Raw genomic sequence first — 115343 nt, 5'->3', positions numbered from 1 at the left:
CAAAGACAGCGCTCTACCAACTGAGCTAAAGCCCCGAGAAGTGGACGTGACCGGCCCCTTCGAAGGGGTGGCCACTTCCGCAGACCAGAGTACCGGGTACACCCCCTCATCGAGCAAAATGATAGGGACTCCCGCCGTGCGACCACTCTCCGTAAGATGCTCGCGAGGTTCGCACCAGCGAAGGGGAGTACCAAGAGTGGACGCAGTTCAGCAAGAGGCCACGGCCAGAGCCAGAGAACTTCAGCGCAGCTGGTACGGGGAGCCGCTCGGGGCCCTCTTCCGCCGGCTCATAGATGATCTCGGACTGAACCAGGCCCGCCTCGCTGCCGTCCTCGGCCTGTCGGCGCCCATGCTGTCCCAGCTGATGAGCGGCCAGCGCGCCAAGATCGGCAACCCGGCCGTGGTCCAGCGCGTCCAGGCCCTCCAGGAGCTCGCCGGCCAGGTCGCCGACGGCAGCGTCAGCGCCGCGGAGGCCACCGACCGGATGGACGAGATCAAGAAGACCCAGGGGGGTTCCGTCCTCAGCAACAACGGCCAGCCGGCCACGAGTTCGGGGGCGCCCACGGTCAAGCGCGTGGTCCGTGAGATCCAGTCCCTGCTGCGGTCGGTCGCCGCGGCCGGCGACATCATCGACGCGGCGGACACCCTCGCTCCCACCCACCCGGAACTCGCCGAGTTCCTCCGGGTCTACGGGGCGGGCCGCACCGCCGAAGCGGTGGCCCACTACGAGGCCCACCAGAACTGACCGCGGACCGGGGGGAAACGGGGGAACGGCCTCCCGCACGCTGCTGCATCTCGTACGGGAACAGGCCCTTCGGATCGACCACCCGCACGTGCCGGCCCCGGCCGGCCGGGCGGCGGACGACGACAAGGTCCTGTTCACCATGGACGGGTCGCCGGGCCTCGCCGGGCGGCTCACCGAGACCGACCACGGGGTGGGCACGCCCCGTTGAACCGCCCTCGGAGCAACTGGCGCACAAGCTCCCGGACTTCTGCGCCGCCCCTTCGCCGTCGGCCTGCTGGGGCACTACCGCACCCCGGCCGCGCCCGGGCCCCTCGAAAGCGCCCCGCGCCCCTGTGGGACGTCGCGGCGAACCTGCCGCTCCCGAACCCCGCCGCTTCGCTTCCGCACCGCCACCGGGGCGCACAAGGCCCTCGCCGAGGCCGTCCGAACGCCGCCCCGGCCCCTTCCCTCCTCGGCCGCACCGCGTCGGCCGGGTCCGGCCCCCGATCCGCCCTGCCGACGGCGTCCGCGCAGCACGAAGCCCCGGCCGCTACGGCAGCCGGGGCTTCGTCACACTCGGAGCTTTCGGTCTCACACACCGGAACCCGAGGGCACGGAGTCGGTGGCCTCCGTCCACAGGTCCTGCTCGGCGCGGTCCGCCTGGATCTGGCGGTACACGAGGAGCCCGCCGATGGCGGCCAGTGCGACCAGGAGAAGCTTCTTCACCGCGCGACCTCGTCTTTCGTTGACGTAGGGGACTTCTGGGGCCCAACAATACACACCGATCGATACCGTTCGGTTATCTGGGATCGACCTGTAAGGACCAACGGAAACGGCCCGGCGGAAGTTCCTCCGCCGGGCCGTGACCTGTGCTGTGGGGCTAACAGGATTTGAACCTGTGGCCTCATCCTTATCAGGGATGCGCTCTAACCAACTGAGCTATAGCCCCGCCGCGCTGCGCGCTGACTCCTGAAGGTTAGCGCACAGACCCGGGAGTTCCCAAATCGCAGGTCACGGGGCTACTCGTCCTCGGCGAGGGTGAGCTCCACACCGCCGACGAAGCCCGCCGACAGGTTGTAGATGAACGCCCCCAGCGTGGCCAGGGCCGTCGCCAGGACCACGTCGATGACCGCGATCACCGACGTGAAGATCAGCACGCGCGGCAGCGAAAGGAACGACTGCAGGTCGAAGCCGTTGGACTCGTTGGAGCCGGTCGCCTCGCTGATGGTGCCGCCGACGGTCTCGAAGACCCCCATGGCGTCCATGACCATCCACAGCACCGCCGCCGCCACGATGGTGCAGATGCCCAGCGCGATCGACAGCAGGAAGCTGACCTTCATCACCGACCACGGGTCGGCCTTGGCCACCCGCAGTCGGGCCTTGCGCGTCCGGGGCGCCGTACGGGCCGCCGGACGCGGCTGGCGCTGCGCCCCCGGCCCGGCCGGCGCCGCGTACGCCTGCGGCGGGTGGTAGGGCTGCGCGGCGTGCCGGTCCTGGCCGTCGTCCGTGCCCGGCTGCTGCACCCCTCGGGTGTCCGTCACCGTTGTCGTCGCCCCCTGGGAGTCCGCGGCGGGGCCACGGGCACCCTTCGCTCCAGTCTTGGCCGATCCGGCGCCCGTGGCTCCACTCACGCTGTGCTCCTACTGCTCCCCGGCCGAGGACTCCGTGCCCTCGGCGGCCTCGTTGGCCTGTCCCTCGACCTGTCCCTCGACCGCCTCGGGCTCGTCGCCCTCCTCGGCCTCCTGACCGGCCTCGGCGTTGCGGGCGATGCCGACGACGGCGTCCCGCTTGCCCAGGTTGATCAGCTGGACGCCCATGGTGTCACGGCCGGTCTCCCTGACTTCGTTGACTCGCGTACGGATCACACCACCGCCGAGGGTGATGGCGAGGATCTCGTCGCTCTCGTCCACGACCAGCGCACCGACCAGCGAGCCCCGGTCCTCCACGATCTTGGCGGCCTTGATGCCCAGACCGCCGCGGCCCTGGACCCGGTACTCGTCGACCGGCGTGCGCTTGGCGTAGCCGCCGTCGGTCGCGGTGAACACGAACGTACCCGGACGGACAACGCTCATGGACAGCAGTTCGTCACCCTCGCGGAAGCTCATGCCCTTCACACCGGAGGTGGCCCGGCCCATCGGGCGCAGCGCGTCGTCGGTCGCGGTGAAGCGGATCGACTGCGCCTTCTTGCTGATGAGCAGCAGGTCGTCCTCGGCGGACACCAGCTCGGCGCCGATCAGCTCGTCGTCGCTGCCGTCCTCCCGCTCGCGCAGGTTGATGGCGATGACGCCGCCCGACCGGGGCGAGTCGTAGTCCTTCAGCGCGGTCTTCTTCACCAGACCCGCCTTGGTGGCCAGGATCAGGTACGGGGCCGCCTCGTAGTCGCGGATCGCCAGGATCTCGGCGATCTGCTCGTCCGGCTGGAAGGCCAGCAGGTTGGCCACGTGCTGACCGCGGGCGTCGCGGCCGGCGTCGGGCAGCTCGTAGGCCTTGGCCCGGTAGACCCGGCCCTTGTTGGTGAAGAACAGCAGCCAGTGGTGGGTGGTGGAGACGAAGAAGTGGTCGACGATGTCGTCTTCCTTCAGCTTCGTGCCGCGCACGCCCTTGCCGCCGCGCCGCTGGGAGCGGTAGTCGTCGGTCTTGGTGCGCTTGACGTAGCCGCCGCGGGTGATCGTGACGACGATGTCCTCTTCGGCGATCAGGTCCTCGATGGACATGTCACCGTCGAACGGCACCAGCTTCGAGCGCCGGTCGTCGCCGAACTTCTCGACGATCGCCGCCAGCTCCTCGCTGACGATGGCGCGCTGCTTCTCCGGCGAGGCCAGGATCGCGTTGTACTCGTTGATCTTCGCCTGGAGCTCGTCGTGCTCGGCGACGATCTTCTGCCGCTCCAGGGCCGCCAGGCGGCGGAGCTGCATCTCCAGGATCGCGTTGGCCTGGATCTCGTCGATCTGCAGCAGGCCCATCAGGCCCTCGCGGGCGACCTCGACGGTCTCGCTGCGCCGGATGAGCGCGATGACCTCGTCGATCGCGTCCAGCGCCTTGAGCAGACCGCGCAGGATGTGGGCCCGCTCCTCGGCCTTGCGCAGGCGGAACCTGGTGCGCCGGACGATGACCTCGATCTGGTGGTGCACCCAGTGGCGGATGAACGCGTCCAGCGAGAGCGTGCGCGGTACGCCGTCCACCAGCGCGAGCATGTTCGCGCCGAAGTTCGTCTGGAGGTCGGTGTGCTTGTACAGGTTGTTCAGCACGACCTTGGCGACGGCGTCCCGCTTGAGGACGATCACCAGGCGCTGGCCCGTACGGGAGGAGGTCTCGTCGCGGACGTCGGCGATGCCGCCGATCTTGCCGTCCTTGACCAGGTCGGCGATCTTCTGCGCGAGGTTGTCCGGGTTGACCTGGTAAGGAAGCTCCGTGACCACCAGGCACTGGCGGTTCTGGATCTCCTCGACCTCGACCACCGCGCGCATCGTGATGGAGCCGCGGCCGGTGCGGTAGGCCTCCTCGATGCCCTTCTTGCCCACCACCAGCGCGCCGGTGGGGAAGTCCGGGCCCTTGATCCGCTCGATCAGCGCGTCCAGCAGGTCCTCGTGCGAGGCGTCCGGGTTGGCCAGGTACCACTGGGCGCCCTCGGCGACCTCGCGGAGGTTGTGCGGCGGGATGTTGGTGGCCATGCCGACCGCGATGCCGGCGGAGCCGTTGACGAGCAGGTTCGGGAAGCGCGCCGGCAGGACCGTCGGCTCCTGGTTGCGGCCGTCGTAGTTGTCCGTGAAGTCGACGGTCTCCTCGTCGATGTCGCGGACCATCTCCATCGACAGCGGCGCCATCTTGCACTCGGTGTAGCGCATGGCGGCGGCCGGGTCGTTGCCCGGGGAGCCGAAGTTGCCGTTGGAGTCGACCAGCGGCATCCGCATCGACCACGGCTGGGCGAGGCGCACCAGGGCGTCGTAGATGGAGGAGTCGCCGTGCGGGTGGTACGTACCCATGACGTCGCCGACGACGCGGGCGCACTTGTAGAAGCCCTTCTCGGGCCGGTACCCGCCGTCGTACATCGCGTACAGCACACGGCGGTGGACCGGCTTGAGGCCGTCGCGGACGTCGGGCAGCGCGCGGGAGACGATGACGGACATCGCGTAGTCGAGGTAGGAGCGCTGCATCTCCGTCTCGAGCCCGACGGGCTCGATCCGCAGCTGCTGCTCCTCCTCGGCGGGCTCGGCGGCTTCGGTCGTGGTGGGGGTGTTCTCGTCGGCCATTGCTGGTCTTCAAGTCCTTTCAGGCGGTCAGCGACGGACCGACTCAGATGTCGAGGAAGCGGACGTCCTTGGCGTTGCGCTGGATGAAGGAGCGCCGGGCCTCGACGTCCTCACCCATCAGCACCGAGAACAGGTCGTCGGCCTGGGCCGCGTCGTCCAGCGTGACCTGGCCGAGCACGCGGTGGTCCACGTCCATCGTGGTGACGCGCAGCTCCTCGGCGTTCATCTCGCCCAGACCCTTGAAGCGCTGGATCGAGTCTTCCTTGATCCGCTTGCCGTTCTGCTTGCCGAGCTCGACGAGCGCGTCGCGCTCGCGGTCCGAGTACGCGTACTCGAAGTCGTCGCGACCCCACTTGATCTTGTACAGCGGCGGCCGGGACAGGTAGACGTGTCCCGCCTCGACCAGCGGGCGCATGAAGCGGAAGAGGAACGTCAGCAGCAGCGTGTTGATGTGCTGGCCGTCGACGTCGGCGTCCGCCATCAGGATGATCTTGTGGTAGCGGAGCTTCTCGATGTCGAAGTCCTCGTGCACACCGGTGCCGAAGGCGCTGATCAGCGCCTGGATCTCGGTGTTCTGGAGGATCTTGTCGATGCGCGCCTTCTCGACGTTCAGGATCTTGCCGCGGATCGGCAGGATGGCCTGGTACATCGGGTTGCGGCCGGACTTGGCCGAGCCGCCGGCGGAGTCACCCTCGACGATGAAGATCTCGCACTTGGCCGGGTCGTTCGACTGGCAGTCGGACAGCTTGCCCGGCAGGGACGCGCTCTCCAGCAGGCCCTTGCGGCGGGTCAGGTCGCGCGCCTTGCGGGCCGCGACGCGGGCCGTGGCCGCCTGGATGGCCTTGCGGACGATGTCCGCGGCCTCGTTGGGGTTGCGGTCGAACCAGTCGGACAGGTGCTCGTGGGCCACCTTCTGCACGAAGGTCTTGGCCTCCGTGTTGCCCAGCTTGTCCTTGGTCTGGCCCTCGAACTGCGGCTCGGCCAGCTTGACCGAGATGATCGCGGTCAGGCCCTCGCGGATGTCGTCACCGGTGAGGTTGTCGTCCTTCTCGCGCAGCAGCTTCTTCTCGCGCGCGTACTTGTTCACCAGACCCGTCAGCGCGGCGCGGAAGCCCTCCTCGTGGGTACCGCCGCCGTGCGTGTGGATGGTGTTGGCGAAGGAGTAGACACCCTCGGTGTACTGGGAGTTCCACTGCATCGCCAGCTCGACCGAGAGCATCCGCTCCTTGTCCTCGGCCTCGATGCCGATGACGGTGGGGTGGATGAGCTCGCCCTTGCGCGAGTTCAGGTACTTCACGAAGTCGACGATGCCGCCCTCGTAGTGGTACGTGACGGTGCGCGCCTGCTGCTCCTCGGCCTCCGCGTCGGGGTCGTCCGCACCGACCGTGGCCTTGGCCGACTCGCGCTCGTCGGTCAGGACGATGGTCAGGCCCTTGTTGAGGAAGGCCATCTCCTGGAAGCGGCGCGAGAGCGTCTCGAACGAGTACTCGGTCGTCTCGAAGATGTCGCCGTCGGCCCAGAACGTCACGGACGTGCCGGTCTCGTCGGTCGGCTCGTTGCGGGCGAGGGCCGCGGTGGGCTCGCCCATCTTGTAGTCCTGGGTCCAGCGGTAGCCGTCGGTCTTGATCTCGACGGAGACCTTGCTGGACAGGGCGTTCACGACGGAGACGCCCACGCCGTGCAGACCGCCGGAGACGGCGTAGCCGCCGCCGCCGAACTTGCCGCCCGCGTGCAGGACCGTCAGCACGACCTCGACGGCGGGCTTGCCCTGCGCGGGGACGATGCCGACGGGGATGCCTCGGCCGTTGTCCACCACGCGCACGCCGCCGTCGGCGAGGATCGTGACGTCGATCTTGTCCGCGTGGCCGGCCAGCGCCTCGTCCACCGCGTTGTCGACGACCTCGTACACCAGGTGGTGCAGGCCGCGCTCACCGGTGGATCCGATGTACATGCCGGGCCGCTTGCGGACCGCCTCCAGGCCTTCCAGGACCTGGATCGCACTTGCGTCGTAGTTGTTCTGGTTGGAGTCGCCGGAATCGGCCACGAAGCGCCCTTTCTGGCACAGCGCAGACCGTCAATCCCAGGCGGCGCGAGTGGCCCGGCGGGAACGGCTGCGTCGATCTGCGTTGTCGGTGTTGCTCGGCGATCCCGCAAGCGGGCGGGACTTACCACCAGTCTACCGGTAGCGCTGACATGAATGGGGGTTTGCCGGTACCTGAGTCCGCATGTGCCGCCCTGAACCTCCCTCTCCCGACTCCCCATATTCAGGACGGGGCTCCAAGAGGCTCACGCGGGCATTGAGCGCTTCGGCCTGTCAACCTCCGGCTACCGTGAGGGACACCACTGGCCGGAAGGCGACGGGAGGGCTCCGAAGCCCGCCCCGGCGGGGGCCGCGACCGGCGCCGGGCGGGGCCGCGGGCCGGGCCCACCGGGACAGCGAACGAGCCCACGGTGGGGGCCGGGCCCACCGGGGAAGGGGCGGGGGCCCACCGGCGGCGGTGCCCCGGGTCCAGTGCCGTCGGCCGCGGGTGCGTCAGCCCCAGGTGTCACCCGGGCCCGAGCTGCCCGGGGCGCGCAGCGGCCCGTACCGGCGCGGCCGGCCGCCCGGCCCCTGCACCTTGATCAGCCGTACGGTGCCCTGGCCCAGCTCCTTGTTCAGCCGGGCCACCAGCTGCGGGGCGAGCAGCTTCAGCTGCGCCGCCCACGCCGACGAATCGCACCGCACCACGAGCTCACGGTCCTCGTAGCGCTCCGGTTCGCAGTGCGCGGCGATCTCCGGCCCCACGATCTGCGGCCAGCGCTCCATCACGCCCGCGTCCGCGAGCGGCATCTCCCAGCCCCGCTCGGTGCGCAGCCGCTCCAGCGCCGCCATGAGCGGCATCGGGTCGCGGGCGTCGGCCCGGGCCCCCGAGCGCAGCCCCGGATGCTGCGCGCGCTTCTTCCCGCCCGCGCCGGCCGCCAGGCCCCGGGCGCGGGCCTGCTCCCGGGCCGCCGCCAGCGCCTGGCGCGCCAGGTCCACGCCCGAGGGCTCGGGCGCCTTGCGCGGCTCGCCCTCGTCGCCCTTCACCATCGGGTCACCTCACCACCGGACACCCCGAACCGGGCGCCCGCCAGCACCCCCGGCACGTCGTCGTCCACCGCGGCCGTCACCAGCACCTGCTCGCCCCCGGCCACCAGCTCCGCCAGCCGCTCCCGGCGCCGCGCGTCCAGCTCGGCGAAGACGTCGTCCAGGATCAGCACCGGCTCGGCGCCCTCCGTGCGCAGCAGCTCGTACGAGGCCAGCCGCAGCGCCAGCGCGTACGACCAGGACTCGCCGTGGCTCGCGTACCCCTTGGCCGGCAGCTCCCCGAGCCCCAGCAGCACGTCGTCGCGGTGCGGCCCGACCAGCGTCACGCCCCGCTCGATCTCCTGCTTGCGCGCCTCGCCCAGCGCCCCGAGCAGCGCCTCGTAGAGCTCCTCGCGGCTGACCGCCCCGGCCGCGGACGCGCTCCCCCTGTACGTCAGCCCGATCGGTCCGCCGCCCGGCGCCAGCTGCTCGTACGCCTTGTCGGCGAGCGGCTCCAGGGTCCTGAGCAGGTCCAGCCGCTGCGCCAGCAGCTCCGCGCCGGCCCGGGCCAGGTGCTGGTCCCACACGTCCAGTGTGGACAGGTCCATGGACCTGCCGCCGTGCCGGCGGGCCATCGCCGCCGACTTCAGCAGGGTGTTGCGCTGCTTGAGCACCCGCTCGTAGTCCGAGCGCACGCCCGCCATCCGCGGCGTGCGCGCCGTGATCAGCTCGTCCAGGAACCGCCGGCGTTCCCCGGGGTCGCCCTTGACCAGCGCCAGGTCCTCCGGCGCGAACAGCACCGTGCGGACGATGCCCAGTACGTCACGCGGCCTGACCTGCGAGGACCGGTTGATCCGGGCCCGGTTGGCCCGGCCCGGGTTCAGCTCCAACTCCACGAGCTGCTGGCGTTCGCCCTGGGTGACGGCCGCCCGGACGACGGCGCGGTCGGCGCCCATGCGCACCAGCGGGGCGTCCGAGGACACCCGGTGGCTGCCCAGCGTGGCCAGATAGCCGACCGCCTCGACGAGGTTGGTCTTGCCCTGGCCGTTGGGCCCGACGAAGGCCGTGACGCCCGGGTCGAGCGGTACCTCGGCCCGGGCGTACGAGCGGAAGTCGGCCAACGACAGATGCGTGACGTGCATGACGGACGCCGACCTCCCCCGGCCCTACGAACTGCTCTGCTGCTTCTTGCTGGGTTACTTGGTCTCGACCGCGTGGCCGCCGAACTGGTTGCGCAGCGCGGCGATCATCTTCATCTGCGGCGAGTCGTCCTGGCGCGAGGCGAACCGCGCGAACAGCGAGGCGGTGATCGCCGGCAGCGGCACGGCGTGGTCGATCGCGGCCTCCACCGTCCAGCGGCCCTCGCCCGAGTCCTGCGCGTAGCCCTTGAGCTTGTCCAGGTGCTCGTCCTCGTCCAGCGCGTTGACCGCCAGGTCCAGCAGCCAGGAACGGATGACCGTGCCCTCCTGCCAGGACCGGAAGACCTCGCGCACGTCGGTGACCGAGTCCACCTTCTCCAGCAGCTCCCAGCCCTCGGCGTAGGCCTGCATCATGGCGTACTCGATGCCGTTGTGGACCATCTTGGCGAAGTGGCCCGCGCCCACCTTGCCGGCGTGCACGGAGCCGAAGTCGCCCTCCGGCTTCAGCGCGTCGAAGATCGGCTGGACCGCCGCCACGTGCTCCTTGTCACCGCCGTACATGAGCGCGTAGCCGTTCTCCAGGCCCCACACACCGCCGGAGACGCCGCAGTCGACGAAGCCGATCCCCTTGGCCGCGAGCTCGGCGGCGTGCTTCTCGTCGTCGGTCCAGCGGGAGTTGCCGCCGTCCACGACGACGTCGCCCGGGGAGAGCAGGTCCGCCAGCTCGTCGATGGTGGACTGGGTCGGCGCGCCGGCCGGGACCATCACCCACACCACGCGCGGCGCCTGGAGGTTGTCCACAAGCTCCGACAGGCTGTGGACGTCGGCGACGTCCGGGTTGCGGTCGTATCCGATGACGGTGTGGCCTGCGCGGCGGATGCGCTCGCGCATGTTGCCGCCCATCTTGCCGAGACCGACGAGACCGAGCTCCATCAGGTGGTTCCTTAAGCGTTGTGGCGAAACTTCGTGGCGGTACTTCCGGTACTTCCCGGTCCGAGCCTACGCCGGGCACCGCCGCGAAGCCTTCAGGCCCGGCCCCGCGGACTGCGAGACCGGGCCTGACCTGCGATGACGGCAGGATCAGCCGGAGAGGCGGACCGGCATGATGAGGTACTTGTAGGCCTCGTCCGCCTCGGCGTCCACGGCCGGGCGGCCGCTGAGCAGCGCCGGCTTGGTGGACGTCGTGAACGACAGCTGCGCGGCCGGCGAGTCGATCGCGCTCAGGCCGTCCAGCAGGAAGGTCGGGTTGAAGGCGATCGAGATGTCGTCGCCCTCCAGCTTGGCGTCGACGCGCTCCACAGCCTGTGCATCGTCGGAGGAACCGGCCTCCAGGATCAGCACGCCCTGCTCGAAGCTCAGGCGGACCGGGGTGTTGCGCTCGGCGACCAGGGCCACACGCTTGACGGCCTCGACGAACGGGGCGGTCTCGATCACGGCGACGGAGTTGAACTCGGTCGGGAACAGCGTGCGGTACTTGGGCAGGTCGCCCTCGAGCAGGCGGGTCGTGGTGCGGCGGCCGGCGCCCTCGAAGCCGATCAGGCCCTCACCGGCGCCGGAGCCCGACAGCGCCAGGGTGACCGTGTCACCGCTGGTCAGGGACTTGGCGGTGTCCAGCAGCGTCTTGGCGGGCACCAGGGCGACGGCGGAGGCGTCCGGGTTCTCCGGCTTCCACAGGAACTCGCGGACCGCGAAGCGGTAGCGGTCGGTGGAGGCCAGCGTGACCCGGTCGCCCTCGATCTCGATGCGCACACCGGTCAGCACCGGCAGCGTGTCGTCGCGGCCGGCGGCGATGGCGACCTGGGCGGCAGCGGCGGCGAAGACCTCGCCGGAGACGGTGCCGGTGGCGGTGGGCATCTGGGGCAGCGCCGGGTACTCCTCCACCGGCAGGGTGTGGAGGGTGAAGCGGGAGGAGCCGCAGACCACGGTCGCCCGTACACCGTCTGTGGAAATCTCCACCGGTCGGTTCGGCAGGGCGCGGCAGATGTCGGCGAGCAGCCGGCCGGAGACCAGGACGGTGCCGTCCTCCTCCACGTCCGCCTCGACCGAGACGCGGGCGGAGACCTCGTAGTCGAAGCCGGAGAGGCTGAGCGTGCCGTCCTCCGCCTTCAGGAGGAGGCCCGCGAGAACGGGCACCGGCGGCCGGGCCGGGAGGCTACGGGCCGCCCACGCCACCGCCTCCGCGAGTACATCGCGCTCTACCCGGATCTTCACCGGTACCGCCTCCTGCTGTTGCTGGCCTTCGTCGTCGGCTCGATGCCGGAGACCAGTCTGACGTACGGCACCGACACCGCGTGCGGCTGGCGGTCAAGTCGTGAGCGAGGTGCCGGGGAGGCCCTCCGACGGACTTGTGCACAGGCCCTGCTTGAAAACGGAAACCGGCCTAACTGTCCATGGGGGTAGTAGTAGGGCCTGTGGATACCGTGGATAACCCCGTTTTCGCAGGTCACCGGCCACATTTTGTCCACTGCCCCTGTGGGCGGCGCCGGTGGACAACCGGGGTGTGCTGTGGAGAACAGAAAGTTCTGCACAGGCTGTCCCCAGGACACCCGGATTGCTCCACAGGTGTGTCCCCAGTTTTCCCCCAGTGCTCCACAGCCCAAACGTTCACATCCGTGTGACGCCTTTCACTCCGAGCGGTGAGGAGACGGGTGACGTTGCCGAACAGTGGACAAGGCTGTGGAGTGAGGGCCTCATCCTGTGCACAGGGACCCGAAACCTGTGGGCGAGCGGTGGACAGAGCCCGTGGACAGACCTGTGGACAAAAGATCGTCCACAGCCTGTGGATCATCGTCGCGCACAAATCCACAGCCAGCTGACCTGCGAGGATGATCCATCAACAGGAGTCCCTGTGGACAGTTTGTGGGTGGCCGCGGCAGTCCCCACCCTGTGGACGGAAGAAAGTCGCCCAATCTGTGGATGAGTTGGCTCCGCGGGGGCGTATTCGAACAGGTCAGGGGCGTGCGACCGGCTTCGCGCGCCCCGCCGCCCGGCCCACGCCCCCTGCGAAACGTCCGATTCGTCGCCCGGCGGGGACGACGAAGGGCGCCCCCGGAGTCCGGGGAGCGCCCTTGCGGTGCCCTTGGAGTGCCGTGCGGGTCCCGCCCGGGAGGAGCGTCCCCGGGCCGGCCGTCAGCCGTTCTTGATGCGGTTGGTCAGCTCGGTGACCTGGTTGTAGATGGAGCGCCGCTCGGCCATCAGCGCGCGGATCTTGCGGTCCGCGTGCATCACGGTGGTGTGGTCGCGGCCGCCGAACTGCGCGCCGATCTTGGGCAGCGAGAGGTCCGTGAGCTCCCGGCACAGGTACATCGCGATCTGGCGCGCGGTGACCAGCACCCGGCTGCGCGAGGAGCCGCACAGGTCGTCCACGGTCAGACCGAAGTAGTCCGCCGTCGCCGCCATGATGTCCGTCGCCGTGATCTCGGGAGCGGTGTCCTCACCGCCCGGGATCAGGTTCTTCAGGACGTCCTCGGTCAGCCCGAGGTCCACCGGCTGCCGGTTGAGGCTGGCGAACGCGGTGACCCGGATCAGGGCGCCCTCCAGCTCGCGGATGTTGCGCGAGATCCGCGAGGCGATGAACTCCAGCACCTCCGGCGGGGCGTTCAGCTGCTCCTGCACCGCCTTCTTGCGCAGGATCGCGATCCGGGTCTCCAGCTCGGGCGGCTGGACGTCCGTGATCAGACCCCACTCGAAGCGGTTGCGCAGCCGGTCCTCCAGGGTGACCAGCTGCTTGGGCGGCCGGTCCGACGACAGCACGATCTGCTTGTTCGCGTTGTGGAGCGTGTTGAAGGTGTGGAAGAACTCCTCCTGCGTCGACTCCTTGCTCGCGAGGAACTGGATGTCGTCGACGAGCAGGATGTCCATCTCGCGGTAGCGCTTGCGGAAGGCGTCGCCCTTGCCGTCGCGGATCGAGTTGATGAACTCGTTGGTGAACTCCTCCGAGCTCACGTACCGCACCCGGGTGCCCGGGTACAGGCTCCGCGCGTAGTGCCCGATCGCGTGCAGCAGGTGGGTCTTGCCCAGACCGGACTCGCCGTAGATGAACAGCGGGTTGTAGGCCTTGGCCGGCGCCTCGGCCACCGCCACCGCCGCGGCGTGCGCGAAGCGGTTGGAGGCACCGATGACGAAGGTGTCGAACAGGTACTTCGGGTTCAGCCGCGCGGTCGGCTCCAGCGGGCCCGACGAGGAGCCGCCCGCGGGCGCGCCGGGCGGGGCGGAGCGGCCCGGCGCGGGCAGCGGAGCGGAGTCGTAGGCCGGCTGCTGGTCGTAGGAGGGCTGCTCGTACGAGGGCTTCGGGTCGTACGGGGACGGCTCGTACGCCTTGGGCTCGTAGCCGTTCTGCGCTTCGTACGACGGCTCGTACCCGCCGGGCCCGTCCTGCTGGAGGTAGCCCGGCTGCGGCGTCGCGTAGGGGTCCCGCTCGGGGAAGCCGAGCCGCTGCTGCTGCCAGCCGTAGTCGTCGCTCTGGCCGCCGCGGGGCCAGGCGCCGGGCTCCGGGCGCGGCTGCTGGTAGTCCGGGTAGGCCGGGCGGGCCGTGGGCATCATGTCGTCGCCGGGGCCGGTGTGGCCGCCCGGACGCTGGCCGCCGTAGGGCTCGTAGCCGTCGCGGGAGGCGCCGGTCGGCGGGGCCGGCGGCGCGGGCTCGCCGGCGGAGTCGTCCACGGTGATGGCGATCCGGATGGGGCGGCCGCACTCACGGCTGAGGGTGTCGCTGATCAGCGGCGCGAGCCGGCCCTCCAGGACCCGCTTGCCCCACTCGTTGGGGACGGCGAGCAGGGCGGTGTCCGCCACCAGCGCCAGGGGCTGGCAGCGCTCGACCCACTGCTTGTCCTTGGGTTCGATGCCTTGCTGACCCTCCCCGAGGAGCTTCTCCAGCACTCGTGGCCACACTGCGGCAAGATCGGCAGGTACGTCAGCCACAGAGCACGCTCTCTCACAGGGGTCCCACGAAGGTGTGGTTCTTATGGGACGGTCGGGACAAAAAATCCGGGGTCAGGCAACGGTAGTCAGCGCGACGGGTACGGTTCAAGTCGTTGTCCACAGCCTGTGCACAGCGGACCCCCGTGACCACTCGGTTTGACCGGATGGCGTAGTCCCGCGTACCGTAACCAGGTCGAGTTGTCGATGGCTGCTGCCGCCTGCCTACCGATGGGCGAAGATCACTCAAATGTGATCGTTTAGCGGTGTCCACTCGGGCGACCTCGCGAGTTCCTCGTGGGCGCACGGTGACAGCCAGGCGATGTCACGCCACTAACGATTCATTTCTGGAGCCCCCGAGTGAGCAAGCGCACCTTCCAGCCGAACAACCGTCGTCGCGCCAAGACCCACGGCTTCCGTCTGCGTATGCGTACCCGCGCCGGCCGCGCCATCCTGGCTGCTCGCCGTGGCAAGGGTCGCGCCCGCCTGTCCGCCTGATCCGAACAGGATCATGACGTCGTGCTGTCTCCCGATCATCGGCTGAGGCGGCGCGAGGACTTCGCGACTGCGGTACGCCGAGGCCGCCGGGCTGGTCGCCCGCTCCTCGTCGTCCACCTACGCACCAGCGGTGCAACGGACCCGCACGGGCCGGGGGAGGAAGCTCCCCCGACGCGTGCGGGTTTCGTCGTCAGCAAGGCGGTAGGAAGCGCTGTCGTCCGCAACCGGGTCAAGCGCAGACTCCGCCACCTGGTCCGCGATCGGCTGAGCCGGCTCCCCGCCGGTAGCCTGGTGGTGGTACGGGCGCTGCCCGGTGCGGGTGACGCCGGCCATGAGGATCTGGCCCGGGACCTGGATGCCGCCCTGGAGCGGCTGCTGGGAGGCGTGGGTCGATGAAGTACCCGCTGCTCGCTTTGATCAAGCTGTACCAGTGGACGATCAGTCCGCTGCTCGGGCCGGTGTGCCGGTACTACCCCTCGTGCTCGCACTACGGGTACACGGCCATCGACCGGCATGGTGCGGTGAAGGGAACGGTCCTGACCGCCTGGCGGATCCTGCGGTGCAACCCGTGGTCGCCCGGCGGTGTGGACCATGTCCCACCTCGTAAACGCCCGCGTTGGCACGAGCAGCTGCGCAGTGCGTTGCGTCGACCTCGCAATGCTCAAGGAGCCTGATTAGTGGACACGATTGCCAGTCTGTTCAGCTTTATCACCACACCCGTCTCGTGGGTCATCGTCCAGTTCCACACGCTGTACGGGGCGATCTTCGGGGCGGACAGTGGGTGGGCCTGGGGCCTGTCCATCGTGTCCCTGGTGATCCTGATCCGGATCTGCCTGATCCCGCTCTTCGTGAAGCAGATCAAGGCGACGCGTGGCATGCAGGCGCTCCAGCCGAAGATGAAGGCGATCCAGGAGCGCTACAAGAACGACAAGCAGCGTCAGTCCGAAGAGATGATGAAGCTGTACAAGGAGACGGGTACCAACCCGCTCTCCTCGTGCCTTCCCATCCTGGCGCAGTCGCCGTTCTTCTTCGCGCTCTACCACGTGCTGGCGAGCATCGCCAACGGTAAGACCGTCGGCGTCATCGACGAGTCTCTGCTGGCCAGTGCGCGGCAGGCCCACATCTTCGGGGCTCCCCTCGCGGCCAAGTTCATGGACAGCCCGGAGAAGGTCGCGTCCCTGGACGCCTCCCTCACGGACGTCCGGATCGTCACCGCGGTCATGATCGTCCTGATGTCGCTGTCGCAGTTCTACACGCAGCGCCAGCTGATGCAGAAGAACGTCGACCTCACGGTCAAGACGCCGTTCATGCAGCAGCAGAAGATGCTCATGTACATCTTCCCGGTGATCTTCGCCGTGATGGGCATCAACTTCCCCGTCGGTGTCCTCGTCTACTGGCTGACCACGAACGTCTGGACCATGGGCCAGCAGATGTACGTGATCAACCAGAACCCGACGCCGGGCAGCAAGGCGCAGGACCAGTACCTGACCCGACTGCTCAAGCACATCACCTCGCACGGCGAGGTCCGCGGCCGGGGCAAGAAGAAGGTCGTCGCCGCGATCGTCGCCAAGGGCCCGGACCGCAACGACAACGAGCGCAAGTTCATCTCCGCGCTCACCAAGCAGGGCCTGGCCGCGCAGGCGGACGGCTCCGTGATCAAGAGTGCTGTGGCCACGGCGGACGCGGATGCGGCGAGCGGTGGCAGCGCCGCCAAGCGGCAGCAGCCGAAGAGGCAGAGCAAGTCGCAGCGCCAGACGCCCACCAAGCCCTCGTCCAAGAAGTAAGTAAGGAGTCCATCCCGTGACGGAAGGCACCACCTCCGCCGCCGCTGAGGGTGGCGACACCCTGACCCGCCTGGAGCAGGAGGGTGAGATCGCGGCCGACTACCTCGAGGGGCTGCTGGACATCGCCGACCTGGACGGCGACATCGACATGGACGTCGAGGCCGACCGTGCCTCCGTGTCGATCATCAGCGACTCCTCGGCACGTGAGCTGCAGAAGCTCGTGGGCCGGGACGGCGAGGTTCTCGAAGCCCTGCAGGAGCTGACGCGGCTCGCCGTGCACCGGGAGACCGGTGACCGTAGCCGGCTGATGCTCGACATCGCCGGGTACCGGGCGAAGAAGCGCGAGGAGCTCGCGGCGATCGGCGCGCAGGCGGCGGCCGACGTCAAGGCGTCGGGCGAGCCGGTGAAGCTGGCCCCGATGACGCCGTTCGAGCGCAAGGTCGTCCACGACGCCGTGGCGGCCGCCGGTCTGCGCAGTGAATCGGAAGGCGAGGAGCCGCAGCGCTTCGTCGTTGTGCTCCCGGCCTGACCGGCAAGCAGAAGTGTGGTCGGCCCCGTCTGTCTCGCAGGCGGGGCCGAAGTTTGTCAGCCTGACATCAACAGCTAGGTCTTACAGCGGTACGGAAGGACGGTCCCCGTGACGGAGGCAGCAGCGGAGCTTCCCTCGGCCCCCGAGGAAGCACGCGCGGTATTCGGTGAGCACTTCCCGGAAGCTGTCCGGTACGCCGAGCTGCTGGCGGACGCGGGAGTCAAGCGCGGCCTGATCGGCCCGCGCGAGGTGCCCCGGCTGTGGGAGCGGCACCTGCTGAACTGCGCCGTGCTCTCCGAGGCGGTGCCGGAGGGCGTCACGGTCTGCGACGTCGGCTCGGGCGCCGGGCTGCCCGGTATCCCGCTGGCGCTGGTCCGTCCGGACCTGAAGATCACCCTGTTGGAGCCGCTGCTGCGGCGGACCACCTTCCTCCAGGAAGCCGTGGAGCTGCTCGGGCTCGACCATGTGACCGTGGTGCGTGGCCGCGCCGAGGAGATGCTCGGCAAGCTTCCGCCCGTGCATGTCGTCACCGCCCGCGCGGTGGCTCCGCTGGACCGGCTGGCCGGCTGGGGCGTTCCCCTGCTGCGCCCGTACGGCGAGATGCTGGCGCTCAAGGGCGACACGGCCGAGGAGGAGCTCGCCCAGGCCAAGACCGCGCTGACCAAGCTCGGTGTGGTGAAGACCTCGGTGCTCCACGTCGGTGAGGGTGTGGTCGACCCGCTGTCCACGCTGGTGCGGGTCGAGGTCGGGGAGAGCCCCGGCGGGGTGAGGTTTGCGGCCAAGCGGGCCAAGGCGGCTCGCGCGGGACGCGTACGTCGGCGTCGTTGATCCGATACGCCCGTTATAGGTATGGATTTCGGAGTGTCGTAGCGGGCTGAACTGCCCGCGCGTGCATCGTGTTTCACGTGAAACGTCGCTCTCTGCTGCACGGAATCATCAGCCGCGGTCGTGCGGCTACGCCCCTGCGTCAGCGCAAGGACGCGGGGGTGACGGAGTTGTCCACAGCGGTGGATTCATCCACAGGAGTTCGGGCCCCGCTGGTTCACGACCCCGAAGGCATGGCAGGCTCTGTTCATCGCGAGCCAGCTGTCGAGGAGAGTGAATCCGTGCGGTCCGACGCCAACCTTGCGGGGCCCCTGGCCGATCCGGTCCCCGGTCCCCGCTCCGAGTCGGTGGTCGGCGATGTTTCACGTGAAACATCGCCTGCTCCGGCCGACAACGACACCCCCATCGGCCGGGCCGCCCAGTTGGCCGTGGAAGCGCTGGGCCGGGCCGGCGAAGGCCTGCCCCGCCCGGCCCAGACCCGGGTCATGGTGGTGGCCAACCAGAAGGGCGGCGTCGGTAAGACGACGACGACCGTGAACCTGGCCGCCTCGCTGGCCCTGCACGGTGCCCGGGTCCTGGTCATCGACCTCGACCCGCAGGGCAATGCCTCCACGGCGCTGGGCATCGACCACCACGCCGAGGTGCCCTCGATCTACGACGTCCTCGTCGACAGCCGTCCGCTGCTGGAGGTCGTCCAGCCGGTGCCCGACGTCGAAGGGCTCTTCTGCGCCCCCGCCACGATCGACCTGGCGGGCGCCGAGATCGAGCTGGTCTCGCTGGTGGCCCGGGAGAGCCGGCTCCAGCGCGCGATCCAGTCGTACGAGCAGCCCCTCGACTACATCCTCATCGACTGCCCGCCGTCGCTGGGTCTGCTGACGGTCAACGCGCTCGTGGCGGGCGCGGAGGTGCTGATCCCGATCCAGTGCGAGTACTACGCCCTGGAGGGCCTGGGCCAGCTCCTGCGGAACGTCGACCTGGTGCGGGCCCACCTCAACCCGTCCTTGCATGTGTCGACGATTCTGCTCACCATGTACGACGGCCGGACCCGGCTGGCCTCGCAGGTGGCCGAGGAGGTCCGCAGCCACTTCGGCGACGAGGTCCTGCGGACGAGCATCCCGCGTTCGGTGCGCATCTCCGAGGCGCCCAGCTACGGGCAGACGGTGCTCACCTATGACCCGGGTTCCAGCGGCTCGCTCTCCTACCTGGAGGCGGCGCGGGAGATCGCGCTGCGCGGAGTCGGTATCCAGTACGACGCCCGGAACGCCCATAGGGGCGGCGCGGGCATGAACAGCACGCAGAACATGGCGGAGGGGATCCAGTGAGTGAGCGACGTAGGGGTCTGGGGCGGGGGCTCGGCGCGCTGATTCCGGCCGCTCCGCAGGAGAGGACGCCGGCAGCGGCGGGCGCGGGGTCCACCTCCCCGTCGGCCGTACCGGTGCTGACGTCGGACCGGGGCATCGCGGCGGCCAAGCTGACCTCGCCCGCCCCGGTGGGAGCGCCTCAGGTGCCGGTCGACGACGTGGCCCGTGAGACGGCGCACGCCGCGGCCGCGACCGAGGTGCAGGCGGTGGCCGGCGCGGTGTTCGCCGAGCTGCCCCTGGACGCGATCACCCCCAACCCGCGCCAGCCGCGGGAGGTGTTCGACGAGGACGCCTTGGCCGAGCTGATCACCTCCATCCAGGAGGTGGGCCTGCTCCAGCCGGTGGTGGTGCGGCAGTCGGGCCCGGACCGCTACGAGCTCATCATGGGTGAGCGCCGCTGGCGGGCATGCCGTGAGGCGGGCCTGGAGCGCATTCCCGCCATCATCCGGGCGACGGACGACGAGAAGCTGCTCCTGGACGCGCTCCTGGAGAACCTCCACCGGGCTCAGTTGAACCCGTTGGAGGAGGCGGCCGCGTACGACCAGCTGCTCCAGGACTTCAACTGCACGCACGACGAGCTGGCCGACCGCATCGGGCGCTCCCGCCCCCAGGTGACCAACACGCTGCGGCTGCTGAAGCTGTCGGCGCCGGTCCAGCGGCGGGTGGCCGCGGGTGTGCTGTCGGCCGGGCATGCGCGGGCCCTGCTGTCCGTGGACGACTCGGCGGAGCAGGACCGGCTGGCGCACCGGATCGTGGCCGAGGGCCTGTCGGTGCGGGCGGTCGAAGAGATCGTCAAGCTGATGGAGTCCGAGCCGACCGGTCCGGCCCGGGCCAAGGGGCCGCGTGCGGGAGCCCGGGTCTCGCCGGCGCTGTCGGAGCTCGCCTCCCGGCTGTCGGACCGGTTCGAGACGCGGGTGAAGGTCGATCTGGGCCAGAAGAAGGGCAAGATCACCGTCGAGTTCGCCTCGATGGAGGACCTGGAGCGGATCCTGACCACGCTGGCGCCGGGCGAGGGCCGGGTGCTGGAGCAGGGGACCGCTCAGGGCTGAGTCGGGCCGTCGTCCTGGGGCGGGTCGTGCCGGTGGTCAACCGGTGCGGCCCGCCCTTTGCCCTTATACGATGCGCTCATGGGTCGTCGGCTGGTACCGCTCACGCTGGACAACCTCCAGGACCTGCCCAGTCGTTGCCGGTCCTGCGTCTTCTGGGAGCTGGACCCGGTCAGCGGTGAGGCGGCCGTCAAGGCGGGCACCGGTGAGATGGAGAAGGAGTCCTGGATCTCCGCCGTGCTCCTGGAGTGGGGCTCGTGCGGCCGGGTGGTCTATGTCGACGACATCCCCGTGGGCTTCGTGCTGTACGCGCCGCCGGCCTATGTGGCGCGCTCCATGTCCTTCCCGACCAGCCCCGTGTCCCCGGACGCCGTGCAGCTGATCACGGCGATGATCGTGCCGGGCTACCAGGGGCAGGGCTTGGGTCGGGTGATGGTGCAGACGGTCGCGAAGGATCTGCTGCGGCGCGGGTTCAAGGCCATCGAGGCCTTCGGCGAGGCGCGTTGGGAGGGGCCGCACTGCCTGCTGCCGGCGGAGCATCTGCTGGCGGTGGGCTTCAAGACCGTGCGCCCGCACCCGGTGCATCCACGGCTGCGACTGGAGCTGCGCTCGACGCTGTCATGGAAGGAAGACGTGGAGCTGGCCCTGGACCGGCTGCTGGGAGCCGCCCGCAAGGAGCCGGCGCTCCGGCCGCTCTGAGAAACAGGCGGGGCCGCCCCCTCGAAAGGGGCGGCCCCGCCTCATGTTCAGCTGCCGTCGGCTCAGGCCTTGGCCTGGATGAACGGGTCGAGGTCGCGCAGGATGGCGGCCTTCGGCTTGGCACCGACGAGGGTCTTGACCACGTCGCCGCCCTGGTACACGTTCAGGGTCGGGATGGACATGACGCCGTACCGGGCGGCCGTCTCCGGGTTCTGGTCGATGTTGAGCTTGACGATTTCGATCTGGTCGCCGTGCTCAGCCGCGATGGCCTCCAGGGACGGAGCGATCTGGCGGCACGGGCCGCACCACTCCGCCCAGAAGTCGACGAGGACGGGCTTGTCGCTCTTGAGGACGACCTCGTCGAAGTCTGCGTCGGTGACGTTCTTCAGGGTGCCGGCCACAGCGGCCTCCTTCTTCTTACTGCGGGGTGTGTGGGGAGCCGTCCGGACAGGGTCCGGGCGGAAGGTCAGACAGTCGCCGCGGCGTGCTCGGCGTCGGTGAGGGCGGCGAGGAAGCGCTCGGCGTCGAGGGCTGCGGAGCAGCCGGTGCCCGCCGCCGTGATGGCCTGACGGTACGTGTGGTCGACGACGTCGCCCGCGCCGAACACGCCGGTCAGGTTGGTACGGGTGGAGGGCGCCTCCACCTTGAGGTAACCCTCGGCGTCGAGCTCCAGCTGGCCCTTGAAGAGCTCCGTGCGCGGGTCGTGGCCGACGGCGATGAACAGGCCGGTCACGGGCAGCTCGGAGGTCTCGCCGGTCTTGGTGTTGCGCAGGGTGAGGCCGGTGAGCTTCTGCTCGCCGTGGATCTCGGCGACCTCGCTGTCCCAGGCGAACTTGATCTTCGGGTCGGCGAAGGCGCGGTCCTGCATGGCCTTGGAGGCGCGCAGGCTGTCACGGCGGTGGACGATGGTGACGGACTTGGCGAAGCGCGAGAGGAAAGTGGCCTCCTCCATCGCGGTGTCACCGCCGCCGACGACGGCGATGTCCTGGTCCTTGAAGAAGAAGCCGTCGCAGGTGGCGCACCAGGAGACACCGCGGCCGGAGAGCGCGTCCTCGTTGGGCAGGCCCAGCTTGCGGTGCTGGGAGCCGGTGGTGACGATGACGGCCTTCGCGCGGTGCACCGTGCCGGCGGTGTCGGTGACCGTCTTGATCTCGCCGGTCAGGTCGACGGAGACGACGTCGTCCGGGACCAGCTCGGCACCGAAGCGCTCGGCCTGGGCGCGCATGTTGTCCATGAGGTCCGGGCCCATGATGCCGTCACGGAAGCCGGGGAAGTTCTCGACCTCGGTGGTGTTCATCAGCGCGCCGCCGGCGGTCACGGCACCTTCGAAGACCAGGGGCTTGAGCGAAGCGCGTGCGGTGTACAGGGCGGCCGTGTACCCGGCCGGCCCGGAGCCGATGATGATCACGTTACGGACGTCGCTCACGGGTTTCTTCCTCGTCTCTACAGGCGTACCTGCTACCTACCGGGGGGCCGGTGCGGACTCTCACCCCACCCAACGGATCCTACGGCGCGGGCATTCCCCCGCTGTCCGTGTGGCGGGCCGAACACGTTCCCGACATGCCGGCCGCCCCGTTCAACGGCGGGGATAGGTAGCGGTGAGCAGCACCTTTCCGGGGGCAGCCGCGGGTGTCGTCCCACAGCTGCTGTCGACGAGGTAGGCGTCCACCTGGGCAGGGTCCGAAGGATGCGGAAGCACGACGAGCAGGACGTTGACGCCCTTGTACGTACCCGGCTCCGTGGCCAGTGCCGCCTCGGTGCGTCCGGTGCCGGCCCGGACACAGGCGGGCACCGCCGGTGCCTCGCGCTCGGCGGGGGCCAGTCCGGGCTGGGACTCGGCGGAGCTGAGTGAACGATTGCGCTCGGGGCCGCCCACGAGCTCCTGGACCTTGGCCTGCAGGCCGCCCTCGGAGAAGGAGGAGGCGTCCTGCTGCGGCTGGAGGGCGGAGACCGTGCTGTTCTGGGAAGCACCCTGCTGCTGCTCGACCCAGGGCAGCTGGATCAGGACGGCGCCGAGGCCCAGAGCGGCGGCGGTCACCAGGCCGGCGAGTACGGCTCGGCGCCGGGTACGGCCCGGTCCGGTGCCGGCCCGGGCCCGCCCGGCGGGCCGGGTCGGCGCAGGCGTTGTTTCACGTGAAACGGGAGGAGCTGTTTCACGTGAAACATGACGGGCGGGCTCGGCGGCCGCGGTCGTGGGGCGGCGGTCGCCGGCGCCCTCGTCCTCCTCGTCCACCGGCGCGGTGGCCGACAGCAGGGCTTCGGCGGCCAGAGCGGCGTCGATCCGGCCGGCGATGTCCGCCGGGATCCGGGGCGGCCCGGGCAGGGTGCCGAGCAGCGACCGGATCTCCTCCAGCGAGGTGCGGACGTCGGCGCACAGGAGGCAGTCACCCAGGTGGCGGCGTACTTCCGCGGTCCGGGCCGGGGAGAGCAGCCCCTCGGCGAGGTCGGAGATTTCCGAGACGTCCGGGTGCCGGATCGCACCGGGCGCGCCCTGTGTGGGGCTCACGTTCGTCCACCTCCGCCCTTCAGCACATCTGGATCCCTGGATTCTGCCGCTGGTGGGACGGGCGTCCCTTGCGACCGGTTCCTTCCCCGCTCGACCGCGGTGTTATCCCCGCTGTCGGCGCGCAGATGAGTGAGCATCGGCAGGAGCCGGGCCCGGCCCCGAGCACACCGGCTCTTGACCGTCCCGGTCGGGACCCCGAGCACCTGTGCGGCCTCGGCCACCGGGTAGCCCTGCATGTCGACCAGGACGAGAGCGGCCCGCTGCTCGGCGGGAAGGGTGCTCAGAGCAGCCAGGAGCTGCCGGTGGAGGTCATGCCGCTCGGCGGGGGCCTCGGCCGACTCATGGGGCTCCAGGAGCCGCTCCAGGCGGTCGGTGTCGTCCAAGGGGGACGTTCTGCGGGAGGCGGCCTTGCGGGCGCGGTCGAGGCAGGCGTTGACGGTGATCCGGTGCAGCCAGGTGGTGACGGCCGACTCGCCGCGGAAGGTGTGCGCGGCCCGGTAGGCGGAGACCAGGGCGTCCTGGAGCGCGTCCGCGGCTTCCTCACGGTCGCCCAGGGTCCGCAGGGCCACGGCCCACAGCCGGTCGCGGTGGCGCCGTACGAGTTCACCGAAGGCATCGGGGTCACCGGCGATGTGCCGGGTCAGCAGGTCCCGGTCGCTGACCTCGCCGGTCGTCGCGTCGTCCATCGCACCTCCCCTCCGGGAGGGAGCGTACGGGTCCGGGGGGACGAAAACGAGGGTCCGCCGCACCGATGGCGCGGCGGACCCGTGACGTCGTCCGTCCGGAGGGATCAGTCGGCGCGGCCGAAGACCTTGATCTCGTTGATGCCGCCGCGGTATCCGCCCGAACTGCTGGGCAGCTGGGTGATGTGGATCAGCAGGTAGCGGGTCTTGACCGGGGTGTCGAGCTTGGCGTTGATCTTCTTGAACGAGCCCAGCTTGACGATCTCCTGGGAGAAGTCGCTCGCCACGTGCGGCGAGGAGGCGTCCGGGGCGGCGGCGAGGACCTCGACCGTGTGCTTGCCGTTGTACAGGTCCACATTGAGCTCGGTCACGTCCTGGGGCGCGCCGAGGTCCACGATGACGCCACTGCCGTCGTCGTAGTCGTCCAGGTTGCCGAAGTTGGCGTGACCCCGGAACTCCAAGGTGATCCATGCCGAGCTGGGATCGCCGTCGACGGCCTTGCGCGCGTCAGCGGGTTTGATCGGGTCCCGGCCGAAGACGGAGGCGTCGCGGATGACGAGCGGCTTGCTCGGCTTGTCCTTGGGGGCGTCGTTGCCCGAGTTCTGCTGGGTGGGACCACTGTTGCCGCTGTCGCCGTTGACCCGGTCCAGCAGGGTGCCGGCGAGCTGCCAGCTGCCCAGGCCCAGGGCGGCGATGAGCAGGGCCGCCACGCCCCACTTCAGGACCCGGCCGGTACGGCTCTGCAGCGGGGACGGCGGCGGGACGGGGTGCGGCAGGACCGTGGTCATGCCGGGATGCACCGCCGGCCGACCGTAGCTGCCCTGCTGGTAGGTGGTCTGCTGGTACTCGGGCGGGGCCGTGAACGCGGGCTCCGGAGGCCGGATCCGGGGCATCGCGGCGACTGCCTTGGCCAGCTCCTCGGGCGTGGTGCAGGGCGGCTCCTGCCGGGAGGCGGTGGCCCCGTCGTTGGCGAGGGCGCGCATGGCGAGCTCGCCGAGGCCCCGGTGGACGCCCGCCCGGACCTGGTCCGGTGGCAGCAGGCCGACACCCTTGGGCAAGCCGGTGAGGCCGTAGGCGTCGGTCTCGTACGGCCAGCGCTGGGTGAGAGCGGCGTACAGCAGGGCGCCGATCGCCTCGGTGTCGGTGCGCTGCGGGGTGTCGCTGGTGATGCCGCGCAGCGCGGCGTTCACGGCCAGACCGCGGATCCGGTACTGGCCGGTGGAGGTGCGCAGTATGGCGCTGGGGGTGAGCCGCAGATGGGCCAGGCCCTCGCGGTGGGCGGCGGTCATGGCCTGGGAGACCTGGCTGACCAGCTGGTAGGCCTCGTGGGGCTCCAGTGGTCCGGAGGCGAGGACGGCGGTCAGCTCGCTGGCGTCGGGCAGCCATTCGTGGACGACGTAGACGAGGTCGTTCTCCTCGACGGCGTCGAGGACCTGGACGAACCGGGGGTCGCCGAGCAGGGCGGCCGAGCGGGCCGCGGCGAGGACCCCGCGGGCACGGGGGTGGTCGGCGGGCAGCAGGTGGACGCCCACGGCCCGGCGCAGCTTCTCGTCCATCGCACGCCAGCTGCTGAATCCGTCCAGACGGGTGACGCACTCTTCGAGTCGGTAGCGTCTGGCGAGTTTGTGGCCGCTGTGGAGTTCGGGAGCGGCGGTGGTGGCCGCCGGGGTCCGCTCGCGGTCCGGTTCGGGCATGGGTTCGTCCGGGGCTCGTCCGTCCTGGGTGTCCACCCCGTCGGCCGTGGCCTTGGCCGCTTGCGCGGCCGGCGACTTCTCGCCGCTGTTGTCGGCCACGTCGACGGCAGCCGTGCTACGTTCCGCCACCGTCGTTCCTGCCTCCCCATCCGTTGCACGCTGTCGGCCAGTCTGCGAAGCCAAGCCAATTGTGCCCACAGTCCACCGCTATGCACGACACGCGAAAGGTGGCGATGGTTGTGCGCATCAGCGCCCCAGACGTCCTCGCACCATCCCCACCATGGCGTTGAGTTCCTCGATCCGCATGCGCTTGGCGGCGGCGAGGAAGACGGCGGCGAGGAGGACGGTGCCGGCGGCGAGAGAAGCGGCGGAACCGAGTACTCCGCTGCCCAGCAGCCGGGTGACGCCGTAGGCGGCGGCGCCGGCCGCGAGGGCGGCCGGGACACAGGCCCCGGCGAGGCGGGCGTAGGTGCGGATCACACGGGAGCCGTCGAGGTCGCCGCCCAGCCGGGTGCGCAGCCGGCGCCAGGCGACACCGACGCCGACGGCGTAGCCGAGACCGTAGGCGGCGGCCATGCCGACGACGGCCCAGCGCGACGGCAGGACGAAGAAGGCCAGCGCGGAGACGGCGGCGTTCACCCCGGCGACGATGACGGTGTTGTAGAAGGGGGTGCGGGTGTCCTCGTAGGCGTAGAAGCCGCGCAGGACGACGTACTGGACGGAGTACGGGATCAGGCCGAGGCCGAAGGCCATCAGCACGTAACCGATGTTCTGGGCACCGGCGCCGGAGCCCGCGTACAGCAGGGTGGCCATCGGCACGCCGAGGGCGAGGAACGCGAAGGCGCAGGGCACGATCGCGACCGCCGAGGTACGCAGGCCGTAGGAGATGTCGTCGCGGACGGCGGCGGCGTCGCCGTCGTGCGCGGAGCGGGAGATCCGCGGCAGAACGGCCGTCATGACCGAGACGGTGATGATCGCCTGCGGCATCTGCCACAGCAGCAGCGCGTAGTTGTAGGCGGTGATACCGGTGCCGGGGTGGCCCTGCTTCTCCGCGAGGGAGCCGGCCCAGGTGGCGAGCTGGGTGACGACGACCAGGCCGACCTGGTTGGCGAGCACGAAGAAGAACGTCCACTTGGCCAGGCGGGCGGCCTTGCCGAGGCCGTGGCCCCGCCAGTCGAAGCGCAGCCGCGGCCGGAAGCCGGCGTCGCGCAGGTACGGCAGCATCGCCAGGGCCTGGACGGTCAGGCCGAGCAGCGTGCCCAGGCCCAGCAGGCGGACGCCCTCGGGGGTGACGGTCGCGCTGCTCACGCCGGAACTGGTGAAGCCGCCGAAGGCCCAGATGAAGGCGCCGAAGGTGGCGATGACGACGATGTTGTTCAGGACCGGGGTCCACATCATCGCGCCGAACCGGCCGCGGGCGTTGAGGATCTGGCCGAGCACCACGTGCACGCCCATGAAGAACATGGTCGGCAGGCAGTAGCGGGCGAACGCGGTCGCGACCTCCATCTGGTGGGGGTCGGAGGCCATCTTCGGCGACATCATCGTGATGAACAGCGGCGCCGCGATCACACAGACGGTGGTGACGCCGGCCATCAGGACCACCACGAGGGTCAGCAGCCGGTTGGCGTAGGCCTCTCCCCCGTCGTCGTCGTTCTTCATCGCGCGGACCAGCTGCGGGATGAAGACCGCGTTCAGGGCGCCGCCGCCGACCAGCACGTAGATCATCGTGGGCAGGGTGTTGGCGACCTGGTAGGTGTCGTTGAAGGTGCCGACGCCGATGGCCGCGGCGATCACCAAGGTGCGCAGGAAGCCGGTGATCCGGGAGACGATCGTGCCCGCCGCCATGAGCGCGCTGGACTTCAGCAGGCTCGCCGCCTTGCCGGCCGGCTTGGCGGGCGCCGGGGCGGCGACGGGCGCCTCCTCGGCGACCGGGCCGGCGGCCCGGGGCGCGGCCTGCTGGTCCTTGTAGAGGTGGGCGAAGGCATCCGGCTCCGGCTCGTCCTCGGCCGCGTCGGTGACCAGGGAGTCCACCCCCACGAACCGGGTGGTCGCCGGGCGGTCCCCGTAGGGCAGGTGCCGGGAGGGGCCGTCGGGCTCGGGCGGCGGGGTCTGCGCCCAGACCTTGGGGTCGGGGGCGTAGGCCGGGGCCGGCGGGGCCGCGTAGAGCGGGCCGGGCTCCTGGTAGGTGCCGGGCGGCGGCGGGGGGTGGGAGGCCCGGTCGTAGAGGGCTTCGGTCACCGGGTCCTGGGCGGAGAGGTCCTGAGCCCGGTAGGGGTCGCGGTCGTAGGCGTCCTGGACGTACGGGTCCCGGTCCGGCGAGGGCGCCGGTGCGGGCACCTGTCCGGGGCCCGGGCCGTCCGGGGCCGTGCCCGGGGAGGGCGCGGGCACGCCAGCGCCCTGCGCACGGTCACCGTCGTACGGCGCGTTCATCGAAACCCCACCTCATCGTCCCCAGGCCGACCGGCCACGGCATCGCTCAACGGTCCACTGTCTCACCCGGGCCGGACGTGCCGTCGCTTTCGGCTCCGGTGTCCGGTGTCTCATCACTCTGCTGCGTGTCCTCGGCCGCGGCACGTGCCGCGACACGCTTGCGGCTGGCGTACATCTTGATGCCTGCCAGGACGAGGAGAAGCATGCCGCCCGCGATGACGAACATCACGGTCGGGGTGATCTCGGTGGCTTCGACGGTGAACCGGCGTTCCTTGCCGTAGGGCACGCCGTCCTTGGTGTAGAGCTGCGCGGTGACCTCGACGGGGCCGCTGGCGGTGGCGTTGGCCGTGAACTTCAGGGTCTGGCTGTGCTGGGCCTGGACGGTGACGTCCTGCTGGGCCTCGCCGCTGTCGCCGAACATCAGGCGCGTGGGGTTGGCGGACCTGATCCGCAGCACCAGGCCGCGGACGTCCTGCACGAGACCGTTCTTGACGGTGACCGGGATGGTCGCGCTGTGCCCCGAGAGGGTGGTGTCCGTCTTGGGGATCAGCTGCACCCGCTCGGTCAGGCCGATCAGGTACTGCTGGACGCCGTCGCGGTAGCCCTGGGCCTCCAGCGGACGGCCGCGCCACGACGTGGACATCTCACGGTTGGTGGTGTTGCCGAACGGGATCTCCACCCGGTCGGGCGCGGAGAGGATCACCTTGAAGTGGTCCAGGGTGGTCTGCGTCGTGCGGATCTTCTCGAAGGCGGCCTGCGACAGCTCCTGCTTGCGCAGCTCGTCGGGGTACTGGCCGGCGCCGGGGACCTGGGTGGTGGCGCCCGGGTCGGGCTTGGCGGCGGCCGCCGCCTCCAGGTCCTGCGGCTGGGTCCAGCGGCCGGGCTGGAGGGCCCGCAGAGCGTCGGCCATCGTCTGGACCTGGCTGGCGCTGGGCATGCGCTGCGGGGCCACCACGAAGCTGCGCTGCTGGTCGGTGTTCTGCAGGTTCAGGGCCAGGCTCTGGGCGAGGAAGCGCTGCACCGCGAGCACGGAGTTCCCGGCCTGGAGCATGTCGCCCTGGAACGCGGTGGACAGCCGGGCGTCGGCGACGACGGCGGTGGCGCCCGCGCCGATGGGACGGGCCGCCGAGGGGGTGTAGCCCAGGCCGCTGGTCTCCGTGAGGCTGTCACTGCGGGTGAGCACGTTGTGGGCGCCGGCCGAGGTGGCGACGTTCACGATGGCCGGGTCGATCGCGCCGTCCACCGGCCAGGAGAAGTCCGTGGAGGGAGTGACGTGCAGGACGGTCTCGACAGCCTGCTTGGCCTTGTCGGTGGCGGGCCGCAGCTGGCCCAGCGTGCCCGAGACGTCCTTGCCGTGGTGGGCGAGCGAGGCGAGGTCGGGGTCGGCGAACGGCAGCGCGACGACCTTCTTGCCCTGTACGGCCGTCTCCAGCGAGCTCAGCCACTTCTCGGCGACGGCCTTGTTCCGGCCGGGGACCGTGCGGCCGTCGGGCAGCCGTACCCGGTAGCCCTTCGTCATCGCGTCGACCGTGTAGAGCAGGTCGGGATCGATGACCCAGGTGATGGGCAGCTCCTTGCCCAGGGTCACCATCCGCTCCAGGCGTCCGCCGGGGGCCAGCTCGGCGGCGAGGTCGTCGTCGCCGAAGACGGGCGTCTGGAGCTCGTCGGAGCCGGTCTCGGCAGTCAGGTGGGTGCTGGAGATCAGCGGCCACACATAGCTCAGCTGGGACCGCTTGGAGGCCGCCTCCGGCTGCCAGGGCAGGAAGGTCCGCTCTATGCCGAGGACCTGCTCCCCGGAGCGGCCGGTCGACCCGGAGACGGAGACCCCGAGCTGGTAGACGCCGTCCTTGTCGAGCTCCAGCTTGTTGACGGGCACCCTGATCTCGAAGTGCCGGCCGGCCTTGCCGGGCAGGGAGGGGAACTTCACGGCGAACGCCGGATCGATCTCCTTGCCGTCGGTACCGGGCCGGTACTCGCCCCGCTCGGCCGCCTCGTCGATCGCCTCCCGGTCCGGCAGGGGCGAGCCCACCCGCAGACCCACGCGGGCGTCCGTGACCGGCTCACGGCCGGTGTTGACCACCGTGCCGGAGATCGTCAGCGTGTCGCCCTTGACCGGCGCGCTGGGGGTGAGAGTGTCCAGCTGGACGTCCACGGTGCCCGCGTCCGACTCGGCGGCCTGGGCACGCTGGGCGGGAGCGTAGATCAACGCGGCGAGTACGGGCGTCCCGGCCAGCAGGACGACCGCGCGCCGCAGCCAGCGGCGGCGGGCAGGAGCGGGGGAAGCCCCCTGGATGACTGCCGCCTCGGCCACGCGCTCGCCCGTCCCTCGAAGTGTCAGTGGTCGTCGGTTGTGCGTCCACGCATGGTAACGAGACCCACTGTGCGCGAGTGCCGCGCCTTGCTCCACATGATCGGGCCGGGCCGGGGGACGTGCCCTACCGGGGTCGCCGTAAACGGGGGCGCTCGGGGCGGGCGGGGGACGTACCCTTTTCTGTTGTGCCGAACGCCAACGAAGACAATGCCCGTGCCCTCGACCAGGTGCAGCACCACGCGGTGAGTGAGCTGCTGCGGGTCGCCCCTGCCGCCGAGGAGCTCGGCCGCAGGTTCCAGGAGGCCGGTTTCCGCCTCGCCCTGGTCGGCGGCTCGGTCCGTGACGCCCTGCTGGGCCGCCTCGGCAACGATCTCGACTTCACCACCGACGCCCGTCCTCAGGACGTGCTGAAGATCGTCCGCCCGTGGGCGGACTCGGTGTGGGACGTCGGGATCGCGTTCGGCACGATCGGCTGCCAGCGGGGCGGCTTCCAGATCGAGGTCACCACGTACCGGTCCGAGGCGTACGACCGGACCTCGCGCAAGCCCGAGGTCTCCTACGGCGACTCCATCGAGGAGGACCTGGTCCGCCGCGACTTCACGGTCAACGCGATGGCCCTGGCCCTTCCGGAGCTCGAGTTCATCGACCCGCACGGTGGTCTTCAGGATCTGGACGCCCGGATCCTGCGCACGCCCGGAACCCCGGAGGAGTCCTTCTCCGACGACCCGCTGCGGATGATGCGCGCGGCCCGGTTCGCCGCGCAGCTGGACTTCGAGGTGGCCCCCGAGGTGGTCGAGGCCATGACTGCCATGGCCGACCGGATCGAGATCGTCTCGGCCGAGCGGATCCAGGCCGAGCTGAACAAGCTGCTGCTGTCCGACCACCCGCGCAAGGGCCTGGGGCTGCTGGTCGACTCCGGCCTCGCCGCCCATGTGCTGCCCGAGCTGCCGGCGCTGCGGCTGGAGAGCGACGAGCACCACCGGCACAAGGACGTCTACCACCACTCGCTGACCGTGCTGGAGCAGGCGATCGACCTGGAGGAGGACGGTCCCGACCTGGTACTGCGGCTCGCCGCGCTGCTCCACGACATCGGCAAGCCGCGCACCCGCCGGTTCGAGACCGACGGCCGGGTCTCCTTCCACCACCACGAGGTGGTGGGCGCGAAGATGACCAAGAAGCGCATGACCGCGCTGAAGTACTCCAACGACATGATCAAGGACGTGTCCCGGCTGGTGGAGCTGCACCTGCGCTTCCACGGCTACGGCGAGGGCGAGTGGACCGACTCGGCCGTGCGCCGCTACGTCCGCGACGCCGGCCCGCTGCTGGAGCGCCTGCACAAGCTGACCCGCTCCGACTGCACCACGCGCAACAAGCGCAAGGCCAACGCTCTCTCCCGGGCCTACGACGGCCTGGAGGAGCGGATCGCACAGCTCAAGCAGCAGGAGGAGCTCGACGCGATCCGGCCCGATCTGGACGGCAACGAGATCATGCAGGTGCTGGGCGTCGGGCCCGGGCCGGTGATCGGCAAGGCCTACGCCTTCCTGCTGGACCTGCGGCTGGAGAACGGCCCGATGGAGCACGACAAGGCCGTCGCGGCGCTCAAGGAGTGGTGGGCCGCGCAGAGCTGAGCCCCGTGCCCCAGTCGGAGGGGGCGATGTTTCACGTGAAACAGCGCGTCGTGTTTCACGTGAAACACCGCCCCTTTCGCATGAGCGCGGCGGCGGTCAGCGCGTACAGGACCGCCACGCCCACCACGAGGACGGCGGACCGGCCGTCGGGCGGCAGCATCAGCGCGGCCACGGCCGCCGCACCCACGAAGGCCACGTTGAACAGCACGTCGTAGAGGGAGAACACCCGGCCGCGGAAGGCGTCGTCGACGCGGAACTGCACGATGGTGTCGGTGGAGATCTTCGCGCCCTGTGTGGCCAGCCCCAGGACGAAGGCGGCGACGAGGGACGGCCCCGGTGCGAAGAACAGTCCCAGCGCCGGCACCAGGAGGGCCGCACCGGCGGCGCAGGCCGTGATCCAGCCCCGGGGACCGATCCGGCTCACCACCCAGGGAGTGACCACCGCGGCCGCGAAGAAGCCCGCGCCGGAGACCCCTACGGCCACGCCCAGCAGGGCCAGGCCGTCCGCCTCGGTGTCCGACCAGGCGTAGCGGCACAGCATCAGCAGCATCACCGTCAGCGCCCCGTAGCAGAAGCGCATCAGGGTCATGGCCGTCAGCGCGTACGCGGCCTCCCGCCGCTCGGACAGGTGCCGCAGTCCTTGCGCCATGCCGCGGACGGTGAGGACCGCGCCCTCCCAGAGGGAGGGGTGCTCGTCTCCGGGCGTGCGGTCGGGGCCGAGGAGCCCGACGGCCAGGCGGAGGGAGACCAGGGCGGCGCAGAGGTAGAAGGCGGCGCCGACGAGCACGACCAAGGCGTTCGAACCGGCGGCCAGCAGTTGCAGGAGGAAGGCCAGCCCGCCCCCGGCGGTCGCCGCGAGGGTGCCCGCTGTGGGCGAGAGGGCGTTGGCGGTGACGAGCTGGTCAGCGCGGACGACTCGGGGAAGGGAGGCGGCGAGACCGGCCAGGACGAAGCGGTTGACGGCGGTCACCGACAGCGCGGAGGCGTAGAAGAGCCAGTCCGGCACGCGGGCGACGATCAGCACGGCCGTGACACAGGCGAGGAGGGCCCGCAGCAGGTTGCCGTGGAGCAGGATCTGCCGTCGCCGCCAGCGGTCGAGCAGGACCCCTGCGAAGGGTCCGATCGCCGAGTAGGGCAGGAGCAGGACCGCCATGGCGGAGGCGATGGCCGCGGGGCTCGTCTGCTTCTCCGGCGAGAAGACCACGTAGGTGGCGAGCGCGACCTGGTAGACGCCGTCGGCCGCCTGGGAGAGCAGCCGCACGCCGAGCAGAGCGCGGAAGTCCCTCAGGCGCAGGAGCACGCGCAGATCCCGTACGGCAGGCATGAGGGCAAGGGTCACATACGCGGAGGGTCCCCGGGCAGATTGCCCGGGGACCCTCCGCGGAAGCAGCCGGAGCCAGGCGTCGCACGGACGCCCGGGAAGTGGCTCAGCGCTCGACTTCGCCCTTGATGAACTTCTCGACGTTCTCGCGGGCCTCGTCGTCGAAGTACTGGACCGGCGGGGACTTCATGAAGTACGAGGAGGCCGAGAGGATCGGGCCGCCGATGCCGCGGTCCTTGGCGATCTTCGCAGCGCGCACGGCGTCGATGATGACACCCGCGGAGTTCGGGGAGTCCCACACCTCGAGCTTGTACTCGAGGTTCAGCGGGACGTCACCGAAGGCGCGGCCCTCGAGGCGGACGTACGCCCACTTGCGGTCGTCGAGCCACGCGACGTAGTCCGACGGGCCGATGTGGACGTTCTTCTCGCCGAGCTCCCGGTCGGGGATCTGGGAGGTGACGGCCTGCGTCTTGGAGATCTTCTTGGACTCCAGGCGCTCGCGCTCGAGCATGTTCTTGAAGTCCATGTTGCCGCCGACGTTCAGCTGCATGGTGCGGTCCAGGATGACACCGCGGTCCTCGAACAGCTTGGCCATGACGCGGTGCGTGATGGTCGCGCCGACCTGGGACTTGATGTCGTCACCGACGATCGGGACGCCGGCCTCGGTGAACTTGTCGGCCCACTCCTTGGTGCCGGCGATGAAGACCGGGAGGGCGTTGACGAAGGCGACCTTGGCGTCGATGGCGCACTTCGCGTAGAACTTCGCGGCGTCCTCGGAACCGACGGGGAGGTAGCAGACCAGAACGTCGACCTGCTTGTCCTTCAGGACCTGGACGATGTCGACCGGGGCCTCGGCGGACTCCTCGATGGTGGCGCGGTAGTACTTGCCGAGCCCGTCGAGGGTGTGGCCGCGCTGGACCGTCACGCCGGTCTGCGGGACGTCGCAGATCTTGATGGTGTTGTTCTCGCTGGCGCCGATGGCGTCCGCGAGGTCCAGGCCGACCTTCTTCGCGTCCACGTCGAAGGCGGCGACGAACTCGACGTCACGGACGTGGTAGTCGCCGAACTGGACGTGCATCAGGCCCGGGACCTTGGACGCCGGGTCGGCGTCCTTGTAGTACTCGACGCCCTGCACCAGCGACGCGGCGCAGTTGCCCACGCCGACGATGGCTACGCGAACCGAACCCATTCCGGTTGCTCCCTGTTCGTTCTCGGACGAGGCCTGCGAGATGCAGGGCCTCATTGTGTTGTTTCGTCGGACGGACCCGGACGCCTCTGGTCCCGGCCGGCCCGCTCGCTCTCGATGAGCTCGTTCAGCCAGCGCACTTCGCGCTCCACGGATTCCATCCCGTGTCGCTGCAGCTCGAGCGTGTAGTCGTCGAGGCGCTCCCGTGTGCGCGCGAGCGAAGCGCGCATCTTCTCCAGGCGCTCTTCCAGCCGGCTGCGACGGCCCTCCAGCACCCGCATGCGGACCTCCCGCTCGGTCTGACCGAAGAAGGCGAAGCGGGCGGCGAAGGACTCGTCCTCCCAGGTGTCGGGGCCGGTGTGCGACAGGAGCTCCTCGAAGTGCTCCTTACCTGCCGCCGTCAACCGGTAGACGATCTTGGCGCGCCGCCCTGAGAGTGAAGCGGCGAGAGCGTCGTCCGGGGCGCTGCCCGGTTCTTCGATCAACCAGCCGTTGGCGACCAGCGTCTTGAGGCAGGGATACAGCGTTCCGTAGCTGAAGGCACGGAACACCCCCAGCGAGGTGTTGAGCCGCTTGCGCAGCTCGTACCCGTGCATGGGGGACTCGCGAACCAGGCCGAGGACGGCGAATTCGAGGATGCCCGAGCGTCTGCTCATCTGCCCTCTTCCACCTCCGCCTCAGAGTCCTTATGGCGAGCTGATGTATCGGCTCGATACATCCAGACGATAGAACGGGTCGCGATCACCAGCAAGGTCGGACGTGGTGACCGGTGTCACATCACCAATTCGTACGAGGCAAGTTGCCTGATTTGGGGTGAACTTCGGCAGAGTATGGGTTTTGAGCGTGCGTAGTCTGTGCCCGTGACACCGGGGGGAACCGGAATCCGTTGCCGCCGCCAGGCACCGCGCCTGCCCGAGGAGTAGTCGTTCCATGAGCGAGCACCGCCGCAAACCGCCGCAGTCGCCCAGTGGCGGCCGCGCAGCGGCCCGCCGGGCCGCCCAGCAGCGCCCAGGAAGAGAAGCCACGCCCGCCCGCGGGGTCCCCACCGCGTCCCCGAGCGGAGGCTACGGACAGCCGAGCGCCGGCCGTGCCGAGGCACGCCGGGCCGCCCAGCGCGGGCCCGGAGGCCGCGGCCGCGGCGCCGCCGCGCCGGGGAAGAAGCGGCTGATCAACTACCCCCGCGCGGACAAGGACGGCTGGCAGCGGTTCGTGCCGTCGTGGAAGCTCGTCGGCGGCACCACGCTCGGCTTCTTCGCGCTGCTCACCGCCGGGACCGGCATCGGCCTGGCCATGGTCGGCACGCCCGACCCGAACCTCGCGGCCAAGGCGCAGAACAACGTCTTCTACTGGGCCGACGGCGAGCAGATGGCCGCCACCGGCGGCAGCACCAACCGGCAGATCGTGCCCATCGACCAGATCCCGAAGTCGATGCGCAACGCCGTGATCGCCGCCGAGAACGAGTCCTTCGAGACCGACAAGGGCGTCGACCCGATGGGCATCGCCCGTGCCGTGGTCAACATGGCCAAGGGCGGCTCGACCCAGGGTGGCTCGACGATCACCCAGCAGTACGTGAAGAACACCTTCCTGGACTCCGAGCAGACGCTCAAGCGCAAGGTCACCGAGCTCTTCATCTCGATAAAGCTCGGCATCACCGAAGAGAAGAACACGATCCTCGCCGGCTACCTGAACACCGCCTACTACGGCCGGGACGCCTACGGCATCCAGGCGGCGGCCCGGGCGTACTTCGGCAAGGACTGCAAGGACCTCAACCCCTCCGAGAGCGCGTTCCTCGCGGCGATGCTCAAGGGCCCCAACCTGTACAACCCCGACGGCGGCATCGGCACCGCGGCCACGCCCGAGGCGAACACCAAGCGGGCCCAGGACCGCTGGGCCTGGGTGCTCGACCGCGAGGTCGAGGTCGGCCGGATGACCGCCGCCGAGCGGGCCCAGTACAAGGACTTCCCCCAGCGCATCGACTCCGAGCAGGCCCGCAACCTCGGCGGCCAGACCGGCTACCTGGTCGAGACGGCCAAGCAGTACGTGATGAAGACCAAGAACATCACGCCCGAGCAGATGGCCCTCGGCGGCTACCGGATCTACACGACGTTCCAGAAGCCCAAGGTCGACGCGATGGTGAAGGCCGTCGAGGACATCCGCAACGACTTCCTCGACGAGAAGAAGCGGCCCGAGTACGACACGTTCGTCCAGTTCGGCGCCGCCTCCGTCGACGTCAAGACCGGCGGGATCGTCGCCCTGTACGGCGGCCCGGGCTGGGACAAGAAGTACTTCAGCAACAACGCCAACACCATCGGTGTCCCGGTCGGCTCGACCTGGAAGCCGTACGTGCTGGCCGCGGCGATGGAGTACGGCACCCAGAACTCCAAGGGCGAGCCGCTGTCGCCCAAGAGCAAGTACAACGGCAACGACCTGACGGTCATCACCGACCGCTCCGGCACCCCGCTGCGCGACAGCTCCGGCAAGCCGTTCAAGCAGAAGAACGAGAGCCCCACCCAGTACGGCTACGTGACCCTCAACGAGGCGATGGAGAAGTCCATCAACACGCCGTTCGCCCAGCTCGTCTTCGACGTCGGTCACGACAAGGTGCGCAAGGTCGCCGAGTCCACCGGCATCCTGAAGGACTCGATGGACCCCGGCAACAACGCCTCGTTCGCGCTCGGCACGTCCACCCCGAGCGCCATCCGGATGGCCGACTCCTACGCGACGTTCGCCGCCTCCGGCACCCACCGCGAGCCGTTCTCGGTGACCAAGGTCCTCAAGGACGGCCAGGAGCTCACCGGCTTCGAGCCCCCCAAGGCGCAGAAGGCCATGGACAACGCCGTCGCCGACAACATCACCAAGGTCCTGGAGAACGTCGTCCAGAACGGCACCGGCACCAAGGCCAAGAAGCTCGGCCGGCCGGCCGCCGGCAAGACCGGTACCACCGACCAGAACAAGTCGGCCTGGTTCGTCGGCTACACCCCGGAGCTGTCCACCGCCGTCACGCTCTTCCGCACCGACCCCAATTCGCAGGACAAGAAGCTCATGTCCATGAACAACGTGGGCGGTGTCGACTCCATCCACGGTGGTGACATCCCCGCGGAGATCTGGACGGAGTACATGAAGGCGGCCCTCCAGGGCCAGCCCGTCAAGCGGTTCCCGGTGGCCGAGGAGATCGGCGTCGTCGCGGACGCCCTCGGCGCCCCCTCGCCGACCCCGTCGGCCGCACCGTCCCCGTCGGCCTCGGCCTCCCCGTCGCCGAGCATGTCCCCCTCGCCGAGCCCGTCGCCGTCCAAGGGCGACCACAAGCCCTGCAAGCCGTGGGACCTGTACTGCGACCCGACCACCACCGGCGGGACCACCACCGGGGGCACCACCGGCACCACCGGCGGACCCAGCGGCGAGCCGTCGCCCAGCCAGTCCAGCGGGGGCAGCAAACCCGGACGGCCGGGAGGCAGCACCATCTGGGGCAGCCAGGGCTGACCGGCCCCTCTCGGTCCCCGGGGGCCGTCGCACCGTCGGTGCGGCGGCCCCCACCGCATTCACCGCCCCGTACGGCAGGATGAGCGCATGACGAAGGTGCACCAGGACCATCCGGTACCGCCGACCCGGCAGGACGAGGTCGCGGCGGCCGGCAGCGAGCTCATCGGCGGACCCTGGGGCCGGTTCGCGCGCTCCGGCGGCCAGTGGCTGCACCCGGTCCGGGTCGTGGCCCTCGTCGCGATCGGCATGTTCGCCCTCGGCATGGTGCAGAAGCTGCCCTGCTACGACTGGGCCTGGTTCCGCGGCGCCGGCTCCCAGTACACCCACGCGTGCTACTCCGACATCCCGCACCTGTACGTGGTCCGAGGCTTCGCCGACCACCTCACGCCCTACTTCGACCGGCTGCCGGGCGACATGGAGTACCTGGAGTACCCGGTCCTGACCGGTCTGTTCATGCAGGTCGCGGCCTGGCTCACGCCGGGCGGCGGCTCGATGCAGCACCGCGAGCAGATCTACTGGATGGTCAACGCGGGCATGCTGATGGCCTGCGCGGCCGTCATCGCCGTGTGCGTCGCCCGCACCCACCGCCGGCGCCCCTGGGACGCGCTGCTCTTCGCCCTGGCCCCCGCGTTCGTGCTGACCGCGACCATCAACTGGGACCTCCTGGCGATCGCGCTGACCGCTGCCGCGATGCTGATGTGGTCCCGCGGCCGCGCCCTGGCCTGCGGCATCCTCATCGGGCTGGCCACCGCCGCCAAGCTCTACCCGGTGCTGCTGCTCGGCCCGCTGTTCGTGCTGTGCTGGCGGGCGGGGAAGTGGCGCCAGTTCGGCGCCGCAGCGCTCGGCGCGGCCGGCTCCTGGCTGCTGGTGAACGCGCCCGTCATGCTCGGCGCCTGGGACGGCTGGAAGAAGTTCTACACCTTCAGCCAGGAGCGGCCCATCGACTTCGGCTCCGTCTGGCTGCTGATCTCCCAGCGCTCCGGACTGCCCCTGGACAACGCCAACACCTACGCCACCTTGCTGATGCTGCTGCTGTGCGGCGGCATCGGCCTGCTGGCCCTCACGGCCCCGCGCCGCCCCCGGTTCGCGCAGCTGGCGTTCCTGGTCGTGGCGGTCTTCATCCTGACCAACAAGGTCTACTCGCCGCAGTACGTGCTCTGGCTGATCCCGCTGGCCGCGCTCGCCCGGCCGCGCTGGCGCGACTTCCTGATCTGGCAGACCTGCGAGGTCGCCTACTTCCTCGGTATCTGGCTCTACCTCGCCTACACCACCAGCGGCGACAAGCACCAGGGGCTGCCGGTGGAGGGCTACCAGCTGGCGATCGCGCTGCACCTGCTCGGCACGCTCTACCTGTGCGCGGTCGTCGTCCGCGACGTGCTCCTGCCCGAGCGCGACGTCGTGCGCAGGGACGGCTCCGACGACCCCTCGGGCGGGGTCCTGGACGGCGCCCCCGACGTGTTCACCCTCGGGCACGCCGCGAGGGCGCCGCGGTACGCGACGCCCTCGCAGGGACAGCGGGTCGAGTGGGGTGTGGATCCCCGGCCCTGACGGGCGACGGCTCAGGCGTCGACCAGCCGGTCGAACTGGGTGGTGGTGTGCCGCAGGTGGGCCACCAGCTCGTCGCCGACCTTCGGCTCGGTCGAGTCCGACGGCACGAACAGGATCGACACCTGCATGTGCGGCGGCTCGGCGAACCAGCGCTGCTTGCCCGCCCAGACGAACGGTGACAGGTTCCGGTTCACCGTCGCCAGGCCGGCCCGCGCCACGCCCTTGGCCCGCGGCATGACGCCGTGCAGCGCCTTGGGGGCCTCCAGGCCCACGCCGTGCGAGGTGCCGCCGGCCACGACGACCAGCCAGCCGTCGGAAGCCGCCTTCTGCTGGCGGTAGCCGAACCGGTCGCCCTTGGCCACCCGCGTGACGTCCAGCACCGCGCCGCGGTACTCGGTCGCGTCGTGGTCGCCCAGCCACAGCCGGGTGCCGATCCGGGCCCGGAACCGGGTCTGCGGGAACTGCTGCTGCAGGCGCACCAGGTCCTCGGCCCGCAGGTGGCTGACGTACATCGTGTGCAGCGGCAGCCGCGCCGCGCGCAGCCGGTCCATCCACTGGATGACCTCCTCGACGGCGTCCGAGCCGTCGGGGCGGTCCAGCGGGAGGTGGAGGGCGAAGCCTTCCAGGCGGACGTCCTCGATCGCCGCGGCCAGCTGGCCGAGGTCCTGCTCGCAGACACCGTGGCGCTTCATCGAGCTCATGACCTCGATGACGACCCGGGCGCCCACCAGCGCGCGGACCCCGTCCAGGGAGGAGACCGAACGGATCACCCGGTCGGGCAGCGGAACCGGTTCCTCACCCCGCCGGAACGGGGTGAGGACCAGCAGGTCGCCACTGAACAGGTCCTTGATGCTCGCGGCCTCGTACGTGGTCCCGACGGCCAGGATGTCGGAGCCCAGCCGCGTCGCCTCCTCCGCCAGCCGCTCGTGGCCGAAGCCGTAGCCGTTGCCCTTGCAGACCGGGATCATGCCCGGGAACTGGTCCAGCACCTGCTTCTGGTGCGCACGCCAGCGCGCGGTGTCGACATAGAGCGTGAGCGCCATGGCCCGTCCAGCACCTTTCTCGAAATACAGCGGGGAAATGGGGATCAGGTGATCAGCGGCGCGACATGTAGATGTCCAGCGCCTTGTGCAGCAGCTTGTTGAGCGGGAAGTCCCACTCGCCGACGTACTCGACGGCCTCGCCGCCCGTGCCGACCTTGAACTGGATGAGGCCGAAGAGGTGGTCGTTCTCGTCCAGGGTGTCGCTGATGCCGCGCAGGTCGTACACGCTCGCGCCGAGCGCGTAGGCGTCGCGGAGCATGCGCCACTGCATCGCGTTCGACGGGCGGACCTCGCGCTTGTGGTTGGCCGAGGCGCCGTAGGAGTACCAGACGTGCTGGCCCACGGTGATCATCGTCGCGGCGGCGAGCGGCTCGCCCTCGTGCTTGGCGATGTACAGCCGCATCCGGTTGGGGTCCTCGGAGTTGAGGGCCGTCCACTGGCGCTGGAAGTAGCTGAGCGGGCGCGGGCGGAACTTGTCGCGCACGGCCGTGACCTCGTACAGCTCCTGCCACACCGGCAGGTCGTCGTAGCCGCCCTGGACGACCTCGACGCCGGCCTTCTCCGCCTTCTTGATGTTGCGGCGCCACAGCTGGTTGAAGCCCTTGAGGACGTCGTCCAGCGAACGGTTGGCCAGCGGCACCTGGAAGACGTAGCGCGGCTGGACGTCGCCGAAGCCCGCGCCGCCGTCCTCGCCCTGCTGCCAGCCCATCCGGCGCAGCTTGTCCGACACCTCGAAGGCGCGGGGCTCGATGTGCGAGGCCTCCACGTCCCGCAGGCGCTTGACCTCGGGGTCCTGGATGCCGGCCTTGATGGCGGCCGCGTTCCAGCGGCGGATGACGACCGGCGGGCCCATCTTCACGGTGAAGGCGCCCTGCTGCTTCAGGTGCGCCAGCATCGGCTGGAGCCATTCCTCCAGGTTCGGGGCGTACCAGTTGATGACCGGGCCCTCGGGCAGGTACGCGAGGTACCGCTTGACCTTGGGCAGCTGGCGGTACAGGACGAGGGCGACGCCGACGAGCTCACCGGTGCCGTCGAACCAGCCGAGGTTCTCCGACCGCCACTCGTTCTTGACGTCGGCCCATGCCGGGACCTGACAGTGGCTCGCCGAGGGCAGGCTCTGGAGATAGGCCAGATGCTGCTCTCGGCTGATGGTCCTCAGGGACAGGCTCATGCGGGGCGTCTCCTCCGGCGGCTTCGCTGGGTATGGCGCGAAGCCTACTGCGACAGGGCCGCCACCCATCTGGGGGACGGGTGGCGACCTGTCCGGGAGGTGCCCCGGTCAGCCGATCAGGCCGCCGAAGAGGCCGCCGTGCGCCATGCCCAGGAAGAAGCCGAGTGCGGAGGCGCCCAGCCCAATGATCATGGCGAATCGCTCGCGTGTGGTGACCGAGACGAACTGCCCGTAGAGGCCGGTCACGATCCCGATCAGTCCGGCCCACGAGGTCAGCAGGTGGAGATTCCAGAAGAAGGCCGTGACCAACGCCACGACGCCCATGACCAGTGTGACCGCCAGAAGGGCGTCCTGGAGCGGATGGGGCTTGCCGTCGGTCGCCAGCAGCGAGATGTCGGACTGGGGACGCATTGCCTGTGCCATGACGGGCACCTCCCGGCGGAGAAAGACGTGCCGCGGTCCTGCTCCCGACCGGTTCGGTCCGCACAGCACCGCGCACACCCGATGTGTACAGATTGTGGCCCTGCGCTGCCGGATTTCAACCGGAAGGACGGGAGCAGGTACTCTGAACGGTCTGCACTGGTGTCTGTTCGACGCCGTGCGCACGCATCACGACCCTCCTGCCACGGAACGACCGTGGCCGCTGAGTCCAAAGGAGGTGGGTTCCACATGCGTCACTACGAGGTGATGGTCATCCTCGACCCCGATCTGGAGGAGCGCGCTGTCGCCCCCCTGATCGAGAACTTCCTCTCCGTCGTCCGTGAGGGCAACGGAAAGGTCGAGAAGGTCGACACCTGGGGCCGTCGTCGTCTCGCTTACGAGATCAAGAAGAAGCCCGAGGGCATCTACTCGGTCATCGACCTGCAGGCCGAGCCTGCGGTCGTCAAGGAGCTCGACCGCCAGATGAACCTGAACGAGTCGGTCCTCCGGACCAAGGTCCTCCGTCCCGAGACCCACTGAACCCCTTCGGTTCAGCGGTAATCGGGTCCGAGTAGCACAAGCAGTCAGCAGCAATCCCGCCGAGAGGTCCCATCCATGGCAGGCGAGACCGTCATCACGGTCGTCGGCAATCTCGTCGACGACCCCGAGCTGCGCTTCACCCCCTCGGGTGCGGCGGTCGCGAAGTTCCGCATCGCGTCCACTCCCCGCACCTTCGACCGCCAGACCAACGAGTGGAAGGACGGCGAGAGCCTGTTCCTGACCTGCTCGGTGTGGCGGCAGGCGGCGGAGAACGTCGCCGAGTCGCTCCAGCGCGGTATGCGCGTCGTCGTACAGGGCCGGCTCCGCCAGCGCTCGTACGAGGACCGCGAGGGTGTCAAGCGCACGGTCTTCGAGCTGGAGGTCGACGAGGTCGGTCCCAGCCTGCGCAACGCCACGGCGAAGGTCACCAAGACCACCGGTCGGGGTGGTCAGGGTGGCTACGGCGGCGGCCAGCAGGGCGGCGGCGGTGGCGGCTGGGGTGGAAACTCCGGCGGCCCGCAGGGCGGCGGAGCTCCCTCCGACGACCCGTGGGCGTCCAGCGCGCCGGCCGGCGGCCAGCAGGGCGGCGGCGGTGGCGGCTGGGGTGGAAACTCCGGCGGCTCCGGCGGTGGCTACTCGGACGAGCCGCCCTTCTAGGGCAGCCCGTACCCATACTTCTTGATCACACAGGAGAAACACCATGGCGAAGCCGCCTGTGCGCAAGCCTAAGAAGAAGGTCTGCGCGTTCTGCAAGGACAAGACCGCGTACGTGGACTACAAGGACACGAACATGCTGCGGAAGTTCATTTCCGACCGTGGCAAGATCCGTGCCCGCCGCGTCACCGGCAACTGCACGCAGCACCAGCGTGACGTCGCCACGGCCGTGAAGAACAGCCGTGAGATGGCGCTGCTGCCCTACACGTCCACCGCGCGCTAAGGAAAGGGTGACCGACTGATGAAGATCATCCTGACCCACGAGGTGTCCGGCCTCGGTACCGCCGGTGACGTCGTCGACGTCAAGGACGGCTACGCTCGCAACTACCTGGTCCCGCGCGGTTTCGCGATCCGCTGGACCAAGGGTGGCGAGAAGGACGTGGCGCAGATCCGCCGCGCCCGCAAGATCCACGAGATCGCGACCATCGAGCAGGCCAACGAGGTCAAGGCCACGCTCGAGGGCCTGAAGGTCCGTCTGGCCGTCCGCTCCGGCGACGCCGGCCGTCTCTTCGGCTCCGTCACCCAGGCCGACGTCGCCACGGCGATCGAGTCCGCGGGTGGCCCGAAGGTCGACAAGCGTCGTGTCGAGCTGGGCTCGCCGATCAAGACCCTGGGTGCGCACCAGGTCTCCGTGCGTCTGCACGCCGAGGTCGTCGCGCAGCTGGGCGTCGAGGTCGTCGCCGCCTGAATGCCGTGACGAAGGGCCGCATCCTCCGGGATGCGGCCCTTCGCCGTGTTCGGGGGCGGGCACGTCCTCGGGCGGTCACGCCGTCACGCGGTCGCCGCTGTTTCACGGTGTTTCACGTGAAACATCAGCGGGTCGCGCCCGTCACCAGCCAGCGGCCCGAGCGGGCCCGCAGCTGCAGGGTGACCATCCGGACCAGCATCATCAGCGTCATGGCCCACCACAGGGTGGTCAGGCCGCCACCGACGACGGGGACGAGCAGGGCTGCCGGGGTGAACACCGCGAGGGTCACCAGCATGGCCTTGGCCAGGTAGGGGCCGTCGCCGGCGCCCATCAGGACCCCGTCCAGGACGAACACGATCCCCGAGACCGGCTGGGAGAGCGCGACCACCAGGAGCGCCGGCATGAGGACGTCCTTGACGGCCGGGTCGCTGGTGAACAGGGGGACGAACAGCGGCCGGCAGGCGACCACGAGCAGGCCCAGGACGATGCCCGACCCGATGCCCCACTGGACCATCCGCCGGCACACGGCCTTGGCGCCGTCGGTGTCCCCGGCGCCGAGGTAGCGGCCGATGATGGCCTGCCCGGCGATCGCGATCGCGTCGAGGGCGAAGGCCAGCAGGCTCCACAGGGACAGCAGGATCTGGTGGGCGGCGATGTCGGCGTCCCCGAGCCGGGCGGCCACGGCGGTCGCGATCATCAGGACGGCGCGCAGGGACAGGGTGCGGACCAGCAGGGGCGCCCCGGCGTGGGCGCAGGCCCGGATCCCGGCGGCGTCGGGCCGCAGTGAGGCCCGGTGGGCCCGGGCGCCACGCACCACCACGACCAGATAGGCGGCGGCCATGCCGCACTGGGCGATGACCGTCCCCCAGGCGGAGCCGGCGATGCCGAGGTCGGCGCCGTAGACCAGCCCGACGTTCAAGGCGGCGTTGGCCGCGAAGCCGCCGACGGCGACGTAGAGGGGGGTGCGGGTGTCCTGGAGGCCCCGCAGGACTCCGGTGGCCGCCAGCACGACGAGCATGGCCGGGATCCCGAGGGCGGAGATCCTCAGGTAGGTGACCCCGTACGGCGCGACGGTGTCGGAGGCGCCGAAGAGCGAGATGAGCCAGGGGGCGGTGGGCAGGACCAGGGCCACGACGGCGGCGCCGAGCAGCAGGGCGAGCCAGATGCCGTCCATGCCCTGCCGGATGGCCGCCTGGAGGTCGCCGGCGCCCACTCGGCGGGACACGGCCGCGGTGGTGGCGTAGGCGAGGAACACGAAGACGCTGACGGCGGTCGTCAGCAGGGCGGCGGCGACGCCGAGACCGGCGAGCTGGGGGGTGCCGAGATGTCCGACGATGGCACTGTCGGCGATCACGAACAGGGGTTCGGCGACGAGCGCTCCGAAGGCCGGTACCGCGAGAGCGAGGATCTCGCGGTCGTGCTGTCTCGGCGTCGTCCTCGCGGTCGTGGATGCCTGTCTCATGCGGTCAATCTAATCGTCCACAGGTAATGGACACAAGCGCCGATGGACCCTTACTTGCCGGTCGACTCGGGCGTTCGTTCCCGTACTGCGGAAAGGATCTTCGGGAAGCCTCCAAGATTTTTCTCCTGCACAGCCCGTGGATGGAGAATGCGCAGGTCACGGCGGTGTGCAGGGGGCGTGGGTGATTTTGTCCACAGCGTCGTCCCCCGGTCCGTGCACAGGCCGGAGCGAGTTACCCACAGCATTGGCCCCGTCATCCACATCTCATCCACACAGCCTGTGGATAACAAGATTGGCTGACGTCGCTCGCGGCCCTACCGTTGTGCGTTGCCCGACGCGCCACAAGCCGTTCCGGGTGTCCCATTTGTCAGAGCCGTGCCGTAGAAAGAGCGCACGGTGAGGTCCGCGTTGCGGACGGGAGGAGGCGGCCCGGTGAGCATCCCCGAGCCCATGGACGACCCCTGGGCCGACAGCGGTCCCGGCGACCGTCTGCCCGTCGCCCGTCAGCGCCGGTCCGAGGGCCGTGGCCGAGGCGAGGAGCAGCACGAGCGGGGCCGCGAGGGCGGGTCCTGGGAGGGCTCCGGGGGCGGCGGCGGGGGCGGCGGCTTCGAGCGGGTCCCCCCGCAGGACCTGGGAGCCGAGCAGTCCGTGCTGGGCGGCATGCTGCTGTCCAAGGACGCCATCGCCGAAGTGGTCGAGGTCATCAAGGGCCACGACTTCTACCGGCCCTCCCACGAGACGATCTTCCAGGCGATCCTCGACCTGTACGCCAAGGGCGAGCCGGCCGACCCCATCACGGTCGGCGCGGAGCTGACCCGGCGCGGCGAGATCAGCAAGGTCGGCGGCGCCTCGTACCTGCACACGCTGGTCCAGTCGGTGCCCACGGCCGCGAACGCCGCCTACTACGCCGAGATCGTCCACGAGCGGGCGGTGCTGCGCCGCCTCGTGGCCGCCGGCACGAAGATCACGCAGATGGGCTACGCGGCCGACGGCGACGTCGACGAGATCGTCAACAGCGCCCAGGCCGAGATCTACGCCGTCACCGAGCAGCGGACCTCCGAGGACTACCTGCCGCTCGGCGACATCATGGAGGGCGCGCTCGACGAGATCGAGGCCATCGGCTCGCGCAGCGGCCAGATGTCCGGCGTCCCGACCGGCTTCACGGACCTGGACTCGCTGACCAACGGCCTGCACCCCGGCCAGATGATCGTCATCGCCGCGCGTCCCGCCATGGGCAAGTCCACCCTGGCCCTGGACTTCGCCCGGGCGGCCTCCATCAAGAGCAACCTGCCGAGCGTGATCTTCTCCCTCGAGATGGGGCGCAACGAGATCGCCATGCGCCTGCTGTCCGCGGAGGCCCGCGTGGCCCTGCACCACATGCGCTCGGGCACCATGACGGACGACGACTGGACGCGGCTGGCCCGCCGGATGCCCGACGTCTCCGCCGCCCCGCTCTACATCGACGACTCGCCCAACCTGTCGATGATGGAGATCCGGGCCAAGTGCCGGCGCCTGAAACAGCGCAACGACCTCCAGCTCGTGGTCATCGACTACCTCCAGCTGATGCAGTCGGGCGGCTCGCGCCGCCCGGAGAGCCGTCAGCAGGAGGTCTCCGACATGTCGCGAAACCTCAAGCTGCTGGCGAAGGAGCTGGAGGTCCCGGTGATCGCGCTGTCCCAGCTCAACCGTGGCCCGGAGCAGCGCACCGACAAGAAGCCGATGGTCTCCGACCTGCGTGAGTCCGGTTCCATCGAGCAGGACGCCGACATGGTGATCCTGCTGCACCGCGAGGACGCCTACGAGAAGGAGTCGCCGCGCGCGGGCGAGGCGGACCTGATCGTCGCCAAGCACCGGAACGGCCCCACGGCCACCATCACCGTGGCGTTCCAGGGCCACTATTCGCGCTTCGTGGACATGGCCAACACGTAGCATCTCGGCCATGACCGACGTACCCGCAGATCTGGCCCTGCTCCCCGCCACCCGGCGCGCCCTGCTCCACCGGATCGCCGTGGCCCAGGCCGACGGGCGGGCGCCGTCGCTGGTGGCGGCGGTGGCCCGGGGCGGGCGGATCGTCTGGGAGGGCGCCCGGTCGATGATCGACGACCACGCCCCCGACGGCGACGTGCAGTACCGGATCGGGTCGATCAGCAAGACCTTCACCGCCGTCCTGGTGATGCGGCTGCGCGACGAAGGGCTGCTCGACCTCGGGGACGCGCTGGAGAAGCACCTGCCCGGGACGGCCGCCGGTGAGGTGACCGTCGCCCAACTGCTCGCGCACTCCGGCGGACTGGCCGCCGAGACCCCCGGCGCCTGGTGGGAGCGCAGCCCGGCCGCGCTGCGGCCGGAACTGGCGGACGTCCTCGGGCCCGAGCCGTTCCGGCACGCACCGGGGCGGCGCCACCACTACTCCAACCCCGGGTACACCCTGCTCGGTTCGCTGGTCGAGGCGGTCCGGGGCCGGCCCTGGGCCGAGGTGCTCCAGGACGAGGTCCTGCGGCCGCTGGGCCTGGAGAGGACGGGCGCCCAGCCCGAGGCACCGTACGCGGGCGGCTGGGCGGTCCACCCATGGGCCGACGTGATGATGCCGGAACCCGCGGAGGACCTCGGCCTGATGGCACCCGCGGGGCAGCTGTGGTCGACCACCCGGGACCTGGCACGGTTCGCGCTGTTCCTGTCCCGCGGCGACGAGCGGGTGCTGAGCGCCGACTCGGTGCGGGAGATGCGCACGGCCGCCTCGCCGCCGGAGCCGGGTCTCGCCGAGGCCGGCTACGGGCTGGGCCTGCAGCTGGCGCGTGCCGGGGACCGGTTGCTGGCCGGGCACAGCGGTTCGCTGCCGGGGTTCGTGGCGGGGCTGTGGCTGAGCGAGCCGGAGGACGTCGCGGCGGTGGTGCTGGCCAATTGCACCTCGGGCGTGGCCGCGTCGGCGGTCGCCATGGACCTGATCGCGATCGTCGCGGACGCCGAGCCGCGCATCCCGGAGCCGTGGCGGCCGTTCCGGGAGGCGGATCCGGTGGCGGTGGAGCTGGCCGGGCCCTGGTACTGGGGGACGTCCCCGCACCTGCTGCGGCTGCGCGCCGACGGCCTGCTGGAGCTGGGCCCGGTGGCCGCCCAGGGCCGCGCCTCCCGGTTCGCGCCGGCCGCCGACGGCACCTGGACCGGACTGACGGGCTACTACGCGGGGGAGACGCTCCGGGCGGTGCGCCGGCCCGACGGCTCGGTGAGCCACCTGGACCTGGCGTCGTTCGTCTTCACGCGCGAGCCGTACGACCAGGACGCCCCGGTGCCCGGCGGGGTGGACCCGCAGGGCTGGCGGGGCATCGGCTGAGCCACCGGCTGTCCGGCCCGCGACGGTCGGGAGCGGCCCGGAGCGGCCCGGCGCGGCGGCCCGGCGCGGCGACCCGGAGCGGGGGCCCGGAGCGGGACCTCAGAGGGCCCGCTTGAACCCGACGTGGGACGCCTCGAAGCCGAGCCGCTCGTAGAAGCGGTGGGCGTCGGTGCGGGTCGCGTCGGAGGTCAGCTGGATCAGCCGGCAGTCGGCGCGGCGGGAGGTGTCGATCGCCCACTCCATCAGGACGCCGCCCAGACCGCTGCCGCGCTCGTCGGCGTGGATCCGCACGCCCTCGACCAGGGCCCGGGTGGCGCCCTTGCGGGACAGGCCCGGGAGGAAGGTCAGTTGGAGGGTGCCGACGACCCGTTCCTCGCGGACCGCCACCACCAGTTGCTGGTGCGGATCGCCGCTCAGCTCCTTGAAGGCCTCGATGTAGGGGGTGAGGTCGTCGGGCGACTCCCGGGTGGCGCCGAGCGGGTCGTCGGCCAGCATGGCGACGATCGCGGGCAGGTCCGTCTCGGTGGCGGGCCGAATGGTGAGCCCGTCGGCGGCGGGTACAGCGGGCATGCGGAAGTGGTCCTTTCTCAGCCGGCGGCGACGGTGAGCGGAGCCCAGCGGCGGGTCCAGTCACCGGGCGGGCCAGGGACGGAACGGGTCATCACGGCGTTGAACGCGACCGACTTCAGGCCGCGCTCCTTGAGCCAGTCGATCAGCTCGTGGTGGCGTACGTCGATGTCGGTGCGCAGCGGCCGGTCGCTGCGCGCGGCGAGGGCGCCGACCAGTGCCTGGGCGGTGGTGGTGTCCTCGGCGACCAGGGGCCCGACGACATGGGTCGCCATGTTGGGCCAGGCGGCCGCGAAGCCGGTGAGGTGCCCGGTGGCGTTCTCGGCCACGAGCAGCAGGTCCGAGAAGGCCGGCAGCCTGGTGATCATGTGGGTGCGGTCGGTGCCGAACACCTCGGCATCCAGCGCCAGGATGCGGGGGAGGTCCTCCGCGGTCGCCGGTCGTACGGTCGCCGGCCCCACCGTTCCCGCGGAGTGCTCCGCGGCCGGGTCGGGTGAGAAGGGCCCGGTGAGCATCTCGGCACGGCCGACGACCTGGAAGCCCAGCTCTTCGTAGAGCGGCCGGCCGTACGGCGTGGAGTGGAGGGTGAGCGGCACGCCGCGGAGCACGTCGTCGCAGACATGCTTCATCAGTCGGCGGCCGAGGCCCTGGCGGGCGTAGCGCTCGGCGACGAGCACCATACCGATGGCGGCCAACTCCGGATCGTCGGCGGTGGTGCCGTACGCGGTGACCACACAGGCGGCGGCCAGGCCCTGCCCGTCGGGGGCGTCGACGCCGTAGCCCGTGCCGGCGCTGAGGAGCAGTCCCCATTTGTGCTCCTCGCGGGGCCAGCCGCGGTCGTCGGACAGGTCGGCGCAGTGGGTGAGATCCCCGAGGGTGAGCGGGCGGATCGTCGAGGCGGTGAGCAGTGGTGGTGTCACGGCCCCAGAGTGGATCATCCCCCTGGGGGCGTCCAGAGGTTTTGGCGCCCAGGTTTGTGTCGTGCCCGACTTCGGTCCATGTTTCACGTGAAACATGCTTTTCCTCGACCGAGTCCACGCCGGGCTGCCGGAAGGGAAAACGGACAGGCTAGCCTCGCCCCATGACGCTCCTTCACCTATTCGATCTCGACGGAACACTGATGCACGGCTCGGCGGCCCCGGTGGAGATTTCCCGCCAGCTTGGCCTGGATGCCGAGATCGCGGAGTTGGAGCGGGCTTTCAGCGCACGGGAGATCGGTCCGCCCGAGTTCGCGGTGGGGCTGCACGGCCTGTGGGCCCAACTGACTGCCGTCCACGTGCGGGCCGCGTTCGACGGGGCTCCGTGGCTGGCCGGCATCCGTGAGGTGTGGCAGGAGATCCGAGAGCGCGGGGACTACTGCGCGGTCGTCTCCCTGTCTCCGTCCTTCTTCGTGGAGCTGCTGCTGGAGTGGGGCGCCCACGCCGCGCACGGCTCGCTCTTCCCGGAAGTGCCCTTCACCCGGCCCGTGGACGTGACGGGGATCCTCACTCCCGAGGGCAAGGTCGTGGTGGCCGACGCGCTGTGCGAGCGGTTCGGGGTCACCCGGGCTGACTGCGTCGCCTACGGCGACTCGATGACCGACGCCGCGCTGTTCGCGGCGGTCCCGGTCTCCGTCGCGGTCAACGCACGGCCCCACGTGGCGGCCGTCGCCACCCATGTCTACGAGGGGCGCGATCTGCGCGAGGCTTATCGGATGGTGGGGGATTCGCGGTCCGAGGTCGCTGCATCTTAAGAGGAAAGGGGGTTCGAAGCGTCGATTTCGCGCAATTGCCCGCATGCGGCCTGCACGGCTGGCATATTGCGAAGCCCGGGACCACGGATTCGAAACCGTGGCGTGTGCAGACCGACCGAGATCCTCGAAGCGAGGCACCGCATGGACGCTCCGCCCACCAGTTCGGCCAGACGGAAGGTGGCCCGGATATCCACCGCGGGCAAGGCGACGGAACCCTCCCCCGATGCCGTGCTCATCCGCCGCACCCTCGCCGAGATCGGCCCCGTCGCCGACAAGGTGACCTCGTACTTCTACGCGCTGGTCTTCACCGGCCACCCCGAGCTGCGGGCCATGTTCCCCGCCGCCATGGACGTCCAGCGCGACCGGCTGCTCAAGGCCCTGCTGACGGCCGCCGAGCACATCGACGACCCCGACGTCCTCCTCCCGTACCTGCGCCGCCTGGGGACCGGTCACCGCAAGTACGGCACGCTCCCCCAGCACTACCCGGCCGTGGGCGAGGCCCTGATCCACGCGTTGACGCGGTACGCGGAGCGCTCCTGGGGGCCGGAGACCGAGGCCGCGTGGGTGCGGGCGTACACCTCGATCTCGCAGATCATGATCGACGCGGCCGCGGAGGACGAGCTCAAGTCCCCCGCCTGGTGGCACGCGGAGGTGGTCTCCCACGATCTGCGCACCCCGGACATCGCGGTGCTGACGGTCCGCCCCGACCAGCCGTACCCGTTCCTGGCCGGCCAGTACACGAGCCTGGAGACGCCGTGGTGGCCGCGCGTGTGGCGGCACTACTCCTTCGCCTCGGCGCCCCGCCAGGACGGGCTGCTGTCCTTCCACGTCAAGGCCGTCCCGGCCGGCTGGGTCTCCAACGCGCTGGTGCGTCGCGCCCGGCCCGGGGACGTGCTGCGGCTCGGTCCGCCGGCCGGCTCGATGGTGGTGGACCACTCCACCGACAACGGGATGCTGTGCCTGGCCGGTGGCACGGGCATCGCCCCGATCAAGGCACTGATCGAGGACGTGGCCGGACACGGTGAGCGCCGGCCGGTGGAGGTGTTCTTCGGGGCCCGCAGTGACAGCGACCTCTACGACAAGGACACCCTGCTCGGCCTCCAGCGTTCGCATCCCTGGTTGTCGGTGCGGCCCGTGGTGGGTGACGGCCTGGCCGGGCAGCTGCCGCAGGCCATCGGCGAGCACGGCCCGTGGAACTCGTACGACGCCTTCATCTCGGGCCCGCCCGGGATGATCCGCAGCGGTGTGGACGCGCTCAAGCGCATCGGGATCCCCGGAGAGCGGATCCGGCACGACGCGCTGGAGGAACTGGCAGGCGTCGCCGGCTGACCCGCGCGTCGCCGGCTGTGCCGGACGAGGCCGCCGGCCGGACCCGGGCGGCGTCGCGCGTCGCCGGATCAGCCCAGGTCGGGCGCGTGCATCGCCCGCACGCCCTCGATGTTCCCGTCCAGGTAGTGCCGCAGCGACAGCGGGACGAGATGGACCGCCGCGATACCGACCCTGCTGAAGGGCACCCGGACGATCTCGTACTCGCCGGCGGGCTCCTCGACCTCAGGGCCGTGGCGCAGGTCCGGGTCCATCGAGACGAGCCGGCACACGAAGAAGTGCTGCACCTTCACCCCCGTCACCCCGCCCTCGGCGATGTGCTCGACGGTGTCGACGAAACAGGGCACCACATCGGTGATCTTCGCGCCGAGCTCCTCGAGGACCTCGCGGTGCAGGGCCTCGACGACCGTGGCGTCGGTGGACTCCACCCCGCCTCCGGGCGTGACCCAGTACGGGTCGACACCGGGCTTCGTGCGCTTGATCAGGATCAGGTCGTCACCGTCGAGCAGGATCGCGCGGGCGGTGCGTTTGACGACGGGACGTTCGGTCATGGGAGAAGAGTGGCCCAGGAGTTCCCGTCTGAAACGCAGCGGCTCACCACTCGGCCGCCGCCGCCCCCAACAACCGGGCGTGCGCCCGACCGAGGTGCGCGAGGGCCAGGCCCCCGGTCCGTACGACGAGGAACCAGGTGCGCAGCGGCGGCACCTCGGGCTCCAGCAGGGCCACGACCTCTCCCCGGTCCAGCGCCGCCCGGCACAGGTAGCGCGGCAGCACGGCCACGCCGGCACCGGCCCGTACGGCCTCCAGCACGGCCCGCAGATCCGGTACGACCACGGTCGCGGGGGCCGCAGGCGGGGTGTCGAAGACGGTGCTCCAGTACCGGCCCACCAGCGGGAGGGACTCGTGGACGTCCACGAGCGGAATACCGTCGAGCGCGGCGGGGCCCTTGTCCCCGAGCACGTCGGGGTCGACCAGCGCGGCCCAGTAGGGCGCGGCCAGCAGGACGTGCTCCTCGTCGCACAGGGCCGTGGCGGCGAACAGTCCGCCCCGCGGCCGGGTGGTGGTGACGACCAGGTCGTGGTGGCCGGCGGCCAGGCCGTCGAGCACCTCCTGGGAGCCGGTGACCTCGGTGACGCGCAGGCTCTGGCCCTGTCCGACGAGGGGCGCCAGGGCGGGCAGTACGCGCAGGCACAGGAACTCCGGGGGCCCGGCCACGTGCAGGGTGCGGGCGCTCGAGCCGCCGGTGAAGCCGCCCTCGGCCTCGGCCAGGGCCAGCAGGGCGTCCAGGTGCGGGGCCGCCTTGTGGGCCAGTTCGTCGCCCACGGCGGTGGGGGTGACGCCGCGGGCGCGGCGCAGGAACAGGGGTCGGCCGAGCTGCCGTTCCAGCGTGCGGATCTGGGAGGTGACGGCGGGCTGGGACAGCCCGAGCAGGGCCGCGGCCCTCGTGAAAGAGCCGGCCCGGTGCACCGCGACGAAGGTGCGCAGCAGGGCCAGGTCCATGGCTGCCCCTCTCGATGAGGCCTTCAACTATAAATAAGTCGATAGGTCCCTGTCGCTCCTGTGATTGGACTCTGACAGAGAGTCAACTAGCCTTGTCCGCGTGGCTCTTCACCGGTCCGGCGACGCGGGGAGGCCGCAGCGGTCCGAGCCATGAGGGGGGAGGCTCGGACCGCTCCCACGTGCTACGTCGCGGCGATGTCCAGGCCCCTGAGCACGTCGGCGACGAGGTCCGCGGTGTCCTCGGCACCCGCGGAGAACCGGACGAACCCCTCGGCGACGGCGTCGCCGCCCCACCGGCCGCGCCGCTCGGCGGTGGACCGCACCCCACCGAAGCTCGTGGCGTCCTCGACCAGTTCCAGAGCGGCGAGGAAGCGCTCGGCGTGCGCCCGGTCGGGCAGGGTGAAGGAGACCACCGATCCGTAGCCCCACATCTGCCGGGCGGCCCGCTGGTGGGAAGGGTCGCCCGGCAGGCCCGGGTACCGCAGCCCGGTGACCTCCGGGCGGCCGGCCAGGGCCTCCGCCACGGCCAGCGCGTTGTCCCACTGCCGGTGCGTGCGCAGCTGGAGCGTGGCCAGCGAACGGTGGGCGAGCCAGGCCTCCATGGGTCCCGGCACGGCGCCGACGATCTTGCGCCAGTGCCGGATGTCCGCGGCGAGCTGCGGATCGCGGCAGGTGACGTGGCCGAGCAGCAGATCCCCGTGCCCGGTGAGCCCCTTGGTGCCGCTGGCCACGGAGAAGTCCGCGCCCAGCTCCAGCGGACGCTGGCCTAGGGGGGTGGCCAGGGTGTTGTCGACGGCCACGAGCGCGCCGCCCGCGTGCGCGGCCTCGGCCAGGCGCCGTACGTCGCACACGTCGAGACCGGGGTTGGACGGGGTCTCCAGCCACAGCAGCCGGGCCCCTTCGAGGACGTCGAGCTGGGCGTCGTCGGCGGTCGGGGCGGTGCGGACCTCGACCCCGTACGCCTCCAGTCGGGCACGGACCAGGGGCAGGGCCTGGTAGCCGTCGTCGGGCAGCACGACGATGTCCCCGGCGCGGCTGCGGGAGAGCAGGACGGCGGAGACCGCCGCCATGCCGGAGGCGAAGACGACCGTCTCGGCGGACTCGTCCCCGGGCGCCTCCAGTTCGGCGACGGCACGTTCCAGCAGGGTCCACGTGGGGTTGGAGTCGCGACCGTAGGTGTACGGTCCCTCGACGTCGCCGGGCAGGTGGAAGTGGGCGGCGAAGACCGGCCCCGGCAGGGGCGGTTCGTTCTTGACCGGCTCGGGCAGGCCGGCCCGGACGGCACGGGTGCCGTCGCCGAGCGGCGCGGACGGGGGGTGCGCGGTCATGCCGGTCCGTCAGTCCCGGTCCAGGACCAGGTTGGCGGCCCAGGAGACGATGGAGATGATCAGGCCGCCGACGACCGCGGTCCAGAAGCCCTCGACGTGGAAGCCGAGGTCGAGCTTGCCCGCGACCCAGGAGGTCAGCAGCAGCATCAAGGCGTTCACGACCAGGGTGAAGAGCCCGAGGGTGAGGATGAACAATGGCAGGGACAGCAGCTTCACCACCGGCTTGACGACGGCATTGATCAGTCCGAAGACCACGGCGACCAGCAGCAGGGTGACGGCCTTGCCGCCGTTGCTCTCGTCGGTCAGCTGGATGTCCTCGATCAGGAGCCAGGCCACGGCCAGTGCCACCGCGTTGGCGATCGTCTTGAGTACGAAATTCATCATGGGACCGATCGTTGCAGAGAAGAAAGGGTCACGAGGAGCATGAAGGCCTTCCGGCTTGACGAACTGGAAGCGGAACGCGTCGCGAACGAGGGCGCATACCTGCAGTTCCTGCGCGAGCGGAACATGTCGGTCGGGCTGTACGCGCTCGACGCCGGGCAGAGCGATCCGCAGAACCCGCACCGCCAGGACGAGGTCTACTTCGTCGTCAGCGGCCGGGCCTCGATCACCGTCGGGGACGAGACGACGACGGTGGCCCGCGGCAGCGTGGTCTACGTGCCGGCCGGGGTGCCGCACAAGTTCCACCACATCAGCGAGGACCTGAGGGTCCTGGTCGTGTTCTCGCCGCCGGAGGCCTGAGGGGGCGTCCGGCCCGGCCGCACCTCGCGGGAGCCGCCGACACCCCTAAGGGGCGGATCAGGGGACTCCAAGGGCCCGGGCGGCCCTTTTCCGCTTCCCGGCCTCCTAGCATCGGACGCAGGAAGTCAAGGACGAGGAAGGGCTGAGGGGAATGGACGGGATCCGGGAGATATTCGCAGGCATGCCCTGGTGGGTGAAGTGGGTAGCGGTTCCGCTTCTGGCGCTCTTCGTCTTCGGCGGGGTCATCACCAGCATCCTCGGTGCGCTGATCAGCTTCGTCTTCAAGGCCCTGCTGTTCGTGGCGCTGGTCGGCGGTCTGATTTTCGTGGTGAAGAAGTTCCGCGGAAACGATGCGAAGGCCACCCACGGAGACTGGTAACCCGCACGGGGATTAACCCAGGCGGGCGAACGTGGCGGCCTCGACTGCCGCAGTGCCGGAATCGGCGGATAGGGTGGCAATCCGTGCCGTGCCCGGGGCGCCGAATCCCGGAATCCGTCCTGACCAGCGGCGTTGTCGTCGGCCTCCGGGCACAGGACCTCCAGGGGGCGCGGACGTACGGGGGCGGCTCCCGCAGGGCGGGCCCCAGCGGCCCGTCGCCACTCCTGGGGGTGCGCTTTGCCAGCGGTTCACAATGCCGGTGTGCCGACTCTGATCGGTTCGGTGCAGAGAGCGCTGAGACTGCTGGAAGCGGCGGGCTCCCACAGCCAGGGGGCCCCGGCGAAGCAGCTGGCGCGCGAGGCCGGCCTCCCCCTCCCGACCGCGTACCACCTGCTGCGGACCCTGACCCATGAGGGCTACCTGCGGCGTGAGGACGGGGTGTTCGTCCTCGGCGAGGCAGCCGGGCGGCTGGCGGGCGGCAGGGTGCCGCAGAAACGTCGCACCAAGATCCTGGAATCCCTCGCCCACTTCCGGGACGTGGTCGGCGCCCCGGTCTACTTCGCGGTCTACCGGGACGGCGAGATCGAGATCGTCGGGGTCTCGGACACCCCGTCGAGCCCCGCGTGCGAGGAGTGGGCCGAATTCCGCCGGACCGGATTCGCGCACGCCATCGGCCAGTGCCTGCTCAGCCAGCTCGACGAAGAGGCGCGCCGGGACTACTACGAACGCCACCCGGTGGAGCCGATCACCCCGTACACCGTCCGCGACCTCCGGGCGCTGGAGGAGCGGATCGGTTCGATCGGCCGAATGCAGCCAGTGACCGAACGCCAGGAATATGCCTTGGGCATTGTGTGCGCGGCCATTCCGATCACAGTGGGTGACACCGCCGCGACCATGGCCATTTCCCTTCCTGTGCACCAAGAGGCCAGGTTGCTCTATGTGGTTGATCGGCTTCGGAGTGAAGTAGGCGCGCTGCTGAGCTCGCTCTCGTTCTCTATCAGTATCTGAAATATCACTCCTTGTGATCTGCTAGCGCTTCCACCACTCTTGTCAAGAGGGCCCTGGGGGACCATTCCTGGCCACTTCCAACACTGCGGGGTAGGACATGCGCGAGTCGGTACAGGCAGAGGTCATGATGAGCTTCCTCGTTTCCGAGGAGCTCTCGTTCCGGATCCCGGTGGAGCTCCGGTACGACGCACTGGACCCGTACGCGGTCCGCCTGACCTTCCACCTGCCCGGGGACGCGCCGGTGACGTGGGCCTTCGGCCGCGAACTCCTCCTGGACGGCATCAACAAGCCGTGCGGCGACGGCGACGTGCACATCGCTCCCACCGGACCCGAGGACCTCTCCGACGTCCACATCCGGCTCCAGGTCGGCGGGGACCGGGCGCTGTTCCGGGCCGGTGCGGCGCCGCTGGTGGCCTTCCTCGACCGGACCGACCGGCTGGTGCCGCTCGGTCAGGAGCGCAACCTCGGCGACTTCGAGGAGAGCCTCGACCAGGCCCTGGGCAAGATCCTGGCCGACGCGCGGCAGAACGAGCAGAACGCGGGCTGACGGTCAGCGCTTGCGACGCCGGCGTCCCCGGCCGCCGCGGCCCGTCCCGGCGGCCGGGGACCCCGACGCCTCCGGCCGGTCGGCGGAGACCACGACGGCCGCGAGGGCCGTGGTCACCGGCACCGAGGCGACCAGTCCGATCGACCCGACCAGCGTCCGTACGATCTCCTCGGCGACCAGTTCGCTGTTGGCGACCGCGCCCATGCTGCTGTTCGCGATCGAGAACAGCAGGAGCAGGGGCAGGGCGGCGCCGGCGTAGGCGAGGATCAGGGTGTTGACCACGGAGGCGATGTGGTCGCGGCCGATCCGGATCGCCGCCCGGTACAGCGCGCGGGGGCCCATCGTGGGGTCGGCCTGGTGGAGTTCCCACACCGCCGAGGTCTGGGTGACCGTCACGTCGTCGAGCACGCCGAGCGATCCGATGATGACGCCGGCCAGCAGCAGGCCGCTCATGTCGATGTCCGGGTAGAGCCCGTGGATCAGGCCGGTGTTGTCGTCGGTGTTGCCGCTGAGGAACGCCCAGTCGATGAACAGCGTGCCCAGCAGGCCGATCAGGAGCAGCGAGACGAGCGTGCCGAGGACCGCGACCGAGGTGCGGGCCGTCAGGCCGTGGCACATATAGAGCGCGATCAGCATGATGGCGCTCGCGCCGACCACCGCCACGACCAGCGGGTTCGAACCTTGCAGGATGGCCGGGAGGATGAACAGCGTCAGGATCAGGAAGCTGATGGCGAGCGCGATCAGGGCGAACAGCCCCCGCAGCCGTCCGACCACCACCACGGCCAGGGCGAAGATGCCGGCCAGCAGTGCGATGGGGAACTTCCGGTTCACGTCGATCACGGAGTACTGGAGGTCCTTGGGCGCGTCCGGCGCGTAGGCCACGACGACCTCCTGGCCGTCGGACAACTGCCGTGGCGCGCCGGGTTGGACGATCTCCACGAAGGTGCGGCCGGCGTCCGGACCGGTGCCCACCTCGACGGTGGCCTTCTTGCACGCGCCGGTCTGCGCGGCCTGTGCCTCGCGCCCCGACGGGGTCGAGGTGTCCCCGGTGGGCGGGACCTGGGCGGCGTTCACCGATTTGCAGTCGACACTTTCGAGCTTGACGACCCGGCCCTGCTGGGTCTGCCGGTCGAAGCCGACGCCGGTGCGCTCGTGCGCCGGGGCGCCACCGGGCCACAGGACGGCCATGCCGACGAGGACGGCCGCGGCGAAGGGGACCAGCACGGCGGCGATGACCTTGCGCAGGTGCCGCGAGACGGGGGCCGCCGGACCGTGGCCGTGGCTGTGGCCATGACTGTGGCCGTGGCCGGTGCCTGCGCCGTTGCCGCTGCCGTTGCCCTGGCTTCGGCCGTGGCTTTGGCCGTGGCCATGACCGGGGCCGTCGCCGGGGCCGTGTCCGTGGCCGTAGTGGCCAGGGGGAGGCGTGGGCTCGGTGGGGGGCTGCGGCACATGCGTCACAGGCAGATCATCGCAAGAGATGAGGGGCCCCACTGTTCAGCACGCCACACATGACGCTAGCGTGGGGGCACCTTTGCACAACGCGGGAGCTCGGAGCACCGGGCTGAGAGGGCGCTGATCACCGTACGCGCGTCGAGGACGACGGGTACGGGAGGAGGCTGCGTCGACCGCCGAACCTGTTACCGGGTAATGCCGGCGTAGGGAGATCAGGTCTGATGACCATTCAGGACGCAACGACGCCTGCCGTCAGCCAGGACGGCACCGGCCAGGACCAGCGCACGCCGGGCTGGCACAAGGGCTACGTCCAGGGCTCGCGCCCCGACATCCGGGTGCCCGTCCGCCAGGTCCACCTCACCAACGGCAAGGACGTGACGCTCTACGACACGTCCGGTCCGTACACCGACCCGCAGATCGACACCGACGTCCGCCGCGGCCTGCCGCCGCTGCGCGAGAACTGGATCATCGGCCGCGGGGACACCGAGGAGTACGCGGGCCGGCCCGTCCGTCCCGAGGACGACGGCATCAAGCACACCTCGCCGCGCGGGGGCCTGAAGAACCTCGACGCGGTCTTCCCGGGCCGTCCGCGGCTGCCCCGGCGCGGCCGCGAGGGGCAGGCCGTCACCCAGCTCGCGTACGCGCGCCGCGGGGAGATCACCCCGGAGATGGAGTACGTCGCGATCCGCGAGAACGTCTCCCCCGAGGTGGTGCGCGAGGAGATCGCCGCAGGTCGCGCGGTGCTCCCGGCCAACGTGAACCACCCGGAGATCGAGCCGATGATCATCGGCAAGAAGTTCCTGGTGAAGGTCAACGCCAACATCGGCAACTCCGCCGTGACCTCCTCCATCGAGGAGGAGGTGGAGAAGATGACCTGGGCCACCCGCTGGGGCGCCGACACGGTCATGGACCTCTCCACCGGCCGCAACATCCACACCACCCGCGAGTGGGTGCTGCGCAACTCCCCCGTCCCCATCGGCACCGTGCCCCTCTACCAGGCCCTGGAGAAGGTCGACGGCAAGGCCGAGGAGCTGACCTGGGAGATCTACAAGGACACGGTCATCGAGCAGGCCGAGCAGGGCGTGGACTACATGACCGTCCACGCGGGCGTGCTGCTGCCGTACGTCCCGCTGACCGCGCGCCGCAAGACCGGCATCGTCTCGCGCGGCGGTTCGATCATGGCCGCGTGGTGCCTGGCCCACCACAAGGAGAACTTCCTCTACACGAACTTCGAGGAGCTCTGCGAGATCCTCGCGACGTACGACGTCACGTACTCCCTCGGTGACGGCCTGCGCCCCGGCTCCATCGCGGACGCCAACGACGCGGCCCAGTTCGCCGAGCTCAAGACCCTGGGCGAGCTCAACACCATCGCCAAGCGGCACAACGTGCAGACCATGATCGAGGGCCCGGGCCACGTCCCGATGCACAAGATCAAGGAGAACATCGACCTCCAGCAGGAGATCTGCGAGGAGGCGCCGTTCTACACGCTCGGCCCGCTGACCACGGATGTCGCGCCCGCCTACGACCACATCACCTCCGGCATCGGCGCCGCGATGATCGCCTGGTGGGGCACGGCCATGCTCTGCTACGTGACTCCCAAGGAGCACCTGGGCCTGCCCAACCGCGACGACGTCAAGACCGGCGTCATCACGTACAAGATCGCGGCGCACGCGGCGGACCTGGCCAAGGGCCACCCGGGCGCGCAGGAGTGGGACGACGCGCTGTCGGACGCCCGCTTCGAGTTCCGCTGGGAGGACCAGTTCAACCTGGCCCTCGACCCGGACACCGCCCGCGAGTTCCACGACGAGACGCTGCCCGCCGAGCCGGCGAAGACGGCGCACTTCTGCTCGATGTGCGGTCCCAAGTTCTGCTCGATGAAGATCTCCCAGGACATCCGCCGCGAGCACGGCGGCGACCTGAAGGCCGAGGAGATCGAGGCGGGCATGGCGGAGAAGTCCGCCGAGTTCGCCGCCGCCGGCAACCGCGTGTACCTGCCGCTGGCGGACTGAGCCCGGGAACCGGCCCGCGACCTCATGGGGGGAGTCGCGGGCCGGCCCGTTCCCGGCGCCGGGCGGCGGTCATCCCTCGCCCGGCGTGGGTACGGGCACCAGGCGGTCGGCGGCGAAGGCGCGGTTGATCCCGGTCCGGCGCCGGTGGACCTCGGGCAGGTCGTCCATGGCCAGCAGCCGGTCGCAGCGGCCAGGGAACCGGCCATGTCGCCGCCCCCCCGGTACGAGGTGATGGAGTGCTCGATCAGCAGCCTCCAGCGGTACACCCAGGGCTGGATGAAGAGCAGGTCGTCCGGGGCGGGCCGGTCCACGCCGGCGCTGTTCACCGCGTGGTCGGCGCGGCAGCGGCCGCGCACCCGCAGCCGTGAGGCCGGCTCGTAGCAGGCCTCCAGCTGTTCGGGCCGCGCCTCCCAGGCGCGGACCAGGGCGTCCATGCCGGCCGGCCAGTTGCCGGACTCCGCGTGCAGGACGCCGACCTGGAGGAGGCAGAAGCAGAGCGGGACCGTAGGGAGGCGGAGGGCCGGGCAGGTTCAGGCGCGCGGGGCCGGGACCCCGGGTGGCCCTGCGGGAGGCACCCGTGTGGTGGCGCGTCACTGCGCCGTTCCGCTGACGGGTGCGCGAGGCGCCGTGCCCTGGGCCGCTGAGGTCCACAGGATGTGCGCGGAAGTCATTCCATCCGAAAATCGGCAAGGAGCGGCGCATGCGTCCCCATCGTCCCGACCGTCCTGAGAACAGGACCCGATCCCTCCTCGGCCCGCTGTCCGCGCGCAGGGCCTGGCTGACCGGCGGCACGGCCGCCGCGGCGGCCGCACTCGTCCTCTCGGGCGTTCTCGCCCCGAGCGCCTCGGCGGCCCCGGTCCCGGCCCCGGGCCCGGCGGAGGTCCCGGCGGACCACTGCAAGTCGTACGACAAGGACCGCTACGACGACGAGGGCCGGCGCGCGCCCGGCGCCAAGTCCGGCGCCCATGACGACGACGACTGCAAGCGCGGGCCGCGGGGTCCGCGCGGCAAGAGGGGCAAGCGCGGGCCCGTGGGCCCGGCGGGTCCGGCCGGTCCGGCGGGTCCGGCCGGTCCGTGCATCGACATCGACACGGTGATCATCGGCAACAACGAGGCCTTCGCCGCAGCCGTCCGCAACGGCGCCACCTTCGGCGGGCGCGCACCCTCCGACGGCGGTGCCGTCGCCTGGCAGAACCTCTCCGCGCTCCCGGGCTACCCGGTCGCCGCCACGGACGGAACCCCCTGCTCGGTCGGGATCGCGGCCCGGGGCAACGACGCGTGGATCAGGATCCTGACCACCAACGGCCGGGTCTTCGAGCTCCAGGTGACCATCACGGGGCAGACCTTCACCCCGAACCCCGCCGGCTGGGTCCTCCAGAACACCCTCCCCGGAGGCGTCCTGCGCCGCGGCAGCACGCTCTTCTCGAAGGACCTGTCCTTCGATTACGCGCCCAACGCCGTCTGAACGGTCCGCGAGGCGCTCACCGCGGCCCGTCCTGCGGGCCCTCGACGTCCGGGCTCGTGAAGTCCGGCGCCGTGTAACCGGGCCGGGTGTATCCCAGATCAGGGATGCGCCCGGCCCGTGGCGTGTGCGGTGCCGGGGCGCCGGGAGCGGCCCCCGGACCGGTGGCAGGGACGCCGGGCCCGGCGCCCGGACCGGCCAGCGCGTCCTGCAGGAACGGCACGATGCCCTGCTCCAGCAGGGCGCGGCGCCAGGCGTCCCGGGCCCGCGAGACCTCGTCCGGCACGGCGTCCCCGCGCTGGGCCACGACCTCCGTCGCGCTGTTGCGTACGGCGGCCACCAGCAGCCCGACCGCCGCGAGCAGCAGCGACACCACCGTCAGGCCGCCGAAGACCCAGCCGGCGGTCAGCAGGGTGTCGGCGAAGGCCGGCTCGGGCTCGACCAGCTTCAGCACGTAGCCCACCAGCAGGAAGATCAGCATGGCGGTGCCGGCCAGGACGGGAGCCAGGACCGCGATCACCGCGATCACGCCGGCCCCGGTGTCGCCGTCGCCGTCGTCCTCCTCGGCGCCCGCCGCGAGCGGGTCCTCGCGCAGTTGCTCGCGGACCTTCACGTAGTGGTCGTACTCGGTGGCGGCCGCCGCCGTGAGCAGAGCCTGGGCGTTCAGGGCCATGGTGCGCAGCTGTTCGGCATTCAGCCGTTCGCCCAGCGTGGTCAACCCGGGGCGTTCGTGCGCGGTGCGCAGCGCCTCGTCCAGGAGCCGGTGGAATTCCGGCCGGTCCTCGGTCAGCAGATGCGAAGCGCTGGTCATGTGCATCCCCCGATGCTCCGCCCGGGCCGGCTCAGCCCGCACGGACCGGGCCGCCGGCACAAACGGAGGAGAGCCTGCTACGGACAGAGCGATGGTAGAGCGCCCCCGCCGTACGGTGACAGGGACTTATCAGAAATACCCATGGTCGGGAACGCTCAGTCACCCAGGGGGAGTTGCACCACCAGCAGCTTGCCGGCCATCGTCACTCCGCCGTCCATCGCGATCGCGAGCCCGTCCGCGTACACGTGCGGGCCGTCCACGGCCTCCGGGCCGCGGTCCTCCTCGCCGTCCTCGGTCCCGACCTCGCCGAGCAGGTACGGGATCGGGCTGTGCCCGTGGACCACGCGCGAGCCGCCGTAGGTGGCCAGCAGCTCCCGGACGGCCTGCGGCCCGTTCTCCTCGTCGCGGAAGGCGAACCGCTTGGTGAACTTCCGGAACAGGTCCCACGTGACATCTGCGTCGTGTCGGTTCAGCTGCTCGTGGACGGTGTCGTTGACGTCCTCGATGGAGGCGCCGTAGTCGAGGTAGGCGGTGGTGTCGGAGTGCAGCAGCAGGTGGCCGTCCACGAGCGCGGCCGCGTCCAGTCGGGACATCCACTGGATGTGGACGTCCTCCAGCCGGTCCATGTCGACGCGCTGGCCGCCGTTGAGCAGCCAGGCGGCCTGGAAGGTGGCGGTGCCGGCGCCGGAGTTGACGGGGGTGTCACCGAACCGCTTGGCGCCGATGAGCAGCAGCTCGTGGTTGCCCATGAGGGCCTTGCAGTAGCCGCCGGCGGCGGCCGCCTCGGCGGACAGCCGCATGACCAGGTCGATCACGCCGATGCCGTCGGGGCCGCGGTCGGTGAAGTCGCCGAGGAACCACAGCCGGGCGTTTCCCGCGGACCAGCGGCAGTCGGCGTCGATCAGGCCCTGGGCGTGGAGTTCGGCGACCAGCTCGTCGAGGTAGCCGTGCACGTCGCCGACGACGTAGAGCGGGCCGGGGCCCGTGCTCGGCACGTCCTGCGGGACGAACTGGACCTGGAGGGTGTTGCCGGGGCCGTCGGCGACGCGGCTGATCACCGGCAGGTCGCGCTGGGTGGGCGTGTACCCGTCGGGGCCCTCGGCGGGCGGCTCGACGGGCGCCGGTGCGGGCGCGTTTGCCGGGACGGGCGGGTTGGCCGCGACCGGCGCGCTCGCCGCGACGTGCGCGGGCACCGCGGGCGCCGGGGGAGCGGCCGGTGCCGGTGGGGCGGCGGGGGCGTAGCCGGGCTGCGGCGGGACGGACGTCCCGCTCTCCTCGTAGTACGCGGGGTACTCGCCGTACACGGGGGCCTCGGTGCGCTGGTCGCCGGACACGGGGTACGGCACGGGTTCGGACGTGGGGACCTTGAAGTCCCGCAGCGTTTCCGTCCGCATCGCGGGTCCCTGACCGGCCCCCTGAGTCATCGACCCCTCCACCACCGTCGCGCGTCCGTACACCTGCGGACCCCCCTGTCCTCCGGGCCGGAGGGTCCGTGATGTCGTGCGCCCATCATAGGAATGCGGCTCGCTCTGTGTGACGCACCAGGGGTGGTGAATCCTGTCCGGAGCCGATCGTTCCGGCCAGTTTCTCCTGTTTTGGTTACTTGTCAGTTCTGTGCCGGGGAGCGCGGCGGGCTGACCGTGGTGCGTGGCTGCCTGCGCTGGGACGACGTACGGACGATCAGCTCGGTCGGCACCACCTGCTCCACCGGCCGGCCGGTGTCCACTCCCTCGATGGCGTCGATGAGCAACTGCACGACGGCGGTGCCGATGCGGCGCGGCTTGAGGGAGAGCGTGGTGATCGGCGGTTCGGTGTTGGCGTAGACGGTCGACTCGCTGCAGCACACGAGCAGCAGGTCGTCCGGGACGCGCAGGCCGTAGCGGCGGGCGGCGGCCAGCAGGTCGGTGCCGTTGGGGTCGAAGAGGCCGTAGACGGCGTCCGGCCGGTCGGGCCGGGCGAGCAGCCGGTCGGCGGCGACGGCCCCGGCGCAGGGGTCGTGCGCCGGGTAGGACTCGTAGACGGGGTCCTGGCCGACCCGGTCGCACCAGTTGAGGTACGCCGTCGTGGACAGCCGGGTGTACGTGTCGGTGGTGGTGCCGGTCAGCAGCCCGATGCGGCGGGCGCCGGCGGCGGCCAGGTGGTCGAGCAGGTTGAGGACGGCGGCCTCGTGGTCGTTGTCCACCCAGGCGGTGACGGGCAGCGAGCCCGCGGGACGGCCGTCGGAGACGACGGGCAGGCCCTGCCGGACCAGCTCGGTGACGACCGGGTCGTGGTCGGAGGGGTCGATGACGACGGTGCCGTCGAGGGCGACGTTCGACCAGACGTCGTGGCGGGAGGTCGCGGGGAGGATGACGAGGGCGTAGCCGCGGGCGAGCGCGGCGGAGGTGGCGGCCCGGGCCATCTCGGCGAAGTACGCGAACTCGGTGAAGGTGAAAGGTTCATCCCCGTACGTCGTCACGGTCAGGCCGATGAGTCCCGACTTGCCGGTACGGAGGGTGCGGGCCGCCGCGGACGGGCGGTAGCCCAGCCGGTCGGCGACCTCGCGGACGTGGCGGCGGGTGGCGTCCGGCAGCCGGCCCTTGCCATTGAGCGCGTCGGAGACGGTCGTGATCGAGACGCCCGCCGCGGCGGCCACGTCCCTGATGCCGGCCCGGCCCTGGCGGCCGGCGGCCCGCCGGGTGGTCTCGGTCCGGCTCACCTGATGCTTCCCTGCTGCTGTCATGGCGAGCCGATAGTAGGGCTCGGTGGGGTGGGTGGTCCGGGTGCATATGCACGCGTTGACAGGCACGATTCTGCATGGTTCGCCACCCCCAATGACCTTGGAAATGAAGGAAGTTGGTCGCTGTCGGTAAGCGGGTAGGTTGTCGGCGGGTACGGGCATGCCAAACCGATCAGGTCTCGGGCCGGTCTCAACTCACCTGTACGAGGGACGCGCGCCACGGCGTGGGCCACCGGCGCACGCATATATGCGTGCGCTCCCCCGCAATCCTGGCGCCGTCCATTTCCGGCCGGGCGTAATCCTCATAAGGTGAGCAGTATTGAGTTGTACGGGAAGGTCGAGGAGGACCTGCGGTGAGCGAGAAGAGCCCGAAGCTGCGCGCCGAGCTGGACGGCATCCCCACCTACAAGCCGGGCAAGCCGGCCGCGTCCGGCGGGGCGGTCGCGTACAAGCTGTCCTCCAACGAGAACCCCTATCCGCCGCTGCCGGGGGTCCTGGAGTCGGCCGTGGCGGCGGCCGGGAACTTCAACCGCTACCCCGACATGGCCTGCACCGGCCTGGTCGCCGAGCTCGCGGAGCGGTTCGGGGTGCCCGTCGAGCACATCGCCACCGGCACCGGCTCGGTCGGCGTGGCCCAGCAGCTGATCCAGTCCACCGCCGGCCCGGGTGACGAGGTGATCTACGCCTGGCGCTCCTTCGAGGCGTACCCGATCATCACCCAGATCTCGGGCGCGACCTCGGTGCGGGTCCCGCTCACCGACGGCGACGTGCACGACCTGGACGCGATGGCGGACGCGATCACCGAGCGGACCCGGCTGATCTTCGTGTGCAACCCGAACAACCCGACCGGCACCGTGGTGCGCCGGGCGGAGCTGGAACGTTTCCTGGACCGGGTGCCGTCGGACGTCCTGGTGGTGCTGGACGAGGCGTACAAGGAGTTCGTCCGCGACCCGGAGGTCCCCGACGGCATCGAGTTCTACCGCAACCGCCCGAACGTCGCCGTGCTGCGCACCTTCTCCAAGGCGTACGGACTGGCCGGCCTGCGGGTCGGCTTCGCGATCGCGCACGAGCCGGTGGCCGCGGCGCTGCGCAAGACGGCGGTGCCGTTCGGCGTGAGCCAGCTCGCCCAGGACGCGGCGGTCGCCTCGCTGCGGGCGGAGGACGAGCTGCTGGGCCGGGTCGGTTCCCTGGTCTGCGAGCGCGAACGGGTCCACGCCGCGCTGGTCGCGCAGGGCTGGACGGTGCCGGAGACGCAGGCGAACTTCGTGTGGATGCGGCTGGGGGAGCGCACCGCCGACTTCGCTGCGGCCTGCGAGAAGGCCGGTGTGGTGGTCCGGCCCTTCGCGGGCGAGGGCCTGCGGGTCACGATCGGTGAGACCGAGGCGAACGACCTCTTCCTGCACACGGCGGAGGCCTTCTTCAAGGAGCTCTAGGAGCTCCAGGGGCTCCAGGGGCTCCAGGGGCCCCAGGGGCTGGAGCAGCTCCAGGAGCGGGAGGAGCTGGAAAAGTTGGAGGCGCCCCCTCCCCGGGGACCGGGAAGCGCGCCGGCGGCCGGGCGGCCGGGAGGGGCGTCAGGCCAGTTCCACGCGGACGGGGTCGCCCTCGCGGACGGTGGCCAGCAGGCGGGGGTCGCCGTCGAACGAGCCGAGCACGTTGCACGGGCTCGCCAGGCGGCTCTCGCCCCCGCGTGAGATGGGCGTCGGACCGTAGGGCAGCGCCAGGGCGTCGCCCTCGGTCCAGAACGCCACGGTGCCGGGCTCGACGACCTGCTGGGCGTCGGCCTCCAGGGCCACGGAGACCCCGGTGTCGAAGTAGACCTCCTCGCCCCAGGTGTTCGCGGAGGCGGAGATCGGCAGGGCATCGACGAGGGCCTTGGCCGTGGGGGTGTCGTCGAGGGTGGCGGTGAGGTGGCCGGCGGGCCAGGAGATTCGTATCTGCATGCCCTCATTCAACAATCTGTTGAATTTTCTGGCTAGGGGTGGGGTCGTCGACCTCTCAGGGGTACCCCCGCCTTCCCGGTTCAAAAGCGTGTGCGTCATAATGCTTGTGAATGTGAACGCGTTCACAAGCGTGTCCTGCTTCCTCCCTGTATGGGAGGAACCCGCCAGGCAGACTGCCCGCTGTGACCACGGCGATAAGGAGAAGACGACGTGGACCTGGCTTTGGCGCCCGAGACATTGGCGCGCTGGCAGTTCGGCATCACCACCGTCTACCACTTTCTCTTCGTCCCGCTGACGATCTCGCTGGCCGCGCTGACCGCCGGCCTCCAGACCGCATGGGTGCGGACCGAGAAGGAGAAGTACCTCAGGGCCACCAAGTTCTGGGGCAAGCTGTTCCTGATCAACATCGCGATGGGTGTCGTCACCGGCATCGTCCAGGAGTTCCAGTTCGGCATGAACTGGTCCGACTACTCGCGGTTCGTCGGCGACATCTTCGGTGCGCCGCTGGCCTTCGAGGCGTTGATCGCCTTCTTCTTCGAATCCACCTTCATCGGTCTGTGGATCTTCGGATGGGACAAGCTGCCGAAGAAGATCCATCTGGCCTGCATCTGGATGGTCTCGATCGGCACGGTGCTGTCGGCCTATTTCATCCTCGCGGCGAATTCGTGGATGCAGCACCCGGTCGGCTACAAGATCAATGAAGCCACCGGCCGGGCCGAGCTCACGGACTTCTGGGCCGTCCTGACCCAGAACACCGCGCTCACCCAGTTCTTCCACACCATCACGGCCGCGTTCCTGGTCGGCGGCGCCTTCATGGTCGGCATCTCCGCCTTCCACCTGGCGCGCAAGCGGCACGTGCCCGTCATGCGCAGTTCGCTGCGGCTCGGACTGGTCGTGCTGATCATCGCCGGAATGGGCACCGCCATCAGCGGTGACCTGCTCGGCAAGGTGATGTTCAAGCAGCAGCCCATGAAGATGGCCGCCGCCGAGGCGCTCTGGGACGGCGAGGCGCCCGCCCCCTTCTCCGTGTTCGCCTACGGCGACGTGGAGAAGGGCCACAACAAGGTCGCCATAGAGATCCCCGGCCTGCTGTCCTTCCTCGCCAACGACGACTTCAGCTCCTTCGTCCCGGGCATCAACGACGTCAACAAGGCCGAGCAGGAGAAGTTCGGTCCCGGGGACTACCGGCCCAACATCCCGGTCGCCTACTGGGGCTTCCGCTGGATGATCGGCTTCGGCATGGCCTCCCTCGGCATCGGTGTGCTGGGGCTGTGGCTGACCCGCAAGAAGTTCCTGCTGCCGCCGGGCCTGCGGACCGGGGACGACGAGGTGCCGCACCTGGTGCTGTTCCGTACGGCGCTGAGCCCCAAGCTCACCCGGTGGTACTGGATCGTCGCGCTGTGGACCATGGGCTTCCCCCTGATCGCCAACTCCTGGGGCTGGATCTTCACCGAGATGGGCCGTCAGCCGTGGGTGGTCTACGGAGTCCTGCGCACGCGGGACGCCGTCTCCCCCAGTGTCTCGCAGGCCGAGGTGCTCACCTCGATGATCGTCTTCACGCTGCTCTACGCCGTGCTCGCCGTGATCGAGGTCCGGCTCCTGGTCAAGTACGTCAAGGCCGGACCGCCGGAGCTCACCGAGGCCGACCTCAATCCGCCGAAGCGGATCGGCGGCGACGACGCCCATGCCGACCGGCCGATGGCCTTCTCGTACTGAGGCAGGGGAGAGAACACCATGGAACTCCACGACGTCTGGTTCGTGCTCATCGCCGTCCTGTGGATCGGCTACTTCTTCCTGGAGGGCTTCGACTTCGGCGTCGGCGTCCTGACCAAGCTGCTCGCCCGTGACCGAACCGAGAAGCGGGTGCTGATCAACACGATCGGTCCCGTCTGGGACGGCAACGAGGTCTGGCTGCTCACCGCCGGCGGAGCGACCTTCGCCGCCTTCCCCGAGTGGTACGCCACGCTCTTCTCGGGCTTCTACCTGCCGCTGCTGCTGATCCTGGTCTGCCTGATCATCCGGGGCGTGGCCTTCGAGTACCGGGCCAAGCGGCCCGAGGACCAGTGGCAGACCAACTGGGAACGCGCGATCTTCTGGACCTCGCTGATCCCCGCGTTCCTCTGGGGCGTCGCCTTCGCCAACATCGTGCGCGGCGTGAAGATCGACCAGAACAAGGAGTACGTCGGCACCCTCCTGGACCTGCTGAACGTCTACTCCGTCCTCGGCGGCCTCGTCACCCTCACGCTGTTCACCTTCCACGGCGCGGTCTTCACCTCGCTCAAGACGGTCGGTGAGATCCGGGACCGCTCCCGGGCCCTGGCCACCCGGCTCGGCGTGGTCACCGCCGTCCTGGCGCTGGTCTTCCTGATCTGGACCCAGGTCTCGCGCGGGGACGCAACCAGCCTGGTCGCGATGGCCGTGGCGGTGCTGGCGCTCGTGGCGGCACTCGGTTGCAACCTGGCCGGGCGGGAGGGCTGGTCCTTCGCCCTGTCGGGCGTCACCATCGCGGCCGCCGTCGCGATGCTGTTCCTGACGCTCTTCCCGAACGTCATGCCGTCCTCGCTCGACGCGGCGTGGAACCTCACCGTCACCAACGCCTCGTCCAGCCCGTACACCCTGAAGATCATGACCTGGTGCGCGGCCATCGCGACACCGCTGGTCCTGCTCTACCAGGGCTGGACGTACTGGGTCTTCCGCAAGCGGATCGGGACCCAGCACATCGCCGAGGCCGCTCACTAGGGGGCATGTTTCACGTGAAACCGATCGACCCGCGCCTGCTGCGCCACGCCCGTTCCACCCGGCTGTTCCTCATCGCGGTGGTCGCCCTCGGGCTGGCCGGCGCGGGTCTGGTCGTCGGCCAGGCGATGCTTCTGGCCGAGATCGTGGTCGGGGCCTTCCAGAAGGGCCTGGACGCGGGCGCGCTCCGGACGCCACTGCTGCTGCTCGCGGCGGTGGCGCTGGGGCGCGCCTTCGTCGCATGGCTGACCGAACTGGCCGCGCACCGGGCCGGGGCAGCGGTCAAGTCGCAGCTGCGCGGGCAGCTGCTGGCCCGCGCCGCCGAGCTCGGTCCGAGCCGGCCGGGTGCAGCGGAGGCCTCCCCCGGCCGGGGGGCCGCCGCGAGCACCGGAGCGCTGGTGACCCTGGCGACCCGGGGCGTGGACGCGCTCGACGACTACTTCTCCCGGTACCTGCCGCAGTTGGGTCTCGCCGTGGTGGTGCCGGTGGCGGTGCTCGCCCGGATCGTGACCGAGGACTGGGTGTCGGCGGCCATCATCGTGGTGACCCTGCCGCTGATCCCGCTGTTCATGGCCCTCATCGGCTGGGCCACCCAGTCCCGCATGGACCGTCAGTGGCGGCTGCTGTCCCGGCTGTCGGGGCACTTCCTGGACGTGGTGGAGGGCCTGCCGACGCTGAAGGTGTTCGGGCGGGCCAAGGCGCAGGCCGAGTCCATCCGCAAGATCACCGACGACTACCGGCGGGCCACGCTGCGGACGCTGCGGATCGCGTTCCTGTCGTCGTTCGCCCTGGAACTGCTGGCCACGCTCTCGGTGGCGCTCGTCGCGGTGACCATCGGCATGCGGCTGGTCCACGGCGAACTGGACCTCTACACCGGCCTGGTGATCCTGATCCTGGCGCCCGAGGCGTACTTGCCGATGCGGCAGGTCGGGGCGCAGTACCACGCGGCGGCGGAGGGGCTGGCCGCCGCGGAGGAAATCTTCGAGGTCCTGGAGACCCCGTTGCCGGAGGCGGGCGGGGCGCGGGCGGTGCCGGACTCCCCCGAGCTCCGGTTCGAGGACGTGGCGGTGCGCTACCCGGGGCGGGCCGAGACCTCGCCCGGGCCGGTCTCGCTCACCGTTGCCGCGGGGGAGTGCGTGGCGCTCACCGGGCCGAGCGGCGTGGGCAAGTCCACGCTGCTGAACGTCCTGCTGGGGTTCGTCACCCCCGCCCAGGGCCGGGTGCTCGTCGGCGGGGTGGATCTGGCGGAGCTGGACCGGGCCGCCTGGCGCGAGCGGATCGCCTGGGTGCCGCAGCGGCCGCACCTGTTCGCCGGGACCATCGCCGAGAACGTGGCGCTGGCCCGGCCCGGGGCCACCGCCGAGGAGATCGAGCGGTCCCTGCGGGACGCCGGTGCCTGGGAGTTCGTCTCCGCGCTGCCCCGAGGGGCCGACACGGTCCTGGGCGAGGGCGGACTGGGACTGTCGGCGGGTCAGCGCCAGCGGCTGGCCCTGGCCCGGGCGTTCCTCGCCGACCGTCCCGTGCTGCTGCTGGACGAGCCGACCGCCGCGCTGGACGGCGAGACCGAGGCGGCCGTGGTGGACGCCGTGCGCCGCCTCTCGGCCGGCCGTACCGTCCTGCTGGTCGTCCACCGGCCGGCCCTGCTGTCGGTGGCGGACCGGGTGGTCGAGCTGGCGCCCCTGCGCTCGGGCGGGCCGACCGAATCGGGGGCCGGTGGCCAGGACGGGGCCGTGGAACGTACGTCGGCTGCGGGTCATACGTCGGCCGGGGCTGGGGCTGGGGCCGGGGCTGAGGTGGGGACTGGGCCTGCGGCCGTGACGGGGGCTGCGGCTGGGACGGTCTCATCCGGGGCCGGGGCCGGGGCCGAGTACGAGGGTGGGCCCGAGGCCGGGGCCGGGGCCGGGGCCGGGGGTCGGTCGGACGGTCGGCTGCGGGACGCGCCCGGGCGGGACCCGCTGGGGCGGGTGCGGAACACCGCGCGGGCCTGGCGGGGCCGGTTCCGGCTGGCCCTGGGCCTCGGGGCGCTGGCCGTCGGCTGCAGCGTCGGGCTGATGGCCGTGTCCGGGTGGCTGATCTCCCGGGCCTCCGAACAGCCGCCGGTGCTCTACCTGCTCATGGCCGTCACCGCGACCCGCGCCTTCGGCATCGGCCGGGCCGTGTTCCGCTACGCCGAGCGGCTGGTCTCGCACGACGCCGTCCTGCGCATGCTCGCCGACCTGCGCGTCTCGGTCTACCGGCGGCTGGAGCGGATCGCCCCCGGCGGACTGCGCCACAGCCGTCGCGGGGACCTGCTGGCCCGTCTGGTGGCCGACGCCGACACCCTCCAGGACTACTGGCTGCGCTGGCTGCTGCCGCTGGGCACGGCCGTCCTCGTCGGCACCGGCTCGGTGGCGTTCACCGCCTGGCTGCTGCCCGAGGCCGGAGCCGCCCTCGCCGTCGGCCTGCTGGCCGCCGGCGTGGGCGTGCCGCTGGTCGGCGGAGCCTGTGCGCGCAGGGCCGAGGCCCGGCTCGCGCCGGCCCGCGGCGAGCTGGCCACCCGGGTCACCGACCTGCTGACGGGCACCGCCGAACTGACCGTCGCCGGCGCGCTGGGCGACCGTAGGGACAAGGCGCTCGCCGGTGACGCCGCGCTGACCCGGATCGCCGCCCGCGGGGCCGCCGCGACCGGCCTGGGCAGCGGGCTCTCGGCCCTGGTGTGCGGGCTGACCGTCGTGGTGGCGGCGCTCTTCGGCGCGGACGCCGTGGCCGACGGCCGGCTCTCGGGAGTCGCCATGGCGGTCGTCGTGCTCACGCCTCTCGCCGCGTTCGAGGCCGTGACCGGCCTCCCCCTGGCCGTCCAGTACCGGCAGCGCGTCCGGCGCAGCGCGGAGCGGGTCTACGAGGTGCTCGACCTCCCGGCCCCCGTCGCCGAGCCCGACCGGCCCCGGTCGGTGCCCGCCGCGCCGTTCCCGTTGCGGCTCACCGGACTGTCCGCCCGGCACCCCGGCCAGGAGCGGGACGCCCTGCGCGGGATCGACCTCACCTTGGAGGCCGGCCGCCGCATCGCCGTCGTCGGGCCCTCCGGCTCCGGCAAGACCACGCTCGCGCAGGTGCTGCTGCGCTTCCTCGACGTCGGCGAGGGCGGCTACACCCTCGGCGCGGTCGACGCCCGGGAGTGCGCGGGGGACGACGTACGCCGCCTGGTCGGGCTGTGCGCGCAGGACGCGCACCTGTTCGACAGCTCCGTACGGGAGAACCTGCGGCTGGCCCGCCCCGGCGCCACCGAGGACGAGCTGCGCGCGGCCCTCGCCGGGGCCCGCCTGCTGGACTGGGCCGCGAACCTGCCCGACGGACTGGACACCCTGGTCGGCGAACACGGCCGGAAGATCTCCGGCGGCCAGCGCCAGCGGTTGGCCCTGGCCCGGGCGCTGCTCGCCGACTTCCCGGTCCTCGTCCTGGACGAGCCGGCCGAGCACCTCGACCTGGCCACCGCCGACGCCCTGACGGCGGACCTCCTGGCGGCCACCGAGGGCCGCACCACCGTGCTGATCACGCACCGGCTGGCCGGCCTGGACCAGGTGGACGAGGTCCTCGTCCTCGACGCGGGCCGGGTCGTGCAGCGCGGCCCGTACCAGGAGCTCGCCCGGGCCGAGGGCCCGCTGCGGCGGATGCTGGAGCGCGAGCGCGCCGGCGACTCGGTCCGGAGCCGGTTCGAGGCGCCGGCCGAGGCCCTGCCGGTCGCCGCGGAGCACGCGTCGGCGGCCGTCGCGGGCCGACTTTCCCCGGTAAATGGGACTAACTAGGCTCAAGGGCATGTCGCTGCAGGAGTCGCAGGAGTCACCGGACCCGCTGGAGGCCGCCACCCAGGCCACCCGCAGTCTCCAGGGCCTGTCCACCGAGCTCACCGCCCGCGTCCCGCAACTGCTGGAGGCGATGCGCTCCGTCGGTACCGGCCTGGAGCTGCACTCCACGCTGGACCGGATCTGCGAGACGGCGGCCGAGCTCGCCGACGCCCGCTACGCCGCGATCGGCGTGGTGGACACCGAAGGCCGAGGCCTGTCCGACTTCGTGACGTACGGCATCGACGCCGAGCACGCCGCGCTGATCGGGCACCGTCCCGACGGCAAGCGCGGCCTGCTCGGCGCACTGATCCGGCATCCCGACCCGGTCCGGCTGGCCGATCTGACCGCGGACCCGCGCGCGGCCGGCTTCCCGCCGCACCATCCCCCGATGAAGACCTTCCTCGGGGTCCCCATCCGGGTGCAGGGCGAGATCTTCGGCAACCTCTACCTCGCCGAGAAGCGCGGCGGGGAGGAGTTCAACGACTACGACGTCCACATGGTCCGCGTGCTGGCCACCGAGGCGGGCATCGCCATCGGCAACGCCCGGCTCTACGAGGCCGCCACCCAGCGCGAGCGCTGGATCGACGGCTCGGTGGCCGTCACCACCGCCCTGCTCTCCGGCGGCGACGCCGACGACGCGCTGTCCGTCGTCGCCGAACAGGCCCGCCACCTCGCGGACTCGGCGGCGGGGGTCGTGCTGCTGCCGGCCACCGAGGGCGGGATGGAGATCGTCGCGGTCTCCGCCGACGACCCCGCCACCTCGCTCGGGGTGGTGCTCCCCGCCGACAGCCCGGTGGTGCAGAGCCTGCTGCGCGGTGAGCCGGTGTTCGCCGACGACGCCTCCGCCGACCCGCGCACGTCCGGTCGGCTGACCAGCAGGTACGGCCCGTGCATGATGCTGCCCCTGCACAGCGGTGGCCGGGTGCTGGGCGCGCTGGTCACTCCCAGGGCCCGGGGCGCGCGGCCGTTCACGGAGGCGGAACGGACGCTGGCGACGCAGTTCGCCTCCCAGGCGGCGCTCGCCCTGATGATGGCCGAGGCGCAGCGCGACCGGGAGCGGCTGGCGGTGTTCGAGGACCGCGACCGGATTGCCCGTGACCTGCACGACCTGGTCATCCAGCGGCTGTTCGCGACCGGGATGATGCTGGAGAGCGCGCAGCGGCGGTCCGTCGTCCCCGAGGTGGTCGACGGGGTCGGCAAGGCCGTGGACGAGCTGGACGTGACCATCCAGGAGATCCGTACCGCGATCTTCGCCCTGCAGCAAGGACCGGCCGAGGCGCCGTCCGGACTGCGCACCCGGGTGCTGCGGGAGATCAACATGGCGGCCGTGCCGCTGGGGTTCAAGCCCGCCCACCGTTTCGTCGGGCCGATCGACACCACCGTGGGCGAACTCGTCGGCAAGAACCTCATCGCCGCGCTCCGCGAGGCGCTCTCCAACGCCTTCCGGCACGCCGAGGCCTCACGGATCGAGGTGGTGGTGGACTCCACCACCACCCTGGACGACGGACGGGCCGCGGTCCGGCTGGAGGTCGCCGACGACGGGGTGGGCATCCCCGAGGGAGGCCGCCGCAGCGGGCTGCGCAACCTGCGCCGGCGGGCCGAGTCGCTGGGTGGCGCCAGCTGGTACGGGCCCGGGCTGGGCGAGGCCGGCCGCGGGACCACCCTGGTCTGGCAGGCCCCGCTCTAGGGCCACGGTCCCGGCGCCCTGCCGGGCCGTGCCCGGTCCCGGTGGCCGAGGAGACGGTGGGGCCGGTCCCGGTGGTCTAGCGGGCCAGGCGGGCCGCGAGGATCTGCTCGATCACGACGGCCACCCCGTCGTCGTTGTTGTCGACCGTGCGGCCGGAGGCCGCGGCGATCACGTCCGGGTGCGCGTTGCCCATGGCGTACGAGGTGCCCGCCCAGGTGAGCATCTCCACGTCGTTGGGCATGTCCCCGAACGCCACCACGTCCTGCGGCGCGATGCCGCGCTCGGCGCAGCACAGGGCCAGCGTGCTGGCCTTGGACACCCCGTGGCCGCTGATCTCCAGCAGCGCGGTCGGGCTGGAGCGGGTGATGGAGGCGTACTCCCCGGCGGCGGACCGGGCCAGGGCCAGGAACTCGTCCGGGGCCAGCTGCGGGTGGTGCGCGAGGAGCTTGAGCACCGGGGCGGCGCTGCCGGGCGGGTCCTCGTGCAGCAGCTTCTCGGCGGTCGCGACCGTGGCGCCGGGGTCGAGGAAGAACGGCGGGTACTCGGGCTCGTAGTGGATGCCGGTGGTCAGCTCGACCGCGAAGGAAGTGCCGGGGGCGGCGGTCCGCAGGGCCCGCACGACGGTCAGCGCCGCCGACCGGGGCAGCCCCCTGACCAGCACGAACTCGCGCCCGGCGTGCAGGTCCACCACCGCGGCGCCGTTGGCGCAGATGGCCAGGCCGTGGCCGTGGACGTGGTCGCTGACGACGTCCATCCAGCGCGCCGGGCGGCCGGTGACGAAGAACACCTCGACGCCCGCCTCCTCCGCGGCGGCGAGCGCGGCGACGGTACGCGGGGAGACGGATTTGTCGTCGTGCAGCAAAGTGCCGTCGAGGTCGGTGGCGATGAGCCGGGTCGTCGCGGGGGCAGGCCGGTCGGGGCGCTGGGGAGCCGAGGTCACCGCTCCATCTTCGCCCATGGCACGCACCCCGCCGGACCGGGCGGCAACGGTGGTGGACCGGGCCGGCGCGGACGGGCGGGCAGCTGCGGGGCCGGGCGCGGCGGGGGCCGGGCGAGGCCGTCGGCTGCGCCGTCCTTGCGGGGGTCACCGTAGGCTCGGGGACATGAGTCTGCGTCTGAGCACTGTGATCCTCCCGGTACGTCGGTGGCACGAAGGAGGCCGTGACCAGTGGCTGCGGGCCGAGCAGCTCGGCTTCCACACCGCCTACAGCTACGACCACCTCTCGTGGCGTTCGTTCCGGGACGGCCCGTGGTTCGGCGCCCTCCCCACGCTGACCGCGGCGGCCACGGTGACCGAGCGGCTGCGCCTGGGCACGCTGGTCACCTCCCCGAACTTCCGGCACCCGGTCACCCTGGCCAAGGAGCTGATCTCGCTCGACGACGTGTCGGGCGGCCGGGTCACCCTCGGCATCGGCGCCGGCGGCAACGGCTTCGACGCCACCGCGCTGGGCCAGGAACCGTGGACCCCGCGGGAGCGGGCCGACCGGTTCGCCGAGTTCGTGCCGCTGCTGGACCGGCTGCTGACCGAGGACGTCGTCACCCACCAGGGCGTCTTCTACTCCGCCGACGAGGTCCGCAACATCCCCGGCTGCGTCCAGCGTCCCCGGCTGCCCTTCGCGGTGGCGGCCACCGGGCCGCGCGGGCTGAAGCTGGCCGCCGCCCACGGGCAGGCCTGGGTCACCACCGGTGACCCCAAGCTCTACGAGACGGGCACGCCGGAGCAGTCGCTGGCCGCGATCCGCACCCAGCTGGACAAGCTGGCCAAGGCCTGCGCGGACATCGGTCGGGACGTGGAGCCGATGGAGAAGATCCTGCTGACCGGCTTCACCCCGGAGCGCAACACCGTGCTGGAGTCGCTGGACGCGTTCGTGGACTTCGCCGGCCGCCACCGGGAACTCGGCTTCACCGAGATCGTGATCCACGCCCCGATCCCGGACTCCGTCTTCGCAGCCGACGAGGCGGTCTTCGAGAAGATCGCCACGGAGGCCCTGGGCCAGCTCGGCGCCTGATCCGCCGTTCTTCCTCGGGGGACCGGCCGGACGGCCGGTCCCCCGAGGGCGGAGGACGCTACTCCTCGTCCAGCGAGGTGAGCATGTACTCCGCGCGCGGCAGCAGCCAGTCGGGAGCGGTGCCCTCCGTCAGGGTGCGTACCTCCTCGACCAGGGCCTTCAGCCGGACCCGCGCCCCCGTGACGTCCCCCAGCGCGCGCTCGGTCCACACGATGCCGTTCAGGCACTGGAACCGCTCCGGCAGGCTCTCCGGACCCAGTCCGGCGTACAACCCGGCGGCCCGGTCCCACAGGGCGACGGCCTCCAGCCGCAGCGCGCGCAGCTCGGTCGCGGTCAGCGGCTCGCGCCCGTCGTCGGCCACCTCGTCGTCGTGGTCGTGGTCGGCCCCGTCCTCGGTCTCGTCCTCCTCGTCGTAGTCGTCCTCGTCCTGGTCCACGTAGGCGTCGACCCGGCGGTCGAGGACCTGCGCCAGCTGCTGCCAGGTCTGGGCGAGTTCGTAGCGCAGCCGCGGATCGTCCCCGAACTCCTCCTGAGCGGCCCGCAGCACCTGCGCGGCCTCCTCCATCCGGCCCCGGGCCGCGGCCACGGTCGCGTTGGTGACCTCGTCGCGCAGCTCCAGCCAGGCCAGCGAACGCAGGATGCGCACGACCGACACCGGCGCGTCCCCGAGCTCGCGGCGCAGCCGCAGGGCCCGCTCGTACGCGGCGACGGCCTCCTCGCGCAGGCCCGCCGACTGCAGCGCGTCGGCCGCCGACTGCGCCAGACGGGCGTGCGCGCCCTGGTGCTCCCAGCCCTGGGCGGTCTCCGCCGCCAGCAGGTACTGCTCGGCGGCGGCCCGCTGGTCGTGCAGGTCGGCCAGAAGCTCGCCGAGCCGCTCCCGCGCGAACACCGCCTGCTGCTCGCCGTGCTCCAGCAGGTCGGGCAGTGCCGACTGGAGCACCTCGACCGCCTCGACCTTGCGCCCGTCGGCCGCGTAGGCACGGGCCAGCCACAGCCGGGCCTGGGCGCCGGCGCCCTCCGTCAGCCCGGCCTGGTCGAACCAGTGCGCGCTCTCCAGCGCCAGGGCCGCGGCCTCCGCCGGGTCACCGTCGCGGCGCAGCAGCATGTCCGCCAGGGACAACCGCAGGGCGCCGTGCCGCTCGGGGTCGGTCAGTTCCACGGCGTGCGCCAGGGCCGCCCGGGCGGCCTCCTCGGCCTCCGCGGGCCGGCCCAGCTGCAGCAGTACGGTGCCGCGCGTGGCCAGCGGGTCCACCGCCAGCCACGGCCGGTCCGCCGCCAGGACCCGCTCGGCAGCCGAGGCCAGCAGCGCCTGGCCGCGCTCGGCGTCCCCGGCTTCGAGCGCCAGATGCGCGAGCATCTCCTCGGCCTCGGAGACCTCCACGGCCAGCTCCGGGTCCGGGCCGTGGTCCGCGACGAAGGCCTCCAGCCCGGCCCGCGTACCGCCGCCCTCCCCCGGCTCGCCGATCTGCACCCAGGCATCCGGCGCGTCCGAGGGGCCCGGCTCCCCCGCCCCGTCCGCCTCGCCGCTCAGGTACGCCGCTATGCGTATCCCGGTCAGCTCGGCCCGGGCGATCCGCCGGGCGCGCAGCGGCTCGTCCGCGGGCAGGGCCCGCGCGGTGGCCATGGCCGCCGCCAGCAGGGCGCGGACCTCCTCGGGCGCGGCGCCGGACTGCACCGCCGCCGTGGCCAGGTGCAGCTCGGCCAACGCAGCCCGCTGCTCCTGACCGGCCGCCCGGTGGGCGTCGCGGACCCGCGCGAACCGCTCCGACAGGTCCGGGGCCCCGGCCCGGGCCGCCGCCATGGCACGGTGCTCCAGCAGATCGGCGGCCAGAGCGGCGTCCGGCTCCCGCGCCTGCTCCTGCTGCCGCTCCTGGGCCCGGCGGTCGACCTCGTCCCAGAGCGCCCCGGCCGAGGGGTGGCCCTGGGCACGGGCCGCGCGGGCCCGCGCCACCAGCTCCCCGAACTCCGCCACAGCCGCCGGCTTCGCCCCGCCCGCCGCGGCCCGCGGGACCGTCCCGGTCGCCGTACCGGCACCCGCGCCCGCGTCGGCCGCCGGCCGCGGCAGCGCCGCACTGCGTACGCCCAGGGGCAGCACGTCCAGCACAGGCGCGGCCGCGATGCGCGCCACGAGCTCGTCCGAGACCCGGGTGTGCCCGTTGCGGACGTCGTAGCGTCGGGCTATGTCCAGGGCCTCGGCGCGCAGGACCTCGTACAGCCCGGCCACCGTGCGGGGGCTGCCCGCGTACGGGACCGTCGGCTGCTCGCCGTGGCCCAGCGCGATCAACCGGTGCAGCAGGACCAGCACACCGCCGTAGAACTCCATCTGCGAACCGACGTCCGCGAGCGGCGCCAGCTGCCCAGCGTGGTCGGCGAGTATCTCCAGACCACGGGCCTCGTTGCCGGTCAGCGCGCAGAACTCGATGTGCTCGCCGATCGAGCGCAGCAGGCTGTCCTTGCCGCGCACCATCCGGTAGCCGCGCAGGTGGTGGGCGCGCGCCTCGTCGACGCGGCCGAGCCGGACCAGGGGCAGCAGGGAGCGGGCGAGCACCCGGTGGGGCTCCTCCATGCAGGTCTGGTTGCCGCTCAGGACCGGCTCCCACACCTCCACCGCCTTGGCGTCCTCGCCCTTACGGGCCCAGAACCAGCCCTGGGTGTTGGTCTCGCAGGCGTGGCAGTCGCTCATCCGGTCGCGGTCGGCGGCGGCCCAGCGGGTGATGGCCCGCTCGGCGCGCTCGTCGTCGCCTATGGCGTCGGCGAGGTAGAACTCCGACTGGCGCACCGCCCGTTCGCTGTAGCCGGCGAGTCGGTAGCGGCGTTCCATGTCGTCCAGCCAGCCGGTGACGGCCGCGACGGGTATCTCGGGGGACTCCACGATCCGTCCGGCCACCCACTTGAACCGCCAGAACAGCGAGTGGGTCTCCCCGCTGTCGAAGGCGGCCGGATCGCGGTCGTACTCCTGGAGCAGCCGGGCGAAGGGCACCACCATGCGGGTGCGTTCGGAGCTGTACTCGTAGGCGTCGATCTGCGTGGTCAGGGCCTGGCGCAGCAGCGCGCGGTCGCCGGTCGCCTCGGCGGCGGCCGCCAGGGTCTCGGCCTGTGCGTTGCGCGCGGCGCCGTAGGGCAGGCGGTGGTTGTCCCACAGGGCGCGGCGGATCTCGTCCGGGCTCATCGTGGTCACTTGGGGTCCTCCTGGCCGGTGACGGAGTGGGTGGCCCATTCCAGGAGCCCGAGGAAGGCCCGGTTGAGCAGGGTGGAGTCGGCGGGGCGCAGCGGACGCTGGGACATCAGCAGCGCCTGCCCGTACAGGGATTCGACGGCCGTGCCGGTCAGCTGCGCGTCGGGCAGCGCGGCGAGCCGCCGGACCAGCGGGTTGTTGTGGTTGAGGACCAGGCGGGCGCGTGGCGCGGAGCCGCGCAGCGAGCCGAGGATGCCGGCCCACAGGTCGTCGGCGTTCTCCTCGGCGACGGCGCGGTCGCGCTCCTGGCGGGCCTGCCGGTCGTCGAGGTAGAGGGCCGGGACGGACACCGGCTGGAAGGCGCGCAGCACCACGTCGCAGCTCTGCGGCTCCAGGCGGGTGCGGGCGGTGGACAGGAAGCCCGCCAGGGCCAGTTCGGCCGAGGTGGGGACCGGGTCCAGCCGGTCGGTGACGGCTCCCGCGTCCAGTTCGGTGACCTTCAGGCCGGGCCGGACGGAGGGCAGCAGCGCCAGCAGGTCCGCGTCGTAGGTGTAGCCGGCGTTGACCACACCCAGCCCATGGGCCGCCGCTATCGGGGCGATCTGGCGGAACTCCTCCACCGTGCGGGTGAAGTGGATCTCGGAGTGCGCGGCGGCGAACTCCTCCAGGCTCATCGAACCGTCGCTCGTCTCGAACGGCAGCCACGGCAGCATCAGCCCGAGCAGTTCGGCGTCGTGCCGGGCCAGCGACTTCACGCCGAGATGGTGCACGTTCAAGAAGGCGGCCAGCCGCTCCGGTTCACTCGCGGCGAGCTCGGTCAGCCAGCCGCGCACGCGCGCGCCGAGGGCGTCGCGGACGGCGGCCAGCGTCTCGTCGTCGTAGAGGTTCTCGCGGGAGGCGGTGGGCCGCAGCGCGTCGGTGTCGAGGACGGCCCGGACGAAGAAGGCCCAGTCGGGCAGCAGGTTGTCGGCCTGGTCGGTGAGCAGCATGCCCTTGAGGTGGACCCGGTGGCCGGCCCGGTGGGCGGGGCTGGTGGGGTCGGGCAGCACGTACGCCACACCGCGGACACCGGCGACCGGCAGGTCGAGGTCGATGCTGTCGAGCGGGGTGAAGCCGAAGAGGTCGGCGCAGTGCCCGGCGAGCGCGACCCGGCGGGCCGCGGGGGTGGGGTAGGGGCGGTCCCAGACGGCCGGGCGGTCCGTGATCGGGCGTGGCTCGCCGCCCCGGCCGTCGTCGAAGGTGATGTCGTACGGCAGCAGACTGCCGAAGTCGCGGGCGAGCCGCTCGACGGTGGCGGGCACGAGCCATTCCTCGGCGCCCGGGCGGGCCTGCAGGTGGACGGTGGTGCCGGGCTCGGTGCGGGCCTCGTGCGGCAGCTCGCGGACGGTGTACGAGCCGTCGTCCGTGGCGAGCCATTCGACCGGGAGCGCCCGGGGATCGCGGGCGGAGCGGGTGACGACCCGGATCTGGCGGGCCACGACGAAGCAGGCGAGCAGGCCGATGCCGAACTGGCCGAGGAACTCGCGGCGCGCGGTCTCCAGGCCGTGCTGTCCGCCACGCTTGGAGCTGCGGCCGATGGTGGCCAGCAGGGAGTGGGCCTCGTCGGCGGTCAGGCCGATGCCGCTGTCCTCGATCGACACGTGGCCGTCGGCCGCCCGGAGGCGGATGCGGACCTCGGCCCCGGGCTCGTGCGCGTGCCGTGCGGTCACCGCGTCGACGGCGTTCTGCAGCAGCTCGCGGACGTAGACGCGCGGGCTGGAGTAGAGGTGGTGGGAGAGCAGGTCGACCAGGCCGCGCAGGTCGACCTGGAAGTTGTTGACCTCGGACGGTTGTGCGGTCGGGTGGGTGGATGTCATGGGGCGTCACCTCGCGTGAGCGCAATGCGTGGTTCGGCGATCGCGAGGTTCCCCCCTCATCGATGCCTGGACGATCAGAAGAGTAGGGCGCGGCGCCGACAATCTCCCGCGGGTTACGAAGCCTGTGGAAAACCTCCGGCGGGTCCGCCGCCGGGATCAGGAGAACCGCAGGTAGCGCGGCGGTACGGCGTCCACGAGCCACACGCCGTTGGCGCTGACCCGGAACACGTGGCCGTCGGCGTGCATCGCGCCCGCGGCCACGCCGAGCACGACGGGGCGCCCGCGGCGCGCCCCCACCCGGGTCGCGGTCTCGCGGTCGGGCGAGAGGTGCACGTGGTGGCGGCGCATCGGGAGGAGCCCCTCGGCGCGGATGGCGTCCAGGGCGGCGGGGACGGTGCCGTGGTAGAGGTACGCGGGCGGCTCGGCCGGCGGCAGGTCGAGGTCGACGGGCACGGTGTGGCCCTGGTTGGCCCGGATGCGGGTGCCGTCGACGGCGAAGCGCTGCTTGTCGTTGGCGGCGACGACGTGGTCGAGCTCGGCGCGGGTGAAGGGGAAGCCGTGCGCGGCCGCGGCGCCCAGCAGGTCGTCGATCTCGACCCAACCCTGGGCGTCGAGCACCAGTCCGATGCGTTCCGGCTGGTGCCGCAGGTGTTTCGAGACGTATTTGGACACCTTCACGGTGCGTCGTTCGTCCATGGCACCCAGCCTGCCTGGTGCGCGGGCTCCCCAGCAGCTGAATTCCGCCGGACCTGCCCACGGGGACGAGGGGCGGGACGACTCTACCGATCTTCCGTGATACGGAATATATTTTCCGAAACCACTTCTGCTCAGGGGGAACCCATGTCTTACCGCGGTTCACTGCGGCGCCGTGCTGCGGCCGAGTTCGTCGGCACCGCCGGCCTGCTCGTCGTCGTGATCGGATCCGGCATCCAGGCGGCCGCCCTCAGCGCGGACACCGGCGTCGCGCTCGTGGCCAACTCGCTCGCCTCCGCGATCGGACTCGGTCTGATCATCACCTTGTTCGGTCCGCTCTCGGGTGCCCACCTCAACCCGGTGGTCACCCTCACCGCCTGGTGGGGCCGCCGCACCGGCGCCGACGCCGAGGGGCTCACCGGCCGCGAGGCTCTCGTCTACGCCGCCGCGCAGACCGCAGGTGCTGTCGGCGGGGCCGTGCTCGCCGAGGTCATGTTCGGCCGGGTGCCCGGCAGCCTGGCGACCCAGGTCCGCGAAGGCGGGCACCTGCTGGTCGGTGAGGTGGTCGCCACCGCCGGACTGGTCCTCGTCATCCAGGGCCTCGGGCGGATCGGTCGGCCGAGGCTCGTCCCGGCGGCCGTCGCCGCGTACATCGCCGCCGCCATCTGGTTCACCTCGTCCGGGTCCTTCGCGAACCCGGCGGGCACCGTCGGCCGCGCCTTCACCGACTCCTTCACCGGGATCGCGCCGCAGTCGCTGCCCGGTTTCGTGGCGGCGCAGCTCCTCGGCGGAGTCCTCGGCCTGGTCCTCGCGGGCGTTCTCTACGGGGGCCGGAGGACGCTGCGGACCGGCGCGGTGCCGAGCAACAGCGACTACGAAGTGGTCAGTTGAGGTCCAGCGCATGCCGGTACGGCGCCGGGCCGTACGACGCGTGACGAGGGGACACGCGGGGGTCGGACGCCGGACGAGGGGGCACCCGAGGGTCGGACGCGGGACGATGTGACGCGCGAGCGTGTGACACGTGAGGATGTGACACCGCACTCGTCCACAGGAAGAGTCACTTGTCCACAGCCGATTCGCCGGTAATTGTCACCGAACAGGCGATCCGCCCTGTGGACTCAGTGGCGCAGACCTGTGGAACCTTGCGCCACATGGGCCACCTGATCCCCTCCCGGCCACCGGCCCTCCCTCGCCCCACCGGCCTCTCTCCGGCCACTGGCCCGTCCTAGCTCTCGGCCCCCACCGGGCCCTGCGCCCCGCCCCGCCGGGCGAGGTCGTTCATCGTCCGGGCCTGGAGCTCCCGCTCCGTGGCGGCCCGGACGAACGCCGCGACGTGCTCGGCCCCCACCAGATCCTGCACCGCCCGTACCGTCGCGGCCGGCAGGGCCACCGCTGCCGAGCCCGGCTGGCTCACGGCCCCGCCCGCCCCGAGGTGTCGCTGCAGATGGCGCGTGGCGAACAGCCGCATCGCCCGCGCCAGCTCCGCGTCCACCGTCTGCTGCGCCAGCGGCCGCAGCCGCCGCACCATCGTGGCGGCCTCCGCGGCGTCCGCGTCCGTCGGCGGTACGTGCCCCAGGTAGCGGGCGAAGACGTGCTCGGTGGTGAACTCCAGGAACCGCGACGCGATGTGCTCCACCTGACCGCGCAGCTCCCGCAGATGCCCGGTGATGGCATTCAGCGGCACCCCGGCCGCGTACAGCTCGGCCGCCACCGCCAGCTCCTGCGGAGAGGGCACCAGGAACTCCTCCGGGCGCCCCGGGATCCGCTCCAGCACCCCCAGCTCGCAGGCCTCGTCCACCGCCGCGTCGTCGGGCAGGCCACCGAACCGCCGGTCCAGTTCCTGCCGCGAGATCCGCGCCGCCTCCTCGTCCGTCCACGGGCCCTGCACCTCGGCGACCAGCCCCAGCACCCCGCCCAGCCCGCGGCCGGCGTCCCAGGCCTCCAGCAACTCCTTGATGGAGGCCAGGGTGTAGCCGCGGTCCAGCAGGTCGGCGATCTGCCGCAGCCGCGCCAGATGCGTGTCCCGGTAGACGTTGGACCGGCCGCGGCGCTCCGGCTTGGGCAGCAGCCCCCGGTCCTGGTACGCGCGGATCGTGCGCACCGTCGCCCCGCTGTGGTGCGCCAGATCCTCGATCCGGTACTCGGCCACCGCCTGATCCGACACGTCCACTCCCTACGCCACGGCGGCTCGGCCGGCCGCACCCGACGCGGCCGGGGCCGCAGGCGGGAGCGCCGAAGACGCGACCGCGCCATGCGGCGAGCCCTCCTGCGAGGGATGGTACGACCGCCCGTCGGAGCCCGGTACGCCCGTGCCGTGCTCTGTCACAGCCGGGGCTCCAGCTTCGCCAGCGCCCGCAGCGCGCCCGGCGCGAAGCGGGATATCCAGCGGGCTCCCTTGGCCTCAGGCGTCACCGGGACCACGGCCCGGTTGTGCACCACCGCTTCGACGATCGCCTCCGCCACCTTCTCCGGGGGGAAGTTGCGCAGCCCGTACAGCCGGGAGGACCGCTCCTGGCGCCGCTTCTCCTCCGCCTCGTCCACCCCGGCGAACCGGGCCGTGGCGGTGATGTTGGTGTTGACGATGCCCGGGCAGATCGCGGACACCCCGATGGACTTCGACGCCAGCTCCGCCCGCAGGCACTCCGACAGCATCAGCACCGCCGCCTTCGAGGTGCTGTACGCCGGCAGCGTCTTCGACGGCAGGTAGGCGGCGGCCGAAGCGGTGTTGACGATGTGTCCGCCCTGACCGCGCTCGGCCATCTGCCGGCCGAAGATCCGGCAGCCGTGGATGACGCCCCACAGATTGACGTCCAGGACCTTCTTCCAGTCCTCCGAGGTGGTGTCGAGGAAGGAGCCCGAGAGCCCGATGCCGGCGTTGTTGACCAGGACGTCCACCACGCCGTACTCCGCGGCCACCTGCGCCGCGAGCTTTTCCATCGCCTGCTCGTCGCTGACGTCCACGCACGCGCCCCAGGCCTGGGGTGCACCGATCAGCCGTGCCATCTCGGCCGTGCGCGCCGCACCCGCGGCGTCCCGGTCCACGGCCACCACCCGCGCGCCGGCCTCGGCGAACGCGAAGGCCGTGGCCCGCCCGATGCCACTGGCCGCGCCGGTGACCAGCACCAGCTGCCCGCCGAACCGGTCGGCGTACTTGCCCGTGCCGGTCGACGCCGGCGCCGGACCCGGGTCCTCCGTCGCGGTGACGAACTCCGTGATCCAGGAGGCCAGCTGATCGGGCCGGGTCCGCGGGATCCAGTGCCTGGCGGGCAGGGTGCGGCGCACGAGCTGCGGTGCCCACCGCTCCAGGTCGTCGTACAGCCGCTCGGAGAGGAAGGCGTCCCCGGTCGGGGTGATCAGCTGCACCGGTACGTGTGCGAAGGCGTCGGCCCGCGGCCGGCGCAGCCTGGCCCGGACGTTGTCGCGGTAGAGCCAGGCGCCGTGCGCGGCGTCCTCGGGCAGGGACGCCGTCGGGTAGCCGCCACCGGCGGGCAGCTTCTCGCCGCGCTCCAGCAGCCTCGGCCAGCGCTTGCCGAGCGGCCCGCGCCAGGCGAGCTCCGGCAGCACCGGGGTGTGCAGCATGTACACGTACCAGGACCGGGCCCCCTGCCCCAGCAACTGCGCGGCCCGGCGCGGGGTGGGACGGCTCATCCGCTGCTTGATCCAGTGCCCGAAGTGGTCCAGGGAAGGCCCCGACATCGAGGTGAACGACGCGATCCGGCCCTCCGTCCGCCGGACCGTGGCGAACTCCCAGCCCTGGACGGAGCCCCAGTCGTGGCCCACCAGGTGCACCGGCCGGTCGGGGCTCACGGCGTCCACGACGGCCAGGAAGTCGTCGGTCAGCTTCTCCAGGGTGAACCCGCCGCGCAGCGGCACCGGCGCCTCGGAGCGGCCGTGGCCACGGACGTCGTAGAGCACGACGTGGAACCGGGAGGCCAGCCGCTCGGCGACCTCCGACCACACCTCCTTGCTGTCGGGGTAGCCGTGGACGAGCACCACCGTCGGCCGGCCCGGCTCGCCGAGCTCGGCGACGCACAGCTCGATCCCGCCCGTCCGCACCCGGCGCTCACGCGCCCCTACCAAGATCGTCCCGCTCATGCCGCCCTCTCCTCCGCCCAGCGCCGCACGTGCGGCAGATCGTCGTCCAGCCAGAACGCGCTCTCCTCGGGATCCCGGGAGTCGGTGACGACCAGGATCTCCTCGAACTTCGCCCCCGTACCCCGGAAGCCCAGGTGCGGTTCGACCGCCCACAGCCCCGGCTGCGGCGGGTGGTCGGAGAACTTGTACGGGCTCCACAGCGGTGACCAGCCCTCCCGGTGCCCGTGCAGCGCGTCCCCGGCCAGCCCCTTGAGGGCCTGGGTCCCGAACCCGAACACCGTCGGCGACCAGCGCCGCTCCTTCACCCGGTCCACCTTGTGCGCGATCACCCCGAAGGGGTAGGCCCGGTGCCGGTTGGCATGGCCCTGCCGAACCATGAGCCGCTCGACGTCCTCGTATATCTCCCGCAGCGAGCGCCGTTCGCGCACCTCGGTGAGGATCAGCTCGCGGTGCTCGCGCAGATCGCTCATCAGCCGGTCCTGGACCGGATTGAGGCCGAGGCTGCCCGAGTAGCCGATGTCGGCCGTGTAGCCCCGGTAGATCGGCGCCGCGTCCAGGATGAACGGCATCCCCGGCTCCAGCCTGCGCCCCGTCGGGAAGAACTGGAGCGGGATCTTGAAGTCCACGAACGCGGTGCGGTCGCCGAACCAGGCGAAGGGCAGGTGGAACCAGTCCCGCACACCGCGCTCGCGCAGCCACTCGCGCTGCATCCGTGCGGCCTCGCGCTCGGTGATCCCGGGCTTCAGCCGCGCCGCGACGGCCTCCGCGCAGGCGTACGCGAGCTGCTGCACTTCCTTGAACCCGCGCAGATCCGCGGAGAGTTGCCTGGTGTCCCCTGCCATGTCCGCCGTCCGTTTCGTCCGTGGAACCGTACGCGCCCGTAAGTTGACACTGATGAATGTGACAATGCCCGGAGATCACGTCAAGGGTCGTGCACGGCCCTGTGGAAAACCGCCGGGCCGCCGGCCGGATCAGCCTTCCGTCAGGGTCCCGTACGCCTGAAGGCTGACATCGGATCCCGCTCCAGGTCTGACGTCACGCGAGATCCCGCGCACTACCGTCGAAGACGTGACTGTCATCGCGACCGAAAGCCTGAGCAAGCGGTACCCCCGAGTGACCGCCCTCGACCGGCTCTCCCTGGACATCGGGCCTGGTGTGACCGGCCTGGTGGGCGCCAACGGAGCCGGCAAGTCCACGCTGATCAAGATTCTGCTCGGACTGTCCCCCGCCACCGAGGGCCGTGCCGCCGTACTCGGACTCGACGTCGCCACCCACGGCAGCGCCATCCGCGAGCGCGTCGGGTACATGCCCGAGCACGACTGCCTGCCGCCCGACGTCTCGGCCACCGAGTTCGTCGTGCACATGGCCCGCATGTCGGGGCTGCCGCCCGAGGCGGCCCGCGAGCGGACCGCCGACACGCTGCGCCACGTCGGCCTCTACGAGGAGCGCTACCGCCCCATCGGCGGCTACTCGACCGGCATGAAGCAGCGGGTCAAGCTCGCCCAGGCCCTCGTCCACGACCCCCAGCTGGTCCTGCTGGACGAGCCCACCAACGGCCTGGACCCGGTCGGCCGCGACGAGATGCTCGGGCTGATCCGCCGGGTCTGGACCGACTTCGGCATCTCGGTCCTGGTCACCTCCCACCTGCTCGGCGAGCTGGAGCGGACCTGCGACCACGTGGTCGTCGTCGACGGCGGCAAGCTGCTGCGCTCCAGCTCCACCAGCGACTTCACGCAGACCACCACCACCTTGGCGGTCGAGGTCACCGACTCCGACACCCACCCGGACGGCACCGCGGCCCTGCGCCGGGCGCTGGCCCTCGCGGGCGTCACCCTCCACGACAGCGACGAGCAGGGCCTGCCCGGCGCGGGCCACATCCTGCTCGTCGAGGCCACCGGCGAGGCGACGTACGACACCGTCCGCGACACCGTCGCGCAGTTGGGCCTCGGCCTGGTCCGCATGGAGCAGCGCCGCCACCACATCGCGGAGGTCTTCCGCGACCACGACCGCGGCCGCCTCGCGCAGCAGCAGGACGCCGCCGCGTGGCAGACCACCCCGCAGCAGTCCGCGCAGCCGCACTACGTACAGAAGGGAGCCGGTACCGATGGCGCCTGAGACGTCCACCCAGATCCACAACATCGGCTACCGGTCCTACGAGGGCGCCCGCCTCGGCCGCGCCTACGCCCGGAAGTCGCTCTACTCGCAGTCCCTGCGCGGCGCCTACGGGCTGGGCCGGTCGGCCAAGTCCAAGGTGCTGCCGATGATCCTCTTCGCGGTGATGTGCGTACCCGCGCTGATCATCGTGGCGGTGGCCATCGCGGTCCCCGGCTCCACCGAACTGCCGATCAAGTACACGACGTACGCCCTGACCACCCAGGTGATCATCGGCCTCTACCTCGCGTCCCAGGCGCCCCAGACGGTCTCCCGGGACCTGCGCTTCAAGACGGTGCCGCTGTACTTCTCACGGCCCATCGAGCGGGTGGACTACGTGGTCGCCAAGTACGCGGCGATGGCCTCGGCCCTGTTCGTCCTCACCGCCACACCGCTGCTGATCATGTACATCGGCTCGCTGCTGGCCAAGTTCGACTTCGGTGACCAGACCAAGGGATTCGGACAGGGAATCGTGTCCGTACTGCTTCTCTCACTGCTCTTCGCCGGCCTCGGCCTGGTGATGGCCGCCCTCACCCCGCGCCGCGGCTTCGGTGTCGCCGCCGTGATCGCCATGCTGCTGATCCCCTACGGCGCCGTCTCCACGGTCCAGGCCGTCGCCTACGGCACCGGCAAGGCGGGCGCGATCGAATGGCTGGGCCTGTTCTCCCCGATCACGCTGATCGACGGCGTGCAGACCGCCTTCCTCGGCGCCACCACCGCCTTCCCCGGTGGCGAAGGCGTCTCCGCGGGCGTCGGCGTCGTCTACCTGCTGGTCGTCCTCGCCCTCATCGCGGGCTCCTACGCCGCGCTGATGGCCCGCTACCGGAAGGCCGGGCTGTGACCGTCATCGACATCGACCACACCTCCCGCTGGTTCGGGAACGTCGTTGCCGTCAACGACGTCACCATGCGCATCGGCCCCGGCGTGACCGGACTGCTGGGCCCCAACGGCGCGGGCAAGTCCACCCTCATCAACATGATGGGCGGCTTCCTCGCCCCCTCCACCGGCACCGTCACCCTCGACGGCGCGCCGATCTGGCGCAACGAGTCCGTCTACCGGCACATCGGCGTGGTGCCCGAGCGGGAGGCCATGTACGACTTCCTGACCGGCCGGGAGTTCGTCGTCGCCAACGCCGAGCTGCACGGACTCGACGACGCCGCCGCCCAGCGGGCGCTGGCCACCGTCGAGATGGAGTACGCCCAGGACCGCAAGATCGCCACGTACTCCAAGGGCATGCGCCAGCGCGTGAAGATGGCCTCCGCCCTCGTCCACGACCCCTCGGTGCTGCTGCTCGACGAGCCGTTCAACGGCATGGACCCGCGCCAGCGCATGCAGCTGATGGACCTGCTGCGGCGCATGGGCGCCGACGGCCGCACCGTGCTGTTCTCCTCCCACATCCTGGAGGAGGTCGAGCAGCTCGCCTCCCACATCGAGGTGATCGTCGCCGGCCGGCACGCCGCCTCGGGCGACTTCCGCAAGATCCGCCGCCTGATGACGGACCGCCCGCACCGCTACCTGGTCCGCTCCTCCGACGACCGGGCGCTCGCCGCGGCCCTCATCGCCGACCCCTCCACGGCCGGCATCGAGGTCGACCTGAAGGAAGGGGCGCTGCGCATCCAGGCGGTCGACTTCGGACGGTTCACCCAGCTGCTGCCCGTGGTCGCCCAGGCCAACGGGATCCGGCTGCTGACCGTCTCCCCCTCGGACGAGTCCCTCGAATCCGTCTTCTCCTACCTCGTCACGGCCTGAAAGGAGCTGGCACCCATGTACAACCCCACCGTCGCCCGGCTCACCTACCGGGCCCTGCTCGGCCGCCGCCGCGCGCTGATCCTCTTCGCGCTCCCGGCCCTGCTGATCGCCATCTCGCTGGCCGTACGTCTGCTCACCGGGGTCGACGACAAGGTCGCCGCCGAGCTGCTCGGCGGATTCGCCCTGGCCACGATGGTCCCGCTGATCGGTGTCATCGCCGGTACGGGAGCCATCGGACCGGAGATCGACGACGGCTCGATCGTCTACCTGCTCGCCAAGCCGGTGAAGCGGCCCACGATCATCATGACCAAGCTGATCGTCGCCATCGCGATCACCATGGCGTTCTCGGCGATCCCCACCCTCGTCGCCGGCTTCATCCTCAACGGCAACGGCCAGAGCATCGCGATCGCCTACATGATCGCCGCGCTCGTCGCCTCCGTCGCCTACAGCGCCCTCTTCCTGCTGCTCGGCACCGTCAGCCGGCACGCCGTCGTCTTCGGCCTGGTGTACGCCCTGATCTGGGAGTCGCTCTTCGGCAGCCTGGTCGACGGCGCCAAGACCCTCAGCGTCCAGCAGTGGTCGCTGACCCTGGCCGAGAAGGTCGCCGGCGAGGGTTACGTCGACTCCGCCGTCGGCATGCCGACCGCGGTGGTCCTGCTCGCCCTCGTCACCGTGGGCGCCACCGCCTACGCCGGCCAGCGACTGCGCCGCCTCACCCTGGCTGGTGAGGAGTGACCTGCGGGCAGTGACCCGCCTGCCCCGCCCGGCCCACCGGCCGGGCGGGGCAGCCTTGTCACGGTGATGATCGGAGCATGCTGGCGCCACACACCGAGCCGGAGCCGTCACGGCCGCTGCGGTCGTGGATCCGGTCCTCGTCGGGTACGCACATATGGCTGCTGATCATCGCGGTCACCAGCCTGGTCGTCGTCATCGCCCCCGACCGTGTCGAGCACGTGCTGCTGCACCGCAACAGCAGCAACATCCACGAACTGAACCACCATCCGGTCCGGGCCCTGCTGAGCAGCGCCTTCTGGATCGAGAACCCGGCCTCGCTCCCGCTGTACGCGGTGCTCTTCGAGGCCTTCCACGCCCCCGTCGAGCGCTGGCTGGGCACCCTGCGCTGGCTGGTGATCGTCGCCACCGCCCATGTCACCGCCACCCTGATCAGCCAGCGGGTCGTCCTGATGGCCATCCAGGACCACCGGGCGCCGCGCAGCATGGTCCATGTGGTCGACATCGGCGTGAGCTACGGCCTCGCCGCCTCCATCGGCGTCCTGACCTATCGGCTCCCCGGCCCGTGGCGCTGGCTCTACCTCGCCGGGGCCGTCGCCTTCTTCGGCATCCCGCTGCTCACCGGAGCCACCTTCACCGACCTCGGCCACGCCATCTCGCTGGCCGTCGGCCTGCTCGCCTGGCCGCTCACTCGCCACCCCGTTTCACGTGAAACATAGCTAGGCGTCCTCCGCCCGAGCCACCCCCTGCGCCCACGCCCACGCGGCGATGCCCACCCGGTTGCGGACGCCCAGCTTGGCCTGGACATTGGCGATGTGGGTCTTGGCCGTGCCGGCGCTGATGAACAGCTCCGCGCCGATCTCGGCATTGGTCAGCCCCCGCGCCACCAGCCGGACGATCTCGACCTCCCGCTCCGTCAGCGGGTGCGCAGAAGGTGGGGGTCCGGCGGGCATCCGGGAGTCCCCACCCCGCGCCGGCTGCCCGGTCAGCCGGCTGAGCAGCCGGACCGTGATCTGTGGGCTGATCAGCGTGTCCCCCTGTACGGCGGCACGGACGCCCTCGATCAGCAACGCAGGCCCCGACCGCTTGAGCAGGAACCCGCAGGCCCCGTTGACCAGCGCCGTCTGCACGTACTCGTCCAGGTCGAAGGTGGTCACCACGACCACACGGGTCTGCCCGGCCAACTGCCGGGTCAGCTCCAGGCCGTCCAGCCGGGGCATGCGGATGTCCGCCAGGACCACGTCCGGCCGCAGTTCGCGGGCCAGCGCCAACGCGCTCTGCCCGTCGGCCGCCTCCCCCACGACGGTCATGTCCGGTTGGGAGTCGAGGATCAGCCGGAAGCCGCTGCGGATGTCGGCCTGGTCGTCGGCTATCAGGATGCGTATGGTCACCCGGCCATGATCACGTCCGGCACGGTCCGCCGTGCGGGAAAACGGCCGACACCTGCCAGCCGCCCACCTCACGGGGCCCCGCGCTCAGAACCCCGCCGGCCGCCTCCACCCGTGCGCGCAGCCCCGCCAGCCCCGTTCCGCCGGAGACCCGGCGGCGCAGCGGACCGCGGCGCGGTCCGCGCGGGGGCGCGTCGTTGACCACGCTCAGCTCCGTTCCGCCCGCCGTCCGGCGCACCACGACCCTGACCCGGGCCGCGCCGTGCGCGTGGCGGCGTACGTTCGTCAGGGCCTCCACCGCCACCCGGTACGCCGTGGTGCCGGCCTCACGCGACAGCCCGGCCATCGCCTCCGCGTCGGCCTCCAGTTCCCCGGCCTCGAACCGCTCGACCAGCTCCGGCAACGCCTCCAGCCCCGGCGTCGGCGACGTCGGACCGCCGCCGGCCGCCCGCAGCGCGTGCACCGTCCGGTCCATGGAGGCCAGCGCGCTCAGCCCGGCCGCCTCGATCCGCTCCAGCGCCCGGACGGCCTGCTGCGGGTCGCCGTCCGCGACGAACCGGGCCGCCTGCGCCTGCACCACGATCGCGCTCACGTCGTGTGCCACGAAGTCGTGCAGGTCCCGGGCCAGTTCCAGCTGCTGTTCCCGGCGCGCGTCCCGGACGGCGCGCACGCGCAGGTCCGCCTGCCGTCGCAGGAACCAGCCGGCGCCGGCGGCCCCGCCCGCGGCCAGCGCCCAGAACAGCCCCGCGCCCACCACCTCCAGCAGGGACGAGGACCCGGCCCCGCGCAGGAGGGACACCGGCCAGTACGCGACGGCCGCACCCGCGAGCCCGCCCGCCGCCCACGCCCAGGGCGCGGGGGCCCACCGGGCCACGACCGCGATCAGCGGCAGCAGCGCGAGCACGCCGAGCAGGGTCCACGGCGCCGGCAGCCCCAGGGTGGAACCGACCAGCAGCAGTACGGCGCCCACGGCCAGCGCCGGGGCGCACGCGGTCCGCGGAATCGAGGTCATGTCCTGACCCTACGAGCGCGCCGGAGGCGGGGACCATCTGCCGATCGGCAGAGCCGGCCCGGTACGGACCTCCTGATCGGCCGATGGTTGCGGGCGGGTGCCCGCCCGAGGCTGGAGGCCGACGACCGCACCCGCACCGAGGAGCCGGCGATGACCCTGCTCGACACCACTCCCGCCACGGGCGTTTCCCGCGGCATGCGCCTGACGGCCAAGGCCGCGTCCCTGACCGTCCTGCCCAGCTGCCTGTGGCGGCTGCTGATAGCCGTCGGCATTCCGGTCGGCTGGGGTCCGGGCAGCGAGCTGCACCACACGCACTATCCCGGCTGGGGCTCCCTGTACCTGCTCGCGCTCAGCGTTTTCCAGGAGTGCCTGGGCCTGCTGGCCCTCGGCCTCGTGCAACGCTGGGGGGAGATCGTGCCGCACTGGGTGCCCTGGCTCGGCGGACGCCGGATACCGCCGCCGGTCGCGCTCGTGCCCGCGGCCCTGGGCGCCGTGGCGCTCATCGGGATCACCGCGCTCGGCGCCCTCAACTGGAACGACGTCATGGCGGCCGATCCCGACTCGCCGAGCGAGGGTTTCGGCTACTGGCTCTTCACCCTCTCCTACGCCCCGCTGCTGCTGTGGGGCCCGCTCCTGGCGATCGTGACCGCCGACTGCGCGCGGCGCCGTCTGATTCACGGCTGATGCGCCGAAATTCGCTGGTACGCAACCGGTCGCGGAGGCACAGTGGATCTCGCGGGGAGCAACAAAAGGTCCGGGACAGCCGCTTCGAGCGCGCCTGACGGCGCGGGCTGTCCCGGACCTCCCTTCAAGCGCGCTACGCGGCGCCGAGCAGGCGCTCCAGCACCACGGCGATGCCGTCCTCCTCGTGCGAGGTCGTCACCTCGTCCGCCACCGCCTTCAGGTCCGCGTGAGCGTTGGCCATGGCGACACCGTGCGCCGCCCAGCCGAACATCGGGATGTCGTTGGGCATGTCACCGAAGGCGATCGTCTCGGCGGCCTTCACCTTGAGCCGGCGGGCGGCCAGTGACAGCCCGGTCGCCTTGCTCAGGCCGAGCGGCAGGATCTCCACTATCCCCGGCCCGGCCATCACGATGTCGACCAGGTTGCCCACGGTCTCCCGTGCCGCCTTGGCCAGCGTGTCGTCGTCGAGCTCGGGGTGCTGGATGTAGAGCTTGTTCAGCGGCGCCGTCCAGACCTCGGCGGTGTCCTGGAGCTGGACCGCCGGCAGCCCCTCCTGGACCTGGTAGCCGGGACCGAGCAGCACCGCGCCGTCCAGCCCGTCCCGGCTGGCGGCGAGCGCCAGCGGGCCGACCTCCGCCTCCATCTTGGCCAGCGCCAGACCGGCGAGCTGCCGGTCCAGCGTCACCGAGGTGAGCAGCTTGTGCGCACCCGCGTCGTAGAGCTGCGCCCCCTGCCCGCAGACCGCCAGTCCCTGGTAGCCGAGGTCGTCCAGGACGCCCCGGGTCCACGGCACCGAGCGGCCGGTGACGATGATGTGCACCGCACCGGCCGCGGTGGCCGCGGTGAGTGCCTCCCGGGTCCGCTCGGAGACGGTGCCGTCGGCCCGCAGCAGGGTGCCGTCGAGATCGGTCGCGACCAGCTTGTACGGGAAGGGGGCCGGGCTCACTTGGCGATCGGCTCCAGGACCTCGCGGCCGCCCAGGTACGGACGGAGCACCGCGGGCACCCGGACCGAGCCGTCGGCCAGCTGGTGGTTCTCCAGCAGCGCCACGATGGTGCGGGGCACGGCGCACAGGGTGCCGTTGAGCGTGGCCAGCGGCTGGGTCTTCTTGCCGTCGCGGACGCGGACGGACAGGCGGCGGGCCTGGAAGCCGTCGCAGTTCGAGGCGGAGGTCAGCTCGCGGTACTTGCCCTGGGTGGGGATCCACGCCTCGCAGTCGAACTTGCGCGAGGCGGAGGCGCCGAGGTCACCGGTGGCGACGTCGATCACCTGGAAGGGCAGCTCCAGGGAGTTCAGCCACTGCTTCTCCCAGGCCAGCAGGCGCTGGTGCTCGGCCTCGGCGTCCTCCGGGGCGACGTACGAGAACATCTCGACCTTGTCGAACTGGTGGACGCGGAAGATGCCGCGGGTGTCCTTGCCGTACGTGCCGGCCTCGCGGCGGAAGCACGGGGAGAAGCCGGCGTAGCGCAGCGGCAGCTTCTCGGCGTCGATGATCTCGTCCATGTGGTACGCCGCGAGCGGGACCTCGGAGGTGCCGACCAGGTAGAAGTCGTCCTTCTCCAGGTGGTACACGTTCTCGGCGGCCTGGCCGAGGAAGCCGGTGCCCTCCATGGCGCGCGGGCGGACCAGCGCCGGCGTCAGCATCGGGACGAAGCCCGCCTCGGTGGCCTGCGCGATGGCGGCGTTGACCAGGGCCAGCTCCAGCAGCGCGCCGATGCCGGTGAGGTAGTAGAACCGCGAGCCCGACACCTTGGCGCCGCGCTCCATGTCGATGGCGCCCAGCAGCTCACCGAGCTCGAGGTGGTCCTTGGGCTCGAAGCCCTCGGCGGCGAAGTCGCGGATCGTGCCGTGGGTCTCCAGGACCGCGAAGTCGTCCTCGCCGCCGACGGGCACGTCGGGGTGGACGATGTTGCCGAGCTGGAGCAGCAGGGCGCGGGCCGTCTCGTCGGCCTCGTTCTGCTCGGCCTCGGCCGCCTTGACGTCGGCCTTGAGCTGCTCGGCGCGGCGCAGCAGCTCGGCACGCTCCTCGGGGGAGGCCTTGGGGATCAGCTTGCCGAGGTTCTTCTGCTCGTTGCGCAGTTCGTCGAAGCGCATGCCGGAAGACCTGCGGCGCTCGTCGGCGGAGAGCAGGGCGTCGACGAGGCCGACGTCCTCTCCACGGGCGCGCTGCGAGGCGCGGACACGGTCAGGGTCTTCACGGAGTAGCCGAAGGTCAATCACCCCTCCAGGCTACCGGCAGGGGCTTCCGTGGATCACACCGATATCACGCTGCGTGTCGCTATGTCCTAATTGCCATGAATGTAAAAGTGTTCACGCCTGGCCGGATCAGGATGTTCTCCGCCGGTCAATAAAAGGTGGTCGATTCCCCGGAAAGGGGACCGTCCGGACCGGAGGGGGCTGCCGTGACCAGTGGCTTGTCCACAGGAATGGGGTCGGCGACCTTCCTTATCCACAGGCTGTGAGCCGTCGCTGTGGACACGAAAAGCGATCATTCCTGATCGCGCGACGAGCGTACCGATTCATGGTTCAAACCCGCCCCACACACTCATTCGGGTGGGAAAGCCTCGCCCCAAAGAGTTGATCCTCGGTGTGGCGATGACGCCGTTCACCTGCCGCTCACTCTTGCGAAACCTGAGACATCGACCGATATGTCGACCTTGCCGCGTGGAAGTGTCGACTAGTCCACAGGTCTCCTCCCGGGCCTGTGGATAACTTTGTGGACAACTGCGAGGGGTCAGCCCCGGCCGTCGAGGCAGCGCGTCAGCCAGTCGGAGGCCGCTGTGAAGTCGCCGTCCGAGGTGCCCGCCCGGGCCGCCCGGACGTCACTGGCCGTGACCCCCGCCCTCGGGTACGAGCCGAGGAAGCGGACCTGCGGGCAGGTGCGCTTCAGACCCATCAGGGCCTCGCCCACCCGGCGGTCGGAGATGTGCCCCTCGGCGTCGATCGCGAAGCAGTAGTTGCCGATGCCCGCCCCGGTCGGCCGGGACTGGATCAGCATCAGGTTGACCCCGCGGATGGCGAACTCCTGGAGCAGCTCCAGCAGCGCACCGGGGTGGTCGTCGCCGAGCCAGGCGACCACGGAGGTCTTGTCGGCGCCGGTGGGCGCGGCGGGCCGGGCGGGTCGGCCGACCAGCACGAAGCGGGTCTCGGCGTTCTCCGCGTCGTGGATGTCGGTGACCAGCGGCACCAGCCCGTAGGTGGCGGCGGCGAACTCACCCGCGAAGGCGGCGTCGAAGCGGCCCTCCTGCACCAGCCGGGCACCGTCGGCGTTGGAGGCGGCCGACTCCCACACGGCGTCGGGCAGCTGGTCGCGCAGCCAGTTGCGCACCTGCGGCTGGGCGACGGGGTGCCCGGTGACCGTCTTGACGTCCGACAGCGCGGTGCCGGGCCGCACCAGCAGCGCGAACGCGATCGGCAGCAGCACCTCGCGGTAGATCATCAGCGGCTCGCCCGAGGCCAGCTCGTCCAGGGTCGCGGTGACCCCGCCCTCCACCGAGTTCTCGATCGGCACCAGCGCGGCCGCGGCCTCACCGTTGCGTACGGCGTCCAGGGCGGCCGGCACCGACACCATCGGGACGAGCTCCCGGGTCGCGGCTTCCGGCAGGGTGCGCAGGGCGGCTTCGGTGAAGGTGCCCTCGGGACCGAGATAGGTGAAACGAGTGGCCGACATGCGGTCAGCCTAATGCCGTGAGGTGCCGCTTCGCGGCGTTGTTCATCCTTCGAGCAGGTGTGCTCCGACGTACTCGCCGGGACGCGGGCCCGGAGGCACGGCGTACAGGCCGCTGGCCTCGTGCCGGATGAACTCCGACAGGGCGTCCCCCCGGTCCAGCTTGCGCTGGACAGGCACGAAACCGCGCAGCGGATCGGCCTGCCAGCAGATGAAGAGCAGGCCCGCGTCCGGCGAGCCGTCCTCACCGAACCCGTCGTGGTAGGAGAACGGCCGCCGCAGCATGGCGGCCCCGCCGTTCTGCTCGGGCGCGGAGATCCGCGCGTGCGCGTTGGCCGGGATCACCTGCCTGCCGTCGGGCCCGAGCCGGTCGAGGTCCAGCTTCGTGGTCTCCGTACCGCCCGTCAGCGGCGCCCCGTCGGCCTTGCGGCGGCCGATGACCTGCTCCTGCTTCTGCGGCGACTGCTTGTCCCAGTCGTCGAGCAGCATCCGGATGCGCCGGACGACGGCGTACGAGCCCCCGGCCATCCAGGCGTGCTCGGCGGGACCGGGGCCGCTGCCGGGCACGAAGATCCGCTTGTCGAAGTCGGGGTCGGACGGCTTCGGGTTACCGGTCCCGTCGACCTGGCCCATGAGGTTGCGCGCGGTCATCGGCTCGGCGGTGGCGCCGGGGGAGCGGTTGAAGCCGTTCATCTGCCAGCGGACCCGGGCCGCCTCTCCGGCGTCCTTCTGCAGGGCGCGCAGGGCGTGGAAGGCCACCAGCGCGTCGTCGGCACCGATCTGGATCCACAGGTCGCCGTTGCTGCGCCGGGGATCGAGCCGGTCGCCGGAGAACTCGGGCAGCGGGTCCAGGGCCACCGGGCGGCGGGCGGTCAGGCCGGTGCGGTCGAAGAAGGAGTGACCGAAGCCGAAGGTGACGGTCAGCGAGCTCGGGCCGGCGTCGAGGGCGATACCGGTGTCGGCCGTCGGCGCGGTCTCCCCGGCCATCAGCCGGCGCGCCGTCTCCGACCAGCGGCGCATCAGGGCGACGGCCTCCGCCCGGCCGGCGCCGGGCGCCAGGTCGAAGGCGACGAGGTGTCCCTTGGACTGCATCGGTGTGGTGATGCCGGCCTGGCGGTCGCCGTGGAAGGCCACCTGGGTGCTGCCGAGCGAGCTCAGGGCGCCCGCGGAGCCCGCGGCACCGGTGGTGGCCGTCTCGCCGGTGAGGGCGGAATGGGCCAGGGCGCCGCCGGTGGCGCCCAGGGCCAGTCCCGCGGCGCCCGCGGCGCCGACCGTGCCCAGCAGGCGGCGTCGGGAGATTTCGATGTCAGGGGTGCTCTCGGTCACGCTGGTCAGCCGATCTTCACGTTCTTCTGGACGGTCGTCTGGTCGATGTCCGACGTGCGGACGGTCACGTCGATGCGCCACTCGCCCGCAAGCGGCAGTTGGACGCCGGTGGCGGTCCAATGGCCGGCGGCGGCGCGTTCGGGCACGAGGGGGAGCGGCCCGATCTCCTTGGCGGGCAGGGTGAAGGCGACCTTCACCTCCGGGGCGTCCAGGGGCGTGCCCCCGGGCGTGTCCACCCACAGGTGGAGGGTGTTGGCGCCGATCCGGCCCGGGTCGAGCTCCAGCCGGACCGTGCCCTTGCCGTTCTGGCCGCCGGCGTCGAACGGGAGGGTGACCTTCACCGCCCGGTCGGGTACGGCCGTGCTACCGGCGGTGCCGCGCCCCGCCTCCTGCTCCGCGGCCCGGCCGGGCTCGGTGCTGGTCAGCGCGGTGGTGACGGCGAGCAGGACCACGGCGACCGCGGCCTCGGCGAGGACGGAGCGGCGCAGTCCGGCCCGCTCGGGGTCGGCCTCGCGCCGCTTGCGGGCCTGGGCGGTGGCGCGGGCGGCCTGCTGACGGGCCAGCTGGGCTGCCCGTACCGGATCCACCGGGACGGTGACGGCGGGCACCTGGGCGCCGCCCTCCGGCGAGTCGGCCGACTGCGCTGCCCCGGCGGTCCCTTCGCTCGCCCCCTCCACGGTCTCCGCCCCGCCCGTTTCACGTGAAACATCGCCGCCGACCGGTGACTGCGCCAGGCGGCCGGTCCACCGGCGGGAGACAGCGGCGAGGCCGACGAGGACGGCGACCAGGCCGACCTTGACCATCAGCAGTCGGCCGTACTCGGTCCCGGTGAGGGCGGACCAGCTGCCAACCTGACGCCAGGACTGGTACAGCCCGGTGGCGGTGAGCACCAGCACGCTGCCGAACGCGAGCCGGGAGAACCGCCGCACGGCCGTGCGGTCGATGCCGGGTACGGCGTAAAGGGCCACGAGCAGGGTGGCCAGTCCGCCGAACCAGGCGGCGACGGCCAGCAGGTGCAGGATGTCGACGGGCATCGCGACGCCCGGCTGGATGCCGGTGGAGGCGTGCTCGGACAGCGCCCACGTGGCGGCGATCCCACCGGCCACGACGGTCCCGCCCACAGCGAGTCCGAAGGTCAGGTCGGCGGTGTCCTTGGCCCGGGCGTCGGCCTCGGCGGCGGACTCCTCGCCGCTGCCGCCGCTCTCCGCCGCCTGCCGTCGGGCGTAGATGCCGAACAGGACCGCGAGGAAGAGGGCGCTCGCGCCCAGCAGGAGCAGCCGGGAGACCAGCGAGGCACCGGTCTTGGTCTCCAGCACCGCCTTGAGCGCGGTCAGGTCGAAGGCGTCGGCGAACTTTCCGGAGCCGGTGTACGGGGCCCTCAGCACCAGCATCGCCAAGGTGGCGGCGGTCAGGGTGACCCAGGCCCGCACGACGAGCTTCTGCACGGGGCGTTCGGCCGCACCGCGCCGCCAGCACACGAGCAGGAAGGCGCAGCCGCCGACCAGGACGGCGAAGCCGGCGTACGCGGCGTAGCGGGCGACCTCGTAGGCGAGGCCGACCGGGCCGCCGCCCGCCTTCCGGGTGGGCAGCGTGACGTTGGTGGCCGAAGGCGCGCCGATGGAGAAGGTGAAGGCGCCGGAGATCGGATGGCTGTCGGCGGAGACGGCCTGCCAGGCGACGGTGTACGTGCCGTTGGGCAGGCCGGTGTGCAAGGCGGTGCCGTACCGGACGGTGGAGCCGCTGCACATGTCGCGCAGCTCTCCGGTGTCGACCCGCTTGCCCCGCGGGTCCATGACGCGGATGGAGTCGTCGCCCATGGCGACCTGCTCCGAGAAGGACAGGCTGACCTGGGCGGGGGCCGTGGCGACCACCGCCCCGTCCTTGGGGTCGCTCGCAGTCAGCGCGGCGTGCGCCGTGGCCGGTGCGGCCGCGGTGAACAGGCTTGCCAGCAGGGTCGCGAGGACCAGCACCAGCCGCGGCAGCAGGGCTGCCGGGCGGGTGCGGGCCGTGGAGAGGGCGGGGGCGGTGGCCGTCATGGCGTGTCAGTCCCTCGGTCCGTCAGTGGGCGTCGTGCGGCTTGTAGGTCCGTTCCTTCACGTCCAGCTCGACCTTGACCGGGTCGGCCTTCTCGAAGCGCAGCTCGACGGTGATCTTCTCGCCGACCTTGGGCTGGCTCTTCAGGCCCATGAACATGACGTGGTTGCCACCGCGTTCCAGCTTCAGCTCGCCGTTGGCAGGCACGTCCATGGACGGGACCTGCTGCATCTTCTGGTCCTTGGTCTCGTGGATCTGGACGTCGTCGGAGAGCGGGCTGGTGACCCCGGTGAGCTTGTCCGCGGTCGCGGAGCCGTTCTTGATGACCATGAAGCCGCCGGCCATCTTGTCGTTGACGGGCTCCGGCATGAAGGCGCCGCTGACGGTCATGGCGGGCTTGGCGGCGCCGGCGGCGTCGGAGCCACTGTCGTCGGAGGAGTCCGAGGAACAGCCGGATATGGCGAGCGCGGCCGTCAGGGAGAGGGCGGCGGCGAGGGTACGGGTGGTGCGGTGGTTCACGGGTTCTCTCCCTTGGCGATCTTCGGCAGGTCCTTGGTGTAGTCGTCGACGGTCGTGCTCTCGCCGTAGAGGACGTAGCCCTCGTCGGTCTTGGGCGAGAACGCGATGACCTGGGCGCCGTGCATGGAGACGACCTTGCCGTCGGCCTCCTTCTTGGCGGGGTCGATGCCGATGCCCAGGCTGCGCGCGGCGGCCTGGATCGTGGCGAAGTCCCCGGTCAGTCCGACGAAGGACGGGTCCTGGGCCTTGAGCCACGTGCCGAGGGAGTCGGGAGTGTCGCGTTCGGGGTCGGTGGTGACGAAGACGACCCGGAGGTTGTCCTGGTCGGCCTTGGGCAGCGCCTTCTTGGCGACGGCGATGTTGCTCATCGTCAGCGGGCACACGTCGGGGCAGTTGGTGTAGCCGAAGTAGATCAGCGTCGGCTTGCCCTTGGTCTGCTCGCGCAGGTTCCACGGCCGGCCGGTGGTGTCCGTCAGCGTGAGGTCGGGCTTGTCGAAGGGGCGGTCGAGGACGGTGCCGGCCTGCTTCTTGGCCGGCGCGTTCACGTCCGCGACCGGCTTCTGGGCGGGCTCGCCGCCGCACGCGGAGAGCGTGAGTGCGGCCACGGCCGCGAGGGCGGCGACCGTCACACGTGTGGTGCGCATGAAGAGATGTCCCTGGGATCGGGTGTGGATCGGGTCTGTTGGACGGTTCGGTGGGAGGAGGGCCACGCCGTCAGGCGGAGCGACGACGGGAGGCGATCCCGAACGCGACGCCGCCGAGGCCGACGACGATGCCGGCGATGCCGAGCGCCCGCGCCGTGGTGTCCGTGCTCTTGCCGGAGGCCTGCTCGTGGCCACTGCGGTCGGCGTTCTTGGCGCCGTCGTTCTTGGCGCTGTCGTTCTTGGGGGCCGCGCCGTGGTGGTCGTCGCCCTTGGCGGCGGCCAGCTTCAGCACCGGGGCCGGGTTCTGCGGCTCGGCCGCGCCTTCCTTGGGCTCCTCGATCCAGCGGACGACCTCGTCGTTGTCGTACGTCTGGATCGCCTTGAAGACCATGCGGTCGGCGTCCTCGGGCAGCTTGCCGACGGACACCGGGAACTGCTGGAACTTCCCCGGCTCGATCTTGCCGCCGCTCCACGTCACCTTGGTGACGGCCTCGTTGACCTGCTTGCCGTGGACGGTGAGCGGCTTGTCGAGCTTGCTCTTCTCGACGCTCACGGTCCAGCCGGGGACGTCCTGGGGCATCACCGAGGTCAGCGGCTTGTCGACGGGGAAGTTGACCTCCAGCTTCACGGTCGAGGCGGCGTCGCGCTCGTTGGGGACCTTGAAGTTGATCGTCGCGTAGCCGCCCTTGGTGGCCTCGCCGGGCTGCACGCTGACGTGCGCGAAAGCGGTGCCGGACAGGGCCAGGACGGTGCCGGCGGCCAGGGCCGCGGCGAAGGAGACGCGAGAGGTCTTCATGGCGGAAACACTCCACGGGATGAGGGGTGACGAGAACTCCGGGCACGGGCGCGCACGGAGGCCGCGGCACCGGTGCTCCCGTCGTTCGTCCCGGGGAGTGGGGGTGCCGCGTCAGGCTGCGAGGGCGTACGCCGCCACGGGCGGCCCGCGCCGGATCACCGTGTGCTGGAGCGCGTCGCGCCCCGTGGAGGGGGCGTCGTCGTCCCTGCTACGCCGGACCCGCGGAGCCCCGCCGGCAGGGGCGCCGGGCAGCCCGGCGGCCAGGGCGCGTACGAGCGCCAACGCGGTCCGCAGCGCACGGACGGGCGCGGCCTCGGCGGAGCGCCGGGAGAGCGTCAGCAGGCGGAGCAGGGCCGCGTCGCCGCGGCCGAGCAGCCACCCGGCCGCCAGCGCGGCCAGCAGGTGGCCGAGCAGCATGGGCACGGTGAGCAGGCCGGTGGCCGGCTCGGTCGCGCCCTGCACGAGCGGTACGGCGTGCCCATGGGCGGCGTGGGCGCTCTGCGCGGCGAGGGCGGCCGGGTCGAGGCCGGCGGTCCGCAGGATCTGCTGGGCCTCGGCCGGGCTCAGCGGTACGGAGTTGCCCCCGCAGACGAGCTGCGCGGCGAGCGCCGCGAGCGAGGCGTCGGAGCCGCCTTGCACCGCCGGGTCGGCCGGGGAGCCGGCCGCCGAGGTCGCGGTGTGCTGGCCGAAGCCGAACAAGGCGTGCAGGACGAGCTGGCCACCGCCGAGGGCGGCGGCGATGCCGGGCAGCGAGCGCCGGCGGCCGGCCAGCGGCGCCGCGACCGCGAGGACGGCGAGGAAGGCCAGGCCGAGGGCCCACCAGGGCACGGTGGCGCAGGAGGCCACCGCGTGCCCGACCCCGGACAGCACGACGCAGACCGCGGCGAACACCGCGGCCCGCAGGAACCGGAGACCGGCTCCGGCGTGAGTCGTTGGGGGGGCAGACATGGCCGGGCCATCATCGCACTGCGCCGCCGCGTTGCGTACGGCAGGTCCGGAAGGTCCCTTGAGTCCCCCTGGACCCGGGGGCCCGCTCAGCCCTCACAGGGCCGCCCGGGTCGACCGCGAGGGGCCGTACGAGGCCCTGGCCATGCCTCATAACACCGCCCCCGGCACGTGCGCATCGGCCGAATGAGTGCTGTGCCGGTGCCCAGGGGCTTACGCCCCGCCTTGGGCGGCAATAGGTAGCGGTATGAGCATCTGGTGGTCTCTCCACTTGAGGCGCGAAGCCGCGAGCGTGCCGCTCGCCCGGCGGCTGCTGCTGGGGGCGATGGAGACCGCGGGGGTGGACCCGGACATCTCCTACGACCTCTCGGTGGCCCTCAGCGAGGCCTGCGCCAACGCCGTCGAGCACGGCGGGGTCGCCGGACTGTCCGACGAGGCCGAGGCCTATCGGGTCACGGCGTATCTGGACGGCGACTGCTGCCGCATCGAGGTGACCGACTTCGGCCCCGGCTTCCCGTCGGCGACGGTGTCCCGCCCCCGGCCGTCCCTGGCCGAGCACGGGCGCGGCCTGTGCCTGATCGAGCAGCTCGCCGACCACGTCCGCTTCCGGAACCGGCCGGGGCGGGGCGCGGTGGTGAGTTTCGACAAGATGCTCAAGTGGCGCGAGGACGCCCTCCTGAAGGTGTCGTAAGCCGGCTGCGGGCGTGAGCCCGCGCCGAACGCGACGGGGCTCCCCCGGCCGCGCAGCCGCGGCCGGGGGAGCCCCGTCATGTCGTCGTGGTGTCAGCCCTTGAGGCGGGCCATCCAGGCCTCGACCTCGTCGGACCGGCGCGGCAGTCCGTCGGAGAGGTTCCGGTTGCCGTCCTCGGTGACGAGGATGTCGTCCTCGATCCGGACGCCGATGCCCCGGTACTCCTCGGGCACCGTCAGGTCGTCGGCCTGGAAGTACAGGCCCGGCTCCACGGTCAGGCACATGCCCGGCTCCAGCGTGCCGTCGACGTAGGCCTCGGTGCGGGCTGCGGCGCAGTCGTGCACGTCCATGCCGAGCATGTGACCGGTGCCGTGCAGGGTCCAGCGGCGCTGCAGGCCGAGCTCCAGGACGCGCTCGACCGGGCCCTGGAGCAGGCCCCACTCGACGAGCTTCTCGGCCAGCACGTGCTGCGCGGCGTCGTGGAAGTCGCGGAACTTCGCGCCCGGCTTCACCGCGGCGATGCCCGCCTCCTGGGCCTCGTACACGGCGTCGTAGACCTTGCGCTGGATGTCGGTGTACCGGCCGTTGATCGGCAGGGTGCGGGTGACGTCGGCGGTGTAGAGGGAGTGGGTCTCCACGCCGGCGTCGAGCAGCAGCAGGTCGCCGGGGCGGACCGCGCCGTCGTTGCGGACCCAGTGCAGGGTGCAGGCGTGCTCACCGGCGGCGCAGATGGAGCCGTAGCCGACGTCGTTGCCCTCGACGCGGGCGCGCAGGAAGAAGGTGCCCTCGATGTAGCGCTCGGAGGTCGCCTCGGCCTTGTCCAGGACCTTCACGACGTCCTCGAAGCCGCGGACGGTGGAGTCGACGGCCTTCTGCAGCTCGCCGATCTCGAACTCGTCCTTCACCGCGCGGGCCTCGGAGAGGTAGACGCGCAGCTCCTCGTCGCGCTCGGCGGTGACCTTGTCGGTCAGGGCCGCCTCGATGACGGAGTCGTGGCCGCGGACGACGCGGACGGGTCCGGTGGCCTCGGCCAGCTCCTCGGCGACCGTACGCACGTCCTTGACCGGGAGGCCCAGCAGCTGCTCGGCCTCGGACAGGGAGTGCCGGCGGCCGACCCACAGCTCGCCCTGGCCGGACAGCCAGAACTCGCCGTTCTCGCGGTCGGAGCGGGGCAGCAGGTAGAGGGTGGCGGTGTGGCCGCTCTCGCCGGCCGGCTCCAGGACCAGAACGCCGTTCTCGGTCTGGTCGCCGGTGAGGTAGGCGTACTCGGTGGCGGCGCGGAAGGGGTACTCGGTGTCGTTCGAGCGGATCTTCAGCCGGCCCGCGGGGACGACCAGGCGCTCGCCGGGGAAGCGCGCGGACAGCGCCTCGCGGCGGGCGGCGGTGTGCCCGGCCTGCGCGATGGGCTCCAGACCGTGCAGCTCGGTGTCGGCCCAGCCGGTGCGCATGTTCTCGGCGAGTTCGTCGCTGACGCCCGGGTAGAGACCGTTCTTGCGCTGCTTGTGCGTCTTCTTGGGCTGCTCTTCTTCCGGGGTCTCCGGGGTGAGCTCGTCAGCCACGTCATCTCCTCAGTACGACACGGACCGGGTGCGGACCTCATCCATCGTATGTGCGAAAGGCGGCGGGCCGGAGGGGCCCGAAGTCCCCTTGTGCCGGATCACACAAACGGAATGTCCCGGTCAAATCGGCGCGGGCCGCGCCGGCGCGGGCCACCGGCTCGTCCCGAGCGCAGTGCGGCCCGAGGCGCGGCGCCGACCCGAGCAGCGCCGACCCGAGCAGCGCCGACCCGAGGCGCGGCGGCGCCACCGCGCAGGACCGGCGCCGCCGAGCAGAGGAAGGCAGCTCACTCGAAGCGGGCCGCCAGCAGCACGATGTCCTCGTACGGCGCCTCGCCGGCCCCGGTGCACCCGCCCGCCTCGCCCGCCCCGCCCGGCCCCGGCCGCCCGAGGCCGTCGGGCAGCAGCGTGTGCAGGACGTGGTCCACGAGGGCGGCCGGGTCGTCGCGCAGGGCCCGCGGGACCCCGGCGGCCGCCGCGTGCAGCCGGGCGTAGGCCCGGTCCATGGCGTCGCCGGTCCGCCGCAGCAGCCCGTCGGTGTAGAGAAGCACCGTTTCTCCTGCGGCCGGTTCGATCTCCACGCTCGGTGCTTCCCAGCACGAGAGCATGCCCAGCGGTGCGGACAGCGAGGTCTCCACGTACTCGGTGCGGCGTTCACCGACCACCAGCGGCGGGGTGTGCCCCGCGCCGGCCAGGAGGATCTTGCGGCGGGCGGGCTCGCAGTAGGCGAAGAGCGCGGTGGCCGAGCGGGCCGGCTCGGTCAGGCGCAGCAGCAGCTCCAGGTCGGACAGGACCGCGACCGGGTCCTCGCCCTCCATGACGGCGTAGGCGCGCAGGCTCGCCCGCAGCCGGCCCATGGCCGCGACCGCGCTGGGCCCGGACCCGGTGACCGAGCCGACGGCGAGGCCGAGGGCGCCCTCGGGCAGCGGCAGGGCGTCGTACCAGTCGCCGCCGCCGTGCGGGCCGGTGTGGTGGCGGGCGGCGAGCTGGACACCGGGGACCCGGGGGAGCCGGCTGGGCAGCAGTTCCTCGGAGAGGGCGGCGAGCCGGGTCCGGGCCCGGGCGACCTCCAGCATCCGGGCGAGGTGCTCGGCCGCGTGCTGCACGTAGAGGCCGACGAGGTCGCGCTGGCGGTCGCTCGGCTCGGCCGGTTCGTCGTAGAGCCAGACGGCCGCGCCGAGCCGGCCGGTGGCTTCGGCGGTCAGGGGGAGCGCGTAGCTGGCGGCGTAGCCGAGGCGGGCGGCGACCTCGCGGTGGCGGGGATCGACGGGGACGGCGTACCCGCCGGCGCCCGGGGTGGCGTCCGGCTCGGGCAGGATGTCGGAGCCGCCCTCGGCGTCGGGCAGACCGTCGAGGATGCGGCCGTAGGAGGTGGCGCTGCGCGGCACGGTCTCGATGTGCCCGAGCTCGGCGCGGCCGAGCCCCAGGCCGATGGTGACGGCGGGGCCGAGACCGTCGGCGGGCTCCAGCACGATCAGGCCACGGCGGGCGCCGACGAGGGCGGCGCCGGCCCGCAGGAGCTCTTGGAGCGCGGCGTCCAGGTCGCCCTCGCGGGCGAGCCGCTCGGTGAGTTCGTGGAGGGTGGTGAGGTCGGAGACCATCCCGGCCAGGCGGTCCTGGATCAGGGTCCCGGGCGCGCCGGGATGAGGTGTTGGGCTGAGCGGCCGCACGGATGCGGGCGCGGCAGTGTGAGGGGCATCCACAACTGCTGGATCGATTCCAGCCACTTTCGGCAGGTGCGGGGCGCTCATGGCGTCCGCCTTTCCGCCTGGTGCGATTCGCCATATAGCATCGCAAACCCCCAGATCGTGCTGCAGCGCCATCAATGGATCCACATCTACACGCACGCGGGGAGCGATGTCCAGCATTGTCCAGGTGAGAATCCTGGTGTCCGTGGTACGACAACTCACCTTCCGGTGGCGGCAAAAACTTGGCCGGAAAAAGCTGGAACGGGCCTCTTTTTGAGGTCGACTGGGCGGCGCCCAAGTGGCTCCGGGTACGTAATCGGTGGTACCTGGGGACAGTTGGCGCCTGTCCCGGCGGCTGCGCCGGAACCGTTCGCCACGGTCTGCCGTCCCTAGGGGCGCAGGACCGGACGGACCCCCGAGCGGGTCGCGCTCCATCCCGCCGGACGTTTCATGGACCCGTAAGAAAACTGCACGAACCGTGTGAACCTGCCTCTGGTGGGCAGTGGCGCGAAACGTGTACGTGCGGTGAAACACCGCATACATGGTGTGATGTGGCCCTCGGCGTTCAACGGAAAGGAACGAGCGCTCATGCGCGAGATCCTCGGAAGGCGTCTCCAGCGGCTCCGCAGTTCATGGCTCTCCTTGCGCTCCTCCGGCCGGACGGACGGCGAGACCCCCGCCCTCCTCGACGCGGCCCTGCACTGCGCCACCGCGCTGCGGTGGCCGGTCCTGCCCGGCGTGGGCCGGGCGGCCGGTGACGGCACGCGGTGCGCGTGCCCCGATCCCGACTGCGTGGTGCCCGGCGCCCACCCCTTCGACCCCGGACTGCTCGCCGCCACCACCGACGCCCGGATGATCGGCTGGTGGTGGACCAACCGCCCGACGGCGCCCGTGCTGCTGGCCACCGGCGGCGGCGCGCCGTGCGCGGTCAGCCTGCCGGCCGTGGCGGCGCCGGGGGCGCTGGCCCGGCTGGACGCCCAGGGGCTGCGGCTGGGGCCGGTGGTGGCGACCCCGACCCGGTGGTCGCTGCTGGTGCGGCCGTACTCGCTGGAACGGCTGGGCGAACTCCTCTACGCGCAGGACCACGTGCCGTCCTGTCTGCGCTTCCACGGGGAGGGCGGCTACCTGCTGCTGCCGCCCTCACCCGCGTACGGCGGCGGGCAGGTGCGCTGGGAGCGCGCCCCTGAGGCGGGGGGCGGTGCGGTGTGGCTGCCCGAGGTCGGGACGGTCGTGGACGCGTTGGTGGAGGCGAGCAGCGGGGCGCCGGGCGGGGGCAGCCGGCTCGCGTACTGAGCGGCCGCAGGCGCCGGTGTGCCGGCGCCCGCCTCACTCGAACGGGTGCCACCAGGACGTGTTTCCAAGGGAATTGGGCGCGGGGATCTCTGTGCCCCATTCCTGCGTCGCTATCTTCGCCGAATGAATCTCCGCCTCATCGGTATCGGCGCCGGTGTGCTGATCATCTTGTCCCTTCCGCTGGCAGGCGCGATCGCCGGGCCGGATTTCGACGGTCGGCTCGACGGCCGGGGCGACGCGCGGCGCGGCGGTCTGCTCCCCTCGCTGGGACCGTCCGAATCCGGCCGTGAGGCCGGTGGTTCCGCCGGGCCCGGCGCGGGGGCCGGTGCGGGGGCCGGTGCGGGCGCCGGGGCCGGAGCCGGTGCGGCTTCCGGCCGGCCCGGTTCGGCCCCGCTGACCGGTCCGTCCGCCCCGCCGCGTACGGAGTCCCGGTGCGGTCCCGAGCTCTCCTCGCCGGACGGCGTGGAGGCGCAGACGTGCGTCCTGGCGGCCGACGGGCAGACGTGGGGCCGCAGTTACTACCGCAACACGAGCGGTCACCCGCTGGACGCCGTGCTGACGCTCATGGGACCGGCGGGGCGGACGTGGCAGATCCGATGTGCCGTCGGGGCGGGTGACGAGCCCGGACTGTGCGAGACGCCGCGGGAGGAATCGACCGGCGCACGGAGCGAGTGGACGGCAGTTGCGGAGTTTGCAGTTCCGGATGATGAAGGGCGACTGCTGCTGCGATCCGGAAGCAACTCCACCGCTCCGGGCGAGCGTTGAGCGGGCCGGAAATGGAAGGGCCCGGTCGCTGGCGACGGGGGATGCACCAGCGACCGGGCTACAAGAACGGTAACAAGAGATCGCCCCTACGCAAATTCGATCTCTGATATTCAGACACGGATTTGCAGGCGATTAGCGGGAGTTGTGACGCCTGTCACCGTCCGAACACACGGGGTGACGCTCAGCTGAGCGTCACCTGGCGGTTGGTGAGCCCCCCGCGCGCCCGGCGCTCCTCCGGGGTCAGCGGGGCGTCCGTGGCGAGGGCCGCGGCCAGGTGCTCGGCGAACTGCGCGGCGGGCTTCTCCACGTCGGCGGCGGTGACACCGGTGGGCAGGTCCCACACGGGAACCATCAGGCCGTGGGCGCGGAAGGAGCCGACCAGCTTGGTGCCTTCGCCCAGCGAGGTGGCGCCCGCCACCTGCATCCGGGCCAGCGCGTCGAGCAGCTTCTCCTCGGGGTGCGGCATGACCCACCGCAGGTGGTTCTTGTCCGGGGTCTCGCACCAGTAGGCGGCGTCGACGCCGGCCAGCTTGACGGTCGGGATGGCGGCGGCGTTGGCGCGTTCCAGCGAGGCGGCGATCTCCGGCGAGGCCGCCTGGGCGTCCTGCGCATCCGGAATCCAGAATTCGAAGCCGGCGTGGACAACCGGCTCGAAATCGCCGTCGGGGTCGAGGAGATCCTGAAGTCGCGGACCCTCGGCCGGCACCCGGCGGGCCGGAACCGGATTACCGGGCTCCGTCGCGAAGGCGCGCTCCAGGGTGTCGGCCATCTCCCGGGACAGGTCTCCCGAGGAGGCGTCGTTCTGCAGGCCGAGCAGGATCGAGCCGTCCTCGCGGCGCAGCGCCGGCCAGGCCATCGGCAGGACGGTGGCCAGCGTGACGGACGGGACGCCCTCGGGCAGGCCGCCCTTGAGGTGGAGCGGGGCGGTGGCCGCGGGCACCAGCTCGCGCAGCGCCACCCAGTCGCACTCGCCCGGCAGGCCCTGGAACGGACGCTGCACCAGCTCGGTGGCCGCGTGCGCGGCGGTGCGGCCGTGGCAGGCCTTGTAACGGCGCCCGGAGCCGCAAGGGCAGGGCTCGCGGGCACCCACCACGGGGATCTCCCCGTCCTTGAGCTGAGGCTTTGCTGCGGGACGCTTCTTGGCCATCGTGGGTGTCTCCCGGTTGCGGCGGTACGGCGTCACGGACCACGTGCCGTGACTGGCGCGAGCCTAGTCGCTCGTACCGCCGGAACCTGGAGATGCGGCCGGGAGTACGGTCGGCGTGCACTCCCGGACGGCCGCCTGTCGAAGGCCGGTTCCGCTGCGGATCGGCTCGGATCCGCGAACGGGTCAGGGATCGAGATCGTCGAAGGGGGCCGAGAAGTCGATCGCGGGCGGCGCAACGCGCGTAGCGAAATCGTCGTGCCGGGGCCCTGTGGCCACGACCACCCACACGGTGACCTCACCCGCCACCCCGTCGCGCACGCCCCAGTCCTGGGCGAGGGCGCTGATGATGTTCAGCCCCCGACCGCCGTGCGCGGTGACCGAAGGCGTGGCCGGAACCGGGCGGGTGGGACCGCCCCCGTCCGTGACCTCGACCGTCAGCCGCCCCGCGTCGTCCACGCGCCACGCGGCGCGTATGTCTCCGTCGCCGACCTCGCCGGTGCCCAGCGGTCTGCCGTGCCGGCAGGCGTTGCTGAGCAGTTCGGAAAGGATCAGTACGGCGTCGTCCACGACCGATTCGGCCACTCCGCTGATGCGCAACTGCTCGCGCATGCGGCGCCTTGCTTCCCCCACGCCCGCAGGGCCATGGGGTACGGCCATGCACGACGACGTGGGCACCTCCTGTGCCACCACCAACGCCACCCCCGGAACCTCCTTAGCCCCACGCCAAGATCTGAATGCCCCAATGGCCTGGACCGGAAACCGGCCGGGCAGGGCACTGTGACGCATTGATGACGCATTCATGACGACCGAATGCGGACCGGATGCGCCGGGGCACGCCCTGTAACGGGCGGGGTGGACGGGGTGGGTGGGCAAACCGGGGCGTCAGCGACCGAGCTGGGACAGAACCTGTCGCGGCCGGTTCGTAATGATCGCTTCCACACCCAGATCAGCGCAGAGCTGAACGTCCTCGGCGTCGTTCACGGTCCACACGTGGACGGCGTACCCGGCGGCCTGGAGCTTGCGGACGAAGCCGGGGTGGTTCCGGACGATCCGCATGCCCGGCCCCGCGATCCGCACTCCGGCCGGCAGCCGGCCGTCGCGCATCCGGGGGGAGATGAACTGCATCAGATAGACCGTGGGCACCGTGGGCGCGGCGGCGCGCACCCGGTGCAGGGACCGGGCCGAGAAGCTCATGACGCGCACCGGGTGGGGTCCCTCGGGCGGCGGAGCGTCCAGGCCGAAGCGCTTGAGGAGGAAGAGGAGGCGCTCCTCCACCTGTCCGGCCCAGCGGGTGGGATGTTTCGTCTCGATGGCCAGCTCGACCGGCCGGCCGGCGTCGGCCACCAGTTCCAGCAGCCGCTCCAGTGTCAGGACGGAGGTGCGTTCCGACAGCAGCGCCGGGTCGGAGTCCCAGTCCGGGGACTCCTCGCGGTCCTTCCAGGAGCCGAAGTCGAGCGCGGCCAGGTCGGCGAGCTCCAGGGCCGAGACGGCGCCCCGGCCGTTGGACGTGCGGTTGACCCGGCGGTCGTGGACGAGGACCAGATGGCCGTCGGCGGTCAGCCGGACGTCGCATTCGAGTCCGTCCGCACCGTCCTCGATCGCCTTGCGGTAGGCGGCCAGGGTGTGTTCCGGGGCGTCCTCCGACGCCCCGCGGTGGGCGACGACCTGGATGGTGCGCGGCGCTGCATGGGTCACCGGGTCATGGTGCCACCGACCGGGGGCCGCGTGCCGGGCCGGGCGAGAACCCACAGGTCCGGCTTACAGTGCTCTGACGGTTCATGGGAAAAACTTTGATCAGGAACTTGTGCGTCCGGTCGAACGTTCTGCCGGACCGATGTCCAGAAGCCGTGTCCGACGAGGAGAGACGCTGTGAGCACCGAGAACGAGGGCACCGCGGCCCCCACACCCCCCGTGGCCCCCTCCGCACCCCCGGCGCCGGCGGCCCCCGCGACTCCGGAGCCGCCGGCCGAGCCGCCGACCCAGCAGCTCCCGCCCACC

The 115343-nt window shown here is 71.4% G+C and carries 100 protein-coding genes, 2 tRNA genes and 1 pseudogene (1 of these 103 running past the window's edge); 44 read left to right on the top strand and 59 right to left on the bottom strand.

Going from position 1 to position 115343, the window contains the following annotated elements; all coding sequences use genetic code 11:
• A tRNA-Ala gene (locus tag LG632_RS01720) sits at positions 1-35 on the bottom strand (it extends 38 nt beyond the left edge of the window).
• A 161-nt stretch (positions 36-196) separates the two neighbouring features.
• On the opposite strand from LG632_RS01720, the gene LG632_RS01715 reads away from it, so the two are divergent.
• Positions 197-745 (top strand): helix-turn-helix domain-containing protein, encoded by a 549-nt coding sequence (locus LG632_RS01715; protein WP_226724504.1) that lies wholly within the window; start codon positions 197-199, stop codon positions 743-745.
• A 570-nt stretch (positions 746-1315) separates the two neighbouring features.
• Here the strand turns inward: LG632_RS01715 and LG632_RS01710 are convergent.
• From LG632_RS01710 to dnaA, 10 genes are all read right to left on the bottom strand, one after another.
• Positions 1316-1450 carry a DLW-39 family protein gene (locus LG632_RS01710; RefSeq protein ID WP_208809277.1) on the bottom strand — a complete coding sequence of 45 codons (135 nt, stop codon included), beginning with the start codon at positions 1448-1450 and terminating at the stop codon, positions 1316-1318.
• A gap of 149 nt (positions 1451-1599) precedes the next feature.
• Positions 1600-1673 (bottom strand) — tRNA-Ile (locus LG632_RS01705).
• A gap of 70 nt (positions 1674-1743) precedes the next feature.
• Positions 1744-2355 (bottom strand): DUF3566 domain-containing protein, encoded by a 612-nt coding sequence (locus LG632_RS01700; RefSeq protein WP_226724503.1) that lies wholly within the window; start codon positions 2353-2355, stop codon positions 1744-1746.
• Between the two features lie 9 nt (positions 2356-2364).
• Positions 2365-4974 (bottom strand): DNA gyrase subunit A, encoded by a 2610-nt coding sequence (gyrA, locus tag LG632_RS01695; protein ID WP_226724502.1) that lies wholly within the window; start codon positions 4972-4974, stop codon positions 2365-2367.
• 43 nt (positions 4975-5017) lie between these two features.
• On the bottom strand, positions 5018-7039 hold the full coding sequence (gene gyrB / locus LG632_RS01690; protein ID WP_226724514.1) for a DNA topoisomerase (ATP-hydrolyzing) subunit B: 2022 nt from the start codon (positions 7037-7039) through the stop codon (positions 5018-5020).
• A gap of 468 nt (positions 7040-7507) precedes the next feature.
• Positions 7508-8044 carry a DciA family protein gene (locus LG632_RS01685; protein ID WP_226724501.1) on the bottom strand — a complete coding sequence of 179 codons (537 nt, stop codon included), beginning with the start codon at positions 8042-8044 and terminating at the stop codon, positions 7508-7510.
• On the bottom strand, positions 8038-9162 hold the full coding sequence (recF, locus tag LG632_RS01680) for a DNA replication/repair protein RecF (protein ID WP_226724500.1): 1125 nt from the start codon (positions 9160-9162) through the stop codon (positions 8038-8040). The genes LG632_RS01685 and recF overlap by 7 nt, the downstream gene beginning before the upstream one ends.
• A 54-nt stretch (positions 9163-9216) precedes the next feature.
• Positions 9217-10092 carry a phosphogluconate dehydrogenase (NAD(+)-dependent, decarboxylating) gene (gnd, locus tag LG632_RS01675; RefSeq protein ID WP_226724499.1) on the bottom strand — a complete coding sequence of 292 codons (876 nt, stop codon included), beginning with the start codon at positions 10090-10092 and terminating at the stop codon, positions 9217-9219.
• A gap of 147 nt (positions 10093-10239) precedes the next feature.
• Entirely contained in the window at positions 10240-11370 is a 1131-nt protein-coding gene (dnaN, locus tag LG632_RS01670) for a DNA polymerase III subunit beta (RefSeq protein ID WP_226724498.1), read from the bottom strand.
• 918 nt (positions 11371-12288) lie between these two features.
• Positions 12289-14076: a chromosomal replication initiator protein DnaA gene (gene dnaA, locus LG632_RS01665; RefSeq protein WP_226724497.1), complete on the bottom strand. Its 1788-nt coding sequence runs from the start codon at positions 14074-14076 to the stop codon at positions 12289-12291.
• A gap of 357 nt (positions 14077-14433) precedes the next feature.
• Here dnaA and rpmH point away from each other — a divergent pair, with 357 nt between their 5' ends.
• The 9 genes from rpmH (at position 14434) to LG632_RS01620 (ending at position 20815) form a co-directional block, all read left to right on the top strand.
• The gene (gene rpmH, locus LG632_RS01660; RefSeq protein ID WP_125638610.1) at positions 14434-14571 is read left to right on the top strand and encodes a 50S ribosomal protein L34; all 138 of its coding nucleotides are present in this window, start codon (positions 14434-14436) and stop codon (positions 14569-14571) included.
• Positions 14572-14592: 21 nt separating this feature from the next.
• Positions 14593-14967 (top strand): ribonuclease P protein component, encoded by a 375-nt coding sequence (gene rnpA, locus LG632_RS01655; protein WP_226724496.1) that lies wholly within the window; start codon positions 14593-14595, stop codon positions 14965-14967.
• A complete protein-coding gene (gene yidD / locus LG632_RS01650) occupies positions 14964-15245 on the top strand; it encodes a membrane protein insertion efficiency factor YidD (RefSeq protein WP_219664616.1) in 282 nt (93 codons plus the stop codon). Before rnpA ends, yidD begins: the two co-directional genes overlap by 4 nt.
• Positions 15246-15248: 3 nt before the next feature.
• Positions 15249-16355, top strand: a complete 1107-nt coding sequence (yidC, locus tag LG632_RS01645; protein WP_226724495.1) for a membrane protein insertase YidC — start codon at positions 15249-15251, stop codon at positions 16353-16355.
• A gap of 16 nt (positions 16356-16371) precedes the next feature.
• Positions 16372-16884, top strand: a complete 513-nt coding sequence (locus LG632_RS01640) for a Jag family protein (RefSeq protein WP_226724494.1) — start codon at positions 16372-16374, stop codon at positions 16882-16884.
• Positions 16885-16992: 108 nt separating this feature from the next.
• Positions 16993-17712 carry a 16S rRNA (guanine(527)-N(7))-methyltransferase RsmG gene (rsmG, locus tag LG632_RS01635; protein WP_226724493.1) on the top strand — a complete coding sequence of 240 codons (720 nt, stop codon included), beginning with the start codon at positions 16993-16995 and terminating at the stop codon, positions 17710-17712.
• 230 nt (positions 17713-17942) lie between these two features.
• A complete protein-coding gene (locus LG632_RS01630; RefSeq protein ID WP_226724492.1) occupies positions 17943-19031 on the top strand; it encodes a ParA family protein in 1089 nt (362 codons plus the stop codon).
• The gene (locus LG632_RS01625; RefSeq protein WP_226724491.1) at positions 19028-20119 is read left to right on the top strand and encodes a ParB/RepB/Spo0J family partition protein; all 1092 of its coding nucleotides are present in this window, start codon (positions 19028-19030) and stop codon (positions 20117-20119) included. Before LG632_RS01630 ends, LG632_RS01625 begins: the two co-directional genes overlap by 4 nt.
• Positions 20120-20197: 78 nt before the next feature.
• Positions 20198-20815 (top strand): GNAT family N-acetyltransferase, encoded by a 618-nt coding sequence (locus LG632_RS01620; protein WP_226724490.1) that lies wholly within the window; start codon positions 20198-20200, stop codon positions 20813-20815.
• Positions 20816-20877: 62 nt separating this feature from the next.
• Here LG632_RS01620 and trxA read toward each other — a convergent pair whose 3' ends face one another.
• The 7 genes from trxA to LG632_RS01585 form a co-directional block, all read right to left on the bottom strand.
• A complete protein-coding gene (gene trxA / locus LG632_RS01615; RefSeq protein ID WP_308107756.1) occupies positions 20878-21216 on the bottom strand; it encodes a thioredoxin in 339 nt (112 codons plus the stop codon).
• A 65-nt stretch (positions 21217-21281) separates the two neighbouring features.
• Positions 21282-22241: a thioredoxin-disulfide reductase gene (gene trxB / locus LG632_RS01610; protein ID WP_226724489.1), complete on the bottom strand. Its 960-nt coding sequence runs from the start codon at positions 22239-22241 to the stop codon at positions 21282-21284.
• 150 nt (positions 22242-22391) lie between these two features.
• Positions 22392-23321, bottom strand: a complete 930-nt coding sequence (locus tag LG632_RS01605) for an RsmA family anti-sigma factor (protein ID WP_226724488.1) — start codon at positions 23319-23321, stop codon at positions 22392-22394.
• A complete protein-coding gene (sigM, locus tag LG632_RS01600) occupies positions 23318-24007 on the bottom strand; it encodes an RNA polymerase sigma factor SigM (RefSeq protein ID WP_226724487.1) in 690 nt (229 codons plus the stop codon). Before sigM ends, LG632_RS01605 begins: the two co-directional genes overlap by 4 nt.
• A 104-nt stretch (positions 24008-24111) precedes the next feature.
• A complete protein-coding gene (locus LG632_RS01595) occupies positions 24112-25827 on the bottom strand; it encodes a protein kinase family protein (RefSeq protein WP_226724486.1) in 1716 nt (571 codons plus the stop codon).
• A 117-nt stretch (positions 25828-25944) separates the two neighbouring features.
• The gene (gene murJ / locus LG632_RS01590) at positions 25945-28128 is read right to left on the bottom strand and encodes a murein biosynthesis integral membrane protein MurJ (RefSeq protein ID WP_226724485.1); all 2184 of its coding nucleotides are present in this window, start codon (positions 28126-28128) and stop codon (positions 25945-25947) included.
• 46 nt (positions 28129-28174) lie between these two features.
• On the bottom strand, positions 28175-30439 hold the full coding sequence (locus LG632_RS01585) for a DUF6049 family protein (RefSeq protein WP_226724484.1): 2265 nt from the start codon (positions 30437-30439) through the stop codon (positions 28175-28177).
• A gap of 185 nt (positions 30440-30624) precedes the next feature.
• Between LG632_RS01585 and LG632_RS01580 the strand changes: the two genes are divergently transcribed.
• A complete protein-coding gene (locus tag LG632_RS01580; RefSeq protein ID WP_226724483.1) occupies positions 30625-32067 on the top strand; it encodes a CCA tRNA nucleotidyltransferase in 1443 nt (480 codons plus the stop codon).
• A 55-nt stretch (positions 32068-32122) separates the two neighbouring features.
• Here the strand turns inward: LG632_RS01580 and LG632_RS01575 are convergent, their stop codons facing one another.
• From LG632_RS01575 to LG632_RS01565, 3 genes and pseudogenes are all read right to left on the bottom strand, one after another.
• Complete coding sequence (locus LG632_RS01575; protein WP_226724482.1) at positions 32123-33391, bottom strand: MFS transporter; 1269 nt, start codon at positions 33389-33391, stop codon at positions 32123-32125.
• A gap of 103 nt (positions 33392-33494) precedes the next feature.
• Positions 33495-34577 carry an inositol-3-phosphate synthase gene (locus tag LG632_RS01570; protein WP_226724481.1) on the bottom strand — a complete coding sequence of 361 codons (1083 nt, stop codon included), beginning with the start codon at positions 34575-34577 and terminating at the stop codon, positions 33495-33497.
• A 53-nt stretch (positions 34578-34630) separates the two neighbouring features.
• Positions 34631-35230 (bottom strand): annotated as a pseudogene (locus LG632_RS01565) (PadR family transcriptional regulator); the annotation flags it as partial.
• A 274-nt stretch (positions 35231-35504) separates the two neighbouring features.
• Between LG632_RS01565 and LG632_RS01560 the strand changes: the two are divergent.
• Positions 35505-38054 (top strand): transglycosylase domain-containing protein, encoded by a 2550-nt coding sequence (locus LG632_RS01560; RefSeq protein WP_226724479.1) that lies wholly within the window; start codon positions 35505-35507, stop codon positions 38052-38054.
• Positions 38055-38141: 87 nt separating this feature from the next.
• Positions 38142-39602: a glycosyltransferase family 87 protein gene (locus tag LG632_RS01555; RefSeq protein WP_226724478.1), complete on the top strand. Its 1461-nt coding sequence runs from the start codon at positions 38142-38144 to the stop codon at positions 39600-39602.
• Between the two features lie 11 nt (positions 39603-39613).
• Here the strand turns inward: LG632_RS01555 and LG632_RS01550 are convergent, their stop codons facing one another.
• The 3 genes from LG632_RS01550 to LG632_RS01540 all read right to left on the bottom strand — a co-directional run bounded on the left by LG632_RS01550 (position 39614) and on the right by LG632_RS01540 (position 42239).
• A complete protein-coding gene (locus LG632_RS01550) occupies positions 39614-40645 on the bottom strand; it encodes an alanine racemase (RefSeq protein ID WP_226724477.1) in 1032 nt (343 codons plus the stop codon).
• 52 nt (positions 40646-40697) lie between these two features.
• On the bottom strand, positions 40698-41816 hold the full coding sequence (locus tag LG632_RS01545) for a lipid II:glycine glycyltransferase FemX (RefSeq protein ID WP_226724476.1): 1119 nt from the start codon (positions 41814-41816) through the stop codon (positions 40698-40700).
• Between the two features lie 108 nt (positions 41817-41924).
• Entirely contained in the window at positions 41925-42239 is a 315-nt protein-coding gene (locus tag LG632_RS01540) for a hypothetical protein (protein WP_226724475.1), read from the bottom strand.
• 246 nt (positions 42240-42485) lie between these two features.
• On the opposite strand from LG632_RS01540, the gene rpsF reads away from it, so the two are divergent.
• The 4 genes from rpsF (at position 42486) to rplI (ending at position 44178) form a co-directional block, all read left to right on the top strand.
• Positions 42486-42776, top strand: coding sequence for a 30S ribosomal protein S6 (gene rpsF, locus LG632_RS01535; protein WP_003956532.1), 291 nt, complete (start codon positions 42486-42488; stop codon positions 42774-42776).
• A gap of 75 nt (positions 42777-42851) precedes the next feature.
• A complete protein-coding gene (locus LG632_RS01530) occupies positions 42852-43433 on the top strand; it encodes a single-stranded DNA-binding protein (protein ID WP_226724474.1) in 582 nt (193 codons plus the stop codon).
• Between the two features lie 43 nt (positions 43434-43476).
• Complete coding sequence (rpsR, locus tag LG632_RS01525; RefSeq protein WP_005315025.1) at positions 43477-43713, top strand: 30S ribosomal protein S18; 237 nt, start codon at positions 43477-43479, stop codon at positions 43711-43713.
• An 18-nt stretch (positions 43714-43731) separates the two neighbouring features.
• Entirely contained in the window at positions 43732-44178 is a 447-nt protein-coding gene (gene rplI, locus LG632_RS01520) for a 50S ribosomal protein L9 (RefSeq protein WP_226724473.1), read from the top strand.
• A 124-nt stretch (positions 44179-44302) separates the two neighbouring features.
• On the opposite strand, the gene LG632_RS01515 is transcribed toward rplI, so the two are convergent.
• A complete protein-coding gene (locus LG632_RS01515; protein WP_226724472.1) occupies positions 44303-45640 on the bottom strand; it encodes an MATE family efflux transporter in 1338 nt (445 codons plus the stop codon).
• 450 nt (positions 45641-46090) lie between these two features.
• Between LG632_RS01515 and dnaB the strand changes: the two genes are divergently transcribed.
• Both dnaB and LG632_RS01505 read left to right on the top strand, forming a co-directional pair.
• Positions 46091-47569: a replicative DNA helicase gene (gene dnaB / locus LG632_RS01510; RefSeq protein WP_226724512.1), complete on the top strand. Its 1479-nt coding sequence runs from the start codon at positions 46091-46093 to the stop codon at positions 47567-47569.
• 10 nt (positions 47570-47579) lie between these two features.
• Positions 47580-48965 carry a serine hydrolase domain-containing protein gene (locus tag LG632_RS01505; protein WP_226724471.1) on the top strand — a complete coding sequence of 462 codons (1386 nt, stop codon included), beginning with the start codon at positions 47580-47582 and terminating at the stop codon, positions 48963-48965.
• Positions 48966-49064: 99 nt separating this feature from the next.
• Here LG632_RS01505 and LG632_RS01500 read toward each other — a convergent pair whose 3' ends face one another.
• Together LG632_RS01500 and LG632_RS01495 are read right to left on the bottom strand one after the other, a co-directional pair.
• On the bottom strand, positions 49065-49535 hold the full coding sequence (locus LG632_RS01500; protein ID WP_226724470.1) for a GNAT family N-acetyltransferase: 471 nt from the start codon (positions 49533-49535) through the stop codon (positions 49065-49067).
• 17 nt (positions 49536-49552) lie between these two features.
• Entirely contained in the window at positions 49553-50452 is a 900-nt protein-coding gene (locus tag LG632_RS01495) for a GNAT family N-acetyltransferase (protein ID WP_226724469.1), read from the bottom strand.
• A gap of 161 nt (positions 50453-50613) precedes the next feature.
• Here LG632_RS01495 and LG632_RS01490 point away from each other — a divergent pair, with 161 nt between their 5' ends.
• Positions 50614-51264 carry an HAD family hydrolase gene (locus LG632_RS01490; protein ID WP_226724468.1) on the top strand — a complete coding sequence of 217 codons (651 nt, stop codon included), beginning with the start codon at positions 50614-50616 and terminating at the stop codon, positions 51262-51264.
• Between the two features lie 24 nt (positions 51265-51288).
• A complete protein-coding gene (locus tag LG632_RS01485; protein WP_374203375.1) occupies positions 51289-52593 on the top strand; it encodes a globin domain-containing protein in 1305 nt (434 codons plus the stop codon).
• Positions 52594-52661: 68 nt separating this feature from the next.
• Here the strand turns inward: LG632_RS01485 and LG632_RS01480 are convergent, their stop codons facing one another.
• The 4 genes from LG632_RS01480 to LG632_RS01465 form a co-directional block, all read right to left on the bottom strand.
• Positions 52662-53141 carry an NUDIX domain-containing protein gene (locus LG632_RS01480; protein ID WP_226724466.1) on the bottom strand — a complete coding sequence of 160 codons (480 nt, stop codon included), beginning with the start codon at positions 53139-53141 and terminating at the stop codon, positions 52662-52664.
• Between the two features lie 43 nt (positions 53142-53184).
• On the bottom strand, positions 53185-54090 hold the full coding sequence (locus tag LG632_RS01475) for a LysR family transcriptional regulator (protein WP_226724465.1): 906 nt from the start codon (positions 54088-54090) through the stop codon (positions 53185-53187).
• A gap of 182 nt (positions 54091-54272) precedes the next feature.
• Complete coding sequence (locus tag LG632_RS01470) at positions 54273-55418, bottom strand: cystathionine gamma-lyase (protein ID WP_226724464.1); 1146 nt, start codon at positions 55416-55418, stop codon at positions 54273-54275.
• 9 nt (positions 55419-55427) lie between these two features.
• Positions 55428-55802, bottom strand: coding sequence for a phage holin family protein (locus LG632_RS01465; RefSeq protein WP_226724463.1), 375 nt, complete (start codon positions 55800-55802; stop codon positions 55428-55430).
• A gap of 39 nt (positions 55803-55841) precedes the next feature.
• Between LG632_RS01465 and LG632_RS01460 the strand changes: the two genes are divergently transcribed.
• The 4 genes from LG632_RS01460 (at position 55842) to LG632_RS01445 (ending at position 58093) form a co-directional block, all read left to right on the top strand.
• Entirely contained in the window at positions 55842-56159 is a 318-nt protein-coding gene (locus LG632_RS01460; RefSeq protein ID WP_226724462.1) for a cupin domain-containing protein, read from the top strand.
• A 160-nt stretch (positions 56160-56319) separates the two neighbouring features.
• Positions 56320-56538 carry a DUF5326 family protein gene (locus tag LG632_RS01455; RefSeq protein ID WP_226724511.1) on the top strand — a complete coding sequence of 73 codons (219 nt, stop codon included), beginning with the start codon at positions 56320-56322 and terminating at the stop codon, positions 56536-56538.
• A gap of 237 nt (positions 56539-56775) precedes the next feature.
• Positions 56776-57546, top strand: coding sequence for an IclR family transcriptional regulator (locus LG632_RS01450; protein ID WP_374203374.1), 771 nt, complete (start codon positions 56776-56778; stop codon positions 57544-57546).
• A gap of 97 nt (positions 57547-57643) precedes the next feature.
• Positions 57644-58093 carry an SsgA family sporulation/cell division regulator gene (locus LG632_RS01445; RefSeq protein WP_226724460.1) on the top strand — a complete coding sequence of 150 codons (450 nt, stop codon included), beginning with the start codon at positions 57644-57646 and terminating at the stop codon, positions 58091-58093.
• 3 nt (positions 58094-58096) lie between these two features.
• Here the strand turns inward: LG632_RS01445 and LG632_RS01440 are convergent, their stop codons facing one another.
• On the bottom strand, positions 58097-59551 hold the full coding sequence (locus LG632_RS01440; protein ID WP_226724459.1) for a YibE/F family protein: 1455 nt from the start codon (positions 59549-59551) through the stop codon (positions 58097-58099).
• Positions 59552-59766: 215 nt separating this feature from the next.
• On the opposite strand from LG632_RS01440, the gene thiC reads away from it, so the two are divergent.
• The 3 genes from thiC to LG632_RS01425 all read left to right on the top strand — a co-directional run bounded on the left by thiC (position 59767) and on the right by LG632_RS01425 (position 63019).
• Complete coding sequence (gene thiC, locus LG632_RS01435; RefSeq protein WP_226724458.1) at positions 59767-61554, top strand: phosphomethylpyrimidine synthase ThiC; 1788 nt, start codon at positions 59767-59769, stop codon at positions 61552-61554.
• 204 nt (positions 61555-61758) lie between these two features.
• Positions 61759-61935, top strand: a complete 177-nt coding sequence (locus tag LG632_RS01430) for a hypothetical protein (RefSeq protein WP_226724457.1) — start codon at positions 61759-61761, stop codon at positions 61933-61935.
• Between the two features lie 319 nt (positions 61936-62254).
• Positions 62255-63019 (top strand): hypothetical protein, encoded by a 765-nt coding sequence (locus tag LG632_RS01425; protein WP_226724456.1) that lies wholly within the window; start codon positions 62255-62257, stop codon positions 63017-63019.
• A 16-nt stretch (positions 63020-63035) separates the two neighbouring features.
• Here LG632_RS01425 and LG632_RS01420 read toward each other — a convergent pair whose 3' ends face one another.
• From LG632_RS01420 to LG632_RS01410, 3 genes are all read right to left on the bottom strand, one after another.
• Positions 63036-63833 carry a hypothetical protein gene (locus tag LG632_RS01420; RefSeq protein ID WP_226724455.1) on the bottom strand — a complete coding sequence of 266 codons (798 nt, stop codon included), beginning with the start codon at positions 63831-63833 and terminating at the stop codon, positions 63036-63038.
• Between the two features lie 149 nt (positions 63834-63982).
• On the bottom strand, positions 63983-65251 hold the full coding sequence (locus tag LG632_RS01415) for a metallophosphoesterase family protein (protein ID WP_226724454.1): 1269 nt from the start codon (positions 65249-65251) through the stop codon (positions 63983-63985).
• Between the two features lie 182 nt (positions 65252-65433).
• Positions 65434-66549 (bottom strand): LacI family DNA-binding transcriptional regulator, encoded by a 1116-nt coding sequence (locus tag LG632_RS01410; protein ID WP_226724453.1) that lies wholly within the window; start codon positions 66547-66549, stop codon positions 65434-65436.
• A gap of 350 nt (positions 66550-66899) precedes the next feature.
• On the opposite strand from LG632_RS01410, the gene hisC reads away from it, so the two are divergent.
• Positions 66900-67979 (top strand): histidinol-phosphate transaminase, encoded by a 1080-nt coding sequence (hisC, locus tag LG632_RS01405; protein WP_226724452.1) that lies wholly within the window; start codon positions 66900-66902, stop codon positions 67977-67979.
• 138 nt (positions 67980-68117) lie between these two features.
• Here hisC and LG632_RS01400 read toward each other — a convergent pair whose 3' ends face one another.
• Positions 68118-68486: a cyclophilin-like fold protein gene (locus tag LG632_RS01400; protein ID WP_226724451.1), complete on the bottom strand. Its 369-nt coding sequence runs from the start codon at positions 68484-68486 to the stop codon at positions 68118-68120.
• A 210-nt stretch (positions 68487-68696) separates the two neighbouring features.
• On the opposite strand from LG632_RS01400, the gene LG632_RS01395 reads away from it, so the two are divergent.
• The 4 genes from LG632_RS01395 to LG632_RS01380 are packed head-to-tail and all read left to right on the top strand — an operon-like array spanning position 68697 to position 76730.
• On the top strand, positions 68697-70202 hold the full coding sequence (locus tag LG632_RS01395; RefSeq protein ID WP_226724450.1) for a cytochrome ubiquinol oxidase subunit I: 1506 nt from the start codon (positions 68697-68699) through the stop codon (positions 70200-70202).
• A gap of 18 nt (positions 70203-70220) precedes the next feature.
• Entirely contained in the window at positions 70221-71225 is a 1005-nt protein-coding gene (cydB, locus tag LG632_RS01390; RefSeq protein ID WP_226724449.1) for a cytochrome d ubiquinol oxidase subunit II, read from the top strand.
• Positions 71226-71239: 14 nt separating this feature from the next.
• Positions 71240-75004 (top strand): thiol reductant ABC exporter subunit CydD, encoded by a 3765-nt coding sequence (cydD, locus tag LG632_RS01385; protein ID WP_226724510.1) that lies wholly within the window; start codon positions 71240-71242, stop codon positions 75002-75004.
• 10 nt (positions 75005-75014) lie between these two features.
• Positions 75015-76730, top strand: coding sequence for a GAF domain-containing sensor histidine kinase (locus tag LG632_RS01380; protein ID WP_226724448.1), 1716 nt, complete (start codon positions 75015-75017; stop codon positions 76728-76730).
• A gap of 76 nt (positions 76731-76806) precedes the next feature.
• Here the strand turns inward: LG632_RS01380 and LG632_RS01375 are convergent, their stop codons facing one another.
• Positions 76807-77688 (bottom strand): Cof-type HAD-IIB family hydrolase, encoded by an 882-nt coding sequence (locus LG632_RS01375; RefSeq protein ID WP_226724447.1) that lies wholly within the window; start codon positions 77686-77688, stop codon positions 76807-76809.
• Positions 77689-77833: 145 nt separating this feature from the next.
• Between LG632_RS01375 and LG632_RS01370 the strand changes: the two genes are divergently transcribed.
• Entirely contained in the window at positions 77834-78739 is a 906-nt protein-coding gene (locus tag LG632_RS01370; RefSeq protein WP_226724446.1) for an LLM class flavin-dependent oxidoreductase, read from the top strand.
• Between the two features lie 58 nt (positions 78740-78797).
• Here the strand turns inward: LG632_RS01370 and LG632_RS01365 are convergent, their stop codons facing one another.
• The 3 genes from LG632_RS01365 to LG632_RS01355 all read right to left on the bottom strand — a co-directional run bounded on the left by LG632_RS01365 (position 78798) and on the right by LG632_RS01355 (position 84466).
• Positions 78798-81917 carry a tetratricopeptide repeat protein gene (locus tag LG632_RS01365; protein ID WP_226724445.1) on the bottom strand — a complete coding sequence of 1040 codons (3120 nt, stop codon included), beginning with the start codon at positions 81915-81917 and terminating at the stop codon, positions 78798-78800.
• A complete protein-coding gene (locus tag LG632_RS01360; RefSeq protein WP_226724444.1) occupies positions 81914-83770 on the bottom strand; it encodes an HSP90 family protein in 1857 nt (618 codons plus the stop codon). Before LG632_RS01360 ends, LG632_RS01365 begins: the two co-directional genes overlap by 4 nt.
• A gap of 156 nt (positions 83771-83926) precedes the next feature.
• Positions 83927-84466, bottom strand: coding sequence for an RNA 2'-phosphotransferase (locus LG632_RS01355; protein WP_226724443.1), 540 nt, complete (start codon positions 84464-84466; stop codon positions 83927-83929).
• 144 nt (positions 84467-84610) lie between these two features.
• Here LG632_RS01355 and LG632_RS01350 point away from each other — a divergent pair, with 144 nt between their 5' ends.
• Entirely contained in the window at positions 84611-85354 is a 744-nt protein-coding gene (locus LG632_RS01350; RefSeq protein ID WP_226724442.1) for an aquaporin, read from the top strand.
• Between the two features lie 334 nt (positions 85355-85688).
• On the opposite strand, the gene LG632_RS01345 is transcribed toward LG632_RS01350, so the two are convergent.
• The 3 genes from LG632_RS01345 to LG632_RS01330 all read right to left on the bottom strand — a co-directional run bounded on the left by LG632_RS01345 (position 85689) and on the right by LG632_RS01330 (position 89400).
• A complete protein-coding gene (locus tag LG632_RS01345) occupies positions 85689-86627 on the bottom strand; it encodes a MerR family transcriptional regulator (RefSeq protein WP_226724441.1) in 939 nt (312 codons plus the stop codon).
• A 158-nt stretch (positions 86628-86785) separates the two neighbouring features.
• Complete coding sequence (locus tag LG632_RS01335) at positions 86786-88558, bottom strand: SDR family oxidoreductase (RefSeq protein WP_226724440.1); 1773 nt, start codon at positions 88556-88558, stop codon at positions 86786-86788.
• On the bottom strand, positions 88555-89400 hold the full coding sequence (locus LG632_RS01330) for a M24 family metallopeptidase (protein ID WP_226724439.1): 846 nt from the start codon (positions 89398-89400) through the stop codon (positions 88555-88557). Before LG632_RS01330 ends, LG632_RS01335 begins: the two co-directional genes overlap by 4 nt.
• A gap of 226 nt (positions 89401-89626) precedes the next feature.
• Between LG632_RS01330 and LG632_RS01325 the strand changes: the two genes are divergently transcribed.
• The 5 genes from LG632_RS01325 (at position 89627) to LG632_RS01305 (ending at position 93909) form a co-directional block, all read left to right on the top strand.
• Complete coding sequence (locus LG632_RS01325; protein WP_226724438.1) at positions 89627-90673, top strand: ABC transporter ATP-binding protein; 1047 nt, start codon at positions 89627-89629, stop codon at positions 90671-90673.
• Positions 90663-91550, top strand: a complete 888-nt coding sequence (locus LG632_RS01320) for an ABC transporter permease (protein ID WP_226724437.1) — start codon at positions 90663-90665, stop codon at positions 91548-91550. The genes LG632_RS01325 and LG632_RS01320 overlap by 11 nt, the downstream gene beginning before the upstream one ends.
• Positions 91547-92458, top strand: coding sequence for an ABC transporter ATP-binding protein (locus LG632_RS01315; protein ID WP_226724436.1), 912 nt, complete (start codon positions 91547-91549; stop codon positions 92456-92458). The genes LG632_RS01320 and LG632_RS01315 overlap by 4 nt, the downstream gene beginning before the upstream one ends.
• A 15-nt stretch (positions 92459-92473) precedes the next feature.
• A complete protein-coding gene (locus LG632_RS01310; protein WP_226724435.1) occupies positions 92474-93193 on the top strand; it encodes an ABC transporter permease in 720 nt (239 codons plus the stop codon).
• A 77-nt stretch (positions 93194-93270) separates the two neighbouring features.
• Positions 93271-93909, top strand: a complete 639-nt coding sequence (locus tag LG632_RS01305; protein ID WP_226724434.1) for a rhomboid-like protein — start codon at positions 93271-93273, stop codon at positions 93907-93909.
• Here the strand turns inward: LG632_RS01305 and LG632_RS01300 are convergent, their stop codons facing one another.
• Complete coding sequence (locus LG632_RS01300) at positions 93910-94581, bottom strand: response regulator (RefSeq protein ID WP_226724433.1); 672 nt, start codon at positions 94579-94581, stop codon at positions 93910-93912.
• A 10-nt stretch (positions 94582-94591) separates the two neighbouring features.
• The gene (locus tag LG632_RS01295; protein ID WP_226724432.1) at positions 94592-95590 is read right to left on the bottom strand and encodes a sensor histidine kinase; all 999 of its coding nucleotides are present in this window, start codon (positions 95588-95590) and stop codon (positions 94592-94594) included.
• Between the two features lie 150 nt (positions 95591-95740).
• On the opposite strand from LG632_RS01295, the gene LG632_RS01290 reads away from it, so the two are divergent.
• Entirely contained in the window at positions 95741-96274 is a 534-nt protein-coding gene (locus tag LG632_RS01290) for a hypothetical protein (RefSeq protein ID WP_226724431.1), read from the top strand.
• Between the two features lie 133 nt (positions 96275-96407).
• On the opposite strand, the gene LG632_RS01285 is transcribed toward LG632_RS01290, so the two are convergent.
• The 9 genes from LG632_RS01285 to LG632_RS01245 form a co-directional block, all read right to left on the bottom strand.
• Positions 96408-97220 carry an HAD family hydrolase gene (locus LG632_RS01285; protein ID WP_226724430.1) on the bottom strand — a complete coding sequence of 271 codons (813 nt, stop codon included), beginning with the start codon at positions 97218-97220 and terminating at the stop codon, positions 96408-96410.
• Positions 97217-98494: a serine--tRNA ligase gene (serS, locus tag LG632_RS01280; protein ID WP_226724429.1), complete on the bottom strand. Its 1278-nt coding sequence runs from the start codon at positions 98492-98494 to the stop codon at positions 97217-97219. The genes LG632_RS01285 and serS overlap by 4 nt, the downstream gene beginning before the upstream one ends.
• Before the next feature lie 514 nt (positions 98495-99008).
• Positions 99009-99944: a prephenate dehydratase gene (pheA, locus tag LG632_RS01275; protein WP_226724428.1), complete on the bottom strand. Its 936-nt coding sequence runs from the start codon at positions 99942-99944 to the stop codon at positions 99009-99011.
• A gap of 42 nt (positions 99945-99986) precedes the next feature.
• Complete coding sequence (gene efeB / locus LG632_RS01270) at positions 99987-101276, bottom strand: iron uptake transporter deferrochelatase/peroxidase subunit (protein ID WP_264201279.1); 1290 nt, start codon at positions 101274-101276, stop codon at positions 99987-99989.
• Positions 101273-103303, bottom strand: a complete 2031-nt coding sequence (locus LG632_RS01265; protein WP_226724426.1) for a copper resistance protein CopC — start codon at positions 103301-103303, stop codon at positions 101273-101275. Before LG632_RS01265 ends, efeB begins: the two co-directional genes overlap by 4 nt.
• A 22-nt stretch (positions 103304-103325) precedes the next feature.
• Positions 103326-103820 (bottom strand): copper chaperone PCu(A)C, encoded by a 495-nt coding sequence (locus tag LG632_RS01260; protein ID WP_226724425.1) that lies wholly within the window; start codon positions 103818-103820, stop codon positions 103326-103328.
• Complete coding sequence (locus tag LG632_RS01255) at positions 103817-104464, bottom strand: SCO family protein (RefSeq protein ID WP_226724424.1); 648 nt, start codon at positions 104462-104464, stop codon at positions 103817-103819. The genes LG632_RS01260 and LG632_RS01255 overlap by 4 nt, the downstream gene beginning before the upstream one ends.
• A 70-nt stretch (positions 104465-104534) precedes the next feature.
• Complete coding sequence (locus LG632_RS01250) at positions 104535-105260, bottom strand: YcnI family copper-binding membrane protein (RefSeq protein ID WP_226724423.1); 726 nt, start codon at positions 105258-105260, stop codon at positions 104535-104537.
• Positions 105261-105371: 111 nt separating this feature from the next.
• A complete protein-coding gene (locus LG632_RS01245) occupies positions 105372-106208 on the bottom strand; it encodes a hypothetical protein (RefSeq protein ID WP_226724422.1) in 837 nt (278 codons plus the stop codon).
• A gap of 244 nt (positions 106209-106452) precedes the next feature.
• Between LG632_RS01245 and LG632_RS01240 the strand changes: the two genes are divergently transcribed.
• Positions 106453-106896: an ATP-binding protein gene (locus tag LG632_RS01240; RefSeq protein WP_226724421.1), complete on the top strand. Its 444-nt coding sequence runs from the start codon at positions 106453-106455 to the stop codon at positions 106894-106896.
• A 92-nt stretch (positions 106897-106988) separates the two neighbouring features.
• On the opposite strand, the gene LG632_RS01235 is transcribed toward LG632_RS01240, so the two are convergent.
• Positions 106989-108455 carry an aminopeptidase P family protein gene (locus tag LG632_RS01235; RefSeq protein WP_226724420.1) on the bottom strand — a complete coding sequence of 489 codons (1467 nt, stop codon included), beginning with the start codon at positions 108453-108455 and terminating at the stop codon, positions 106989-106991.
• Positions 108456-108739: 284 nt separating this feature from the next.
• Entirely contained in the window at positions 108740-110320 is a 1581-nt protein-coding gene (locus LG632_RS01230; RefSeq protein ID WP_226724419.1) for a PP2C family protein-serine/threonine phosphatase, read from the bottom strand.
• Positions 110321-110728: 408 nt separating this feature from the next.
• On the opposite strand from LG632_RS01230, the gene LG632_RS01225 reads away from it, so the two are divergent.
• Together LG632_RS01225 and LG632_RS01220 are read left to right on the top strand one after the other, a co-directional pair.
• The gene (locus tag LG632_RS01225) at positions 110729-111433 is read left to right on the top strand and encodes a bifunctional DNA primase/polymerase (protein WP_226724418.1); all 705 of its coding nucleotides are present in this window, start codon (positions 110729-110731) and stop codon (positions 111431-111433) included.
• A 123-nt stretch (positions 111434-111556) separates the two neighbouring features.
• Positions 111557-112198, top strand: coding sequence for a hypothetical protein (locus tag LG632_RS01220; protein ID WP_226724417.1), 642 nt, complete (start codon positions 111557-111559; stop codon positions 112196-112198).
• 181 nt (positions 112199-112379) lie between these two features.
• Here the strand turns inward: LG632_RS01220 and LG632_RS01215 are convergent, their stop codons facing one another.
• From LG632_RS01215 to LG632_RS01205, 3 genes are all read right to left on the bottom strand, one after another.
• Complete coding sequence (locus LG632_RS01215) at positions 112380-113345, bottom strand: DUF5926 family protein (RefSeq protein ID WP_226724416.1); 966 nt, start codon at positions 113343-113345, stop codon at positions 112380-112382.
• 183 nt (positions 113346-113528) lie between these two features.
• A complete protein-coding gene (locus LG632_RS01210; protein WP_226724415.1) occupies positions 113529-114131 on the bottom strand; it encodes an ATP-binding protein in 603 nt (200 codons plus the stop codon).
• A 96-nt stretch (positions 114132-114227) separates the two neighbouring features.
• The gene (locus LG632_RS01205; RefSeq protein WP_226724414.1) at positions 114228-115040 is read right to left on the bottom strand and encodes a glycerophosphodiester phosphodiesterase; all 813 of its coding nucleotides are present in this window, start codon (positions 115038-115040) and stop codon (positions 114228-114230) included.
• Positions 115041-115343 lie beyond the last annotated feature (303 nt).

It is taken from the genome of Streptomyces antimicrobicus, from assembly GCF_020532625.1.
GTDB lineage: Bacteria > Actinomycetota > Actinomycetes > Streptomycetales > Streptomycetaceae > Streptomyces > Streptomyces antimicrobicus.
This window is presented reverse-complemented; position numbering and strand designations above follow the sequence as displayed.

Bases quoted from the DNA above. Each gene is read 5' to 3' on its own strand.
- LG632_RS01480 (WP_226724466.1), bottom strand. From the start codon at position 53,141: ATGACCGAACGTCCCGTCGTCAAACGCACCGCCCGCGCGATCCTGCTC.
- LG632_RS01505 (WP_226724471.1), top strand. From the start codon at position 47,580: ATGACCGACGTACCCGCAGATCTGGCCCTGCTCCCCGCCACCCGGCGC.
- LG632_RS01375 (WP_226724447.1), bottom strand. From the start codon at position 77,688: ATGGGCGAAGATGGAGCGGTGACCTCGGCTCCCCAGCGCCCCGACCGG.
- LG632_RS01320 (WP_226724437.1), top strand. From the start codon at position 90,663: ATGGCGCCTGAGACGTCCACCCAGATCCACAACATCGGCTACCGGTCC.
- LG632_RS01255 (WP_226724424.1), bottom strand. From the start codon at position 104,464: ATGCGCACCACACGTGTGACGGTCGCCGCCCTCGCGGCCGTGGCCGCA.
- LG632_RS01515 (WP_226724472.1), bottom strand. From the start codon at position 45,640: ATGAGACAGGCATCCACGACCGCGAGGACGACGCCGAGACAGCACGAC.
- sigM (WP_226724487.1), bottom strand. From the start codon at position 24,007: ATGGACGACGCGACGACCGGCGAGGTCAGCGACCGGGACCTGCTGACC.
- LG632_RS01290 (WP_226724431.1), top strand. From the start codon at position 95,741: ATGACCCTGCTCGACACCACTCCCGCCACGGGCGTTTCCCGCGGCATG.
- LG632_RS01430 (WP_226724457.1), top strand. From the start codon at position 61,759: ATGTCGCCGCCCCCCCGGTACGAGGTGATGGAGTGCTCGATCAGCAGC.
- LG632_RS01310 (WP_226724435.1), top strand. From the start codon at position 92,474: ATGTACAACCCCACCGTCGCCCGGCTCACCTACCGGGCCCTGCTCGGC.
- LG632_RS01410 (WP_226724453.1), bottom strand. From the start codon at position 66,549: ATGACAGCAGCAGGGAAGCATCAGGTGAGCCGGACCGAGACCACCCGG.
- murJ (WP_226724485.1), bottom strand. From the start codon at position 28,128: ATGAACGCGCCGTACGACGGTGACCGTGCGCAGGGCGCTGGCGTGCCC.
- yidD (WP_219664616.1), top strand. From the start codon at position 14,964: ATGAAGTACCCGCTGCTCGCTTTGATCAAGCTGTACCAGTGGACGATC.
- LG632_RS01560 (WP_226724479.1), top strand. From the start codon at position 35,505: ATGAGCGAGCACCGCCGCAAACCGCCGCAGTCGCCCAGTGGCGGCCGC.
- LG632_RS01245 (WP_226724422.1), bottom strand. From the start codon at position 106,208: ATGTCTGCCCCCCCAACGACTCACGCCGGAGCCGGTCTCCGGTTCCTG.
- gnd (WP_226724499.1), bottom strand. From the start codon at position 10,092: ATGGAGCTCGGTCTCGTCGGTCTCGGCAAGATGGGCGGCAACATGCGC.
- cydB (WP_226724449.1), top strand. From the start codon at position 70,221: ATGGAACTCCACGACGTCTGGTTCGTGCTCATCGCCGTCCTGTGGATC.
- LG632_RS01540 (WP_226724475.1), bottom strand. From the start codon at position 42,239: ATGGCACAGGCAATGCGTCCCCAGTCCGACATCTCGCTGCTGGCGACC.
- LG632_RS01550 (WP_226724477.1), bottom strand. From the start codon at position 40,645: ATGGCGCTCACGCTCTATGTCGACACCGCGCGCTGGCGTGCGCACCAG.
- rpsR (WP_005315025.1), top strand. From the start codon at position 43,477: ATGGCGAAGCCGCCTGTGCGCAAGCCTAAGAAGAAGGTCTGCGCGTTC.
- LG632_RS01350 (WP_226724442.1), top strand. From the start codon at position 84,611: ATGTCTTACCGCGGTTCACTGCGGCGCCGTGCTGCGGCCGAGTTCGTC.
- LG632_RS01570 (WP_226724481.1), bottom strand. From the start codon at position 34,577: ATGGGTTCGGTTCGCGTAGCCATCGTCGGCGTGGGCAACTGCGCCGCG.
- LG632_RS01545 (WP_226724476.1), bottom strand. From the start codon at position 41,816: ATGAGCCTGTCCCTGAGGACCATCAGCCGAGAGCAGCATCTGGCCTAT.
- LG632_RS01415 (WP_226724454.1), bottom strand. From the start codon at position 65,251: ATGACTCAGGGGGCCGGTCAGGGACCCGCGATGCGGACGGAAACGCTG.
- LG632_RS01475 (WP_226724465.1), bottom strand. From the start codon at position 54,090: ATGGACCTGGCCCTGCTGCGCACCTTCGTCGCGGTGCACCGGGCCGGC.
- LG632_RS01210 (WP_226724415.1), bottom strand. From the start codon at position 114,131: ATGCGTCACAGTGCCCTGCCCGGCCGGTTTCCGGTCCAGGCCATTGGG.
- LG632_RS01220 (WP_226724417.1), top strand. From the start codon at position 111,557: ATGAATCTCCGCCTCATCGGTATCGGCGCCGGTGTGCTGATCATCTTG.
- LG632_RS01240 (WP_226724421.1), top strand. From the start codon at position 106,453: ATGAGCATCTGGTGGTCTCTCCACTTGAGGCGCGAAGCCGCGAGCGTG.
- LG632_RS01335 (WP_226724440.1), bottom strand. From the start codon at position 88,558: ATGAGCGGGACGATCTTGGTAGGGGCGCGTGAGCGCCGGGTGCGGACG.
- LG632_RS01470 (WP_226724464.1), bottom strand. From the start codon at position 55,418: ATGACCGCGCACCCCCCGTCCGCGCCGCTCGGCGACGGCACCCGTGCC.
- LG632_RS01490 (WP_226724468.1), top strand. From the start codon at position 50,614: ATGACGCTCCTTCACCTATTCGATCTCGACGGAACACTGATGCACGGC.
- LG632_RS01360 (WP_226724444.1), bottom strand. From the start codon at position 83,770: ATGACATCCACCCACCCGACCGCACAACCGTCCGAGGTCAACAACTTC.
- LG632_RS01425 (WP_226724456.1), top strand. From the start codon at position 62,255: ATGCGTCCCCATCGTCCCGACCGTCCTGAGAACAGGACCCGATCCCTC.
- gyrA (WP_226724502.1), bottom strand. From the start codon at position 4,974: ATGGCCGACGAGAACACCCCCACCACGACCGAAGCCGCCGAGCCCGCC.
- LG632_RS01575 (WP_226724482.1), bottom strand. From the start codon at position 33,391: ATGCCTGCCGTACGGGATCTGCGCGTGCTCCTGCGCCTGAGGGACTTC.
- LG632_RS01530 (WP_226724474.1), top strand. From the start codon at position 42,852: ATGGCAGGCGAGACCGTCATCACGGTCGTCGGCAATCTCGTCGACGAC.
- LG632_RS01305 (WP_226724434.1), top strand. From the start codon at position 93,271: ATGCTGGCGCCACACACCGAGCCGGAGCCGTCACGGCCGCTGCGGTCG.
- rplI (WP_226724473.1), top strand. From the start codon at position 43,732: ATGAAGATCATCCTGACCCACGAGGTGTCCGGCCTCGGTACCGCCGGT.
- LG632_RS01685 (WP_226724501.1), bottom strand. From the start codon at position 8,044: ATGGTGAAGGGCGACGAGGGCGAGCCGCGCAAGGCGCCCGAGCCCTCG.
- pheA (WP_226724428.1), bottom strand. From the start codon at position 99,944: ATGTCGGCCACTCGTTTCACCTATCTCGGTCCCGAGGGCACCTTCACC.
- recF (WP_226724500.1), bottom strand. From the start codon at position 9,162: ATGCACGTCACGCATCTGTCGTTGGCCGACTTCCGCTCGTACGCCCGG.
- LG632_RS01215 (WP_226724416.1), bottom strand. From the start codon at position 113,345: ATGGCCAAGAAGCGTCCCGCAGCAAAGCCTCAGCTCAAGGACGGGGAG.
- LG632_RS01620 (WP_226724490.1), top strand. From the start codon at position 20,198: ATGGGTCGTCGGCTGGTACCGCTCACGCTGGACAACCTCCAGGACCTG.
- dnaB (WP_226724512.1), top strand. From the start codon at position 46,091: ATGGACGACCCCTGGGCCGACAGCGGTCCCGGCGACCGTCTGCCCGTC.
- LG632_RS01250 (WP_226724423.1), bottom strand. From the start codon at position 105,260: ATGAAGACCTCTCGCGTCTCCTTCGCCGCGGCCCTGGCCGCCGGCACC.
- LG632_RS01555 (WP_226724478.1), top strand. From the start codon at position 38,142: ATGACGAAGGTGCACCAGGACCATCCGGTACCGCCGACCCGGCAGGAC.
- LG632_RS01630 (WP_226724492.1), top strand. From the start codon at position 17,943: ATGGCAGGCTCTGTTCATCGCGAGCCAGCTGTCGAGGAGAGTGAATCC.
- LG632_RS01330 (WP_226724439.1), bottom strand. From the start codon at position 89,400: ATGGCAGGGGACACCAGGCAACTCTCCGCGGATCTGCGCGGGTTCAAG.
- LG632_RS01225 (WP_226724418.1), top strand. From the start codon at position 110,729: ATGCGCGAGATCCTCGGAAGGCGTCTCCAGCGGCTCCGCAGTTCATGG.
- LG632_RS01230 (WP_226724419.1), bottom strand. From the start codon at position 110,320: ATGCTGGACATCGCTCCCCGCGTGCGTGTAGATGTGGATCCATTGATG.
- thiC (WP_226724458.1), top strand. From the start codon at position 59,767: ATGACCATTCAGGACGCAACGACGCCTGCCGTCAGCCAGGACGGCACC.
- rpsF (WP_003956532.1), top strand. From the start codon at position 42,486: ATGCGTCACTACGAGGTGATGGTCATCCTCGACCCCGATCTGGAGGAG.
- LG632_RS01355 (WP_226724443.1), bottom strand. From the start codon at position 84,466: ATGGACGAACGACGCACCGTGAAGGTGTCCAAATACGTCTCGAAACAC.
- LG632_RS01420 (WP_226724455.1), bottom strand. From the start codon at position 63,833: ATGCACATGACCAGCGCTTCGCATCTGCTGACCGAGGACCGGCCGGAA.
- LG632_RS01370 (WP_226724446.1), top strand. From the start codon at position 77,834: ATGAGTCTGCGTCTGAGCACTGTGATCCTCCCGGTACGTCGGTGGCAC.
- LG632_RS01295 (WP_226724432.1), bottom strand. From the start codon at position 95,590: ATGACCTCGATTCCGCGGACCGCGTGCGCCCCGGCGCTGGCCGTGGGC.
- LG632_RS01465 (WP_226724463.1), bottom strand. From the start codon at position 55,802: ATGATGAATTTCGTACTCAAGACGATCGCCAACGCGGTGGCACTGGCC.
- LG632_RS01460 (WP_226724462.1), top strand. From the start codon at position 55,842: ATGAAGGCCTTCCGGCTTGACGAACTGGAAGCGGAACGCGTCGCGAAC.
- LG632_RS01265 (WP_226724426.1), bottom strand. From the start codon at position 103,303: ATGACGGCCACCGCCCCCGCCCTCTCCACGGCCCGCACCCGCCCGGCA.
- LG632_RS01380 (WP_226724448.1), top strand. From the start codon at position 75,015: ATGTCGCTGCAGGAGTCGCAGGAGTCACCGGACCCGCTGGAGGCCGCC.
- LG632_RS01445 (WP_226724460.1), top strand. From the start codon at position 57,644: ATGCGCGAGTCGGTACAGGCAGAGGTCATGATGAGCTTCCTCGTTTCC.
- LG632_RS01400 (WP_226724451.1), bottom strand. From the start codon at position 68,486: ATGCAGATACGAATCTCCTGGCCCGCCGGCCACCTCACCGCCACCCTC.
- LG632_RS01500 (WP_226724470.1), bottom strand. From the start codon at position 49,535: ATGCCCGCTGTACCCGCCGCCGACGGGCTCACCATTCGGCCCGCCACC.